Raw genomic sequence first — 110,953 nt, 5'->3', positions numbered from 1 at the left:
TGACGAGCAGGTCGATGCCCTTGCCGTAAGCGGAGGAGTACGTAGCGGTGCTGCCGTTGAGCGTGGGCTTGGGCAAAGTGCGCGGGGCGTCGATCTGAGCGGTGATGTCGCCACTCTTGCTCTTGATCGCTGCGGTGTTGCCGCCGGCGGACAGCCTCAGGTCGCCCTTGGCCGACTTGGGCCTGATGACTCCGTCTGCCTTGACGAGGGTGGTGTCGATGGGGGTGAAGCCGTCGCCGTTGGCGTTCTTGACCCGGATCGGCTCCAGGTACATCTCCATGCGGAGCGTCTTGCCGTCGGGATTGGCGTACAGAGTGGTCGTCTCGGTGTCGCGCTCGGGGATATTCACTCGCTTGCCGGACTTGGAGGCCTTCTCCTTCGCGGCTTCGAGAACCTTGTCGACCACCGGGGTTCCCCCGTGGCGCGGGTTTTGCTGAGCCGCCTCCTCCGGAGGGGAGGGGGTGGGCTCCTGCGCCCGTGCAGGGACGGTGGTGAGGCTGGTGATGACTAGGGTCGCTACGCCTACTGCCGCAGCTCTTCGAAGGCGGTGCCGCCGCCGAGGGGGTAGTGGGAGATGGAATAAACCTGCCTGGCCCTTGCCTGGTGCCACTGACTGAAACTCCTGTCTACACACGAGTGGCCCGCATCTGCTGTGAGTCGCGAGCCACGCATATCTGGCATTTCGGGACGGAACGGTATCAGCGGAAGATCATTTAAAGAAGGCGTGACTTCGTCCGGGGAGTTTGATGGTGGATGTTGAACTACCTCGGATCAGCGCGACGGCGGGGTGACAACCTCGCCTGGACCGTGTTCCAGTCGCTGCTCTGCCGCGCCGAGGGTAGCGGGGGAATCTGCGGATGTGGGGCCTGCACGTCGAGCGCGCGGACAGGCGGCGGACGTTTCATGACGGCACCACCTACAGCAGCATTTGAGCCCGGAGCGGATCGCCGCGATCGTCTACCAGGGGCCCACCCCAGCGGCGATCGCTCTGGCCCAGCTCAGGCGCCCACAGCCGACAGAAGTACGCGCGCTGATGCCAGCGCGCCTGCGGGATGGCCTGCCTGCAGATAATCCTCGGCCACCGCGACCGCGGCCCTGACCACGGGCCTGGTCGCGGTCGCGATCAACGCGCTGTGGGAGTCCGTGTTCGCGGTCGGCATGATCGTCGGCCTGGTGGTGCTGTTCAGGGAGCGGTTCGCCGAGCAGGGGCCGCGCGGCAGGTTCCTGGCCGGCAACGCCTACGCGGTCTACGTCATCCACCCGCTGGTGCTGGTCGCCGTGGCCTGGGCGGTGCGGGGGCTGCACGCGGCGGCGGTCGTCAAGTTCGCCCTCGTGCTGGCGGTGTCGCTGCCGTTGTGCTGGGGGCTGGCGTACGCGGTCCGGTCGTTGCCGGGGGCCAGGCGCGTCCTCTGACTGCGGGCTTGACTTTGGGCCTTGCCGGGCCCTCGGCGGCGTGCCACCATCGCGCTAACTCTTAGGAAACTTTCTTAAGAGATTCCGTGAAGGGAAGTGATCGGGGTGCGCCGGAGCCTGACGCTGTTCGCCGCCGCGCTGCTGGTGGCGGGCGTCCTGTCGGCCGTCGTGCCGGCCCCGCCGGCCGGGGCGGCCACGTGCGCGACGCCGTGGAACGCCTCGACGGCCTACAACGGCGGCGCGGTGGTGTCCCGCGGCGGCCACAACTGGTCGGCCAGGTGGTGGACGCAGAACGAGACCCCCGGCACCGCCGCGGTCTGGGCCGACCAGGGCGCCTGCGGCGGCGGCGGCACCCCCACGCCCGGCTGCGACCACCCGAACTGGGTGGCCGGCCGGTACTACGCCACCGGCAGCATCGTGCGATACACCGACGGCAACTATTACATCGCCGTGCACGACAATCCCGGCTACGACCCCGTGATCAGCACCTGGTACTGGGACCCGTACGCGTGCGACGGCGGCGGCACGCCCACCGACCCGCCGGACCCGGGAGGCTTCGTGGTGAGTCAGGCGCAGTTCGACCAGATGTTCCCCGGCCGCAACTCCTTCTACAGCTACAGCGGCCTGACCACGGCGATCGCCGCCTTCCCTGCCTTCGCCGGGACCGGCTCGGCCACCGTCAGGAAGCAGGAGGCCGCCGCCTTCCTGGCCAACGTCAGCCACGAGACCGGCGGGCTGGTCTACATCGTCGAGCAGAACACCGCGAACTACCCGCACTACTGCGACGCGACCCAGCCCTACGGCTGCCCGGCCGGGCAGGCCGCCTACTACGGCCGCGGGCCCATCCAGCTGAGCTGGAACTTCAACTACAAGGCCGCCGGCGACGCCCTCGGCATCAACCTGCTGAACGACCCCTGGCAGGTGGAGCGGAACGCGTCCGTGGCCTGGAAGACCGCGCTGTGGTACTGGATGACCCAGAACGGCCCCGGCACCATGACCCCGCACGACGCCATGGTCAACAGCCGCGGCTTCGGCGAGACCATCCGCAGCATCAACGGCAGCCTGGAGTGCAACGGCGGCAACCCGGGCCAGGTGCAGAGCCGGGTCAACGCCTACCAGCGCTTCACCCAGATCCTCGGCGTCGCCCCCGGCGGCAACCTGTCCTGCTGACCGCCTCCCCGGCGCCCGATCACGCCGGTCGCGCTCCCGCCGGGGCTCGGCCGGCCTCATCGGCCGGCGCGCGCCGTTCGGTGGTCTCCAGGTAGCCGCGCAGGGCGCGCCGGGAGCGGCTGAGCGTGTCGATCTGCTCGTCGAGGCCGCGCAGCCGGGCGCGCAGCGTGTCCAGCAGCTCGGGGCAGGGCACCAGATCGGGGTCGGGGCCCGTGACGCAGGGCAGCAGGTACGCGATCTCCTCGGTCGACAGCCCGGCGTCGAGCAGCTTCCTGATCTGGGCCACGGTCAGCACGGCCCCGTCGTCGTACTCGCGGTAGCCGCTGGCGCGGCGGCTGGGCTCCAGCAGGCCCTGGGCCTCGTAGTAGCGCAACTGGTGCGGACGGACGCCGGTCCGCCGGCTCAGGTCACCGATCAGCACGGCCGTCCCCCTTGACCTTCATACCGGTCTGAACGTTGACGATTCTTCCATAGCTGCTGAACCACCTCTTTGGGAGAGCGACTGTGATGACGAAGGAAAGCCGTACCCCCGTGACCGTCCTCGGCCTGGGGCTGATGGGGGAGGCGCTGGCCGGGGCGTTCCTGCGCGACGGCCGGCCGACGACCGTCTGGAACCGTACGGCGGCCAAGGCCGACCGGCTGGCCGGGCAGGGCGCCGTACGGGCCGGGTCGGCGCTGGAGGCCGTGGGCGCCGCCCCGCTCGTGGTCGTCTGCCTGACCGGGTACGACGCCGTGCGCGAGGTGCTCGACCCGCTGGGCGCCGCCCTGGACGGCCGGGTGCTGGTCAACCTCACCTCCGGCACCTCCGCCGAGGCCCGCGACACCGCCGCGCGGGTGGCCCGGCACGGCGGCGCCTACCTCGACGGCGCGATCATGACCACCCCCGCCGCCATCGGCACCCCGGCGGCCGCCCTGCTCTACAGCGGCCCGCGATCGGCCTTCGACCTGCACGAGCCGGCCCTGCGCAGCCTCGGCGGCGCGACGACGTACCTCGGCGCGGACCACGGCCTGTCGGCGCTCTACGACGTCGGGGTGCTGAGCCTCATGTGGAACATCCTCAACGGCTTCCTCCAGGGCGCCGCGCTGCTCGGGGCCGCCGGGGTGGAGGCGGCGGCGTTCGCCCCGGTCGCGCGGAACGGCGTCGAGACCGTGGCCGGCTGGCTGGCCGACTACGCGCGGCAGATCGACGAGGGCGCGCACCCGGCCACCGACTCGACCCTCGACACGCACGTCGCCGCCATGGACCACCTCGTGCACGAGAGCGAGTCGCACGGCGTGGACGCCACGCTGCCGCGCTTCATCAGGGAGCTGGCCGGCCGGGCCGTCGCGGCGGGCCACGGCGGCGAGGGCTACACGGCGCTGATCGAGCAGTTCCGCAAGCCCTCCGGCCGGGACTGACGGCGTCGTCAGTCGGCGTAGAAGCCGTCGAGGACGTCGGCGTGGCGTTCCTCGACGGCCTTGCGCCTGATCTTGAGGCTGGGCGTCAGCTCGCCGGTCTCCACGGTGAAGTCGCCGGCCAGGATCGCGAACTTCTTGACCGTGGCGTAGCTGGCCTGGTCGGCGTTGACCTGCCGGATCGCCTTGTCGACCTCCTCGCGCATGCGCGGGTGCCCGCACAGCGCCTCGGGGTCGGCCGGCAGCGACTCGGCCTCGGCCCACGGGCGCACGACGTCCATGTCGAGGGTGACCAGGGCCGTCACGTAGTTGCGGCGGTCGCCGTGCACGAAGACGTGCGAGGCGAACGGGCAGGCGGCCTTGATCCGGCCCTCCAGGTAGGTGGGGGCGACGTACTTGCCGCCCGAGGTCTTGATCAGCTCCTTCTTGCGGTCGGTGATCAGCAGCCGGCCGGCCTGGTCGAGCTCGCCGATGTCGCCGGTGTGCAGCCAGCCGTCCGCCAGCGCCTCGGCCGTCTCCTGGGGCAGGCCGTGGTAGCCGCGCATCACGCCGCGCCCGCCGATGAGGATCTCGCCGTCGTCGGCGATGCGGACCTCGGTGCCCGGCAGCGGCGGGCCGACCGTGCCGAACCGCACCGACTCGGGACGGTTGAGGAAGCTGCCCGCCGACGACTCGGTCAGGCCGTACCCCTCCAGGATCGTCAGGCCGGCGCCGTCGAAGAACTCGGCCACGTCCCGCGACAGAGGCGCGGCCCCGGAGATGAAGAAGCGGATGCGGCCGCCGAAGCGCGCCCGCAGCTTGGCGAAGACCAGCCGGTCGGCCAGCGCGTGCTCGACCCGGGTGGTGAGCGGGACGGCCGCCTCGCGCTGCCGCGCCCTGCTGACCCGCAGGCCGGTCTCCCGCGCCCACTCGAAGATGCGCAGCTTGGCCCCGCCCTCGCGGCGCACGGTGGCGACGACCGTGTTGTGGATCTTCTCGAAGATGCGCGGCGCGGCGGCCATCACGGTCGGGCGCAGCGCCCCCAGGTTGTCGGCGATGCGGTCGAGGCGGCCGTCGATCGCGGTCGGCACGCCGATGTCGATCATCACGACCTCCAGCAGCTTGCCGAACGAGTGGGACAGCGGCAGCCACAGGAAGTGCAGGTCGGCGGGGGACAGCAGGCCGATCTCGCGGACCGAGCCGGCCGCGAACAGCCAGTTGTCGTGGGTGAGCTCGACGCCCTTGGGACGTCCGGTGGTGCCGGAGGTGTAGATGAGCGTGGCCAGGTCGTCCTGGGCGATGGCGTCCACCAGGGCGTCGTAGTCGTCCGGCGCGTCGCCCTCGCCCTGGCTGACCGAGTCGAGGGTGACCACCCAGCCGTCGTCGCTCGCCGAGCCGTCGACGACCACCACGCGCGTGACGTCGGGCAGCTCCTTCTGCACGGACCTGAGCTTGGCCACCTGCTCGTCGTCCTCGGCGATGACGATCGTGCTGCCGGAGTCGGTGATGACGAAGGCGCACTCGGCGGCCGTGTTCGACGGGTAGATGGTGGTGGTGGCCGCGCCCGTGGAGAGCACGGCCAGGTCGGCGAGGATCCATTCGAGCCTGGTCGAGCAGAGGATCGACACGCGCCGGCCGGGCCCCGCGCCGAGCCCGGACAGCCCCAGCGCCAGTCCGCGGACGCGCTCGCCGACCTCGCTCCACGACAGGGAGGTCCACGCCTCGCCCGACGGCACCCGGTACGCCTCGGCGTCGGGGGTGGCCGCGATCCGGTCGCGCAGCAGGGAGGGAATGCTGGACATGCCTGACCTCCTGAGGGGTGTGCCGCCGACTCTAGGACGAGTGCGCCGGATCAGTCGATGGCCGTGATCGACCTGCCGCCGGCCGGAGGCGGGCCGGCGCTCGCGGCCGTCCTGGACGTGCGCACCTCCCACGCGCCGCAGGCACAGCGCAGGTAGGAGACCAGGCCCTCGGAGGTGCGGTGGGAGGAGACGAGGGTCAGGGCGAAGGGGTCGTGCGGCTCTCCGGGATGCATGACTCCAACCTGATGTAATGACCTTGTGCATTTCAACACTTACGGCGGCAACGGCGCCGAACTCGCCGCGGCCCTGGTCAACGCGAGCGACTTCAGCCCGGCCGCGGTGCGGGAGACGCTCACGGCCAACGCCATGTGGCGCACGGACGTCACCCCGGCCCAGGCGGCGGAGCTGGCGGCCTGGGCGCGCCGGCTGGCTCCCGTCTTCGGGGAGCCCGACCTCGGCGTCCAGGTGCGGCTGATCAACGAGCTGCTGGAGATCACCGCGTCCAGGCCGCACATCAGCACCCATGACGGCCTCGAACCCCACCTGCACTTCTTCTCCGCCGAGGCCGACATCGTCTCCAGGGCCAAGGACACCACCGCGGGCGGGCTGGCCATGGCCGTGTGCTTCTCCGACGGGCGGCGGCTCGGGCGGTGCGACCGGACGGGGTGCGAGACCGTCTATGTGGACACCTCGCGTAACGGGCGGCGCCGGTTCTGCTCGCTGACCTGCGCGAACCGGGTCAACGTGGCCGCCCATCGCGCCCGGGACGTTGCCCGTCGGTCGTGTTTCGGGTAGTGTGTCCGGGTCGTATCGCCGACCCCTGGGGGCAGCTGACGTGAGGATCTGAGGCCGCGGGCACCGCGCCTACCGCCCGGTCACGGGCTCTGTCGCGTGCGCACCTCGACCTCGGCGACCTCTTCGCCCCGGTTCTTCCCAGCTCAAGCTGTCTGGTTGTCGCGCGCGCAGCGGTGTTCCCGCCAAGTCACGAAATTTCGATTTTTGTGATGGGAGCCGCCACATGTCTTTCTCCATTGTCGTCGATCACGTGTCCTTCGGCTGGCCCGACGGGACCATGGTGCTCGACCGTCTCGACGCCGCCTTCCCCGCCGGGCGTACCGGGCTCATCGGGGCGAACGGGTCGGGCAAGTCCACCCTGCTCAAGATCATCGCCGGGGAGCTGACCCCGGGATCGGGGTCGGTCTCGGTCACCGGCGAGGTGGGGTACCTGCCGCAGAACGTGCCGCTGGAGGGCAGCCGCACGGTGTCCGACCTGCTGGAGATCAGCGGGAAGCGGGCCGCGCTGCACGCCGTCGAGAGCGGCGACGTCGCCGAGGAGCACTTCACCGCCATCGGGGACGACTGGGACGTCGAGGAACGCGCGCGGGCCGAACTCGACCGGCTCGGGCTGGGCCACGTCGGGCTCGACCGCACGGTCGCGACGCTGTCGGGCGGCGAGGCCGTCATGGTCGCGCTGGCCGCGCAGATTCTCAAGCGCCCCGCCGTGCTGCTGCTCGACGAGCCCACCAACAACCTCGACCTGGACGCCCGGCGGCGGCTCCACGCCGCGGTCTCGGCGTACCCCGGGGTGCTGGTCGTGGTCAGCCACGACCGGGCGCTGCTCGACCTCGTGGACCAGGTCGCCGAGCTCCGCGACGCCGCCGTGCGCCTGTACGGCGGCAACCTGAGCGACTACGAGGAGCAGGTCGCCGCCGAGCGGGAGGCGGCCGAGCGCACGGTCAGGACCGCCGAGGGCGAGGTGCGGCGGCAGCGGCGTGAGCTGATCGAGGCCAGGACCAAGCTCGACCGGCGCGGCCGCACCGCGCGGAAGGCGTTCGAGAACAAGAAGGTGCCCAAGATCGTCGCCGGCGGGCTCACGATGAAGGCCCAGGTGTCGGCGGGCAAGCACCGCGCGCTGCACCAAGAGCGGCTGGCCGCGGCCAGGGGCAGGCTGACCGAGGCGGAGCTGGCCGTGCGCGACGACGCCGAGATCCGCGTCGAGCTGCCCGGCACCGCCGTCCCGGCCGGCCGGACCCTGCTGACGCTGCCGCTCGACCGTCCCGACCGTCCCGACCGTTCCGGCGGCCCTGACGGCACGCCCGGCGAGGGCGGGCTCAAGGCGCTCGACCGGCTGGTCGTCCGGGGCCCCGAACGCATCGCGCTGCTCGGGCCCAACGGGTCGGGCAAGACGACCCTGCTGCGCAGGATCGTCGAGCACGGCGCGCACGTCCCGGTGGGGTACCTGCCGCAGCGGCTGGACGTGCTCGACGACGCCCTGAGCGTCGTGGACAACGTGCGGGCCGTGGCGCCGGCCGCCTCGGTCAACGACGTGCGGGCGCGGCTGGCCCGCTTCCTGTTCCGCGGCACGCGGGCCGACCAGCCCGTGGGCACGCTGTCGGGCGGCGAGCGGTTCCGCGCCGCCCTGGCCGCGCTGCTGTCGGCCGATCCGCCGCCGCAGCTGCTCCTGCTGGACGAGCCGACGAACAACCTGGACATGTCCAGCGTCCGCCAGCTCTCCCAGGCGCTGGCGGCCTACCAGGGCGCGCTCGTCGTGGCCAGCCACGACGTCCCGTTCCTGGAGACGCTGGGGATCACCCGGTGGCTGCGACAGGATCGGGACGAGGGACTGGCCGAATCGTAATTGACGTCTGGGGATCAACCGGGCAATAGTGGGGCAGGTGGCTTCACCCCGGTTGATCTCCTGCGTTCTCGCCCTGGCGACGGTGACGCTCGCCGCCTGCTCCTCTCCGCCTCCGCTGACCGGCGGTGAGCCGAAGGTCAGCGGCGTGGCGGACGGCAAGGGCGGAGCCTTCAGCGGCGATCCCAGTGGCGATCCCAGCGGGGACCCCTCATCGGGGTCCAGCCCCGCCGTCAGCGCCCTGACGCCGGAGGCGTACAAGGGCGAGCTCGACAGCAGGCACAAGGCGATGACCGGCGCGATCAGCGGCCTGGCCGGCGCGCGCGGCGTCCAGGCGCTCAACCAGCGCGTGGACAAGGCCGAGCAGGCGCTGAGCGGCGCCGCCGACGCCCTGTCCGCGATCGCCCCGCCCGCCGAGATACGCGCCCAGCACGACGCGTACGTCACCAGCCTGCGCGACTTCGCCACCGAGCTCGGCTCCACGGCGGGCAAGGTCGGCAGCCGCGAGCTGTGCACCCCCTCGGCCGTGCTGAGCGACCTGAACACCAAGCTCACCGCCCTGAACAAGGCGGGCGAGGCGCTGCAGAGCGCCGGCGACTACCCGGCCGACGTCGTCACCGTCAAGGCCGGCGGCAAGCAGAACAGGCGGTTGAAGAACGGCGCGTTCATCCGCCGGACCTCCCTCGGCGGACGCAGCTCCCTGGAGGTCGACAACGGCGGCACCCGCGACGCCGTCGTCACGGCGGTCAGGGGCGGCGGCAAGACGTTCAGCGTGTACGTGCGCAAGAAGGCCAAGTTCAAGGTCAGGGGCGTGCCCGACGGCACGTACAAGATCTACTTCACCCACGGCGTGGACTGGGACGGCAAGAGCCGGTCCTTCAGCCGCCAGTGCAGCTTCGAGCGGTTCCAGAAGTCGGTGAAGTTCAAGACCACGGTCACCGCCACCCAGATCCTCTGGCACGACTGGCGGGTCACCCTGCACGCCATCTCCGGCGGCAACGCCCGCACCGCGCCCGTCAACCCCGACGACTTCCCGAGCTGACCCTCCAGGGCCGGGCCCGCACACGCGAAAGGGCCGCGCGAACGCGCGGCCCTTTTCCGGCTGCCGGGGCGATCAGGTCGAGAACAGCATGCCCACCCAGCTGCGCTGGCGGTGGTGGCCGTAGTGGTGACCGCCGTGGTGGGGGGCGCCCCAGGCCGGCCCGGGGGCGGGGGGCGGCGGCGGAGCGGCGTGGTACTGCGACTCCATGCGGGTCAGGGTCTCCAGCTCGCCATAGTCGAGGAAGATCCCACGGCAGTTGTCGCACTGCTCGATGTGGACGCCGTTGCGCTCATATGTCCGCATGTTGCCGCGGCACTTCGGGCACTGCATCTAAGTCGCTCTCCTTGGATCCGGGGTCTCAGGCTGAAACCTACCGCGTGCGGCCCCCGTCACGCTCGGACGATTCTGCTGCACGATTCGATTAACGCGTGCTCCACCTCGTCGAGTTCCCGGTTCTCGCGTTCGGCGTTGAGCACGGCCACGGCGGCCAGTTGCACGGTCAGCGCCCGGGCCGGCAGGTCGAGCCGCTGCCAGGGATCGTCGCCCTGGCCGAGCGCGGGGCCGCCCGAGGCCAGGTAGGCGCCGAGGAACCGCTCCCAGACGGCCGGCTCCAGCAGGCCCGCCGCGTACCAGGCGGCCGGTCGCGCCAGGTCCCAGGCCGGGTCGCCGACGCCCAGGTCGTCGACGTCGATGAGCAGCCAGCGGTCGCGGCAGACGAGCTGGCCCAGATGCCAGTCGCCATGGGTGAGCAGGCCCGGCACCGGGGCGGGCTCGGGCAGCTCCTTGAACGCGTGCCTGACGAGCTGCTCGACCGGGCCGTCGCCGCTCATCCTGGACACCGCGCGGGCGGCCCGCGCCGGGCCTCCGGCGGGCGGCATCGGCGGCACCACCGTCAGGGGGACGGCGTGCAGCCGGGCCAGCAGCCGCGCGCCCTCCTCCCAGGGGGCGGACGCGGGGTCGTCGTGGGGGACCGGGCGGCCGGCCGGCCAGACGCTGACCGCGCGGCCCGCCGCCGTCAGCACCTCGGCCTCCAGCGGGGCCAGCAGCACGCCGTTGACCGCGGCCGCGGCGGCGGCCCTGAGGCGGGCGCGCAGCGGCTCCACCTCGTCGCGGGCGGAGTGGGCCTTGACCACCACCTCGCCCATCCGTAACACGACCACGTCGGTGCGTGTCTGGTGTCGCACGGGCTCGCCCGTGCCGCCGTACGCCGCGGCGATGCCCGCCAGCTCCTCCTCTAGACCCACTCGTACAGAGTATTGGGCAGTGTTGGGGGTAAATGCCGTCGTGATGGCGGGAGCGAGGGAGTGGGCGGCGCTGGCGCGCGAGTGGCTGAGGGCGAGCTCGCCGCGGGCCGCCCAGGCGATGCGCGAGCACGATCAGGAGGCCGCCCGGCGCCGCCGTGAGCGGCGTCCGGCGGCGCGCCGGCGCGTGGACGGGGAAGCCGCCCGGCAGCCGACGAGGTGGGCGGTCGAGCCCGAGGCGGCGGACGCCCCGGGCCAGGAGGAGATCGAGCGGGCGCGTGCGGCGCTGGCGCGGGCGACCTCGCTGGAGCGGGCGCGGGCCCGGGCGCGGCGCGAGCGGGGGCACGGGTGACGTGCCGGATCGAGCCGCGCCGACCCCTGACGGAGGACCGCCGTCATCCGCCCGCCGTCATCCGCCCGCCGCGCCTACTTCCGCAGCCAGAGCATGTAGTACGGGCTGTCCCAGCGGCACTCGTACTCCTTGTACCCCTTCGTGACGAGCAGGGTGGTGCCCGCCGACACGCAGTTCTGCAGCGTGCGGTACGCCTGGTACGGGGTCCAGCTCGTGGCCGAAGCGCCGGCCGGAGCGGCGACGGAGAGGGTGCCGACGGCGAGGGCCCCGGCCATGGCCAGTGCCACGCCGAGCCGTGCGGACTTCTGTCGCATGCATCGTCCTTCCTCGTGGGGCGGCGCGGACGCGCCGTGTTGATCATCCTCACGCTAGCGCTTCTTGATCAGAAAGATGCCCCTTTTGTCGATCTTGTACCTTTCGTGTGGCGGGAGATCGCGCACCCGGGTCGGTCAGACTGGGAGCATGAGAATCGGTTTCGCCGTACCCCAGTCAGGGCCCTGGGCCACACCGGAGAACATGCGCCGCGTCGCCGCGCGGGCCGAGGAGCTGGGCTACCACGAGCTCTGGACGTTCCAGCGGCTGCTGTACCCCGTCGGGCATCCCATGGGGCCGACCTACCGCAGTGTCCACGACCCGCTGGTCACGCTGGCGCACCTGTCCGGCGTCACCCGGACGATCCGGCTGGGCGTGGCCGTGGTGAACGCGTACGTGCAGCCGGTCGTGCTGGCCAAGCAGCTCGCCACCCTGCAGACCCTCTCCGGCGGCCGGGTCAGCGCCGGCATCGGGCTCGGCTGGGTGCCGGAGGAGTTCGAGGCCACGGGCGTCGGCATGGAGCGCCGCGGGCGCCGGGGCGAGGAGTTCGTCGAGCTGCTGCGCAAGGCGTGGACGGACGACGTCGTCGAGCACGACGGCGAGTTCTACCGGGTGCCGGCCTCCCACATCGACCCCAAGCCGGCGCCGGGGCCGCCGCAGGTCCTGCTGGGCGGCACCGCCGAGGTCGCGCTGCGCCGGGCCGGCCGGCTGGCCGACGGCTGGATCAGCTCCAGCAGGGAGGACCTGTCGGCGGTCGCGGGCCGGATCGCATTGATCAAGGAGGCGATCGCCGGCGCCGGACGCGACGCGGCCTCGTTCCGCTACGTGTGCCGCGGCGTCACGCAGGTGCGGCCCGCCGGCGCCGAGGACGCCCGCCGGCCCCTGACCGGCACGTACGAGCAGATCAGGCAGGACGTCGCCGCCCTGGCCGCCGAGGGCGTCACGGACGTCTTCCACGACCTCAACTTCGACAAGGAGATCGTCACCGCCGACGCCGGGGAGGCGATGCGCCGGGCCGAGGAGGCCCTGGAGGCGCTGGCGCCCTAACCGCCGCCGTAGGGGACCGTGATGATCTCCAGGTTGTGTCCGTCGGGGCCCGACCAGTAGAGCCCGCGGCCGCCGTCGTGGGTGTTGATCACGCCGGGCCTGGTGTGTCCCGGATCGGCCCAGAATGTCAGGCCGCGGCTCCTGATCCGCCCCCAGATCTGGTCGAACTCCTCCTCGCCGACGAGGAAGGCGTAGTGCTGCGGGGTCACCTCGCCGTCGGCCTGCATCACGTCGAGCGAGACGTCGTTGGCCAGCGTCACGACCCGGAACGGGCCGTAGACCGGCGCGGGCTCCAGGCCGAGGACGTCGACCAGGAAGGCGGCCGTGGCGTCCCGGTCGGTGGCGGCGACGATGGTGTGGTTCAGCTGCACGGGCATGCGTTCACGCTACGTGCCGCAGCGCCTCGGCGGCCACCGCGCACCGCAGCTCGCGCATCCCTGGCCGCCCGCGCACCGGATGGACGGCGTTGGTCAGCAGCACCACGGTCAGCCCGCGCGCCGGATCGACCACCAGCGACGTCCCGGTGAACCCGGAGTGGCCGTAGGCGCCGCTCAGCGGGCCCACGATGCCGGGGTCGCCGATCCGCACGCCGAGCCCGTGCCGGAACGCGGCCCCCTCCGCCCCCTGGTCGCGGGTCATCTCCGCCACGCTCGACGGGCTCAGCATCGCGCCCCCGCCCAGCCGCAGCGCCTCCCCGAAGGCCAGCAGGTCGTCCGCCGGGGCGAACAGGCCCGCGTGCCCGGCCACCCCGCCCAGGGCGTGGGCCGTCTCGTCGTGCACCTCGCCGCGCACGCAGCCGGGGCCGGGGCGTTCGGGCTTGAACTCGGTCGCGGCGACGCGCTGGGCCGGCCCGCCGCCGCCGACCGGGCGGTAGCCGGTGCCGGGGAGGCCGAGCACGTCCGTGATCCGGGCGCGGACCAGGACGTCGAGCGGGGCGGACGCGGCCAGCTCGGCGATCCGGCTGGCCATCACCATGCCGACGTCGCTGTAGAGGTAGGGGCCGCCGACCGGGCCGGTGACCGGCGTGGTGAGCATCGCGGCCATGCGCTCGTCCGGCCCGGCGTGCGGAAGCTCCAGGTCGATCCGGCGGGTCGGCGTCAGGCCCGCCGTGTGGGTGAGCAGGCGGCGCAGCGTGATCCGCGGGTCGGCCCCGGGGAGCCACGACCGGACCGGCTCGTCCAGGTCGAGCAGGCCCTCCTCGGTGAGCGAGAGCACCGCTGTGGTGGTGAACAGCTTGCTGACCGAGGCCAGGTCGAACACCGAGTTCCGGCGCGCGGGGGGCCGATCGGCGGCGAGCGTCCCGGGGGCCTCCGGCCCGGCGTCCGATCCGGTGGTCGGCTCGGCGTCGGCGTACCTGACCAGCTCGCCCACCGCCGCGGCGGCGGTCACCGTGCCGTGCGCGGCGATCAGCGCGACCGCCGCCGGGCACACCTCGGGCACCGCGGCGGCCAGCAGGCGCTCCAGCCGGTCCGACATCCCCGTTCCCCCCTCGTCAGTCCTCCGACAGTGCCTTGGTGCGTCCCGTCCGCTACGTCAGCCGCTGAGCGCGTCGCTGAGCCGCTCTCCGTGCGACTCCAGCAGCGCGCGGGCGGCGTCGGGGTCCAGGCCGTGCTGGATCATCACCACGGCCGTCTTCGCCTGCCCGCCGGCCGCCTCCAGCGCCGCGCCCGCCGTCGCGGCGTCGGCCCCGGTGATCTCGCGCACCATGCGCAGCGCGCGGGAGGCGAGCTTGCTGTTCATGGCCGACATCTCGATCATCTTGTTCCCGTAGGTCCGGCCGAGCCGGACCATGGAGATCGTCGAGATCATGTTGAGCACGAGCTTCTGCGCCGTGCCCGCCTTCAGCCTGGTCGAGCCCGCCACCACCTCGGGCCCCACCACGACCTCGATCCCGTGCTCGGCGGCGGCCGACAGCGGCGCGCCCGTGTTGCACGACAGCGCCGCGGTCAGCGCCCCCCGGCCGGCGGCCTCGGCCAGCGCGCCCAGCACGAACGGGGCCCGCCCGCTGGCCGACACGCCCACCACCGAGTCGAGCGCGCCCACCTCCAGGTCCTTCATGGCCGCCGCGCCCGCCTCGGCGTCGTCCTCCGCGCCCTCGATGGACCGGGTCAGCGCCTCCGGCCCGCCGGCGATGACGCCCTGCACCAGCGAGGGGTCGGTGCCGAACGTCGGAGGGCACTCGCTGGCGTCGAGCACGGCCAGCCGTCCCGAGGTGCCGGCGCCGACGTACAGCAGCCTGCCTCCCTCGGCCATCCGGGCGGCGATCGCGTCGATGGCCGCCGAGATCGCCGGCACGGCCGCGGCCACGGCCACGGGCACCTCGGCGTCGGCCTGGTTCATCAGTCGGGCGATCTGCTCCGTCGGCAGCCGGTCGATCTGGCTGTAGCGGGGATCGCTCTGCTCGGTGGACAGCTCGGGCAGCGGATCAATCATGACGCTAATTTCCACCCTTTACTTCTCAGTTGTAAATATCTTTCAGAGAATGGATCCATGTCACACGTACGCACCGGAGCCGAACGGCTGGCCGCGGACCCCGCGCTGGCCGGCGGCGCCCGTCTCGGCCTGATCACCAATCCCACCGGCGTCCTGCCCGACCTGACCCCCACGACCGACGCCCTGCTGGCCGCAGGGCTGCCCCTGACCGCGCTGTTCGGCCCCGAGCACGGCCTGCGCGGCACGGCCCAGGCGGGATCGAGCGAGCGCGACGCGGTGGACCCCGCGACGGGACTGCCGGTCTACGACACCCACGAGCTGTCGGGCGACGACCTCGACCGCGTGGTCGCCGCCTCCGGCGTGGACACGCTGGTCTTCGACATCGCCGACGTGGGCGCCCGTTTCTACACCTTCGTGTGGACCATGTACGACCTGCTGGCCTCGGCCGCGCGGCTGGGCCTGCGGTTCGTGGTGCTGGACCGGCCCAACCCCCTCGGCGGGACCGCCGAGGAGGGCCCTTTGCTGGACCCGGCGTTCGCCAGCTTCGTGGGCCGCTTCCCGCTGCCCGTGCGCCACGGCAGGACCGCGGGGGAGCTGGCGGCGCTGTTCGGCTTCGACGCCGACCTGCGGGTGGTCACGATGGAGGGCTGGCGGCGGGACATGAGCTGGGCGGAGACCGGCCTGCCCTGGGTGATGCCCTCGGTCAACATGCCGACCCCCGACACCGCGCTGGTCTACCCGGGCACCGGGCTGTTCGAGGGCACCAACTTCTCCGAGGGCCGCGGCACCACCCGGCCGTTCGAGCTGGTCGGGGCGCCGTACGCGGACGAGCGTTACGCGGCCGCCCTGAACGGGCTGGAGCTGCCGGGGGTGCGATTCAGGGACACCTGGTTCACCCCGACGTTCCACAAGCACGCGGGCCTGCCCGTCCGCGGGGTGCAGCTGCACGTGCACGACCCGCGGGCCATCCGGCCGGTGCTGACCGGGTTGTCGATGCTGCACACGGCCCGCGTCCTCTACCCGGACGACCTGGTCTGGAAGGGCGAGGAGCTGTTCCTCGACCTGCTCTGGGGCTCCGACACGCTCACGCGCTGCCTGGAGGCCGGGGACGACCCGCGCGAGCTGTGCCCGCCGCCCGGCCGTCCCGAAGGACATCTGCTCTACAGCTGACATCAGGCCAGATCGCGCCGGTAGAGCCAGAAGACGCGTTCGGCTCGCGCGCCCACGGCGCGCGAGTAGAACCGCAACGGCCCCACCCATCCGATCTCGGCGCTCTCCTGGCCGGCGGCCCGCTGCTCGGCCAGGCAGCGGCGCAGCAGCACCCCGCCGAGGCCGAGCCCGCGGGCGTCCGGAGCGGTGCCCATCGGGCCGAACCAGGCCGGCCGCGCCCCCCAGGCGGCGAAGGCCAGGACGCGCCCGTCGCGCTCGGCGTAGTGCAGGCCGGTCGCGTTGGCCGCCTCCCAGGCCCACCGCTCGTTCCAGTGCTCCTCGACGAACGCGGCCACGGCCGAGCGGTCGGCGCCCGCCGCCCGCACCGTGACCCCCGCCCGCTCCAGCCGCGCCAGGTCGTCCTCGACGGACAGGTCGGCCCGCAGGTCGGCGGTCATGTTCCAGGCGACGTGGTAACGCTCGTAGCCCAGGCTCTCGGCCAGGCAGGCGGCCGCGGTGTACCGCACGTCGATGCCGGGCCAGGCGTAGCAGGGCGGGTTCCCGGCGAAGCGCGCCTGCCGCACGCCGTGCCCCCGCAGCCACTCCTCGGCCGCCCCCACCAGCGCCCGCCCGTGCCCGCGGCCCTGGACCGAGGGGTGCACGGCCAGCAGGTCCAGGTGCCCGACCTCGGGGTCCTTCGACGAGACCGAGGTCATCACCACCCCGCCGTCGGTCGCCAGCGCCGTCCAGCGGCGGTCGGCGGGCGGGTCGGCCAGGCGCCGGACCAGGTCGGGAGCCTCGGGCGCGTCCAGCGTCAGCGCGGCGGCGGCCACCCGGGCGGCCTCGGCCAGGTCCGCGCCGCGGACGGTGGGCGACATCACACCTCGCTCATCGGGCGGGCGATCACGTCGCGCCGCTCGGGGTAGAAGCACGCGTGCTGCTGCGGCACGCCCTCGGTGATCTGCAGCAGCGGCCGCTCGCCCGCGCACCGCTCGCCCTGGAAGGGGCAGCGGCGGGCGAACAGGCAGCCCTCGTCGGCCTTGCTCTCGTCCAGCGACTCCAGCGGCGTCACCGGCTGCGCGCCGGGCTCCTCCAGGCCGTGCAGCACGGGGATGGCCGACAGCAGCGACTGCGTGTACGGGTGCACCGGGTCGGCGATGACCGTGTCCACCGGGCCGCGCTCGACGACCTGGCCGCGGTAGATGACGTAGAGCTCGCCGTCGTCGCCGATGTAGCGGGCGGTGGCCACGTCGTGGGTGATGAACAGCACGCTCACGCCCAGCCGCTCACGCAGGTCCTTCAGCAGCGCGAGGATGCCCAGCCGGAGCGAGACGTCGATCATCGAGACGGCCTCGTCGGCGACCAGCATCTCCGGGTCGACGGTCAGCGCGCGGGCGATGACCACCCGCTGCCGCATGCCGCCCGAGAGCTGGTGCGGGTAGCGCCCCAGCACCGAGCCCGGGTCGAGGCCCACCATCGACAGCACCTCGGCGGCCCGCTCCTCGATCCACTCCTTCGACCGCCCGGTCTGCCCGGCCCGCAGGCTGAGCGGCGCGTACAGCGTCTGGTGGATGGTCCGGGTCGGGTTGAGCGCCGAGTACGGGTCCTGGTGGATCATCTGGATCTTGCGGAAGTACGGCTGGCGCCTCTTCTGCTTGAGCCCCGACATGGACACGTCGCCGATGACGATCTCGCCCTCGTCGTAGGTCTCCAGCCCGGCGATGATCCGGCCCAGCGTGGTCTTGCCGCAGCCGGACTCGCCGATGAAGGAGGCCGCGCCGCCCTTGGGAATGGAGAAGTCCACCCCGCGCAGCGCCCGCACCTCCCGCCCGGCCAGCACGTTGCCGCGCTGCTTGTACGTCTTGACGATGCCGGTCCCGGTGATCACGCGTGCTCCTTCACGGTCACGGCGTGGCAGGCCACGACCCTCGATCCATGCGCCACGGCCAGCGGGTCGACGGTGTCGCACACGTCCATGCGCAGCGCGCAGCGCTCCCTGAACACGCAGCCCTCCTTGGGCACCGTGGCCAGCGTCGGCGGCCGGCCGGGCAGCGCCTGGGCCTCGGCGATGTCGCCCACGAGCCGGGGGATGGCCCTGATCAGGCCCCGCGTGTAGGGGTGGCTGGGGGAGCCGAGCACGTCGCGGGTGGGGCCCTGCTCGACCAGGCGGCCGCCGTACATGACGACCAGGCGGTCGGCGACCTCGGCCACGACGCCGATGTCGTGCGTGATGACCAGGGTGGTCAGGCCGCGCTCGGCGTGCACCTCGCGGACGATCTTCAGGATGTTCGCCTGAGTGATCATGTCCAGGGCGGTCGTCGGCTCGTCGAGCACCACCAGGTGGGCGTTGAGCACCAGCGCCAGCATGATGCCGACCCGCTGGCGCATGCCGCCGGACAGCTCGTGCTGGTGCGAGTCGAGCACGCGCGCGCCGTCCAGGCCCATCCGGCCGAGCAGCTCCTTGGCCTCGCGGACCAGGCCGGGCAGGTCCTCAACGCCGTGCGAGCGGCCCAGGTCGAGGAGCTGCTTGCCGACCGTCTTGAGCGGGTTGAGCGAGTTCTGGGCGGCCTGGAAGACGTACCCGATGTGCCGGCCGCGAGCCTTGCGCAGCTCCTCGCCGGCGAAACCGGTCACGTCGCCGAGACCGTCGATCTCGACGCTGCCCGCGGCGATCCTGCCCGGCGGCTGCACCGCGTTGAGCAGCGACAGCGCCAGTGTGGACTTGCCCGAGCCGGACTCGCCGACGATGCCGGTGATCGTGCCGGGCTCCAGCGTCAGCGTCACGTCCCGGACGGCGGGCAGTTCGCCCGCGGGGGTCTTGTAGACGACCGTCAGGCCGTCGATGCGCACTCCCGGCGCTTGTTCGGCCACTTGCTACTCCTCGCGCAGCCGGGGGTTGAAGATCTCGTCCATGGCGTCCACCACGAGCACGATGCCGAGCGTGAGCAGCAGGATCGCCAGCAGCGGCGCCAGCAGGTAGCCCAGCGCGTTCGGCGTGATCATCGCGCCCGCCTGGAACACGGCGAGGTTGAGCATCACACCCCAGTTGTCCGACTCGTACGGCAGCACGCCCAGGAAGAACAGGCCCACCTGCGAGTAGACCGCGCCGGTGACCGCGATGAGCATGTTCATCGCGATGTAGGGCGCCATGCTCGGCAGCAGCTCCTTGCCGATGATGTGCGTGGTGGACAGCCCGAGCCCGCGGGCGGCCTCGATGAACCCGCGCTCGCGCAGCGACAGCGTCTGCGCGCGCACCGCCCGCGCCACGCCGCCCCAGCCCAGCAGGCCGAGCACCAGGCCCATCTGGACGGGGTTGCCGAACTTCCACACGGTCGCCAGCACCAGCAGCAGCGGCAGGCCGGGGATGGTGAGCTTCATGTCGGTCAGCCGCATGAGCACGGTGTCCCAGCGGCCCCGCTTGAAGCCGGAGAACAGGCCGATCGCGGTGCCGGCGACGACCGTGATGATCGCGGTGACCAGGGCGGTGAGCAGGACGTAACGCGAGCCCTTGATGACCAGCGCGATCACGTCCCGGCCCTGCGGGTCGGTGCCGAACCAGTGGTCCCAGCTCGGCGGCTGGGTGATCGCGCTCGCGTTGCCCGGCAGGTGCTCGGGCAGCAGCATCGGCCCGATCACCGCCATGACGATGAAACCGGCGATGATGACGACCCCGGCCATGCGGCTGGGCTTGCGCCTCATCACCCGCCAGACGCCGTGCCAGAAGTTGCGGCGCATGGCCGAGGCGGCCGGTGCGGCCTCCGGGATGAGCGTGGCGCTCACGAGCCCTCCTCTCCGCTGCGCACCCGCGGGTCGATGACCGTGTAGAACAGGTCCGCGACGATGTTGGCGATGATCGTGCCGACCGTGATCAGCAGGAACGCCCCGCCCATCAGGCCGTAGTCGCGGTCCTGGACGCCGCTGATCAGCAGCCAGCCGAGCCCCGGGTAGTTGAAGATCTTCTCGATGAAGACCGCGCCGCCCAGCAGGAGGCCCAGCGACAGGGCGAGCATGGTGAACAGCGGCAGGATCGCGTTGCGCGCGATGTAGCGGAACACGATCGAGCGCTTCATGCCGCGCAGTTCGGCGGCCAGGATGAAGTCGTCGCCCAGCACGGTGACCACGCTCGACTTCATCGCCAGGATCCAGCCGCCGTAGGCCGACAGCGCGTACGTGGCCACCGGCAGCACCGCGTGCTCGACCAGCGAGCCGATGTAGCCGGCGTTGAACCCGGGCTCGAACAGGATGTCCACCGAGCCGTCGGCCGGCAGGATCGGGAGCAGCGTCGCGAAGATCACCACGAGCAGCATCGCCAGCACGTACTGCGGGATGCCGTGCAGCAGCGAGCCGGAGATGGCCAGGGCGTCGCCCAGCTTGCCGGTGCGCTTGATGGCGGCGTACACGCCGAGCAGGATCCCGACGAAGAAGCTCAGCAGCGTGCCGGCCAGCACCGGTAGAACGGTCCACTTGGCCGCGTCGGTGAGCACGTCGACCACGGAGCTGCCGGGCCGGCTGACCGACATGCCGAGGTCGAGGTGGAGCAGGCCGGTCATGTAGTCGGCGTACTGCTGCCACAGCGTGCCGTCGGGCAGGAAGCCGTACAGGACCTTGACGGCCTGCGCGGCGGCCTCGGGCGACATGCCCTGCTCGACCAGCTTCTCGTAGCGGGCGGCCATCGGGTCGCCCGGGATGTTGTTGATGATGAAGAAGCTGATCGTCGCGACTACGAGGATCATGACGAACCCGCGGGCCAGGTGGCCCGCGAGTCGTCGTGCGATGAGCGCCATGAACTACGACTTCGCCTTGATCATGCCGAGCTGGATCCAGACGCCCGAGGGCAGGACGCCGGCGCCCATGCGCAGGATCTCGTCGTCGTGCGGCCAGCCGGTGAAGCGGCTGTTGTTGACGAACTGGGTGTTGACGTAGTCCCAGAGCTGGATGACCGGGAGGTCCTGGTTGGCGGCCTTCGCGAGCTGGGCCATGATCGGCTTGGCCTGCTCCTCGTTGGCCGAGTTCAGCTTGCCGGTCAGCTCACCGGGGTTGATCTTGGCGCCGTCGACCTCGATCTCCTCGGGGCCGCCCATCCAGTTGCCGGCCTTGCCGGGCTCGGAGTGCTTGACCTTGCCCGCGACGTTCGTCCAGCCGTTGGAGGCGCCGTACAGACGCTGGTAGATGTCGTACGGCGCGGGGCCGAGCGCCATCAGCCAGAAGCCCACGTCGTACTTGCCGGCCGCCAGCTCCTCCAGGTAGAGGGGGTAGTCGTTGGCCGTGACGACCTCGGCGTCGACGCCGGCCTTGACGAGCTGGCTCTTGATGTTCTCCTGGGCCGACAGCCAGTCGGAGAAGCCGGAGGGCGCGTGCATGGAGACCTTCCACGCCGAGCCGTCGGCCAGCGTCCACTTGCCGTCCTTCTTGGTGAGGCCGGCCTCCTTGAACTCGGCCTCGGCCTTGGCCACGTCGGGCGCGTACGGCTCCAGCTTGGGCAGCTCGTCGGGGATCCACGCCTGCGCGGCCTTCTGGTGGATGCCGCTGGTGGTGACCGCCGCCGTGCCGCCCTCGGGCGAGGCCACCTTGGTGACCTCCTCGCGGTTGATCAGGTAGGCCAGGCCGCGCCGCACGTGCACGTTGTCGTACGGCTTCTTGGACTGGTTGAAGGCCATGCTCACCGCGACCGGCGAGTAGCCCTTGATGACCTCGTTGCCGGCGGCCGCCTTGATCCGGTTCATCACGTCGGACGGGGCGGCGGTGAAGCCGGCGTGGTCGAGCTTGCCCGCGGTGAGGTAGTTCCAGATCTGCTCGTTGCCGGTGTAGTTGAGGAACTTCACCTGCGCCGGCGCCACGTTCGCGGCGTTGTAGAAGTACTTGTTCTTGACCAGCAGCGCCTCGGACGGGTTCACCCGCTCCAGCACGAACGGGCCGGCCGAGGTGTCCTTCGGCGGGGCGAAGGTGAGCACCTTCTCGCCCAGGCCGGTGATGGTCTCGCGGGCCTTGTCGGCCTCGGCGCCCTCGCCCCTGGAGGCCTTGAGCTGGTCCCAGAAGTCCGCGGGGAGCACGCTGCTCCACACGTGGGAGGGCAGGACGAACGTGTCGAGCACGCCGCGGGCGAACTTGGGGCTCGGGTTCGCCATGTCCTGGGTGATCTTGAGGGTGTGGTCGTCGACCACGGTCACGTCCGCCGCCGCGCCCGCGGCGCCCGGCGTGATGGAGAACGCCGTGCTGCCCTGGGTGTAGGCGATGCCGATGGACATCTTGACGTCCTCGGCGGTGACCGGCTTGCCGTCGGACCACTTGGCGTTCGGCTGGAGCTTGAGGGTGATCGCCGAGTTGTCCGGCGCGATCTCCCAGCTCTCCGCGATGCCGGGGAGGGCCTGGTTGGGGTCGGTCAGGTGGTTCTTGACCCAGCCCAGCTTCATCGCCGTGTAGCCGGGGAAGGAGTTGCCCTTCGGGTTGTACGGGTTGGCCGGGGCCGTGGCCTCCAGGCCGGGCCTGTTGACGTCGATCGTGGTGAAGAGCCCGCCACCACCACCGCTCGAGCCGCCGGACTTGTTGTTAGTACCACCGCTGCACGCCGCTGTGGCGGTGGCGAGGCCCAGCAACGCCACTACCGCTGCCAGTCGCTTCATCTGCCGCTCCGGGGGATGTCGGACCTGTTGAGGATCTGTAGGGAATTGACCGGACCCTACGGTCGCCAGCAGGCAGCGTCAATAATCTCCAGATGTTGTGAGTGTAATGTAACTTTCCTTCATAGAGGTCCGCCGTGGCGCCAATCTCCATCGTGCGACGGAGCGGGGCTTCAGTCCACGACCAGCACGGCGGCGCCGCTGACGCGGTCGGCGGCCAGATCCGCCAGCGCCCGGCCGGCCTCCTCCAGGGGGTAGAGCGTGGTCGCCACGCGCGGCGGATGGGCCAGCGCCAGCTCCAGATAGGCCCGGCCGTCGGCCCTGGTGTTGGCGGTCACGCTGCGCAGCGTGCGCTCCTGGAACAGGTGCCGCTCGTAGTTCAGCGCGGGCACGTCGGTCAGGTGGATGCCGGCGATCGCCAGCGTCCCGCCGCGGTCGAGCGCCTCCAGCGCGGGCGGCACCAGGTCGCCGACCGGCGCGAACAGGATCGCCGCGTCCAGCGGCTCGGGCGGCCGGTCGCCCGCCGAGGCCGCGCCCAGCTCCAGCGCCAGCTCCCTGGAGGCGTCCGACCTGGTCACGGCGTGCACCGTGGCGCCCTGCGCGATGGCCGCCTGCGCGGTGAGATGGGCCGAGGAGCCGAAGCCGTAGATGCCGAGCCGGCCGCCCGGCGGCAGGTCGCAGCGGGCCAGCGCCCGGTAGCCGATGATGCCGGCGCACAGCAGCGGCGCCAGCCGCTCGGCCGGCACGTCGTCCGGCAGGGGGTAGACGTAGCCGGCGGGGGCCACGACGTACTCGGCGTAGCCGCCGTCGGCGTCCCAGCCGGTGTAGGTGGAGTCCGGGCAGAGGTTCTCCGTGCCGCGCAGGCAGTAGCGGCACCGGCCGCACGTCGAGCGCAGCCAGGCCACCCCCACCCGCTCGCCGGAGCCCTCGACCCGGCCCACCACCTGGTGCCCGGGGGTGGTCCGCGGCCGCCGCGGCGCGAGGTCGCCCTCGGCCAGGTGCAGGTCGGTCCGGCACACGCCGCACGCCTCGACCCGGACCAGCACCTCGCCGGGGCCGGGCTCGGGGACGTCCCGCTCGACCCGCACGAGCGGGCCGGTCGCCATCGGCCCCGGCCGGTCCACCACCCAGGCGCGCATCACGACCTCGACAGGCGCTCGTAGGCCAGCGAGGCGTACAGCGCGGCGCCGTCGGGCAGCACGGAGTCGTCGAAGACGGCGTCCGGCGAGTGGTTGTAGGGCGCCGTGGCCGGGTCGCGGTCGGGCGGGCAGGCCCCCAGGAAGACGAACGCGCCCGGCACCTCCTCCAGCACGTAGGAGAAGTCCTCCGACCCCATGACCGGCTGCGGCGCGACGAAGTAGCGGCCCGGCCCGAACAGCTCGTCGGCGGTCGCCGAGACGAACCCGGCCTCGCCCTGGTCGTTGACCGTCACCGGGTACCCCATGCCGAACGACGCCTCGACCGCGAGCCCGTGCGCGGCCGCGATGCCCTCGACCACCTCCACCAGACGCCGCTTGACCAGCCTCCGGTGCTCCTTGCTGAACGTGCGCACGGTCGCCTCGAAGCGCGCCTCGTCGGGGATCACGTTGTCGGCCGAGCCGCCGTGGAAGGTGCCCACGGTGATCACCACTGGGTCGAACACGTCGAACGTGCGGGTCACCATCGTCTGCAACGCCGTCACCATCTCGCAGCCGGCCGCGATCGGGTCCTTGGCGCGGTGGGGGCTCGACCCGTGCCCGCCGGTGCCCTTCACCGTCACGCAGAACACGTCGGCCGCGGCCATCATCGGGCCGCCCCGCGAGGCGAACAGCCCCGGCGGCAGCATGGCCGACACCACGTGCATCCCGTACGCCGCCACCGGCCGGGCGCCGGCCGCGTCGAGCACGCCCTCGCCGATCATGTGCTTGGCGCCGTCGTGCCCCTCCTCGCCCGGCTGGAACATGAAGATCACGTCACCGGCGACGTCCGCGCGCCGCGCGCTGAGCAACCGGGCCGCGCCGACCAGCATGGCGGTGTGCAGGTCGTGGCCGCAGGCGTGCATCTGGCCGACGTTCTGGGAGATGTAGGGCAGGTCGTTGCGCTCGGTCACCGGCAGGGCGTCCATGTCGCCGCGCAGCAGCACCGCGGGGCCCGGCCGGCCGCCGCGCAGCACCGCGGTGACCGAGCTGAGCGTCTTGCCGGTGGTGACCTCCAGGGGGAGCCCGTCGAGCGCGGCCAGCACCTTCTCCTGCGTCCTCGGCAGTTGCAGGCCGAGCTCGGGGGTGGTGTGCAGGGAGCGGCGGAGCTGGATGAGTTCGTCCCGCATGTCCAGGGCGGATTCAGTGAACGACATGATGAACATTGTTCACGTGTGCGGCGAGAAGTCGACAAGGCACGCTCGATACCATGAACGGGTGACTCAGCGTAAGCGGATCGACTCCTGGTTGTCCGACATGGACGGCGTCCTCGTCCACGAGGGGCGGCCGATCCCCGGTGCGGACGAATTCATCAAACGGCTCAAGGAGTCCGACAGGAAGTTCCGGGTCCTGACCAACAACTCCATCTACACCCAGCGCGACCTGTCGGTGCGCCTGGCCGGCGCCGGCCTCGACGTGCCCGCCGAGTCCATCTGGACCTCCGCCCTGGCCACCGCCCAGTTCCTCGACGACCAGCGTCCCGGCGGGTCGGCGTACGTGATCGGCGAGGCCGGCCTGACCACGGCCCTGCACGAGGTCGGCTACATCCTGACCGACCTCGACCCCGACTACGTCGTGCTCGGCGAGACCCGCACCTACAGCTTCACCCAGATCACCCGCGCGATCCGGCTCATCGAGGCCGGCGCCCGCTTCATCGCCACCAACCCCGACCCGATCGGCCCCTCCACCGAGGGCTCGCTGCCGGCCTGCGGCGCGGTGGCCGCGATGATCACCAAGGCGACCGGCGTCGAGCCGTACTTCGTGGGCAAGCCCAACCCCCGCATGATGCGCAGCGCGCTCAACGCCATCGAGGGCCACAGCGAGACCACCGCCATGATCGGCGACCGCATGGACACCGACATCGTCTCCGGCATGGAGGCGGGGCTGTTCACGATCCTGGTGCTGACCGGCGTCACCCAGCGCGACCAGATCGACCGCTTCCCCTACCGTCCCTCGCTGGTCGTCGAGTCGGTCGCCGACCTCGTCGACCTGATCTGAGCGCGGCGGCTCGCCCGGGATGACAAGTCTTCTTCCGGGGCGCGGAGGATCGTGGCCCGGAAGAAGAAAACCACTCCCGGCGGCCGCCGCCGGGCGGCGCGTCGCGCGTCCGGCTGCGATCCTTGGTAGCGGAAGGTAACTTACCGAATGCGAGGAGGCGGCCGTGTGGCGTGAGGAGCCGGGGGAGCAGGGCGCGGAGGCGGAGCTGGCGACGCTGCGCGTCGAGGTGACCGAGGAGCTGCGGTTCGTCAGGACGGCGATGGCCGAGGAGTTCAACTCGCTGCGCTCGGAGATCCTCGACCTCAACATCAAACTGGACCGGCTGCTGCAACACGTCGGCATTTAGGACAACGAGGTCGACACCGCATCACATGGCCTTCGGGTAGCCTAACCTACGGTCCCGTAACCTGAAGGAGAAGATCTTTATGGCGATGTCTCAGACGGAACTGCTGCACGAGCTCGAACCCGTCGTGGGCGTGGAGCTCGATCGCCACAACGCGACGGCCAAGGAGTGGTTCCCGCACGAGTACATCCCGTGGAGCGAGGGGCGTGACTTCGACGGCATCTACGGCGGCCAGGCGTGGCAGGAGGGCGACTCGAAGATCCCCGAGGCCGCCCGCATCTCGCTGATCGTCAACCTGCTCACCGAGGACAACCTGCCCAGCTACCACCACGAGATCGCCACCACGTTCGGCCGTGACGGCGCGTGGGGCACGTGGGTCCACCGCTGGACCGCCGAGGAGGACCGCCACGGCACGGCCCTGCGCGACTACCTCACCGTCACCCGCGCGGTCGACCCGGTCGCGCTGGAGCGGGCCCGCATGCACCACATGGAGCAGGGCTTCGTCACCGCGTACAACACCATGCTCCAGCAGCTCGCCTACGTCTCCTTCCAGGAGCTGGCCACCCGCATCTCCCACCGCAACACCGGCAGGGCCTCCGGCGACGAGGGCTGCGAGCGCCTGCTCGCCCGCATCGCCGCCGACGAGAACCTGCACATGCTCTTCTACCGCAACCTGCTCAAGGCGGCCTTCGAGCTCGACCCCAACCAGACCATGCGCGCGGTGACCGACGTCGTCACCACCTTCCAGATGCCCGGCACGGGCATGGAGGGCTTCGCCCGCAAGGCCATGATCATCGCCCATGAGGGCATCTACGACCTGCGCCTGCACCTCGACGACGTGCTCATGCCGGTGCTGCGCCAGTGGGCGGTCTTCGACAAGACCGGGCTCGACGCCGAGGGCGAGCGGGCCCGCGAGGAGCTGTCGGCGTTCCTGGCCAAGACCGAGGTCACGGCCGCCCGGTTCGTCGAGCGCCGCGACGAGCGCCGCGCCCGCGCCGCCGCCAGGGGCTGACGTCGGGCCGCCGCCGGGCCGCCGCCCGCGCGGCCGTGGCATGATCCCTCCTCATGGAGCTCCTGGGCACGCTGTTCGTCTCGCTCGCCATCCTGGTGATGATCCTGCTGCTGGCGACGGCGGCCCAACGCCTGCTCGGGGTCAGGTTCGGCGCGTTACGCACCTTCCTGGCCGCGATGGTGGCCTGGGGCCTGGCCCAGCCGATGCTGACGCCGGTGATCGCCTCGTTCGGGCCGGTCAACCCGGAGACCACGCCCGACGCGGGCGCGCTCGGGCTGCTGCTCCTGATCGCCATGTGCATGGTGCTCATCCCCATGGTGATCCTGGTGCTCGCCGAGGCGCTGGTCCCGCCGGGCTCGGTGCCGGGGCCGCTGGAGGTGCTGCGCTCGCTGCGCGGCCGGATCCGCCGGGCCCGGCGCTATTCGCAGATCACCAGGATCGCGTTCCGGCACGGCCTCGGCCCCTACCTGCGGGGCCGTGGCGAGAGCCTGGAGGACAGGTCGGGCAAGGTGCGCCTGGCCAGGTCGCTGCGCCAGGCGCTCGACGACGGCGGCGTCACCTTCGTCAAGCTCGGCCAGGTGCTGTCCACCCGGCGTGACCTGCTGCCGGCCGAGTTCATCGACGAGCTGGGCCGCCTGCAGGACCACGTCGCCCCCGCGCCCTGGGAGCGCATCGAGCCGGTGCTCGCCGCCGAGCTGGGCGGGCCGGTCGAGGAGGTGTTCGCCGCCTTCGACCGGACGCCGCTGGCCGCCGCCTCCATCGGCCAGGCCCACACCGCCCGGCTGCACACCGGCGAGGACGTCGTGGTCAAGGTGCGCAGGCCGGGCATCGAGGGCGTGGTGGCCCAGGACCTCGACATCGTCCGCCGGCTGGCCGCCACGCTGGAGTCCAGGACCCGGTGGGGGCGTTCGCTGGGGCTGCGCGACCTGGCCGAGGGGTTCGCCGTCGCCATCCGCGAGGAGCTGGACTTCCGCGTCGAGGCCGCCAACATGGCCGCCGTGGCCGCCTCCGGCAGCGGCGGCGTCACCTACCCCGAGCCGTTCCCCGCCCTCTGCACCGAGCAGGTGCTGGTCATGCGGCGCCTGTCGGGCGGGCCGGTCACCGCGGCCGCCCCCGGCCAGGGGCCCGCGCTGGCCCGCGACCTGCTCGACTGCCTGCTCAGGCAGATCCTCGTCGAGGGCGTCTTCCACGCCGACCCCCACCCGGGCAACCTCATGCTGCTCGACGACGGCACGCTCGGCCTGCTCGACTTCGGCTCGGTCGGCCGCCTGGACGGCTCCGTCCGCTCGGCCCTGCAGCGTTTCCTGCTCGCGATGAACCGGCAGGACCCGCTCGGCGTCACCGACGCGCTGCTGGAGGTCGTCCCGCGGCCGGAGGAGATCGACGAGGCGGCGCTGGAGCGGGCGCTCGGCCAGTTCATGGCCAGGCATCTCGGGCCCGGCATGGACAGCGTGCAGATGTTCACCGACCTGTTCAAGATCGTCTCGGAGTACGGGCTGTCCATCCCGCCCGAGGTGGCCGCCGTCTTCCGGGCCCTGGCCACGCTGGAGGGCACGCTCGTGCGCCTGTCGCCGGGCTTCAACCTGATCGGCGAGGCCCGCGCGTTCGCCGGGCGTTACCTGGCCGAGCGGGCCGGGCCCGAGTCCGTCAAGGAGGCCGTGGGCCAGGAGCTGGCCGCGCTGCTGCCGATGCTGCGCCGCCTGCCGCGGCGGGTCGAGCGCATCGCCAGCGCCGCCGAGCACGGCAGGTTCAGCCTGAACGTCCGGCTGCTGGCCGACGACCGCGACCGCCGCTACGTCACCGGGCTGGTCCACCAGGTGCTGCTCACCGTGCTCGGCGCGACGGCCGGGCTCATGGCGGTGCTGCTGCTCGGCATCGAGGGCGGGCCCGTCGTGGTCGGCACCACGAGCCTGTACCAGCTGCTCGGCTACAACCTGCTGGTGATCGCCTCGATCATGGTGCTGCGGGTGCTCGCGCTGATCTTCCGACGCCCGCCTGACCAGGAGCGTCACCGGCGCTGAGGCGAAGACTGAGCTGCTTTTGACCTCGGGCTGGTCTTGGACATCCGAGGCATCGGGAAGTTTCCAGGTGACACCGGAACGCCTGGGGAGCAGTAGGTGAAAATCATCGGGATCGCCGCCAGTCTCCACGCGGGGTCTTTCATCAACAGATTGCTGGACGCAGCGGGCGGCGAACTGCCGGAAGGCGTACGGTTCGAGATCTGGACGGGGATGGGCGACGTCCCGCCGTACCAGCCGGGCAAGGTGCCGGTGGCGGCCAGGGAGCTGCTCGGGCTGGTCGCCGGGGCGGACGCGGTGCTGCTGACGGCTCCCGAGCACAGCCTGCTGCCGCCGGAGCTGACGTACACGCTGGAATGGCTCTCGGCCGGCGACGTGCTGTCCGGCAAGCACGTGGCGGTGATGAGCGCCAGCGCGCGGGCGTGCGGCGCGATGTGGGCGCAGGCGGAGCTCTACAAGCAGCTCCAGGGCGCGGACGCGGTCGTCATGGGCGCCGAGCTGGTCATCTCGCCGGCCTGCCCGCACTTCGACGACGACGGCCACCTCACCGACCCCGTGCTGCGCGGCCAGGTGCGCGCGGTGATCGGGCAGCTCTGCCCGGTGGGGGTCAGGGAACCGGCGTTCTCGCTCTGATCCCGGCGTGCTCCCGGGGCGGGCTCAGTGGGGGTCGCGGCGCAGGCGCTTGACGTCGGAACGGTGCTTCTTGCCCGCGATGCGGCGCTCGACGGCGCCCCGGCTCGGCTTGGTCGGGCGGCGGCGCTTGGGCGGCGGCGCGACCGCCTCCCGGACGCGCTGGGCCAGCCGGTGACCGGCGGCCTCCCTGTTGCGCAGCTGGGACCGGTACTCCGAGGCCACGACGGTGATCGTGGTGGCGCCCAGACGGTCGAGCGCGCGGGCCTTGAGCGCGGGCGGGATCGCGGTGCTCGCGGCCACGTCGAAGATCAGCTCCACCCGGCTGTCGGTGGTGTTGACGCCCTGGCCGCCCGGACCTGAGGAACGGGAGAAACGCCAGACGAGCTCGGCGTCGGGGATGACGATCGAGTCGTTGACGACCAGCGGGCCGGGCATGGTGGTGGCTCCTGTTCCGGAGGAATGCGCCTTGCTCAGATGAGTGTCACCGTATATGAGCGACATATGCCGTCCGCAACGGCATTTTCAATCTCTGTCCTCGCTGCGAATATGGAGAGAACATTTCGCGGGAAGGGCTCATTCCATGGACCCGAAGTGGGTCGCGCAGGCGGCGCTGACCGTTGGGCTCGCCGTGGTCTCCGCCGTCGTCTTCCTGCTGCTGAGGTGCCAGGGGAAGGGCCGGCCCTTCGGGCCAGCCGGGCGGCGGCTCGCGGTCGCCGTCAGCCTGCTCACCGGCGGTCTGTCCGCCGGCGTCGCGCTGGCCGGGCACGCGCTGCTGAGCGACTCGCTGGCCACCGTCCTGGGCGCGGCCGCGCCGAGCGGCCTGTGGCTGGGCCAGATGCGCGCCAGGCAGGACGAGCGGCGCTCGCTGGCCCGGGAGGCGGCCACGTTCTGGCTGGTGTCGCTGCTGGCCCGGCTGGACCAGGCGATGGCCGAGGACGAGCGCGTCTGGTGCGAGAAGCGGGTGGACCCGTCCTGGAACGTCTACGAGCTGAGCCTGGCCGCGGCCCGCTACCACGAGCGTATCCGCGACCGCCTGTCGGCCGACGACCGGCGGCGCGAACGGGTGCACGCCCGCCTGGACGCCGTCGAACGCAGGCTGGACGTGGCCGCCCTGATCGAGGACGGCGCCGCCCGCTCGAAGGTGGCCACCGCGCTCACCCTCTCCCGCCACACCAGGACCCCCAGGTACGAGCGCTACCTCGGCAACCTCCACCGGCTGCACGGCGTGCTGCGGCACGACGCGGAGAACGACGTGCTGCGCCTGCTGGCCGCGGCCTACCGGGCCGGCTACCGCTCGCTGCCGGGATACGTGCCGCCGTCACGGGCCCGCGGCGGCGAGCACATCGCCCGCGCCCGCTGACCGGGCGTGGCGGCCGGCGCTCAGGCCAGGGCGGCGGGGGAGTCCTCGGCGTCGCCGAGCGTGAGCTCCAGGCGGGCGCCGAGCGCGTCGACGACCGCGCTGAGCGTGCGCAGCGTCAGGTTCTCGTCGCCGGAGAGTATCTGGCTCACCCGGCCGGGCGAGACGCCCAGCGACGTGGCCAGATCGGCACGGGTGATCTTGTGTTCCCGCATGTACCACGTGATCTCGTCGACGACCTCTTGGGCGAGACCGCCCACCTCGTCACGGGGGTTCCGGCGAAAGGCCATGTCGGTCTCGCTCTCGACGCTGTCCGTCCTCGTGACTCCACTTTAGCTCTACCTAAACCTTTAGGCAAGACTAAACTCCGGCGGCTCTTGACGGGCGGGGACGGGCGGCGTATGCCAATATCCGCGGAAAGATCGAGCGGTCAGGGGGAGGCGCTGTGACGGCCATCGTGGGCGTGCACGGGATCGGCAAGTACAACTACTACCTGGAGGCCGGCGGGTCGGCCACCGGGGCCGCCGCGGCCATGCGGCTCAAGTGGGACCGCTATCTGCACGCGGCGCTCGGCGGCGAGACGGCCGCCTACTTCAGCGAGGTCGCCTACTTCTCCCACCTGCTGCGCGACCCCAAGCCCGGGGAGAGCTCCCCGCAGGCGGCGGCGCGCGTCGAGGCCGCCACCCAGCAGGTGCTCGTCGAATGGGCCAAGGACCTCGGGCTCGGCGAGCACGTCACCGGCGCGCTCAAGTCGTTCACCGGATGGCTGCTCGGCAAGCTCGACAGCAGGTCGGCGGCGTTCGCCAAGCTGTTCGCGCCCGAGGTCGCGGTCTACCTCACCGACCAGGAGCGGCGCGAGAGGTGCCGGCTGGCCGTGGCCGACGCCATCCGCAGGAACCGGCCGCGGGTGGTGATCGCCCACTCGCTCGGCAGCGTCGTGGCCTACGAGGCCCTGTGGGCCAACCCCGACCTGCCCGTCGACCTGCTGCTGACGCTCGGCAGCCCGCTCGGCATGCGCAACGTCGTCTTCGAGCGCCTGCTGCCCGCCCCCGTCAACGGCCTCGGCGAACGCCCCAAGAACGTCGCCCGCTGGGTGAACATCGCCGACAAGGACGACATCGCCGCCATCCCGCCCGCCCTGCGCGCCAGCTTCACCGGCGTGGACGTCGAGGAGCTGGTCAACCTCGACTGGATCGACTTCCACACGGCCGAGAAATACCTGGGCTGCCCGGCGCTCGACCCGCATCTGCGACCATTCCTTGCATGACGTGGATTGTGTTCGACTACGGCAACGTCCTGTCCCTGCCGCAGCCCGCGGCCGACGTCGAGGCCATGGCGCGGGCCGTCGGCGCGGAGCCTGAGGCGTTCCTGCGCCGCTACTGGGAGCACCGCCTGGAGTTCGACCGGGCGAGCCTGAGCCCCGTCGGCTACTGGTCGGCCGTGCTGGACCGGGCCGCCACCCCGTCCGAGGTCGCCCGCCTGGTGGCCATGGACGTCGCGAGCTGGGCCTACCCCGACGAGGGCACGGTCGCCGTCCTCGGTGAGGTCCTCGACGCGGGCGACGGCGTGGCGCTGCTGTCCAACATGCCCGTCTGCATGGCCGACGGCCTCGACGAGCTGCCCTGGATCGCCGCCATCGGCCACCGCTTCTACAGCGGCAGGATGGGCCTGGTCAAACCCGACCGGGAGATCTTCGACGAGGTCGCCCGCGAGCTGGGCGCCGACCCGTCCGAGATCGTCTTCGTCGACGACCGGGCCGAGAACGTCGAGGGCGCCGAACGCGCGGGCATGACCGGCGTGCTGTTCACCAGCGCCGCCGCGCTCCGCAAGTCCCTGCGCGAGCTGCCCCGCTGACCTCCCGCCGGGCGACCGGCGCTGTTCACCCACGCTTGACTCCGCTGTCATGACGGGGCCACGACGGGGTCAGCGCGGGCGGACATACCTGGAGCGTGGACCGCAGAACGTTCCTGACAGCGGCGGCAGCCGGCCTCGTCGCGCCCCGCGCCGTCACCTCGCCCGCCTCCGCCACGACACTCAGATCCGATCCGTTCACCCTCGGCGTGGCCTCCGGCGACCCCTCCGCCGACGGCTTCGTCCTGTGGACCAGGCTGGCGGTCGACCCGCTCGGCGGCGACGGCCGCGGCGGCATGCCCGCCCGCGACGTCGAGGTCGACTGGCAGGTCGCCACCGACGAACGGTTCTCCTCGGTCGTGCGGTCGGGCACCGCGACCGCCCGGCCGCGCGACGCCCACAGCGTGCACGTCGAGCTGGACGGGCTGGAGCCAGGCCGCGACTACTTCTACCGGTTCAGGAGCCAGGGCAGGCTCTCGCCCGCCGCCCGCACCCGGACGACGCCCGCCGGGGAGAGCCCGCTCACCTTCGCCGTGGCCGCCTGCGCGCACTACGAGCACGGCTACTACACCGCCTACCGCCGCCTGGCCGAGCAGGAGCCCGACCTGGTCGTCTTCCTCGGCGACTACATGTACGAGTACGGCCCCAGCGGCTACACCGCCCTGGCCGGACGGGTGCGCACGCACACGCCGGGCAAGTGCGCCACCCTCGCCGACTACCGGCTGCGGCACGCCCAGTACAAGAGCGACCACGACCTGCAGGCCGCGCACGCGGTCGCGCCCTGGCTGGTGGCCTTCGACGACCACGAGGTGGAGAACAACTGGGCCGGCCCCGTCTCCAGCACCGGCGCGCCCGGCTTCGCCCGCCGCCGCGCCGACGCCTTCCGCGCGTACTACGAGAACATGCCGCTGCGCCGCGCCAGCCTCCAGGGAGCGGTGCTGCGCATCAACCGGCGCGTCTCCTGGGGGACGCTGGCCCGCTTCCACCTGCTGGACACCCGCCAGTTCCGCGACGACCAGGCCTGTCTGGACGGGGTGCGGGCCGGCTGCGACGAACGGCTGTCCGACGGGCGCACGCTGCTCGGGTCCGCCCAGTGGCGGTGGCTGGAGGAGGGGCTGAGCGGGTCCGGCGCCCGGTGGAACCTGCTGGGCCAGCAGATCCTGATGGCCCAGCGCGACTACAGGATCGGGCCGGGCCGCGAGGTGAACCTCGACTCCTGGGACGGCTACGCCGCCGAGCGCACCCGCCTGCTCGGGTCGCTGTCGGGCACCTCGAACCCCGTCGTCCTGACCGGGGACGCGCACATGCACCACCTGGCCGACCTCAAGACCGACTTCGACGACCCGGACTCGCCGGTGGTGGCCAGGGAGCTGGTGACGTCGTCGATCGCCAGCGACGGCGACGGCTACCGGGACCGCACGTGGATCGCCGAGGCCCTGCAGGAGAATCCGCACATCTCCTACATCGACCAGCGGCGCGGCTACCTCATGGCCCGGCTGACCCGGGACGAGCTGTCGGTGGACTTCCGCACGCTCGACTACATCTCCCGCCGCGGCGCGCGGGCCCGCACCGCCCACCGGCTCACGATCCCGGCCGAACCGCCCCGCTCAGCCGCCGGCCGGGCCGCGCCCCGCCATGGCTGAGGGACGGCGGGGGCTGCGGGCTTCGTTCGCTGAGGGTTCGCTGGGAGCGGGCTGAGGGCCGGCTGGGAGCCGGGGCGGGTGGTCAGGCGCCCGGCCAGGTCGCGTCGGGGAACTCGCCGGTGGTGGTGCCGGACATGACGACCTGGTCCCGTTCGTCCAGACCTGAGGTGATCTGGACGTACTGGTCGCCGCGGACGCCGGTGGCGATCACCTTCGCGGCGTCGTGCCCGCCCGAGCGCACGGTGACCACCTGGGCGCCGTCGGAACGGCTGCGGACGGCGGCGGCCGGGACGTAGATCGCGTCCTTGGCCTCGGCGGTGGTCACCGACACCGTGGCGGTCTGGCCGAGCATGAGCCCGGCGGGCGGCTCGTCGAAGGCCAGGGTGACGGAGTAGCGGACGAGCCGGTCCTCGACGGTGGCGGTCGGGGCGATCGCGGTGACCGTGCCGCCGTGGCGCTCGCCGGGACGGGTGGCGAGGGTGATGGCGGCCTGCTGGCCGAGCTTGAGCCGGTTGACGTCGGACTCGGTGACCATGGCCTGGACCTGGAGCTCGTTCAGGTTGCCGAGGCTGATGAAGGTGCCGGTGCCGGCCGTGTCGCCGACCCGGCCCGCCACGGACAGGACGGTGCCCGAGGTGGGGGCGACGATGCGGGTGGCGCGCACGGCGTCGGCGGCCTCCTCAAGGGCGGCTTCGGCGCGGTCGACGTTCGCGGCGGCCTGGTCCTCGGTGATGCCGCCCCTGGCGCCGTCCTTGGGGGTGGTGGCGGTCCTGGCGGTGGTGTCCCGGGAGGTCGTGCCGGGTGAGCAGGAGCCGGTGGGACGGGCGGAGGCCGTCGCGTGCGGCTTGGCGGTGGCCTTCGCGGTGGGCTTGGCGGTGGGCCTGGCGGTGGGCCTGGCGGTCGCGGACGGGGGCGCGGTGGTCGAGGGCCTGGCCGTGGCGGGCGGCTCGGCGGTGGACGGGCCGCCCGGTGTGGACGGTTCGCTGGGGTTGGACGGTGTGCCGGGGGTCTGGCTACTTCCGGGGGTGCCGCCTCCGGGCGGGGTCGCCGTCACGGTCACCGTCGCCGTCACCGTGGCGGTCGCGGTGACCGTCACCGTGGGCTGGGGCTCGGAGGGCTCGTGAGTGGGGGTGGGCGTCCTGGTGGGGGTGGGCGTGGTGGTGGCGGGCGTGGTGGTGGTAGGCGGGGTCGTCGGGCCGAAGACGCCCTCTCCCGCCGAACCTCCGCCGATGGCCGTGCCAGGGCCGCCCATCGCCCCCGGGACGGCTGCGCCCCCAGGGGTGGCGGCGTTGCCGGGAGTGGCAGCGGTGCCGGTGTGCGGGACGGGCGAGGTGGCGGGGCCGGTGCCACCGGTGGTCGGGGTGGGGTTCGAAGTGACCGGCGGTGTGGGCTTCGAGGAGGCTGACGGGGTGGGGCAGTTGGCGGCGTTCGGCGACCCGGCGGAGAACGGCGAACCGGTGGGGCCGGTCGTCCCGGTGGAGCTGGTTTCGGTGGTTCCGGTGGAGGTGGTGGTGGTGAGGGATTGTTGGGCGGCGGAGAGGTCGGCCTTGGCGGCTGCGTACGCCTCGCGGGCCCCTCGCCCGTCGATCCTGGCCAGCACCTGGCCCTTGGTCACCTTGGTCCCGACCTTGACGTACACCTTGGTCACCGGCCCGGACGAGCCGAACGCCAGGTCCCGGCGGGCACCGTCCACGGTGTTGCCGGCGGCGCTGACCAGGGCCGTGACCGGGCCCCGCTGGGCGGCGGCGAGCCGTACCCGGACGGCGGGCGGGTCGTCGTCGCGGAGTGCCAGCGCCAGGCCCGACCCGGCGACGAGCACGGCCAGGGCGAGCCCGCCCAGCGCGAAAGTCGGTCTCATGGCCGCCCATCCTGGCCGACCAGCTTCACGGCAGCCTGCGAGCAGCCTGAGAGTTCGCTGTGTGACCCCGCCCGGGCCCGGGTTGTCAGCGAACGTTCAGCTCCGTCACGGCTGCGGCGCAGGCTGGTGTGCAAGGGTCACCGGCTGTGAAGGTGTCGACAAGGCGCAGAGCGCTGATGACCAACGGAGCGCTGGGCGTGCTCCTGCTGGGCGGGGCCACGCTCGCCTACGTCCAGCTCGGCACGGACCGCGCGGCCGGCGAGACGGCCGTGCGCACGGTGACCGCGAGCCGCGGCTCGGTGTCCGCGTCGGTGTCCGCGTCGGGCGCGGTGGCCAGCTCCAGGATCAGGTCCCTGTCGTTCGGCACGGGCGGCACGGTCGAGCGGATCTACGTCAAGGCTGGGGACAAGGTCGACAAGGGCGACATCCTGGCCAGGCTCGACGACTCCGCCGCGCAGGAGAGCCTGTCGGCGGCCAAGGCCACGTACCAGAGCGCGGTCGACGAGGGCACCGGCACGGCCGCGCTCTACGCCTCCTACGTCAAGGCGCGCAACGCCTACCGCCAGGCCGAGCGCACGGTCGCGGCCACCGTCCTGCGGGCCCCGTTCAAGGGCACGGTCACGGCGGTCAACGGATCCGTCGGCGGCACCGCCTCCGGCTCGGGCGGAAGCCAGAGCCAGTCCCAGGGGCAGGGGCAGTCGCAGAGCAGCGGCAGTGGGAACAGCACAGGGACGGGCGGGTTCGTCGACCTGGCCGACACCGGACGGCTCCAGCTCGTGGGCACCTTCACCGAGTCCGACGTCGGCAAGCTCGAACAAGGACAGAACGCCACCGTCACCTTCGACGCCCTGCCGGGGGTGACCGCCGACGGCAAGGTCACGCAGATCCAGCCGGTCGCCTCCACCAGCAACAACGTCGTCCAGTACCCGGTCACGGTCACCTTCACCAAGGTCCCCGCGCAGGTCCGGCTGGGCCAGACCGCCACCGTCGAGGTCGTCGTCGGCAGGGCGGAGAACGTCGTCACCGTCCCCTCCACCGCGGTCTCCACCAGCGGCGGCCAGACCACGGTCACCCTGCTCAGGGACGGCCGCCAGGTCAGGACCCCGGTCGAGGTCGGCGTCCGGGGCACGGCGCTCACCGAGATCAGGTCCGGGGTGTCCGAGGGCGACCAGCTCGTGCCGCCCGCGACCGGCACGCAGAGCACCAACCAGCGCGGCGGGTTCGGCGGCGGGTTCCCGGGCGGTGGCGGCATGCCGGGCGGCGGGCGATGACGGCCCCCGCCACCGCGACAGCGGCCCCCGTCCTGCGGGTGAAGGACCTGGTCAAGGAGTACGGCGAGGGCGACGCCAAGGTCCACGCCCTGCGTGGCGTCAGCCTGGACGTCGAACGCGGCGACTACGTCGCCATCATGGGCGCGTCCGGCTCCGGCAAGTCCACCCTGATGAACATCCTCGGCTGCCTCGACGTGCCCACCTCCGGCACGTACCAGATCGACGGCGCCGACGTGGGACGGCTGGCCGAGCACCAGCTCGCGATCCTGCGCAATCGCAGGGTGGGGTTCGTCTTCCAGTCCTTCAACCTGATCCCGCGCATGAGCGCGCTGGCCAACGTCGAGCTGCCGCTGGTGTACGGCGGCGTCGGCCCGGCCGAGCGGCGCTCGCGCGCCCTGGCCGCGCTGGAGCAGGTCGGGCTGACCGACCGCGTGCGGCACGAGCCGAACCAGCTTTCCGGCGGCCAGCAGCAGCGCGTGGCCGTGGCCAGGGCGCTGGTCACCGCCCCCGCGCTGCTGCTGGCCGACGAGCCCACCGGCAACCTGGACACCGCCTCCACCCGCGACGTGCTGCGGATCCTCGACCGGCTGAGCGAGTCCGGACGCACGATCGTGCTCATCACCCACGAGGACGACGTGGCCGCGCACGCCAAACGGGTGATCCGGCTGGTGGACGGCGAGATCGTGGAGGACCGCCGCCAGGCGCCGGTCGACGGACCACCCCCGAGGACGGCGGCCAGTGAACCAGCTTGAGATCCTCCGCTTCGCGCTGCGCGGCCTGCTGGCCAACAAGATGCGCAGCGCCCTGACCACCCTGGGCATCCTCATCGGCGTCGCCGCGGTCATCCTGCTGGTGGCGGTCGGCGAGGGCTCCTCGCAGAGCATCCAGAAGAACATCCAGCGCCTCGGCGCCAACACGCTGACGATCTCCCCGTCCTTCTCGGGCGGGGGCGGCGGCGGGGGCGGATTCGGCGGGCGCGCGCCGGGCGGCGGCGGCAACACCGGGCCGCGCACGCAGGCCAGGCAGCTCAGCCTGGCCGACGCCAAGGCGCTCACCGACCGGACGCTCGCGCCGTCGGTCAGGTCCGTCTCGCCGGTGGTCGGCGCCAACTCCGCCACCGCCGCGTACGGCGCCGCCAGCCACACGATCGCGCAGTTCGTCGGCACCTACCCCAGCTACTTCGAGGCCATGAACAAGCCGGTGGCCAAGGGCACGTACTTCTTCAACGACGACGTGCTGGCCGCCAGGAAGGTCGTGGTGCTCGGCCGGACGGTGGTGGCGGAGCTGTTCGGCGCGGTGGACCCGATCGGCCGGCAGGTCAGCGTGTCCGGGGTGCCGTTCACGGTGGTGGGGGTGCTCAAGGAGAGCGGCTCCACCGGCATGCAGGACGCCGACGACGTGGCCGTGGCGCCGCTGCCCGCCGTGCAGCAGAGCCTGAGCGGGTTCGGCTCGCTGGACTCGATCGTCGTGCAGGCCACCGGGGCCGAGGCCACCACGGCGGCGCAGTCGGAGGTGACCGCCGTCCTGAACCAGCGGCACGGCATCACCGACGGCAACCCCGACTACCGGATTCTCAACCAGGCCACCCTGCAGGAGACGGTGAGCGAGGCCACCGGCACGTTCACCGTGCTGCTCGGGGCGGTGGCGGCGATCTCGCTGCTGGTGGGCGGGATCGGCATCACCAACATCATGCTGGTCACCGTGACCGAGCGGACCCGGGAGATCGGCATCCGCAAGGCGATCGGCGCGCCGCGCAGCGCGATCCTGGGCCAGTTCCTGATGGAGGCCACCCTGCTCAGCCTGATCGGCGGGCTGCTCGGGGTGCTGGTGGCCTTCGTCGGCACCCGGTTCACCGTGGCCGGCATCGAGCCGGTCCTCGTGCCGTCGTCCGTCGCGCTGGCGCTCGGCGTGTCGGTGGGGATCGGGCTGTTCTTCGGCAGTTACCCCGCCAACAGGGCGGCCAAGCTCCGGCCGATCCAGGCCCTGCGGCATGAGTGAGGCGGCATGAGTAAGGAGAAAGACATGGACCGGCTCGACTCCTCGCCCTTCCCCGACGACCTGGGGGAGGAACTCGCCGTCCGGCCGCGCGGCGGCGTCTCGAAGCTGACGCTCGGACTGGCCGCCGGGGTGGTGCTGGTGGCCGGCGTGCTCATCGGGATCCAGGCGGGCAAGCTGTTCGGCACGTCCGACGCCGCGCCGGCCGCCGCGCAGCTCCGGCGTACGGACGGCCAGACCCCCGGCGGCGGCTACGGCCAGCGCGGCTCCGGCGCCCAGAACGGCGCCCAGAACGGCGCCCAGAACGGTGCCCAGAACGGCGGGTTCGGGCAGCGCATGGGCGGCGGCACGGTCGGCACCGTCGAGAAGGTCGACGGCGACAAGATCTACGTCAGAACCATGGACGGCGCCACGGTGACGGTCACCACCAGCGACCAGACCACGGTCCAGATCTCCAGGCCCGGCAAGGTCGCCGACCTGGCCGCCGGCACCACCGTCGTGGTGCGCGGTCAGCAGTCCGGCGACGGCTCGGTCACCGCGACCGCCATCACCCAGGGCGCCCAGGGCGCCCAGGGCACGCCGGGAGGAGGCCCGCGATGAACCAGCCCGAGGCCAGGCTGCTGGTGGTCGACGACGAGCCCAACATCAGAGAGCTGTTCTCGGCCAGCCTGCGCATGGCCGGGTTCGAGGTGCTGACCGCCGCCGACGGGCGGGAGGCGCTGCGGGTGGCCGAGGAGAGCACGCCCGACCTGGTGATGCTCGACGTGATGCTGCCCGACATCGACGGCCTGGCGGTCGCGGGAAGGCTGCGGTCCCGCGGCCGCCGGGTCCCGGTGCTGTTCGTGACCGCCAAGGACACGCCGGAGGACCGGATCACCGGTCTCGGCCTCGGCGAGGACTACGTGACCAAGCCGTTCAGCCTGGAGGAGGTCATCGCGCGGATCCGGGCGGTGCTGCGCAGGACCCGCAGGGGCGCGCCGCCGCCCCACCGGCTGAGCGTCGCCGACCTGGAGCTGGACGAGGAGAGCCACGAGGTCTGGCGCGACGGCGTCCCGGTGCGGCTGTCGCCGACGGAGTTCCGGCTGCTGCGCTACTTCATGCTGAACGTCGGCCGGGTGCTGTCCAAGACGCAGATCCTCGACCACGTCTGGAACGGCGACTGGCGCACCGACGTGGGCCTGGTCGAGTCGTACGTGTCGTACCTGCGGCGCAAGATCGACACCGGTGACCGGAAGTACCTGCACACGCTGCGCGGGGTCGGCTACATCCTGCGCCCGCCGCGCATATGAGGAAGCACCTCGCCCGCGCCCCGCTCTGGCTGCGCCTGGTCTCGGCCACGCTGCTGCTGGTCACCCTCGCCATCACGGTGACCGGCCTGTTCGCCGTGCGGCTGCTGCGCGGCTACCTGGTCGAGCGGGTGGACCGGCAACTGGTGGCGGCCGCCGCGCCGCGCGACCTGCCGCCGCCGCCCGAGGCGTGGCCGGCCGGGCGGCAGCCGCAGCGGTTCTTCGGGCTGTTCCACTCGGTGCTGGTGGACGCGGGCGGCGCCACCGTACGGGTGATGAGCGAGTCCACCGAGGAGCACACGCCCAAGCTGCCCCGGCTGACCGGCGCGGACGTCGCCGCGCGCGGCGGGCGGCCGTTCACCGTCGAGTCGCGCGCGTCCGGCGGGCCGGACTGGCGGGTGGTCGCCGTCCCGGCCCGCGACGGCCACAGCCGGGTGATCGCCATCAGCCTCGGCGACGTCGAGGGCACGGTGGCCAGGCTCGCCCTCATCGTGGCCTTCGCCGGCGGCGGCACGCTGGCCGTGCTGGGCGTCGCCTGCTACTGGCTGGTACGGCGGAGCCTGCGCCCGCTGCGCGAGATCGGCCGCACCGCCAAGGACATCGCGGGCGGCGACCTGTCGCGCCGGGTGCCGATGTGGGCGAGCACCACCGAGGTCGGCAAGCTGGGCCGCTCGCTCAACGGCATGCTCGCCCAGATCGAGTCGGCGGTGCGCGAGCGGGAGGCGGCGGCCGAGTCGGCGCGCGAGTCGGCGACGGCGGCGCGGCGTTCGGAGGAGGTCATGCGCCGGTTCATGGCCGACGCCTCGCACGAGCTGCGCACGCCGCTGACCTCGATCAGGGGGTTCGCCGAGCTGTTCCGGCTGGGGGAGGAGAAGGACCTGGCCGAGGCCGTGCGGCTGCTGAGCCGGATCGAGGGGCAGGCCGCGCGCATGGGCCTGCTGGTGGAGGACATGCTGCTGCTGGCCAGGCTGGACCAGCGGCGGGAGCTGGCACGACGGCCGGTGGACCTGCTCAGCCTGGCCGCGACCGCCGTGATCGACGCCCAGACGCTCGCCCCCGACCGGCGGATCGAGCTGGTCCGCCTGGACGGCGGCGAGGGCGAGGTGCTGGTGACCGGCGACGAGTCGCGGCTCGGCCAGGTGGTCGGGAACCTGGTGAGCAACGCGCTGCAGCACACGCCGCCCGGGACGCCGTTCGAGGTGCGCGTCGGGGTGGACGGCGAGCGGGCCGTGGTGGAGGTGGCCGACGAGGGGCCGGGGTTCCCGCCGGAGGTGGCCGAGCGGGTGTTCGAGCGGTTCTACCGAGCCGATCCGGCGCGCGGGGTGGGCGGGGCCGGACTGGGGCTGTCGATCGCGGCGACGCTGGTCGAGGCGCACGGCGGCGTCATCATGACCGAGGGGGAGCCGGGCAAGGGCGCCCTGTTCCGCGTGCTGCTGCCACCCGCTGAGAGCCCAGGGGGTGTTCAGCCGAAGGTGTAGCCGTACAGGCCGGCGCCCTGGGAGACCTGGCGGAGGCGGCCCAGGCGCAGGCCCGTCTCGCGGACGCCGGGGGCGTACATGACCAGGCCCTGGTCGGGGGCGGCGACCAGCAGCCCGTCCAAGGGGCGGCCGGCGGTCAGCGCGCGGTAGCGGCCGCCCCCGCCGGGCAGCGCGGCCAGCGCGGCGCCGAAGTCGCGTCCCCTCCCCTTGATCAGCAGGTTCCCCTTCCGGGTCAGGCCGCCCGACGCGCGTCCCTGGAGCACCTGGACGGCGTGCTCGCCGGGCACGCCGACGGCCAGCTCGTCCCTGCCGTCGCCGGTGAAGTCCCCGGCGGCCAGCGCCGCGCCGAACCGGTCGTAGTAGCGCGGCTCGCCCTTCAGCGAGCGTTGCGACCACGCCTCGCTGCCGTGGGTGCGCAGGCCGGCGCGCGAGCCGTACAGGACGTCCACGGTGCCGTCGCCGTAGTCCATGGCCCGCTGGTTCTCGCTGAGGCCCTCGCCGGGGACGCCGATCGCCAGGTCGTCGCGGCCGTCGCCGTTGAAGTCGCCGGTGGCCAGGGCCGCGCCGAAGGCGTCCCACTTCTCCGACGCGCCGGCGATCCCCGGCGAGCTCTGCGTGAGCAGCCGGGCCCGGCGGGCGCGCGGGTCGAGCACGGTCACCGATCCCTGGCCGTCCAGGCGCACGCTGTCGGCGGGCGCGCCGACGGCCAGCTCGTCGCGGCCGTCGCCGTCGAAGTCGCCGGCCGCCAGCGCCCCGCCCCACTGGTCGGTGACGTTCGCCGACTGCCGCACCCACGACGTCTTCTGGGTGATCTGGTACGCCGCCTTGCGGCCCTTCATCCCGTAGACGGTGACCGCGCCGCCCGAGGCGTGGCTCGGGGAGCCCACGGCCAGCTCGTCGCGGCCGTCGCCGTCGAAGTCGCCGGCCGCCAGCGCCGCGCCGAACCGGTCGCTGCCCCGCCGGGCCGGGGCCAGCTCCTCGCCGGCGACCAGCCCGGCGGGGGAGCCGTCGAAGATCTGCACGACGCCGTTGCCGTCCGCGCCGGGCACCCGCTTTCCGGCGAATTCCTCCGACACCCCGACCGCCAGGTCGGCGCAGCGGTCGCCGTCGAAGTCGCCGACGGCCAGCGCCGAGCCGAAGGCGTCCCCGGGTTCCGCGCCGGGCTGGGTGAGCTTGACGGTCCGGCCCGAGCCGTACATGACGGTCACCGAACCGGCCCTGGAGTCGTCGTAGGGAGCGGCGACGGCGATGTCGGCACGGCCGTCGCCGTCGAAGTCGAGGGGGTGCCCGCCGCACCCGGGTGCGGCGGCGGGTGCGGCACCGGACACGAGGGGAGCGACCAGGCAGACGGCGAGCAACGCGTTCATACCGACAGTCATCTCCGTCCAGGCCGAACCCGGACTTAACGCCACGAGAACGGGCCAGGAGGGCACGATGCACATCCGCTTCGGAAGGGACTTTCGGCCCGTCCGCCGGGGCGCGGGAGCGTGCCAGGATAGACGGGTGGACATCGACCTCGCTGATCTGGACTTCTGGCGCAAACCGCTCAAAGAGCGGAATGAGGCCTTCGCCCGGCTCCGGCAACTGGAGCACCCGGTGTTCTTCCCGGAGAAGAAGGTGCCCTTCCTCCGCTCCGGCAAGGGCTTCTACGCCCTCGTCCGGCACGCGGACGTGGTCGAGGCCAGCCGCAACGCCAAGATCTTCTCCAGCGAGCCCGCCGTGACCAACCCCGAGCCGCCGGGCTGGGTCAAGCAGGTGTTCGGCGAGTCCATGGTCAACATGGACGACCCCCGCCACGCCCGCCTGCGCCGCATCGTGACGCGCTCGTTCAGCCCCAGGATGCTGGCGGGGCTCCAGGGCGACATCGAGGCCGCCTGCGCCCGCATCGTCGACGACGTCGTCAAGGAGGGCCCGCGCGACTTCGTCACGCAGGTGGCCGCCAAGCTTCCCATCCACGTCATCTGCGACATGCTCGACATCCCGCAGGAGCTGCGCGCCAAGGTCCACCAGCACGTCGACATCTCCACCGCCTACACCGGCGTGCGTCCCAGCCTGGCCCGCAGCGTCCAGATGGCCGGCCAGAACATGCTGGCCCTGCTGGCCCTGCAGCGCATGGTCATCAAGCTCGGCCACGAGCGCGTCGCCGAGCCCAAGGGCGACCTGGTCTCGCTCCTGGTCAACGCCAACCCCGACGGCGAGAAGCTGACCGACAAGGAGCTGGGCTCGTTCTTCTCGCTGCTGCTGGTGGCGGGCAACGAGACCGCCCGCAACACCATGGCCCACGGCATCCGGCTGCTCACCGAGAACCCGGCCCAGCGCGAGCTGCTGACCTCCGACTTCGACGCCCACATCAACGGCGCGATCGAGGAGATGGTCCGCTACGTCTCGCCCATCATGCAGTTCCGCCGCACGGTCACCGAGGACTACACGCTGCGCGGGCTGGAGCTGAAGCAGGGCGACAAGGTCGTGCTGTTCTACGGCTCGGCCAACCGCGACGAGTCGGTCTTCCCCGACCCCGACACCTTCGACATCACCCGCGACACCAAGCCCCACGTCGGGTTCGGCGGGCCCGGCCCGCACTTCTGCCTCGGCGCCAACCTGGCCAGGCAGGAGATGCGCACGATGTTCCGGGAACTGCTGACCCGGCTGCCCGGCGTGCGCTCGGTCGGCGAGCCCGAGCTGCTGCTGTCCAACTTCGACAACAGCGTGCGCAGTCAGGCGTTCACGTACTAGCCGTCTCCGGCTCCCCGGCCAGCACGTTCGTCCTGATGGTGAAGAACGTGACGGCCGCGGCGACCGCCATCATGGCGGCGCTGATCAGCATGGCCGCCCGGAACCCGGCGTCGAACACCGGCGGGTTCTCGAACGCGTCACCCACCAGGCCGACCAGCGGCGGCACGGCGGCCACCGCCAGCAGGCTCCCGGTGCGGGCCACGGCGTTGTTGACGCCGCTGGCCGTGCCGGCGTAACGCTCGTCGGCCGTGGCCAGCACCGTCGCGGTCAGCGGCGCGACGGCCGCCGACAGGCCGAGCCCGAAGACGGTCACCGCGGGCAGCACCAGCAGCGGGTAGGAGGCGTGCGGGCCGATCATGCTCATCAGCACGAACCCGGCCCCCGCCAGCAGGATCCCGATCGTCATCGGCCAGCGCGGCCCGAGCCGCCGGGCCGTCTCCCCGGCCCGCGACGACAGCAGCATCATCAGGATCGTGGTCGGCAACATCGACAGCCCGGCCGCGATCGGCGAGAACCCGGAGACCACCTGGAGCTGGATCACCAGCAGGAAGAACACCACGCCCATGGCGGCGTACATGATGAGCGTGACGACGTTGACCGCCGTGAAGACGTGGTTCCTGAAGATGGCGACCGGCACCAGCGCCTGCGGCGACCTGCGCCGCTCGGTCACCACGAACGCCGCCCCGAGCAGCGCCCCCACGATCAGCGGCACCGGCGCGCCCTTCTCGATCAGGCCGTACGTGATCCCGGCCAGCGCCAGCGCGGCCAGCAGCGAGCCCAGGACGTCGAACCGCCCGGCCGCCTGCTCGTCGCGGCTCTCCGGCACGTGCCGCAGCGTCACCAGCACCACGATCAGCGCGAACGGCAGGTTGATCAGGAACGCCCACCGCCAGCCCGCCGTCTGCACCAGCCAGCCGCCCAGCAGCGGCCCGATCGCGCTGGCCACGCCGCCCAGCCCGGACCAGACGCCGACCGCCCGCGGCCGGTCCTGCCTGACGAACGACGCCTGGATGATGGCCAGCGACCCCGGCGTGAGCAGCGCGCCGCCGACGCCCTGCAACGCGCGCGCCCCCACCAGGAACTCGATGTTCGGCGACAGGCCGCACAGCGCCGAGGCCACGGCGAACCACACCGTGCCGATGAGGAAGATCTTGCGCCGCCCGTAGCGGTCGCCGAGCGACCCGCCCAGCAGGATCAGGCCCGCCAGGGTGAGGGTGTAGGCGTTGACGGTCCACTGCAGGCCGTCCATGGCCGCGTGCAGCTCCTTGCCGAGGAACGGCAGCGCGACGTTGACCACGGTGCTGTCGAGCAGGGCCAGCCCGGAGCCGAGCACGGTCGCGCCGAGAATCCACCGCCCGCGCGCCGACTTCACCTGGATGTGACCGTTCTGTCCCATCCGACAATCTTGTCACCGTGCCCGGCGGCCTCCGGCGGCCACCCCGGCGTTCGGCCCCTACGGGCGGGCGCCGAGAGCCCGGAGCACGAAACCGGACACGGCCTGCTCGGCCGTCTCGACCGTGACCTCGCCGCTGATCAGCGGCACCCGCTCGGCCCCGATGACGGCCAGCACCATCCGCGCCGTCGCGCCCACCTCGGGCACCTGGAAGTCGCCCGCCCGCACGCCGTCGTCGAGGATCTCCACCAGCACCCGCTGCATGGGCGCGACGTGCTCGGCGAGCTGCTGGTAGGCGTCGGGCCCGAGCGCCGCGCCGAGGTCGGCCGCGCCCGGGTGGGGGTGGGCGAGCAGCCCCGCGAGCTGCAGCCGGACGAAGGCCCGCAACCGGTCGGCGGGCGAGGCGTGCTCGGGCAGCTCCCGCTCGTAGCTCTCGATGAAGTAGCTGGTGACGCGCTCGGTGAAGGCCAGCAGCAGCGCGGCCTTGTCGGGAAAGTAGTTGTACAGGACCGTGCGGGTGATGCCGGCCTCGTGAGCCACGTCCGTCAGGGAGATGGCGTCGATGCCCTGGGCCCTGGACAGCCGCGAGACGGCCTGCAGGATGCGGTCGCGCGTCTGGGCGCGATGCTCGCCGATCGTGGCGGCCGAGATGCGGGGCATAGGCCCATGGTAGGCCGGATCGCCGCAGGCGCACCCCTGACCGCTCCCGGGAGCCCCGCGCCGGCGCACCCGTGGCTGCTTCCGGAAGCCCCGCGCCGGCGCGCGCCGGGGTCAGGGTTTGCGCCGGTCCGGGGCCGGGTGGCCGGTGACGGCGCGCCGGGCGAGGTCCCACAGGCGTTCCAGGGCGGCGAGGACGGGCGGCGACTCCGGCCCGAGCAGCCTGGCCCAGGCGCCCGCCCCGTTCGGCAGCGTGCTGGCCCCCCCGGGCAGCCCGCTGCCCGCCGCCACCTCGTGCAGCGCACCGGCCAGCTCGGCGGCGGGCACGGCGGAGGTGATCACGTACAGGCTGGACAGCACGCCGTGCTCGCCGAACATCGCCGGCCCGGTGACCGGGGCGCGATCGGGCACGAGCCTGAGCGGGTCGGCGAACAGCAGCCCGCCGCCGGCGTCGCGGACGTCCAGGTCGTTGCAGTACGCGGTGTAGGCGTGCCGCTCGCCGCGGGCCAGCCGCCCGGCCAGCACGGTCTCCCCGACGATCACCGTGGCGCCGGGCCCGGCGCTCACCAGGGTGCGCTGGTAGAACCGGGACCCGGCGAAGGGGATCACCGGGTCCGGCAGGTACTCCAGGTAGCCGTCCGGCCCGGCGGTGAGCGAGACGAGCTGGGTGGCGTAGTCCTGCTCCATCCGGTAAAGCTTGGTGGCGGCCTGCGTGGTGACGTGCACGGACGCGCCCGCGCCGCAGGCGACGTCGAGCCGGTGGCGGTCGCCCTGGAGCACGCCGCCGCCGGTGGACATCACCATCACGTACGGCAGGTCGGGCCGGGCGGGGTCGTAGTAGTGCGGCCGCATGATCTGCAGCGGCGCCTTCTGGAAGTGGCCAGTCAGCTCGGTGCGCCCGCCCCGCCGCTCGAACGCCAGCTCCAGCACGCCGACCTTGCCGGGGCTGCCGACCGGCAGGGTGTCGGGCACGCCGGCGTGCCGGGCCACGTCCGCCGGGACCGAGTCGATCGTGTAGTGGCCGGCGGCCAGCCGGTCTACCGGGCCGGTGAGCACGCCGGCGCCCCGCTGAGGACGAAGTCGGCCACCTCGGTCACACCGGTGCCGCGCAGGGCGTCGGTGAGCACGACCGGCCGCCCGTCGCGGACCCGGTCGGCGTCGCGCGCCATGACCTCCAGGTCGGCCCGCACGTACGGCGCGATGTCGATCTTGTTGATGACCAGCAGGTCCGAATCGGTGATGCCGGGGCCCCTCTTGCGCGGCATCTTGTCCCCCTCGCCGGTGTCCAGGACGAAGACGTAGACGTCGGCCAGGACGGGGCTGAAGGTGAGGGTCAGGTTGTCGCCGCCGCTCTCGAACAGCAGCGTGTCGATGTCGGGGAAGCGCTCCAGCAGCTCGGCCCCGGCGGCCAGGTTCATCGTCGGGTCGTCGCGCACGGCGGTGTGCGGGCAGGAGCCGGTCTCGACGCCCACGACCCGCTCGGGGTCCAGCACGCCGTCCAGGGTGCGCCGGACGTGCTGGGCGTCCTCCTGGGTGTAGATGTCGTTGGTGACGACGGCCAGGCTGCGTCCCCGGTCGAGCAGCACGGGCACCAGCGCCTCGATGAGGGCGGTCTTGCCGGAGCCGACCGGGCCGCCGACGCCGATCTTGAAGACGCGGTCCATGGCGGTGCCCGCGGGCACGTTCACGGCGGGGTGCGGGTGCGGGTGGTGGTGATGCATCGGGACGCTTCCCTTCTCAGGTGGTGAACAGCCGGGCCTCGGCCCGTTCGTGGGCGGCGCTCATCGTGTCCGCGAGCGGCGTGGCGGCGTGCAGGTCCAGCGGGCCGCGGGCGGCCAGGGCGTGCCCGGCGGCCCGCCCGATCGCGCCGGCCGCGCCGTACAGGGTGGCCTGGGCCTGGCGGAAGTCCAGCAGGCGCAGCCGTACGGCGGCGCTGACCCAGCTCGCGGCGAACGCGTACAGGTCGCCGGTCACCGCGTCGGCCTCCCGGACGCCCAGCCCGGCGTAGGCCGCGCCCAGCACGACGGCGTGGTTGCCCGGCGTGACCCTGGCCTCGACCAGCTCCGACAGGCGGGCCAGCGCCGGCGTCGCGAAGACCAGGGCGGCCGTGCGCAGGACCTGGTTGCCGGTCCTTGTGGCGGCGGCCCGGATCTCCCGGCCGAGCTTGACGGCGTGCAGCCGCCGGTCCACCTCGGTCACCGCGTCCCAGTCGCCGGCCGTCACCGCCCGGTGGGTCAGGACCAGGGCGGTGGCGTCGCCCGGCCCCGCCGCGTGCAGGAGCAGGTCCTCCAGCAGCGCGGCGACGTCCACCGGGCCGGCCTGCGCGTACGCCTCCAGCCCGTGCGAGAGCGTGTAGAGGCCGCCCGGGAAGGCCGAGTCGGTGAGCTGGAGCTGGGCGAGCAGGCTCATGCCAGGAAGAACAGGTGGTTCAGCGGCAGCTCGCGGGCCGGCGCGATGGTCGCGTGCTCGCCGTCCACCGTGACCTTGTACGTCTCGGGGTCCACGGTGATCCTCGGCAGCGCGTTGTTGCGGATCATGTGCCGTTTGTCCACCGTCCTGGTGTGGCGCACCTTGGCGATCAGCCGTTGCAGGCCGAGCCGCTCCGGCACCCCGGCGGCGATGGCGGCGTCCGGCAGGAACGTCACGTTGCTCTTGCGCTGCGCCATCCCCATCGCGCCGAACATCGGCCGGTAGTAGACCGGCTGCGGCGTGGGCAGCGACGCGTTCGGGTCGCCCATCTGCGACCAGTTGATCAGGCCGCCCTTGACCACCAGCGCCGGCTTGGCCGCGAACGACGTGAACGGCCACAGCACGACGTCGGCCAGCTTGCCGTCCTCCAGCGAGCCGACGTGCTCGGCGATGCCGGTCGTCCGGGCCGGGTTGATGGTCAGCTTGGCCAGGTAGCGCAGCACCCGCGCGTTGTCGTTGCGCTCGGAGTCCTCCGGCAGCCGGCCGCGCTGGTCCTTGCAGTGGTGGGCGGTCTGGAAGGCGCGGGTGAAGGTCTCCCCGATCCGGCCCATCGCCTGGGAGTCGGAGGAGAACATGCTGATCACGCCCATGTCCTGCAGCACGGTCTCGGCCGCGATGGTCTCCACCCGCACCCGGCTGTCGGCGAAGGAGACGTCCTCGGGGATGTCGTGGTTGAGGTGGTGGCAGACCATCACCATGTCCAGCAGCTCGTCGGCCGAGTTGATGGTGTACGGCAGCGTCGGGTTCGTCGAGGACGGCAGCGCGTTCGGCTCGCCGGCGATGCGGATCATGTCCGGCGCGTGACCGCCGCCCGCGCCCTCGGTGTGGAAGGTGTGGATCGCCCGGCCGTCGATGGCGCTGATCGTGTCCTCCAGGTAGCCGGCCTCGTTGAGGCTGTCGGCGTGCAGCGCCACCTGGACGTCGTACTCGTCGGCGACGCGCAGCGCGCAGTCCACCACCGCCGGGGTGGAGCCCCAGTCCTCGTGCACCTTCAGCGCGCACGCCCCGGCCTCGATCTGCTCGGCCAGCGCGGCCGGCAGGCTGGCGTTGCCCTTGGCCATGATGCCGATGTTCACCGGCAGCGTCTCGACGGCCTGCAACATGCGGCCGATGTTCCACGGGCCGGGCGTGCAGGTGGTGCCGCGGGTGCCGTCGGTGGGGCCGGTGCCGCCGCCGATCAGCGTCGTGACGCCGTTGGTGAGCGCGGCCTCGGCCTGCTGCGGCGCGATCAGGTGCACGTGCGGGTCGATCGCCCCCGGCGTGGCGATCATGTTCTCGCCCGCCAGCACCTCCGTCCCGGCGCCGATCACCAGGCGGCGGTCCACGCCGTTCTGGGTGTGCGGGTTGCCCGCCTTGCCGATCCCGACGATCCGCCCGTCCTTGATGCCGATGTCGCCCTTGACCACGCCGAGCACCGGGTCCAGCACGACCGCGTTGGTGATCACCAGGTCGAGCGCGATCGTGGCGTTCTGGGAGCCGGGGTCGGCCGCCATGCCGTCGCGAGCGGTCTTGCCGCCGCCGTAGACGGCCTCGTCGCCGTAGAAGCCGGCCGTGTGGTCCTTCTCGATCTCGATCACCAGGTTGGTGTCGGCCAGCCGGACCCGGTCGCCCACGGTCGGGCCGAACATGGCGACGTACTGCTTGCGGTTCATGGTGCTCATCGGCTCAGGCCTTCTTCTTCCTGGCGGCCGGCTTCTTGGCGGCCGGTTCCTTGGCTGCCGGTTCCTTGGGGGCGGCCTTCTTGGCGGCCGCCTTGCGCGCGGGCGGCTCCTTGCGCGCGGGCGGCTCCTCGCCCGGCGCGCGGACCGTGGCCCCCGGCTCCGGCTGGTCGGCGTACCCGAGCTCGGCCAGGCGGCGCAGGGCGCGGGTGCGGCTGTCCCTGGCCCGCAGGCCGCCGTCCACCAGTCCGGCGAAGCCGACGACGCGCATGCCGCCGGCGAACTCGACCAGGGTGACCTGGTGGGTGTCGCCCGGCTCGATGCGTACGGCGGTGCCGGCCGGGATGTCGAGATGCATGCCGTACGCCTTCTCGCGGTCGAAGCTGAGCGCCCGGTTCGCCTCGAAGAAGTGGAAGTGCGAGCCGACCTGGATGGCCCGGTCGCCGGTGTTGCGCACGGTCAGGGTGACCGTGGCGCGACCGGCGTTGATCTCGATCGGCTCGTCCCCGTACATGATCCGGTCCGTGTCCGTCATGGCGAACCGCTCCTTTCTGGTCGCGGCGGTGTCAGCCGCCGATGGGGTCGTGGCAGGAAACGAGCTTGGAGCCGTCCTTGAACGACGCCTCGACCTGCATCAGCTTGAGCATTTCGCGCACCCCGGGCATGACGTCCCCGGCGCCGAGCACCTGCTTGCCGAGCTCCATGCACTCGGCCACCGTCCTGCCGTCCCGGGCGGCCTCCAGGACCGCGACGCTGATCAGCGCCACCGCCTCGCTGTAGTTCAGCTTCACGCCGCGCTCGCGGCGCTTGGCGGCCAGGTCGGCGACGACGTAGATCAGCAGCTTGTCGATCTCGCGCGGTGCGAGGTTCATGAGCTCTCCTTAGGTGGAAGCGCGCCGGACGCCGGAGAACGCCGGGACCGCCGCCAGGAAGATCCAGGTGACCAGGACGAACGGCCAGGTCAGGGTGTGCCCGCCGACCGGCGCGAACAGGTGGCCGACGAACGCCGTCAGCACGGTCGCCGACACCACGCCGGCCAGCGCGTACAGCAGGCCGAGGAGGGTCGGCACGACGAACGCGCAGCACAGCGCGATGCCGGTGAGCACCGCGTTGTAGCCGTACAGGCCGGCGCCGATGTCGGCCGCGGGCGCGCCGAGCAGCACGGCCACCAGGATCCCGACGGCGCTGGCGGCCAGCGCGGCCCCCGCCACCCGCCACCCGGCGAACGCCAGGCCGATCAGGAAGATCAGGCCGACGTACCACTTGCCCTGGAAGAACACCTGGCCGACGCCGTTCAGCAGCCCCTGCCACAGGTCGGCGAACGTCACCGCGGTCCCCGGGGACGTCGCCGACGGCGGCGCCGCCAGGACGTGCCGACGCCAGACCCGCTCGTAGGCCGGGCCGCCGACCACCATGATCGTGGCCACCGCGCAGAACGGCGCCGTGAGCCCCGGCAGGTCGTGCGGCCCGAGCAGCGTCCTGAGCGCCGATGTCAGGACGCTGCCCATGATCGCGCCGACGACGACCAGCAGCAGCGTGATCCACCGGGTCTGGAAGTACAGCACCAGCGCGACGCCGATCAGCGTGCCGTTGAACCCTTCCAGCCCCGCGGCCACGCTCTCCCTGGACGCGCCGAGGAACCAGGCGGTGAGCGTGCCCACGGCGGCGCCGACCAGGCCGAACAGCGCGAACTGCCATCCGGCGGCGAGCAGCGCGACGACGAAGCAGATCGCGGTGCCCAGGTTGTTCTGCAGGTCCACCTGGCTGACGCCGCGGAGCGTGGCGAGCGGCAGGTCGGGCATCTCGGCGCGCATGTCCGCCTGCCTCCCTCGCCGGAACCTGGGTTGACGAGCGGCAGCATTCCCCTGCGGGCGGCGGGCCACGCGGCGGCGGCGGTTGGATGGACATTCTTTGCGAAAGCCGTCGAGGACTAAGAGCGCCTCAACAATGCACATGCCCGGCAAAGGCGCTTTATCGGGGAGTTTTGCGTCCGGTGCGCCCGATCATCTCTGTCTGGGGACAGGAAGGGAGGTCGGGCGATGCCGCCAGGGCTCAACACCGGCGATTCGGCCTGGGTGCTCGTGAGCGCCGCCATGGTGCTGCTCATGACGCCCGGACTGGCCTTCTTCTACGGCGGCATGGTCCGCGCCCAGAACGTGCTCAGCATGCTCTTCATGAGCTTCGTCTCGATCGCCCTGGTCACGATCCTGTGGTTCGGCTACGGCTACGGGCTGGTCTTCGGCCCCGACGTGGGGGGCGCCGGGGTGATCGGCTTCGGCGACCTGCGCTTCGCCGACATCACGCCCACGATGCTGCACGGCCGCGTCCCCACCTACGCCTTCGCGCTGTTCCAGCTCACCTTCGCCATCATCACGGTGGCCCTGATCAGCGGCTCGGTCGCCGGCCGGACCCGGCTCGGGCCGTGGATCGTGTTCTCCGTCGTCTGGGCGACGCTGGTGTACTTCCCGATCGCGCACTGGGTGTTCGACCGGCAGGGCTGGATCAGCCGGTGGGGCGTGCTCGACTTCGCCGGCGGCCTGGTGGTCGAGCTGAACTCCGGCATGGCCGGACTGGCCCTGGCCCTCGCGCTCGGCCCCGGCGTGCGCTTCCGCAGGAAGGAGCCGCCCCGGCCGAGCAACATCCCGTTCGTCATGCTCGGGCTGGGCCTGCTGTGGTTCGGCTGGTTCGGCTTCAATGCCGGCTCGGCCATGGCCGACGGCGGCATCGCGGTCAACGCCTTCCTGACCACCATGATCGCCGGGGCCGCCGGGATGCTGACCTGGCTCGTCCTGGAGTGGTTGCGGTACCGGCACTTCACCCGGCTCGGCTCGGCCACCGGCGCGCTGGCCGGGCTGGTGGCGATCACGCCCGCCTGCGCCTTCGTCAACGCCGAGGGCGCCCTGGTCATCGGCATCGTGGCCGCCGTCGTGGTGTCGTACGCGGTCACCTGGAAGCTCGTCCTCGGCTACGACGACACCCTCGACGTCGTCGGCGTGCACGGCGCGGGCGGCATCGTCGGCACGGCCCTCATCGGCCTGCTCGCGACCGGCGTCAGCGCCACCAGGACCAAGGGCCTGCTGTACGGCGGCTCGATCGAGGTGCTGCTCAAGCAGCTCGCCGCGATCGTCGTGGTCGGCCTCTACTCCTTCGTCGTCACCTACCTCATCGGCCGCGTCGTGGACCGGCTGTGCCGGATGCGCGAGACCGAGGCCGAACAGCTCGCCGGCACCGACGCGCAGCTCGGGACGGAGGACTGATGGCCGCCACCCGCCATCCGGCCCGCGCGCTCGTCCTGGTCGGGGTGGGCGGCGGCGTCGGCGCGGTCGCCCGTCACCTGCTCACCCAGACCCTGATGGGCGCCGACCACCCGCTGCCCTGGCCCACGCTCGTGGTCAACGTCCTCGGCTGCCTGCTGCTGGGCCTGCTCACCGGCGAGCTGACCCGCCACCCGCTGCACCGCATGCCGGTCAAGGCACTGCTCGGCACCGGCTTCCTGGGCGGCTTCACCACCTTCTCGCACCTGGTGGACGGCGTCCGCGAGCTCACCGTCGGCGGCGCGGCCGGCTGGGCGGCGCTCTACCTGGTGCTCAGCGTCGTCCTGGGCCTGCTGGCCGTCTGGGCGGGCCTGCGGCTGGGCGGCCGTCGATGATCCTCGTGCTGGTCGTCTTCGTCGGCGGCCTGATCGGCGCGCCGGCCCGCTACCTCGTGGACGCCGGCGTCACCCGGGCGGCCGGCAAGGCGATGCCCTGGGGCACGCTGGCCGTCAACGTCATCGGCTCGGGCGTGCTCGGCGTCCTGATGGGCATCGCCTCCCGCGACGCCCTGCCGCCGGCCGTGTTGTCGCTGGTCGGCACCGGGTTCTGCGGCGCGCTCACCACATTCAGCACCTTCAGCGCCGACACCTGGAAGCTGCTGGCCGCCGGGTCCACCGGCCGGGCGCTGGCCAACATCGCCATGAACCTGGTGCTCGGCCTGGCCGTCGTCAGCCTCGGCTACCTGCTCGGCAGGGCGATCGCCGGCTGACCGGAAGGAGGCGGGAACGCCCATGACCACCGCCTCCCCGTGGGAGCGGGCCAAGCGGGCCCTGGTCGGCCGGCCGCTGCGCACCCAGCACCTGGAACGGCAGCTCCTGCCCAAGCGGCTGGCGCTGCCGGTCTTCTGCAGCGACCCGATCTCGTCGGTGGCGTACGCGACCGAGCAGATCATCATGGCCCTCACCCTGGGCGGCCTCGCCCTGCTGCACGTGACCGGCTGGATCGCCCTGGCCATCGTGGCCATGCTGGTGATCATCATCGTGTCCTACCGGCAGACCTGCTACGCCTACCCGGGCGGCGGCGGCGCGTACGTGGTCAGCCGGGAGAACCTGGGCGTCAACGCCAGCCTGGTCGCCGCCAGCGCGCTGCTGGTCGACTACGTGCTGACCGTCGCCGTCTCCGTCGCCGCCGGGGTGGACGCCATCACCTCCTACGCGCCCGGCCTGAACCGCTGGTCGGCGCCGCTGAGCGTGGCCTGCGTCGCGCTCCTCACCCTGGTCAACCTGCGCGGCACCCGCGAGTCCGGCCGCGGGTTCGCGGTGCCCACCTACGCCTTCATCGCCGCGGTCTACCTGATGTTCCTGGTCGCCGCCTGGCGGCTGCTGACCGGCGAGCATCCCCGGGCGGTCAGCGCCGGCTTCACCATCGAGCCGCTCTACCAGCCTGTCGGCTTCGTCGCCGTCTTCCTGGTGCTGCGCGCGTTCGCCTCCGGCTGCACGGCGCTGACCGGGGTGGAGGCGGTCAGCAACGGCGTGCCCGCCTTCCGCCGGCCCAAGAGCAGGAACGCGGCGAACACCCTGGCGATCATGGGCGTGCTGTCGGTCACCATGTTCTCCGGCATCACCGTGCTGGCCCTGCTCACCCACGTCCGGATGACCGACCCCGACCACCCCGGCCGGCTCGCCGGGATGCCCGCCGGGTACGTCGAGCCCACCGCCCTGGCCCAGATCGGCGACGCCGTGCTCGGCCGCGGCGTCCTGTACGCCTTCCTCCAGGCCAGCACCGCGGCGATCCTGATCATGGCGGCCAACACCGCCTACAACGGCTTCCCCATGCTGGCCTCGATCCTGTCCGCCGACTCCTACCTGTCCAGCCAGCTGCACAAGCGCGGCGACCGGCTGGTCTTCAGCAACGGCATCCTGCTGCTCGCGACGGCCGCGGCCGTGCTGCTCGTCGTCTTCGATGCCAACAGCTCCCGGCTCATCCAGCTCTACATCATCGGCGTCTTCATCTCCTTCACGCTGAGCCAGGCCGGCATGGTGCGGCACTGGCAGCGGACCGGGCCGCGCTCGCCCGGCGTGCGGCGGCGCCAGGCCGTCAACGCGACCGGCGCGACGGTGACCGCCGCCGTCCTGGTGATCGTGCTGGTCACCAAGTTCGCCAACGGCGCCTGGCTGGTCTGCCTGGCGATCCCGGGCCTGTTCGCGCTCATGAAGGGCATCAGGCGGCACTACGACCAGGTACGGGCGGCCACCACGCCGGACACGCCCGTCGAGCTGCCGGGCGGCGCCCACGCCATGGTGCTGGTCTCCCGGCTGGGCAGTCCCGCGCTCCAGGCGGTCGCCTACGCCGCGGCCACCCGCCCGGCCGGGCTGGAGGCCGTGCACGTGTGCACCGACGAGGAGGCGACCCGCGAGCTGCGCGAGGGCTGGGAGCACTACGCGCCCTCCTCCGTGCCGCTGAGGATGATCGAGGCGCCCTACCGGACCGCCGTGGGCCCGATCCTGCGGCACGTACGCGACCGGCTGGCCCTGCACCCCGACCAGATCGTGACCGTCTACATCGTCGACTACGTCACCGGCCGCTGGTGGGAGCCGGCCCTGCACAACCGGCTGACCGCCCGGCTGCGGGACCGGCTGCTGCTGCTCCCCGGGGTCATGGTCACCCTGGTGCCCTACCGGCTGGCCTCGGGCGAGGGCCGGGCCGAGCGCCCGCCGCGGCTGCCCACGCGCCTGGCCGTCCTGGCCCAGGCGCCGGACGGCGGCGACGACCCGGCGCAGGCGGCTACGCCGCGGCCCTGACGACGTGCATGAGCTCGGCCAGGACCTCGGTGTTGAGCTGGTAGGCCAGCCGCACCTCGCCGATGATCCGCTGCCGCTCGCGCTCGTCGAGCTCCGCGCCGAGGGCGTCGAGCCGGCCCCGGTACTCGGTCTTGAACCGCGGCAGGCTGCCGACCTCGTCGAAGATGTAGAAGTCGACGCCGCCGCCGGCCCGGTAGCCGAAGATCTTCTGCAGTTCCATGCGGATGAACTGGCCGCCCGACAGGTCGCCGAGGTAGCGGGTGTAGTGGTGGGCGACGTAGCCGCCGGGCCAGTCGGTCATCTGGTGGATGCGGGCCTGGAGGGTCCGGGTGGCCTTGGAGGGGGCGACGCGCTCGCGCCAGGCGGGGCCGTAGATGGTGGCCAGGTCGCGTTCCAGGGCGGGCTCGCGGTACAGCTCGGGGAAGACGAAGCGGCCGGCGACCGGGTGGGCGGCCAGCTCCTTGGAGACGCCGTCGAGGGCGAGGTAGGCGAAGTAGTGCTGGGCGACCATCTCGCCGTACTCGTGCTCGGTCAACCGGCCGCTCATCAGCTCGGCGAGGTAGCCCTCGGACTCGGCCGACTCGTGGTCGCCCCAGGTGGCGGCCCTCAAGGTCTCGGAGAACGACGTCGTCACAGCACTTCCCCAACTCGCGCGAATGTTTCTGACACAGTGTCACAACCCTCGGAGGCTCCGTCAAGGTGATGGCGACAGCATGTCAGCAAAACTCGCCTCCGCCGTTCATCTACCCAGGAAGGCGGGGCTCAAGGGGGCATGCCTGGCGGAGCCGCCCGTCGCGCACAGTGGCGGGCGTCAAACGGTCCGCTACCTGGAAAAATCGCTCTAACATACGGTGACACCGTCACTCGCTAGCCAACCCAGGAGTGATCCTTGACCGTCCAAGCCGACGTCGCCCGGCGACGCATCGAAGAGCTGCTCCGTGAGCGCGAGGAGCAGATCCTCACCCGTTGGGTGCAGCTCGCCAAGGCCCCGTCGGACGAGCTTCTCGACATCTACCGCGCCCTGCGGTCCTCGCTCGATCAGGGCAAGGGAGACCTCGCCGACGTCCGCGGGCTGCTCGCGGAGCTCTCCCGCACCCGCGCCCGCGCGGGCCACCAGCCCGCCGACACCGCCCGCGCGGTCTTCGGGCTCAAGGAGGCTCTGTACGAAGTCGTCGAGGCCGACGGCGAGCCCGAGGCCCTGCGCGGCTTCATCTGGTTCTCCCGGCTCATCGACGACCTCGGCCTGCTCACCTTCGAGACCTTCGCCGACGCCCGCGAGAAGATCATCCTGGACCAGGCCGAGCAGCTGCTCGAACTGTCCACCCCGGTGGTCAAGCTCTGGGAGGGCATCGTCGCCGTGCCGCTGATCGGCACCCTCGACTCCGCCAGGACCCAGGTCGTGATGGAGAAGCTGCTGCAGACCCTGGTCGACACCGGCGCCGAGCACGCTGTGATCGACATCACCGGCGTGCCCGCCGTGGACACCCAGGTGGCCCAGCACCTCCTCAAGACCGTGGTGGCCGCCAGGCTGATGGGCGCCGAATGCGTCATCTCCGGCATCCGCCCGCAGATCGCGCACACCATCGTCACGCTCGGCATCGAGTTCGGCGACATCGTCACCAAGGCGTCGCTGGCCGACGCCCTCGCCCACGCCTTCAGGCACAGCGGCGTGCAGGTGACGCAGTCCAAGCACGCCCGCATCGCCGTCCGGGCGGAGGGCGCCTGATGGACCGGGTGCCCGTACTCAAGCTCGGCGACATCCTGATCGTCTCCATCCAGATCGACCTGGAGGACCAGAGCGTGCTGGCCCTCCAGGAGGACCTGGCCGAGCGGGTCGTCGCCACCGGGGCCAGAGGCGTGATCATCGACATCACCGCGGTCGAGATCGTCGACTCCTTCATCGGCCGCATGCTGGCCACCATCGCCACCATGTGCCGCATGCTGGACGCCCAGACCGTGGTCGTCGGCATGCGTCCCGCGGTGGCGATCACCCTGGTCGAGCTCGGCCTGTCGCTGGGCGGCGTGCGCACGGCACTGAACCTGGAGAAAGGAGTGGCGCTGCTCGACCACGTCAGGGGCGCCGCCACGTGACCGAGACGATGACGATCGCGGGCAGCGCGGACGTCGTGATGGTCCGGCAGATCGTGCGGACCCTCGCGATCGAGGCCGGGCTCTCCCTCGTGGACCAGACCAAGATCGTCACGGCGGCCAGCGAGCTGGCCCGCAACGCGCTCGTCTACGCCGGCGGCGGTGACGTGCGCATCGACCTCGTCGAGAACGGCCGGAAACGGGGCCTGAAGCTGGTCTTCAGCGACGAGGGCCCCGGCATCCCCGACCTGGACAAGGCGCTCACGGACGGTTTCACCACCGGCGGCGGCATGGGCCTCGGCCTCGGCGGCTCCCGCCGGCTGGTCGACGAGTTCGACCTGATCTCCGCCCCCGGGAAGGGCACAACCGTGACGGTGACCAAGTGGGCCAGGTGAACCCGGCCTGGGTGCGCGCCGAGGACCCGAGTGCCGTCGGCGCCGTCCGGCGGCGGGCGGTCGAGCTGGCCGAGGCGGCCGGCTTCGACACCACCCGCACCGGGCAGACGGCCGTGGCCGTCAGCGAGGCCGTCTCCAACCTGGTCAAGCACGCCGTGGAGGGCGTCGTCCTGGTGCGGCCGCACCCCGAGTCCCCGGCCGGCGTGGAGCTCGTCGCGGTGGACAAGGGCCCCGGCATGGCCGACGTGGCCCGCGCCCTGCGCGACGGCTACTCCACCTCCGGCACCCTCGGCATCGGCATGGGGGCCATCGCCCGCATCGCCACCGGATACGACGTTCACTCGGTGCCCGGCATGGGCACTGTGCTCGTCATGCATTTCACCGCCGAGGGCACGCCCGGCCCTCCGCTGCGCGCCAGCGGCCTGACCCGGCCGATCGGCGACGAGGTGAGCTGCGGTGACGGCTACGCCATCGCCGAGAACGGCGAGAGCACCACGGTGATGCTGTGCGACGGCCTCGGCCACGGCCACATCGCCGCCATCGCCGCGCAGACCGCCATCGAGCTGTTCGCTCAGGTCCAGGACCAGGAGCCGCTGTCGATCCTGGAACACCTGCACCGCGGGCTGAGCGGGACCCGCGGCGGCGCCGTCGCGGTCGCCCGGGTCGGCCGGGACACCGTCACCTACGCCGGGCTGGGCAACGTCTCCGGCTGGGTCGCCGACGCCGGCGGCCGGCAGGGCATGATCTCGCTGCCCGGCATCGCCGGTCACCAGGGACGCACGCTCCGCCAGTACGAGTACAAGATCCCCCCGTACGCCACCGTCGTGATGCACTCCGACGGCCTGACCGACCGATGGGACCCCGGGAACGTGCCGGGGCTGTTCGCGCGCACCCCCGCGGTCATCGCCGCGGGCCTGCTGCGCGAGGCGGGCAGCAGGCGTGACGACGCCTGCGTGGTGACGGTGAGGCCCGGCAATGGCGGCGACTGAGCTCATCAGGGTCAGGCTCGACACCGACCAGGACGTCTTCGTCCTGCGCCGCCTCGGCCGGGCCGCGGCCGAGCTGGTCGGGCTGGAGTCCCAGGACCAGATCCGGGTCGCCACCGCCCTCAGCGAGGTGGGCAGGGAGGCCTTCGGCAAGGGCGCCGCCGCGGTGATCACCCTGGGCGGCGACGTGCTCGCCATCACCATCCGCCACACCAGGCCGTCCGGTTTGGACCGCTCCGAAGGCGTGACGCTGGCCGGCCGGCTCGTCGACGACATCGCCCTCGGCGACGGCCACGTCACGATCACCAAGCGGCTGCGGCCGCGGGCGACCGCCGTCCCGCTGGCGGCCATCCGCGCCGACCTCGCCAAGCTGGCGCCGATCAGCGCGCTGGAGGAGCTGCGCGAGCAGAACAGGGAGCTGGCCGAGACCCTGGAGGACGTGCTGCGGCTCAACTCCGAGCTGCAGGAGACCAACACCGGCGTGCTGGCCATGTACAACCAGCTGTCGGCCGAGCTGGAGGAGACCAACAGGGGAGTCGTCGCCCTGTACGCCGAGCTGGACGAGAAGTCCGCCCAGCTCCGCGAGACGATCGACGCGCGCAACCGGTTCTGGGCCACCGTCAGCCACGAGCTGCGCACCCCGCTGAACTCCGTCATCGGCCTGGTCCGGCTGCTGACCGGCCAGGGCGGCGAGCCGCTGACCGAGGAGCAGGCCCACCAGATCGGGCTGATCGGCGACTCGGCGCAGACGCTGCTCGAACTCGTCAGCGAGCTGCTCGACATGGCCAAGGCCGAGTCCGGCCGCCTGGACCCGCAGCCCACGCTGGTCAACCTGGCGCGGATGGCCGGGCAGTTGCACGTCACGATGCGGCCGACCAGCGAGCGCGCCGGCGTGACGCTGAGCCACGAGATCACGCCGGAGGCCACCGAGCTGTACGCCGACGAGAGCATGCTGCTCAGAATTCTGCGCAACTTGCTCTCGAACGCGCTCAAATTCACTCAAAGCGGGCAGGTAGTGCTGGCCGCGCATGCCGACGAAGCCAAGGGCGAGATCGTCATCACGGTCACGGACACCGGCATCGGCATCTCGGAGGAACACTTGACGCGCGTGTTCGAGGACTTCTACCAGGTTCCCGGCTCGCTCCAAGTCAGGGCCAGGGGCACCGGCCTCGGCCTGCCGTACGCGCGCAGGCTCGCCGAGGCCCTCGGCGGCACGCTGGATCTCACCAGCACCCCGGGCGAGGGCACCACCGCCACCCTGCGGCTGCCGCACCAGAGCGGCACGCCCGAGGTCCAGCGCGTGCTGATCGCCGACGACGACGAGGTCTTCCGCGCCACCGCCCGCCGTATGCTCTACGGCTTCACCGTGCACGTGGACGAGGCCGCCGACGGCGCCGCCGCGCTGGAGGTCATGGCCGCCTCCCCGCCCGACGTGATCCTGGTCGACCTGCTCATGCCCCGCGTGGACGGTCACGTGCTGCTGCACCAGATGGCCGAGGACGAGCGGCTGAGCGACATCCCGGTCGTCATCGTGACCATCGCCCCGCAACACGCTCCCGGCAACCGGCCGGTACTGTCCAAGCACGGGCTGCGCAGGGAACAACTCCTGCAGGCCATCCGCAGCGCCCGCCAGGGCGAGAACGGCGGTGCTGGAGAGGACCAGGATGTCTGAGTCCGCACGCGTGCTGGTGGTGGACGACACCCCCACCAAGCGCTACATCCTGTCGAGCTGGCTACGACGGTCGGGCCACCAGGTGCTGGAGGCCAGGGGCGGCGAGGAGGCCCTCGGCCTGCTCGCCGCCAACCAGGTCGACCTGGTCGTCCTCGACGTCCGACTGCCCGACATCAACGGCTACGAGGTCTGCGAGCTGATCAAGGCCAACCCGGCCACCGCCTCCATCCCCGTCATCCAGGTGTCGGCCAACGCGATCACCCCCGCCGACCGCACCGAGGGGCTGGAACGCGGTGCCGACGCCTACCTGAGCGAGCCCATCGAGCCCACCGAGTTCGCCGCGACCGTCGAGGCCATGCTGCGCTACTACCGGGCGCGCTGGCGGGCCGAGCTGATGGCCGAGCGCCTGGCCAAGCTCGCCGAGGTGACGTTGCGGATGAACGAGGCCGAGACGTTCGACGAGCTGCTGACCGTGGCCGTCGAGGGCACCGCCGAGGTGCTCGGCCGCTACAGCGGCACGCTCGCCATGCTGCCCGACGGGCGGGTCCGGCGCTTCCGCGCCCGTCCCGGCGAGCCGGCCAGTGTCCAGCCCGCCGCCCCCGACGTGCTGGAACGCCTGTCCGAGCGGACGCTGAAGGACGCCACCAGGGCCCGGGTGTTCACCCTGGCCACCAGCGAATGGAAGAGCCTGCTGCCCGACGTGCGCGCCGAGGACTCCACCACCGGCGTGCTCTGCCGCACCAAGAACTCCCCGTCGCCGGTCTACCTGGGCGTCGAGGCCGTCTCGCCGCTCGACGCCGACGAGGTGAACCTGCTGCGCCAGCTCGGCCAGGAGCTGGCCCTGGCGCTGGGCGCGCTGCGCGCCTACACCGAGGAGCACGACATCGCGCTGACCCTGCAGCGCAGCCTGCTGCCCAGCCGCATCCCCGAGGTGCCGGGCCTGCAGGTCGCGCTGCGCTACCAGCCCGCCGTGGACAACGTCGAGGTCGGCGGCGACTTCTACGAGGTGCTGCAGGTCGACGGACGCGTGCTGATCGCCGTCGGCGACGTGGAGGGCCACTCCCTGCATGCCGCGACGGTCATGGCCGAGGTGCGCCACGCCCTGCGCGCCTCGCTCATCGCCCAGGTGGACCTGAGCGCCTCCCTCGACCTGCTCAACCAGATGATGCGGCGCTACCACCGGGGGCTGACCGCCACCGTGTGCCTGATGCTCATCGACCCGGCCACCGGCGAGATCGAACTGGCCAACGCCGGGCACATGCCGCCGCTGTTCGCCGGGCCCGGCAGCTCGTACCACACGCTGGGCAACCTGCTGCTCGGCGCGGTGCCCGAGCGGTACCAGGTGGACCGGCTCAAGCTGCCGCCCGGCGGCACGATGATGCTGTTCACCGACGGCCTGCTGGAGGACCGGCACATCCTGCTCGACGACAGCATGGAGAAGGCCAGGCAGCTCGCCGAGACCGTCGAGGACGACCTGGAGGAGTTCGCCGAGCGCATGCTGGCGGCGTTCGGGGCGCGCGAGGACGACGTGGCGCTCGTCGTCGTCCGCCGCACCCTCGACGCGGACGCCGCCGGCGCCTGAACGGCTGCACCGGCGTCTCGGCCTTCGTCAGCGGGTGCACCGGGGCCTGTACCCCCTCAGCGGGTGTACCGGTGCTTGGCTCCGGGTGGGAAGTACTCCGGGTCCCCGGCCTCGCGCAACCGGATGAACGGCATCTGCTGCGCCACCGGCACATAGTTCGCGAACTCGCTGTTCAGCCGCAGGAGCTGGGCCAGGATCGAGGCGCCCACCGCCTGGGCGACCTCGTCGGCAGGCTTCTCGCCGGGCATCAGCTCCACCGTGACCGTCAGGTGCCGGTCGTGGTCGGCGTCCTCGGCCGCCTCCATCACGAACTTGCCCGTCACTGACCCGCTGACCTCCGGCTGCTCCAGCCCCACCGCGATGTTCTCCGGGTAGACGTTCGCGCCGTAGTACGACAGCGTGAAATGGCTCCGGCCGAACACGTAGACGAACGGATGCCGCGGGCCGGCGACGTCCGACCGGAAACCGTGCCGCTCGGCGAACTCCAGCATGCGCTCGTACGGGATCACGCCGCCCTCGTCGGCGATGTGGTACCGGATCAGCGGCACGCCGTTGTCGCCGGAGAACAGCAGCGTGCCCTCGTGCTCCTCGAAGAAGCGCACCCGCGGGTCGTACTGGACCAGGGTCGGCAGCCGGGACTCCCCGAACAGCTCCCTGGCCGTGTCCGGGCGGCCGGACAGGAACCGGCGCAGCTCGACCGAGAGGGGCGTCTCGTTGCCGAGCACCCCGGCGTCCGCGGTGCCGTACAGCGAGGCGATCCCGCGCACCGGGTCGGCGATCCCGGCCCGCTCGGCCACCAGCGTGCGCCACTCCTCGCTGAACACCTCGCCCGCCGTGACCAGCTTGACGTTCCAGTCGGCCCAGGGGAGCGGCTCGGTGTCGATGACGTTCTTCAGGAACGGCGGATAGCCCAGCAGGACCACCTGGTCGAAGTGCGGCGCCAGCTCCGGCAGCACCCGGGCGATCTCCCTGCGGTCGGTGCCCGGCGCGACGACGGTGATCGGGTAGCCGCGTTCGGCCAGGTGACGGCAGCACTCGATGGTGAACAGGCCGCCCACCCAGGTGCCCAGGGCGAAACAGACCACGGCCAGCGTACGGCGTTCGCGGGCCCCGAAGGAGTCCCGGAAGACCTCCTCGAAGCGGGACGCGATCACCCGCTCGTCCGCCACCGAGCGCGGCCAGAACGACGGCGTCCCCGTCGAGCCCGAGGACACGGCGATCATGTCCCCGATCACGCCGTCCCGGCAGAGGTCGGGGAGCGGGTGACGGCGGATGTAGGTGTCCTTGGACGTCATCGGCAGCCGGCTGAAGCGCTCCAGATCGGTGATGCTCGCCGGCTCGACACCGTGCTCGGCCAGGAACGAACGGTAGGCGGGCACGGTGGCGGCCGCCTGATGGAAGAGCTCAAGGGGATCCATGGGGCACGCGCGGCCGACCGCCCGGAACCCTGCGCCCCGGACCAGCCCCCACGCCTCCTCCCTCCAAGAAGCGATCGTCTCCAGCCCCCATGGTGACACCACCCCCCCGCCCGCCACCCCTCCCCACCCAGCCCGCCTCCACCGCCCCACCGACGCCCAACAAAACGCCCTGTCTCGTTATGCACGAAACACTCCGTCCTATAAGCGCCCCGAACGCTCCGTCCCGCCGCGCCCTACCCGCGCCACCGCTGACGCTCCCGTCCGTGCTGACACCGCTGCCCGCTGACACCCCCGTCCCGCTGGTGTCCCTGTCCCTCTGTTGTGCCGTGGACTGCCTGGTGTCTCGTGCGGACCTCCTGGCGCCCCGTAGACCTGCCCCACCCGCTGGCGCCCCTGACCCCGCTGTGCCGCTGGCCGCGTCGTCTCCAACGCCTGCCGCCCAACGCCTGCCGTCTCCAACGCCTGCGGTCCCTAACGCCTGCGGTGCCTAACGCCTGTGGTCCTTAACGCCTGCCGTTCCGTGGGCGCCGTACCCGTGTGCGCTTCCCGTGCCTGCCGACCTGGTCGCTGCCGTGCCGCCGTACGTCCTGTTGTCTGTGGGGGTGGTGTCCAGGCGTTTCCGGGGTTGTGCTCCTCGGCTACGTCGTTCCGTGGCGTCGCTCGTCCCGCACTCCGTTGTGCCTGCCGTCCCCTGGGGCTGGTGGTCTGGTCGCCGTCGTACCGCCGTATGCCCGTCCTCGTGAGCGCGGTGTGCCGCCCCGGCCCTGTGGCCGTCCGTGTTCCAGCGCTGAGCTCCGCCGTACCCGGTGTTTCGGGGGACGGGTTACTCGCCGGGGCGGACGAGGCCGGTTTCGTAGGCGAAGACGATGGCCTGGGCGCGGTCGCGCAGCCCGAGTTTGGTCAGCACGCGGCCCACATGTGTCTTGACCGTCTGCTCGGCCACGAACAGCTTCTGGGCGATCTCCTGGTTGGACATCGCCTGGGCGACCAGGATCAGCACCTCCGTCTCGCGTTCGGTCAGCTCCTCCGGCCGCCTCCCCGACGGCGGACGGGGCCCGCCCAGCCGGGCGAACTCGTGGATCAGCCGCTTGGTGATGGCCGGCGCGATGAGCGCGTCGCCGGCGGCGACCACGCGGACGGCCTCGGCGAGCTGGGCCGCCGAGGCGTCCTTGAGCAGGAACCCGCTGGCCCCCGCCCGCAGCGCCTCGTAGACGTAGTCGTCGAGGTCGAACGTGGTCAGGATGAGCACCTTCGACGCCGGGCACGCCGCCAGCACCTCCCGGGTCGCCTCCAGCCCGTTCATGACCGGCATGCGCACGTCCATCAGCACCACGTCGGGGCTCAGCGCGACGGCCCGCGTCACCGCCTCACGGCCGTCGGCCGCCTCGCCCACGACCTCGATGTCCGGCTGGCCGCTCAGGAACACGGTGAACCCCGTACGGACCATTCCCTGGTCGTCGGCGATCAGCACGCGGATCACGCGGCGCCCTCCCTCTCCTCGATCGGCAGCCCTGCGGCCGGCCCGCTTGATGACTCGACCGACGGTTCCGTCGGCAACGCGGCGCTCACCTGGTAACCGCCGCCGCGCGTGGGCCCGGCGTCGAGCGTGCCGCCGAGCAGCGCCGCGCGTTCCCGCATGCCCACCAGTCCCTGGCCCGCGCCGGGCGCCGCCGCGGGGGAGCGGCCGGGGCCGTTGGCGACGCGCAGGCGCAGCGTGCTGGCGTCGGCGGTGATCTCGACGATGACGCTCGATCCCGGCGCGTGCCGCATCGCGTTGCTGAGCGACTCCTGCACGATCCGGTACGCCGACAGCCCCACCGCGGGCGACAGCCGCCCGATCGGCCGCCGCCGGTCGACCGCCACGGTCAGCCCCGCGTTGCGGGCGTTGGCCACCAGCTCCTCCAGCCGGTCGAGGCCGGGCTGCGGCGCGGTGTCGGTGCGGCCCTCGGGGTCGCGCAGCACCCCGAGGACCTGACGCAGCTCGTTGATGGCCTCCAGGGACAACGCGCGGATCTCGGCCAGCCCCGCCTCCAGCTGGGACGCGTCGCCCGCGGCCCTGAGCGGCACGGCCTCGGCCTGGATGGCGATCACCGACATGTGGTGGGCCACCACGTCGTGCAGCTCGCGGGCGATGCGGGCGCGCTCCTCCAGCACCGCCTGCGCGCCCTCGGCCTGCCGGGTGCGCCGCTCCTCCTCGATGAGCAGGGCCGTGGCGTTGCGCCGGGCGCGCACGTTGTAGCCGAACAGCAGGACGACCACGGCCACGCCGGCCACCACCGGCGTCGAGTCGACGTCGACGGCCAGGCACAACAGGACGGTGAGGATCCCGGCCCCCACCGTGATCCGCCGATCGCAGCGCACGCCCACGGAATAGAGCGCCAGCAGGTACGCCACCCCCACCGCGACCGGGTAGGGCGCGTAGCCCTCGTCCTGCCCGATCGTGAGGCTGGCGCAGACGGCGACGGGGGTCAGCACGGCGGCCGCCCGCCAGGCCGCCAGCGGCCACCGGTTGCGCAGCACCACGGGCAGGCCGGCGGCCAGGGCCGCGAGGACGACGGCGCCGCCCCAGAGCGGCGCGGGATCGCCGGGCGTGGCGGCGGCCCGCTCGTTCCACTCCAGGGTCGTGGACAGCGTCACGCCGAACAGCTCCACGCCCAGCAGGAGCTCGGCGATCTGCAACAGGCTGTACGTCTTCACCGGGACCAGCGGCGCCAGCCATCGGGGCACCGGCATCCGCAGCCACCGGGAACGCGGCCGGGACGGGGGATCGGCGCTGCCCGTCAGCAACGCGAGCGTGAAGGGCCGCAGCACGGCCAGCGAGGCCCGCCACAGCGCCACGGCGAACCGCCCGGCCGCTCCTCCGGACGACTCCAGAGGGCCGGTGCGCGCGTCGCCCCGGGAGGCGAGGGGCGCGGAGCGCCGGGCACGGTGATTCACCTGGTCAAGGATACGGAAAGGCGGGCGGCCGGACGTCAGACCAAGGTCTGATCCTGACGTCACCCTCAGGTATCACTTACAACATTACGATCGCCGTGAGCGAACATCGGCAAGGTTGGGAACAACGGCGCGCTCCAATGAATTGAGTCGGTATAACTCAACCCTTTGGAGTTCGCATGAGTGAGAGCTTGATCCTCCCGGTCCTGCCGCTCGACGACGAGGTCGTCCTGCCGGGCATGGTGGTTCCGCTGGACCTGTCCGACTCCGAGGTGCGCGCTGCGATCGACGCGGCCCGCGCGTCCGGTGGTAACAAGCCGCGGGTCCTCCTCGTTCCCCGGATCGACGGCCGTTACGGCGCCGTCGGCGTCCAGGCCGTGATCGAGCAGGTCGGAAGGTTGCCCGGCGGTGAGCCCGCCGCCGTGGTCCGCGGTGTCAACCGCGTGCGCGTGGGCACCGGCACCACCGGCCCCGGCGCCGCACTGTGGGTCGAGGCCGACACGATCGACACGGTTCCGGCCGGCGAGCGCGCCCAGGAGCTGGCCAAGGAGTACAAGGCCCTGGCCACCACCATCCTGCAGAAGCGCGGCGCCTGGCAGGTCGTCGACCAGGTCAACCAGATCGACGACCCCTCGGTGCTGGCCGACAGCTCCGGCTACACCCCGTGGCTGACCACCGCCCAGAAGGTCGAGCTGCTGGAGGCCGCCGACCCGGCCGACCGCCTGGCCAGGCTCATCGAGTGGTCCCGCGAGCACCTCGCCGAGCTCGACGTCGCCGAGACGATCCGCAAGGACGTCCAGGAGGGCATGGAGAAGCAGCAGCGTGAGTTCCTGCTGCGCCAGCAGCTCGCCGCGGTCCGCAAGGAGCTGAAGGAGCTCAACGGCGACACCGCCGAGAGCGAGGAGGAGGACTACCGGGCCCGCGTCGAGGCCGCCGACCTGCCGGAGAAGGTGCGCGAGGCCGCACTCAAGGAGGTCGACAAGCTGGAGCGCACCTCCGACCAGTCCCCGGAGGGCGGCTGGATCCGCACCTGGCTCGACACGGTGCTCGACATCCCGTGGAACGAGCGTACCGAGGACAACTACGACATCGCGGGCGCGCGGGCCGTGCTCGACGCCGACCACACGGGCCTCGACGACGTCAAGGACCGCATCATCGAGCACCTCGCCGTGCGCAAGCGCCGCCAGGACAAGGGGCTCGGCGTGGTGAGCGGCCGGCGCAGCGGCGCCGTCCTGGCGCTCGCCGGTCCTCCCGGGGTCGGCAAGACGTCCCTGGGCGAGTCGGTGGCGCGCGCGATGGGCCGCAAGTTCGTCCGGGTCGCGCTCGGCGGCGTACGGGACGAGGCCGAGATCCGCGGACACCGGCGCACCTACGTCGGCGCCCTGCCGGGCCGCGTCGTCCGGGCCATCCGCGAGGCCGGCTCGATGAACCCGGTCGTCCTGCTCGACGAGGTCGACAAGGTCGGCGCCGACTACCGCGGCGACCCCACGGCGGCGCTGCTGGAGGTCCTCGACCCGGCCCAGAACCACACCTTCCGCGACCACTACCTCGAGGTCGAGCTCGACCTGTCCGACGTGCTGTTCCTGGCCACGGCCAACGTGCTGGAGGCCATCCCCGGCCCGCTGCTCGACCGCATGGAGGTCGTCACCCTCGACGGCTACACCGAGGACGAGAAGGTCGCCATCGCCCGCGACCACCTGCTGCCCAGGCAGCTGGAGCTCGCCGGGCTGACCTCCGAGGAGGTCAAGGTCGACGACGGCGCGCTGCGGCGGCTGGCCGGCGAGTACACCCGCGAGGCCGGCGTGCGCTCGCTGGAGCGGGCGGTCGCCAGGATCCTGCGCAAGGTGGCGGCCAAGGACGAGCTGCCCGTCACGGTCGGCCCGGACGACCTGGTCGGCTACATCGGCAGGCCGCGGTTCGTGCCGGAGTCGTCGCTGCCCGAGTCCACCCAGCGCACCTCCGTGCCGGGCGTGGCCACGGGCCTGGCGGTGACCGGGGCCGGCGGCGACGTCCTCTACGTGGAGGCGTCGCTGGCCGACCCGGAGACCGGCGAGACCGGCCTGACCCTGACCGGCCAGCTCGGCGACGTGATGAAGGAGTCGGCCCGGATCGCGCTGTCCTACCTGCGCTCGCACGGCGCGGAGCTGGAGCTGCCGGTCACCGCGCTGAAGGACCGCTCGGTGCACGTGCACTTCCCCGCGGGCGCCGTCCCCAAGGACGGTCCCTCGGCGGGCGTGACGCTGACGACCGCGCTGGCCTCGCTCCTGTCGGGCCGCCAGGTCCGCGCCGACGTCGCCATGACCGGTGAGATCTCGCTGACCGGGCGGGTCCTGCCGATCGGCGGCGTCAAGCAGAAGCTGCTGGCCGCCCACCGGGCGGGCATCACCACGGTGCTCATCCCGGCCCGCAACGAGCCCGACCTGGACGACGTGCCCGAGGAGGTGCGCAACGAGCTGACCATCCACGCGGTCAGCGACGTGCGCGAGGTCCTCGACATCGCGCTGACCCCGGCCGAGGTCGCCACCACGGTCGCGGCCTGACGCCGCGCCCGGGGGCTGCCCCGGCACCGCCCCGCCGCACCCGGCCTCCCGGATGCGGCGGGGCGGCTCCATGTACGGGGGCCTGAACAAACGGCGCGCGAGGGGCCGGGAACGAGCCGGTGAATGGGGTCAGCCGGTGAGCAGCAGCGACTCCAGTTCCTCCAGCAGCGTCATGACCCGGGCCGCGCGTTCGGGATCGTCGCCGACCGCCGCGCGCACCGCCTCCTCCACCGGTCCGGCCGCCCGGCGGTGGACCGCGGCCAGCGCCGGTTCCGTCAGCGTGACCAGGGTGCGCCGCCCGTCGCCGGGGTCGGGTTCGGTCCGGACGAGGCCGCGCTCGCGCATCCGGGCCACCGAGGCCGACACGTGGCTCTGGACGAAGCCCGTCCTGGCCTGGATCTCGCCGACGGTGCCGCCCGGGTGGCGCAGCACGTCCTCGAAGACGGCCTCCTCGCCGGGGGTGAGGGGCGGGCCCTTGGTCTCGCCGGCCGCCGTCTTCGACAGGTCCACCAGCCGCCGTCCGAGCCTGCGCAGTCGTGCCACGTTCATGGTGGCCGATTGTATCGCTGGAGATGTATCGTCAGCGATATGAATGAGGTGGCGAGGACGGCGGTGGGCGCGGCCTGGTTACGGGCGCGCGAGAGCGAACGGCCCGACCGGCTGTTCGAGGACCCGTACGCGGGCGCCTTCGTGGCGGCGGCGGACGCCGGGTCGCCGGACGCGGGGCGGGGGAGCGGAGCGGGTGATCTCTTCAGCGCCCACCTGGTGTTCCGGACCAGGTTCTTCGACGACCACCTGAGCGGTTCCGGCTGCGACCAGGTCGTCCTGCTGGCCGCCGGGCTCGACGCCCGCGCCTTCCGGCTGGACTGGCCGCCGGGCGTGCGGCTGTTCGAGCTCGACCTGCCCGAGCTGCTGGCGTTCAAGGACGGCGTGCTGCGCGGGCTGGCCGCGACGGCGCGGTGCGAACGCGTCCCGGTGCCGGTGGACCTGCGCGAGGACTGGCCGGGCAGCCTGCGCGCGGCCGGGTTCGACCCCGCGCGGCCGACGGCCTGGCTGATCGAGGGCCTGCTGATCTACCTGAGCCCGGCCGAGGCCGGGCGGCTTCTCGACGGCGTGTGCGCGCTGTCGGCCGCGGGCAGCAGGCTCGCCTTCGAGTACGACCCGGCCGCGAACGCCGTGCTCGCCGATCGGGCGCGTACGATGCCCGAGCTGCGGCGGATCGCCACCCTCTGGAAGGGCGGCCCGGGCGCGGACGCCGTCGCCCGGCTGACGGCCCGCGGCTGGCGGACGCGGACGGTCGAAGCCGCCGCCCTCGCCACCCGGTACGGCCGCCCCGCCCCGCGCGGCGGTTTCCTCACCGCGGTGCTGAGTGACGCAGATCACCACAATTCCCCGGAATAGGAGTATGTAACGGCGGCGTTAGCACCGGCGTGAACGAGGCATACGCGAACGACCACCGCGCCCACCGGGACGCCATGTGTTGTCGCATGCGTATGGGGCGAATGCCGGCCCGTTAGAGACCAGATCCCCGCCCGTTCTCCTCGAAGGTCACCATGATCCACACTTTTTGCTTCGTGCTGCGCAGGCTGAGCCACCTGCCGTTCCCTCCGGGCAGCCACTAGATCCCACCGCTCCGACGGTGATGTTCGTGTAAGGAAGCGGCCCGCCACCCGGCCGCTCTCACTCGTGGGGAAATTTCGTGATCCAGGCTTCCGGCCTGCGCAAGCAGTACGGCCAGACCGTCGCGCTCGACGGCGTCGACCTGCATGTGCGCGAGGGCGAGATCTACGGCGTGCTCGGCCAGAGCGGCGCCGGCAAGAGCACGCTGCTGCGCTGCGTCAACCTGCTCGAACGCCCCACCGCGGGCACGGTCACCGTCGCCGGGCAGGACCTGACCGCCCTGCCCGGCCGCGAGCTCAACCGCGCCAGGCAGCGCATCGGCATGATCCACCAGCACTTCGCGCTGCTGTCCTCGCGCACGGTGGCCGGCAACGTCGCCTTCCCGCTGGAGGTCATGGGCGTGCCCAGGGCCGAACGGCAGCGGCGTGTGGCCGAGCTGCTCGACCTCGTCGGCCTCCAGGGACGCGGCGGCGACCGCCCCCACCAGCTCTCCGGCGGCCAGAAGCAGCGCGTCGGCATCGCCAGGGCGCTGGCGGGCAACCCGTCGGTGCTGCTGTCGGACGAGGCCACCTCCGCGCTGGACCCGGCCACCACCCAGTCGATCCTCGCCCTGCTCAAGCGGCTCAACGCCGAGCTGGGCCTGACGATCCTGCTCATCACCCACGAGATGAACGTCGTCAAGAGCGTCTGCGACTCGGTCGCGATCATGGCCGGGGGCCGCGTCGAGGAGTCGGGGGCGATCGCCGACCTCATCAGGACCCCCGGATCCCGCCTGACCAGGGAGATCTTCCCGCTGCCCGAGCCGGCTCCGGCCGGTTCCGTCACGCTCACCTTCACCGGTGACCCGGGCCGTCCGCTGGTCTCGGAGATGGCGCGCAAGTTCGACGTGGACGTCAACATCCTCGGCGGCTCGATCGAGGAGCTGGCCGGCGGTTCGGTCGGCCGCCTGCGTGTGGCGCTGACCGGCGCCGAGTCCTCCTCGGCGCTGTCGTTCCTGCGGGAGTCGGGGTTGCTCGTCGAAGTCGCGGGGGAGGCCGCATGACCTGGGAAGAGATCGCGCCGCTGCTGTGGCCGGCCACGTGGGAGACCGCCCAGATGGTGGGCTGGGCCACGCTGTTCACCGTGCTGTTCGGGCTGCCGCTCGGCGTGGCGCTGGTGGCCTTCGACCGGGACGGGCTGCGCCCGCTGCCGGCGTTGAAGTCCGTGCTGGGGATCGTCGTCAACATCGGGCGGTCGCTGCCGTTCATCGTGCTGATGATCGCGATCATCCCGTTCACCCGGCTCGTCATCGGGACCACGATCGGCACGGCGGCCGTGGTGGTGCCGCTGACCGTGGGGGCCGTGCCGTTCTTCGCCCGGCTGGTCGAGACGGCGCTGCGCGAGGTCGGCACCGACGTCGTCCAGGCCGCGCAGGCCATGGGGGCGAGCCGGACCGCCATCGTGCGCAAGGTCCTGCTGCCCGAGGCGCTGCCGGGCCTGGTGTCGGGGCTGACCGTCACGATCGTCGCGCTCATCGGGTACTCGGCCATGGCGGGCACCGTCGGCGGCGGCGGGCTCGGCGATCTGGCCGTGCGCTACGGCTACCAGCGGTTCGAGACGCTCGTGATGATCGTGACCGTCGTCCTGCTCATCGTCATCGTGCAAATTCTGCAGAGTCTGGGCGACTGGGTCGCTCGGCGCATTTCACATAAGTAAGGGAAAAATCATGAAGATTCGCTCGATATTGGGTGCTGCTGCGCTGTCCTTGTTGCTCGCTGCATGCGGTACGTCGCAGTCCGCGACCACCACCCCCGCCGCCGAGTCGGCCGACACGGTGCTGAAGGTGGGCGCGAGCCCCGTCCCGCACGGCGAGATCCTGAAGTTCGTCAAGGACAACCTGGCCCCGGCCGCCGGGCTGAAGCTGGAGATCGTCGAGTTCACCGACTACGTCCAGCCGAACGTGCAGCTCGACGAGGGCCAGCTGAACGCCAACTTCTTCCAGCACAAGCCCTACCTGGACGACTTCAACGCCTCCAAGGGCACCAAGCTGAGCTTCGTCACCCCGGTGCACCTGGAGCCGCTCGGCCTGTACTCCAAGAAGATCACCTCGCTGTCGGCGCTGGCGGACGGGGCCACCGTGGCCGTCCCCAACGACGCCACGAACCTCGGCCGCTCGCTCAAGCTGCTCGCCGACAACGGCCTGGTCAAGCTCAAGGACGGCGCGGGCACCGCGGCCACCGAGCGCGACGTCACGGACAACCCCAAGAAGCTGCAGTTCAAGCCCCTTGAGGCGGCCCAGCTCCCGCGCTCGCTCGAGGACGTGGACGCCGCCGTGATCAACGGCAACTACGCCATCGAGGCCGGGCTCAAGCCCGCCAGCCAGGCGCTGGTGCTGGAGAAGACCGAGGGCAACCCGTACGTCAACGGGCTCGTCGTCCAGGCCGGCCACGAGAAGGACGCCAACATCGTCACCCTCGGCAAGCTGCTCCAGGACCCGAAGGTCAAGGACTTCATCAAGCAGAAGTACGAGGGCTCGGTGATCCCCGCCGAGTGATCCGCGCCGAGTGGTCCGCGCCGAGTGATCCCGGCGTCGGCCGACGCCGAAGCCGCGGCTTCCCCATCGGGGAGCCGCGGCTTCGGCGCGCCCTAGCGCCGCCGCCGACGGACCGAATACTGTTCTAATATGTACCCGGGAGCCATCGCAGCCGTCACCCCCGACAAGCCCGCTGTGATCATGGCGGGCTCCGGGCAGGTCCTCACCTACCGCGAGCTCGAAGAGGAGTCCAACCGCCTGGCTCACGCCTTCCGCGCGGCCGGGCTCAAGCCCGGCGACCACGTCGCCTTCATGCTCGCCAACCACCCGCTCTTCCTGGCCGTCGCCTGGGCCGCGCACCGCGCGGGCCTGTACTACACGCCGATCAGCTCCCGCCTGCAGACCGACGAACTCGCCTACATCGTGGACAACTGCGGCGCCCGGGTCTTCATCTCCAGCGCGAACCTGGCGGAGGTGGCCACCTCGATCACCGACGCCACGCCGCGGGTGGAGCTGCGGCTCATGCTCGACGGCCTCGCCGAGGGCTTCGCCTCCTACGAGGAGACGGTGGCCGGCTGCCCGGTCACCCCGATCGCCGACGAGTGCCAGGGCGCCGACATGCTCTACTCCTCCGGCACGACCGGGCGTCCGAAGGGCGTCAAGGTGGCCGCCTCGCTGGCCCCGCTGACCGAGTCGAACACGCTGGTCCGACTCATCCAGGCGCTGTTCGCGCCGTCGGCCGACAGCGTCTACCTCTCGCCCGCGCCGCTGTACCACGCCGCGCCGCTGCGCTACTGCCTGTCCTTCCAGCGGCTCGGCGCCACGGTGGTGGTGATGGAACGCTTCGACCCCGAGGAGTACCTGCGGCTGGTCGAGCGGTACGGGGTGACGCACTCGCAGCTCGTCCCGACGATGTTCATCAAGATGCTGAAGCTGCCGGAGGAGACCCGGAAGAAGTACGACCTGTCGTCGCTGGTCTGCGCCATCCACGCGGCCGCGCCGTGTCCCGTGCCGGTCAAGGAGCAGATGATCTCCTGGTGGGGGCCGGTGATCCACGAGTACTACGCGGGCACCGAGGGCAACGGCTTCCTCTACGTCGGCTCCCAGGACTGGCTGGAGCACAGGGGCACGGTCGGCCGCTCGCTGCTCGGCGTCGTGCACATCTGCGACGAGGAGGGCGAGGACCTGCCGCCGGGCGAGCACGGCACGGTCTACTTCGAGAACGGCGCCCGCTTCGAGTACCACGGCGACCCCGACAAGACCCGCTCGGCGCAGGACCCGAAGGGCCGGGGCTGGACCACCCTCGGCGACATCGGCTACCTGGACGCCGACGGTTTCCTGTACCTCACGGACCGCCGCTCGTACATGATCATCTCGGGTGGGGTGAACATCTACCCGCAGGAGGCCGAGAACGTGCTGGCCGTGCATCCCAAGGTGGCCGACGTGGCCGTGTTCGGCGTACCGGACGAGGAGATGGGGGAGCAGGTCAAGGCCGTGGTCCAGGCGATGACTGCGGCGGAGGCGGGGCCGGCGCTGGAGGCGGAGCTGATCGCGTACTGCCGGGAGCGCCTGGCCCACTACAAGTGCCCGAAGTCGGTCGACTTCCGCGACGAGCTTCCGCGCCACCCGACCGGCAAACTCTACAAACGCCTCCTGAGGGACGAATACTGGCCCGCCCGCACCTGACCACAGGGCCGCGATCACGCGACCGGCGTCCAGGATGTCCCGTGGTGGACGGGCCGAGGCTGCGAGAGGAAGCCCGGTCCGTCGCCGCCTCTGGCGCGTGCGCAGGTCGATGGGGGAGGCTCGGTAATGCCCCCGGCCCTGCCACGGGCCGGGGGCGAACAGTCCGGGACCGACACCCGGGGGCCCGTTCCCGCGAGGCGGCGACCCCTCATCCCCCGGCCGCCCCTGGCGGCCGGGCCGGCGTGACGGCCCCGCACCGACCTGGACGGGAGACGAGCATGACCAACATCGGAGTCCCTGAGATCCTCGCTCTTCTGGTGATCCTCGCCCTCGGGGCGTTGATCTTAGGAGGCATCGTGTTCGTGGCGGTGAGGCTCGCCAACCGCGGCCGGCGGTAGCCCCGGCGCCGGACGCCTCGTCGACAACGCCGCTCTGGCCGCCTAGGGTGCGGGCCATGACGGAGCGTCTCACCATGGCTCGGTGCGAGTGCGGCGCGGCCGCCGGACCGCTGGGCGCCTGCGTGGACTACTACCACGCCGTCCTGTCCGAGGAGCAGGCCGATCCCGGCATGTACAGGTGGCACGCGGTGGTGGTCTGCGCGTACTTCCTGCAGCATCCGTCCGGGGCGCACCCGAAGTACCTCGACGGCCAGTTCCGCCAATTGCAGCTCTGCCTGGACCGGGGTCTGGACGCGCTGCTTCGCGTGGGAGCCCGCGAGGTGGCCAGGAACAGGCACGGGGCGCGGCCGGCCCACGACCTGGAACCGTTGTCGGCGTACGAGCCGCTCCCGCCGGGCGGGCCGCCCCGGCACTTCCGCGCCACGTTCAGCGACCTCCCGGTCCGCGACGGCAGCTTCGTGTCCGACGGCCATCCGGCCTACGGCCGGCGCATCGAGACGATCGCCGCAGCCACGGTGGAGTCCTGGCGCTCCCTCCAGACCTGACCCCGCCCCAGACGGACGCCGTGGCTCCTCGTTGCCGGATCGTGGACCCGGCAGCTATCGGATCTTGATCTCGGGATGGCAGCCTCTCGACCCGTGACCTCTTCAGCAGGCGAGCCCGCCGACGACCAAGTCCCCGTCCAGGTCCCCGTCCTCGTGGCGTCCACCGGAGGGGACGGTGACCCCGCCACGGCGGTGCGCGTGGTCGGCACCGTGGCCATCTGGCTGGGCTTGGCGCTGTCGGTGCTCACCATCGTCACGCCGTGGCAGGACGAGCCCACCGCGTGGCTGCTCGTCTACCTGGTGATCGCCCTGGGCGGCTTCGCCCTGCGCATCGAAGCGGCCGTCCGCGCCCGCCGGTGAACCCGCCGCCCCGGCTGCGCCGCACCCCGTACGAGCGTGGTTTGTAGATTCTTTTCTGCTTTTGTGGCCCGAAGTCCGGCCGGTGAGCAGCGCGGATAAGGTGTGAGTGAGTCGTCTCACAGAGTTCCGATCAGCGCCTTAACCAGGTCTTACGCCCCTCTTGGCACCCTTGAGTCATAGGGACTTGAGGGAGATGACAGATGAACGCGAACGAGCCTCGCGAGCAGGGCACCGGTGGGTGGAGCCAGTTCGGCGCCACCCCGCCGGCCGCCGGGGGCTTCCCCCGGCGGGACACGATCGTCATGGAGCAGCCGCCTCCTCCTCCGCCGTCCACCCCCGTCAAGGCGCGGCTCAACGCCGGGCAGAAGGCCGTCGCCGGGCTCGCGCTGGCCGCGATGGCCATCGGCGGCGGTGTCGTGGGGGCCGCCGTCGCGACCGCGTTCCAGCCCGAGCCGCAGCAGGTGGTCAGCGCGCCGAGCCCGGTGCTCAGGGCCGCCTCCAGCCAGCTCTCCACCGCTGAGGTGGCCGAGCGGGTGCAGCCGTCGGTGGTCATGATCCAGGGGCAGACGGGCGAGGGGTCGGGGGTCGTGCTCTCCGAGGACGGCCTCATCCTCACCAACAACCACGTGGTCGTCGGCGCCTCGCAGGGCGGGGGTCAGATGACGGTCAAGTTCAGCGACGGGAAGACGGCCAAGGCCAGGGTCGTGGGCACCGACCCGGCCACCGACCTCGCGGTCATCAAGGCCGAGGACGTCTCGGGCCTGACCAAGGCCACGCTGGGCGACAGCGACCAGCTCAAGGTCGGCGACGACGTGCTGGCCATCGGCAGCCCCCTCGGCCTGGACGGGTCGGTCAGCAGGGGCATCGTCAGCGCCCTGAACCGTACGCTCAAGCTGGGCGGCGAGCAGCGTCAGCAGCTTCCCCCCGGGTTCGGCGGCGAGCAGCAGCAGGCCCCGGTGGAGGGCACCACCATCGGCGACGTCATCCAGACCGACGCCGCCATCAACCCCGGCAACTCCGGCGGCGCGCTGGTGAACGCGGCGGGCGCGCTCGTCGGCATCAACACCGCCATCGCCTCCGACGCGGCCGGCGGCGGCGTCGGCTTCGCGATCCCGGTCAACACCGCCAAGCAGGTCGCCGAGCAGCTCATCAAGAGCGGCAAGGTCAGCCATGCCTTCCTCGGCGTGAGCGTCACCGACGCCACCGGCGACGTGCCCGGCGCGCTGATCCGGCAGGTGACCGCGGAAAGCCCGGCGGCCAAGGCCGGGCTGCAGGAGGGCGACCTCATCACCAAGATTGGGGACACACCTGTTGACTCAGGCGATACCGTTGTTGGACAGGTCAGAGGTTTCAAACCGGGCCAACAGGTCAAGATCACATATATGAGGGACGGTCGGTCCGCGGAGGCCACCGTCACCCTCCAAGAGAAGAAGTAAACACCAGGACCCCCTCCCGGAGACGGGTGTGCCGTTGAGATCGCTGCGGACTCGGCGGCACACCCCCCCATCAGGCGAAACGCCGGCCCTCGTCACGGCGGTACGCCCACGTCGCGGCGGCCGCCGCGATCACCGTCCAGACGCCCAGCATGATCAGCGCGATGCTGTCAGGGCGGGCCCCCGAAATGGCCGCCCAGATCAGCTCGGCCGCGCCCCTGGACGGAACGTACGGCGAGACGGCCTCCACGATGTCCGGCAGGATCTGCGGCGGCAGGATCAGCCCGCCCACGATCGCCACGGGGAAGAAGACGATCTGCGCCACCGCGAGCGCCGCCTTCGACGGCAGCGTCAGGCCGAGGAACAGGCCGATCAGCATGAACGGCACCCCTCCGCCGACCAGCGCGGCCAGCCCCAGGGCCAGCCGGACCGGCGTGATGACCGCCTCGGTCAGCAGGGCCGCGACCACCAGCACCGGCACCACCGACAGCAGCATGAGGACCACCGTCGAGACCATCCGCCCGGCCAGGCGCGGGAACGGCCCGGCGGGCAGCGTGCGCGTGTAGGGGTCCCAGGGCTGCTCGCGATCCTGTGATACCGACGCGCTGAGCCCGATCACCGCCGAGGACATGGCGCCGAAGAACATCAGCGCCCCCGTCGCCGACGTCGCCGCCGCCGGGTCGCCGCCCGCGAACGGCACCACGAACGCCAGCATCGAGATGGCCGGGAACATGGAGCTGGCCAGGATCCCGATGGGCACCCTGAACTGCTCGACGAGCTGCAGCCGGGTGTGGGCCACGATCAGGCTAGACATGCGCGCTCTCCTTGGGGGGCGAGGTCGAGGTGATGGTGAGGAAGGCCTCCTCCAGCGTGGTCGGCCTGACCTCCAGCCCCGAGAACGGGATGCCGCTGCGCACCAGCTCGACCACCAGCCGGTCGGGATCGGTGGTCAGCAGGCTGACGCGGCCGTCCTGGCGTTCGGTGCTGAGCACGCCGGGCAGCTCGGGCAGGTCCTCGGCGTCGAGCGAGACGCGCCGCACCCCCACCATGTCGCGCACGGCCCGCACGGTGTCGTCGGCCAGGACGCGTCCCTGCCCGACGACGACCACGCGCTGGGCCAGCGCCTCGATCTCCTCCAGGTAGTGGCTGGTCAGGACGACCGTGCCGCCTTCGGCGTGGAAGGCCTGGATGCCGTCCCACAGGGTGCGCCTGGCCTCGACGTCGAGGCCGGTCGTCGGCTCGTCCAGGAACACCAGGCGCGGGCGGCCGGCGAAGGCCAGCGCCACGGCCAGGCGCCGCTTCTGGCCGCCGGACAGCCCGCCCACCTGCCGCTTGACCAGGTCGCTCAGGCCGAAGCGGTCGAGCAGTTCGTCCCTGCCGAGCGCGTCGGGGAAGTGGGCGCGCACGAAGTCGGCGATCTCGCCGACCCGCAGCGACTCGGGCAGGCCGGTCTCCTGCGGGGTCACGCCGATGCCCCGGCGGATGACGGGATCCTGGGGCGAGCCGCCGAACAGCTCGACCGTGCCGGAGGTCGGGCGGCGCAGCCCGACGAACAGGTTGATCAGGGTGGACTTGCCCGCGCCGTTCGGGCCGAGCAGGCCGACCAGCTCTCCTGCCCGGATGTCGAGCGAGACGCGGTCGAGCGCGAGCACGTCCCCGTAGCGGCGGGTGACCTCCACCGTTCTGGCGAGGGCCGTCATGGGGTTCCTCCAGCGTTGTCGAGCAAGGCGCGGATCGCCTTGGTGTAGTCCTCGAAGGCCAGCCGTCCGCGCTGGGTGAGCGCGACGTAGGTGACGGGGGTGCGGCCCTTGTGGGTCTTGGTGATGCGGACGTAACCGGCGTCCTCCAGCTTGGTCAGGTGCACCGAGAGGTTGCCGGCCGTCATCCCGAGCAGGTCCTTCAGCGAGGGGAAGGCGATCTCGTCGCGCCCGCCGAGGGTGTTGAGCGTGGCGACCACCCGCAGCCTGGCCTGCGCGTGGATCACCGGGTCGAGCTCGGGGACGGCCCCGTCGGGGCTCACATCCGCCGCCGCAGCACGACGCCGGCCGCGATGTAGCCGCCGCCGGTCAGCACGGCCGTCAGCAGCGCGTGCCAGCCGGCGCCGAGCATGACGCCCACGCCGTTGACCACCGCCGCCCACACGCCGACGAAGAACATCGGCCAGTACGTCCAGATCGCGCCGCCGGCCATGTAGAGCAGCGCGACGAGCATCATGAATCCGCCGCCCCACAGCAGGCCGCTCTCGGTGGCCGGGAGCTGGGGGCTGACGCGGATGGCGAGCACCGTCATGGAGACCAGGCCGGCCGCCCAGGCGTAGCCGTACATCATGCCCTTGGCCGAGGTCTCGCCGCGGACCTGCGCCCCCATCTTCACCATGCCGAAGATCGCGATCGCCCCGGCCAGCGACATGCCCGCGAACAGCACCATGAGCGCCTGCGGGCGGGAGATCGGCGCGTAGGGGACGCCGTCGAGGCCGTAGTGCAGGAACAGCGCCGTGAAGCCGAGCAGCCAGGCCACGCCCCAGGGCACGTAGAGCAGCACCGGGTCGCCGTGCAGGCGCCGGACCGTGGCGGTGCGCTGCTGCTCGATCAGCCGCAGCGTCTCCTCGGGAGTACGCGCCCGATCGTCGTCCACCATGCCAACTCCTCTTTACCGCAAACAGGTTTGCATCATAAACCTGATGGCGGCGCAAACTCAAAGCGAGGGCAAGAGGAACGGCTACCGCCGGGTCAGCGCCTCGGACTCCCACAGGTCGCGGTAGTACCCGGGCGCCGCCACCAGCTCGTCGTGCCGTCCGCGCTGGACGACGCGGCCCTCGTCGAGCACCACGACCTCGTCCACCGACTCCAGGCCCTTGAGCCGATGGGTCACCAGCACGGTGGTGCGGTCGCGGATGACGTCCAGCAGGTCGGCCATCAGACGGTCGGCGGTCTCCTCGTCGAGCGCCTCGGCGGGCTCGTCCAGCAGCAGCACGGGCGGGTCGTACAGCAGCGCCCTGGCCAGGGCCAGGCGCTGGAGCTGGCCGCCGGAGACGGTCCTGCCGTCCTCGCCGAGCTCGGCGTCCCAGCCGGTGCGCTCGACCCACGGGCCGAGCCTGGCCTCCCGCACGGCCGCCGTCAGCCGCTCGTCGCCGGCGTCCGGCCCGGCCAGGCGCAGGTTGTCGCGCAGGGTGGTGCGGAAGATGTACGGGTCCTGGGTGAGGCCGGTCATCAGGGTGCGGACGTCGTCGCCGGACAGGTCGCGCAGGTCGGTCCCGTTGACGCGCACTCTTCCCGACTCGGGCTCGACCAGGCGCATCAGCGCGGCCAGCAGCGTGCTCTTGCCCGCCCCGCTCGGGCCCACGATCGCCACCCGGCGGCCCGGGGTCAGGCGCAGGGAGACACCGTCGAGTGCGGGCCGCGCGGCGCCGGGGTGGCGGACGACGAGGTCGTCGACCTCGACCGTCAGCGGAGCCGACGGCACGGGCGCGGGCGCGGCCGGCTCGGCGACGGCCGGCGCGGCAGCGCGGACCTCGCGCAGCCGCCGGATCGCTGCGGTGATCCCGGCCATCCGCTCGCCCGCCGCCGCCAGCGGCAGCACCGGCTCGAACGACACCAGCGCGGTCAGCGCGAGCACCGCCGTCGCGACGGAGCCGGCGCCCGCCCCCTGGGCGAGCAGCACGATGGCCGCCACCGTCAGGCCCTGGGCCAGCGTCCCGACCGCCAGGGCGGCGGCGTGCACGCGCGACTGGCGGCGCTCCAGCGCGGCCAGCGCCTCGTCGGCGGCCAGCGCGCCGGACAGCGCCCGCTCGCCCGCGCCGTAGGCGGCCAGGTCGGCCGAGCCGTGCACGAGGTCGGCCACGCGGGCCGCCAGCGCGGCCCTGGCCGGCGCGATCCGGGCCGACCAGCGGCGCGCGGCGGCGGCGGTCGCGGCCGGCAGCAGCACGCCCGCCACCACGAGCCCGGCCACCAGCACCAGCGCGGTCAGCGGCAGCACGAACAGCCCGATGGCGACCGCGGCCAGCCCGGTCAGCAGCGCCGCGGCGGCCGGGAGCAGCGCGCGGACCAGCAGGTCCTGGACGGCCTCGGTGTCGTCCACCATGCGGCTGAGCAGGTCGGCGCCGCCGTGGCGGGGACGCTGGGGCGGGACGAGCGCCTGGTAGAGCCGCTCGCGGGTGCCGGCCTGGGCGCGCAGGGCCACGTCGTGGCCGGTGAGCCGTTCGGCGTAGCGGAAGACGCCCTTGCCGGTCGCGAACGCCCTGGTCGCCACGATGGCCACGCTCAGCGCGGCCAGGGACGGCTGCTGCGCGGCCCTGGTGATCAGCCAGGCTGCGGCCGCGATCAGCCCCAGCCCGGCCAGGTCGGCGGCCGCCCCGGCCAGCACGGCCCAGGCCAGGCGGGTGCCCATGCGCCGGTTCATCGCGCGCTCCCCTCGGGAAGGGAGACCGCGCTCTGCGGCTCCCGTTGACCGTCGCCGTCCGGGTGGGCCGGCGGCCGGTCGCGGGTGGTGTCGGCGACGACGCGGCCCTCGTGCACCCGCACGATCCGGTCGGCGAGGTCGATCATCGCGGGCCGGTGGGCGACGATGACGGCTGTGCGCCCCCGCGCCAGCTGCGCGGTGGCGGCCACGACGGCGGCCTCGCTGCGGCCGTCGAGGCGGGCGGTGGGCTCGTCGAGCAGCAGCGCCGTGGCGTCCGGGCGGCAGAAGCCGCGGGCCAGCGCCACGCGCTGCCGCTGGCCGGCCGACAGGTTCGCGCCGCGCTCGCCGACCACGGTGTCGAAACCCTGGGGCAGGCCGTCCACGAAGTCGGCGTGCGCGGCGGCGGCCGCCCGCCGGACCTCCTCCAGGGTGGTGCCGGGCGCGCCCAGCCGGATGTTGTCGGCCACGGAGGTGGTGAACAGGTGGGGCCGCTGCGGCACGTACGCCAGGGCTGCCCGCCAGCTGTCCAGGTCCAGCTCGCGCAGGTCGGCGCCGTCGACCAGGACGCGTCCCTCGGACGGGCGCAGGAAGCCCAGGACCAGGTGGAGGAGGGTGCTCTTGCCGCCGCCGCTCTCGCCGACCAGCGCCACGCGCTCGCCGGGCGCGATGGTGAGCGTCACGTTCTCCAGGGCGGGCTCGTCCCTGCCGGGGTAGCGGACGGTCACGTTCTCCAGGCGGATCTCCGGCGCTCCCTGCCCGTCGTACGGCCGGGCCGGGCCGGACGGGTCGCCGGCGGCCTCGTCCAGGACGGCGAAGGCCGCGTCGGCGGCGGCCACCCCCTCCATGGAGGCGTGGAAGCGGGTCCCCATGGCCCGCAGCGGCAGGTACGCCTCCGGCGCCAGCAGCAGCACCAGCAGCGCCGTCGTCAGGTCCAGCGACCCGCCGAGCAGCCGCAGCCCGATCGGCACCGCCACCAGCGCCAGTGACAGCGACGCGCACAGCTCCAGCACCAGCGACGACAGGAACGCCACCCGCAAGGTGCGCATGGTCGCGCCGCGGTGGGCGTCGGCGACCTGCCGGATGACCGTGGCCTGGTAGCGGGCCCGTCCGAAGGCGCGCAGCGTGGGCAGCCCGCGCACCACGTCGAGGAAGTGCCCGCCGAGCCGCGACAGGGCGTGGAACTGCCGCTCGGTGACGGCCTTGGTGGTCATGCCGACCAGCGCGCCGAAGACGGGGATCAGCGGCAGCGTCACCAGCACGATCACCGCGCTGCCCAGGTCGGCGGCGAACAGCCGGACCAGCACGGCCACCGGGACCACGGCCGCCACCGCGATCGAGGGCAGGTAGCCGGTCAGGTAGGCGTCGAGGCCGTCCAGGCCGCGGCCGGTCAGCGTGACGAGCTCGCCCGACCGGTGACCGGTCAGCCTGGACGGCCCCAGCTCGCCCAGGCGGGCCAGCAGCCGGTGGCGCAGCGCGGACTTCACGCCCGTCGCGGTGCGCCCGGCGAAGACGCCCTGCGTCCAGGCCAGCAGCGCCCGGACGCCCACGACGGCGGCGAGCGCCCCCAGCGCGGCGGTGGTGAACCGGCCCGACAGCACGCCGGCCAGCAGCTCGGCCTGCGCGAGCACGAGCAGCCCGGCGAGCACGGCCGCGACCATGGTGACGGTCAGGTGGCGGCGCACCGAGCGCTCGGCCCGCATGAGCCGCAGAAGATCCTTATGCACGTGGCCTTCAGAAGAACGAGGGGAGCGGGACGGCGCCCTTACCTGGCCGGAAAGTCCGCCATACCCATACTTGCGCGCCCAGCATGATCGGCGCGAACGGCAACACCATGACACTGAGCACATTCAACGTAGCCGCCGGCGCGCTGTGCTCCAGCAAGTACGGCATGGCCCCCGCCAGCAGGCCGATCGCGGGCAGCGCGGCCACCAGCCCGGACAGCAGCAGTGCCCGCCCCGACCGCACGGCCCCGAACGCGCCCGGCTCCCGCCAGGCCAGGAACGTCCACCCGTGGAAGGCGAACAGCAGCGTCACCAGCACGCCCAGCAGCACCCCGACCGGATTCACCGGCGAGGAGGCGAACCCGGTCGCGGCGGCGTGCAGCGCCATGCCCCACCCGAACGACAACCCCAGCGACCCGAACGCGATCATCGCGTCCCAGAAGCCGCGCCACCTCGCGCCGTCCAGCCGCCGCCGGAACCACAGCCCGGCGTCGCGCACGATCCAGCTCAGCAGCATGGCCACCACCAGCGGGTAGAGCCCGAACAGCACCTCGCCCTCCAGGCGCGGGTACACCCCGAACAGCGTCCCGGCCACCGCCACCAGCCACACCTCGTTGGCCAGCACGAACGGCGCCATCGCGGCCACCATGCGGTCGCGGTTGCCGCGCGTCCTGCCCAGCACCGGCAGCAGCAGGCCGACGCCGAGGTCGAAGCCCTCCAGGGCGAAGTACCCGGCCAGCAGCACCGCGAAGAACAGGAACCAGATCACTTCCATGTCAGCACTCCTAGTAGCTCAGCGCCGGGGCGGGCTCGGCGCCGGCCGGGACCGCCCCGAGGTCGAGGTCGCGCGGGCCGCGCCGGACGACCCGGGCGATGAGGACGTAGTCGACGACCGCCAGCAGCCCCAGCACGCCGGCGAACCCGATCAGCGAGGCCGTGACCATGCCCGAGGTCAGGCCGGGCGTCAGGGCGTCGGCCACGGTGAGCTTGTGCCAGACCATCCACGGCTGGCGGCCGATCTCCCTGGCCATCCAGCCCAGGATGGCCAGCGCGAACGGCACCGGGGTCATCACGATCAGCACGAGGTGCGTCCACCGCCAGCGCGGCAGCCAGTAGATGAGCGGTAGGAGCACGAACAGCAGCACGAACGCCAGCAGCTGGCCAATTTCGATCATGAGCCCGAGCGGCACCCCGGCGCCCGCGTCGCCGTCGAACTTGCCCTCCTGGACGCCGCCGAACTGCGCGTACCCGAAGCCCAGGGCCAGGAAGGCGCCGACCGCCGCCACGCCGACCCCCGTGCGCAGCGACTTGGTGAAGAACAGCGTCTCGCGGGTGCGCCGCCGCAGCTGGTACGCGCTGGCCCCGGCCAGCACCAGGCCGCCGGTCAGCAGCCCAGCGCCGATGACGTGGGGGAAGGAGAAGACCAGCGTCTTGTTGGTGAGCAGGGCGCCGAAGTCGACCAGCTCCAGCCGGCCGTTCCTGACCACCGAACCGGCCGGGTTCTGCAGGAAGGAGTTGGCGACCATGATGAAGAACGCGCTGGCGTACGCGGTCAGCGTCACCAGCCAGATGCAGGCCAGGTGCAGCCACTTGGGCAGCCGCCCCCACCCGAAGATCCACAGACCCAGGAACGTGGACTCCAGGAAGAAGGCCACCAGCGTCTCCATGGCCAGCGGCGCGCCGAACACGTCTCCGGCGTAGTGGGACAGCCCGCTCCACGACAGCCCGAACTGGAACTCCATCACCAGGCCGGTGACGATGCCCAGGGCGTAGTTGATGACGTAGATCTGCCCCCAGAACCGCGTCATGCCGCCGTGCAGCGCGCTGCCGGAGACCACGTGGCGGGTGTGCATGAGCGCCACGACCGGCGCCAGCCCGAGCGTGAGCACGACGAACAGGAAGTGCAGGCTTCCCGTCACGGCGAACTGCGTGCGGGCGAGTTCGAGTACGTCCATTCGATCGACTCCGTTGTTGTGTCTACCTACATATAGGCAGCCTACATGTAGACTGGCTACATGGCGAACGGTTGTCTAGGATCAGGAGCATGAATCCAGACGCGCTGCGCGGGCACATGGACGCGTTGCTGCTCTCGGTGCTGGAGCGGGAGCCGCTGCACGGCTACGCGATCATCGAGGCGCTCCAGGAGCGCAGCGGGGGCGCGCTGAGCGTGCCCACCGGCACCGTCTATCCGGCGCTGCGGCGGCTGGAGCGGGTCGGCTACCTGGCCAGCGAGTGGGCCACGGTGGGCGGGCGCAAGCGGCGCACGTACCGGCTGACCGACCCGGGCAGGAAGCAGCTCGAAGGGGAGCGGTCGGCCTGGCGGGAGTTCACCAGCGTGATCGGCGGCGTGCTCCAGGCCGACACCCGGGCCGACGCGCGGGCCTCAGGCTGACGGGGCGGCGGCGGTCCGGCGGGTGCGGCTGACTCGCAGGCAGCGCGTGGCGCCGTAGATCTGCAGGCCCCAGAACGCGGTCGTGACCAGGTTGGCCAGGAACGCGGGCAGGTAGCCGGTCATCGTGCCCGGCCCGGGCGGGCTGTAGGACAGCACGAGGCTCATGGCGCCACCGAGCGGCAGCATGCCCCACACGACGATGCCCAGCGACCTGGTCACCAGGTGCGGACGGCGGATCCAGCGCGCGCCCCGGCCCAGCGCCAGCAGGGCGAGGCCGCCGTACAGGCCGGTGGCGAGCTGGCAGATGTCGAGCAGCTTCGAGATCAGGTGGTACCAGGCCGGACGGCCCACCCACAGCGCCGGGTCGGCGGGGTAGGTCCGCCACACCATCGACCACATGAGCGCGGTCAGCGGGACGCTGATGAACAGCAGCAGACCCAGCCGCCGCCCGGCCACGGCCGTCAGCTCGCTCTGGTAGCCGGGGGCGATCTCGGTGACCGGGCCGAACTCCGCGACCGCCAGCCGCTCGGCCTCGGCGCGGTCGAGGCCGTCGGCCTCCAGGGCGTCGGCGGTGTCGGACAGGCTGTCGCGGGCCTCGACGACCAGGTCGCGCTTCGCGCCGGACGGGCCGGAGAGCGCGCGATCGAGGTCGGCCACGTAGTCGTCGATCCGCATGATCCCAGTTTACGGAGTGAGCCGCCGATGGCCTATCAGGGAAGTCCCCGATATTTCGCGCCGCGACTTGATATGTCGGAAAAATCCTACGTATAGTGTCCGACATGCTGATTTCCGGGATCCTCACTGTCACCGTGCCCGTCGCCGACCAGGCGCGGGCGCTCGACTTCTACACCGGCGTGCTCGACTTCGAGGTGCGCACCGACAACCCGTTCCCCATGGGCCGCTGGCTCACCGTCGCCCCCAAGGGTGCGGCGACCACGCTCCTGCTGGCCTCCTGGTTCCCCGAGATGGCCCCCGTCGGCGGGCTCGTGGTGGCCGCGCCCGACCTCGACGCGCTGGCCGCCCGGCTCGCCGCGCACGACGTCGCCTTCGAGGGGCCGAGCGAGCAGGCGTGGGGACGCCAGCTCCTCTTCCAGGACCCCTTCGGCAACGGGTTCGTGGTCAGCCAGGCATGACCGCCGACCACGTCTTCACCGCGCTGGCCAGCCCGGCCCGGCGCGAACTGCTGCGCCTGCTGCTCCAGGAGGGCCCCCAGCCCGCCGGACGGCTGGCCGAGCGCTTCGACATGAGCCGGCCCAGCGTCTCGGAGCATCTCAAGGTGCTCAAGGACGCCGGGCTCGTGGCCGAGGCCCGCAAGGGGCGCGAACGGCACTACCAGCTGGAGGCCGAGCCGCTCATGGAGATCCGCGACTGGCTCACCCCGTACGAGAGGTTCTGGCGCGAGAAGCTGACCGGCCTGTCCGCACTGCTCGACGAGATGGAGGAAGAGGATGGCTGAGGACCGGACCGCGATCAGGCTGGACGAGTTCCTCAAGCACCCGCCGGCCAAGGTGTGGCGGGCGCTGACCGATCCCGAGCTGATGGCCCGCTGGCTGATGCCCAACGACTTCCGGCTGGAGGTGGGCCACCGGTTCACGTTCACCACCCAGCCCAGGAAGGCGGTGGGGTTCGACGGGACGGTCCACTGCCAGGTGCTGGAGTTCGAGGCGGAGAAGCTGCTGCGGATCAGCTGGAGCGACCGCAAGCAGGCCGACTGGACGGTCACCTGGCGGCTGGTGCCGGAGGGCCGGGGCACCCGGCTGTTCCTCGACCACGAGGGCTTCGACCCCGACGACCCCACCCAGCAGCTCTCCCGCCGGATCATGGGCGGCGGCTGGCCCCGGCACTTCGCCGTCATCGGCGACCTGGCCGCCACCCTCTGAGCCGGGCTCCTACATGGCCGGGAGCTCGCGGGTCAGGCGCGAGCTCCACGGGCACCAGTGGCCGCCCGGCAGGAACGCGCCGCCCGCCTCGTCGAGGTGGTCCTCCACGTACGTCATGCTCGCGTCGCAGACCTCGATGGCCACGTCGAAGAAATTGATCGTCTCGGGCTGCAGGTGGTAGCTCCATCGGGCGTTGTAGGCGACGGGCCGCTTGACGATGCGGCCGTGCACGTGCGGCCGCTCGTCGGTGGCGCCGGCCAGCAGGTCGCGGGCGTGCCGGATGGAGTCGGGGTCGGTGAGCTGCATGACGAACCGGGACCGGCCGTCGGTGTCGGTGAACTCGAAGTACGCCTCTCCGGCCGCCTGGGCCGGGACGGCTCCCGCCGCGGCGAGCAGGACGACGGACGCCAGCACAGCGCTGATCTTGGTGACGATGCGGGGCACGGGGGACACCTCCGAAACTGTCGGCCGCACTCTGCGACTCGTCACCCAAAGTAATCGAGCAAATGCGCAAAGTCACTAGGACGGAAGCCGGAGAAGGGCCATGACCTGCGCGGCCACCTCCTGCGGAGGCCGGCCGTCGGTGTCCAGGCGCACGTCGCCCGCCCCCGCCCGGTCGAGGGCGGCGGCCTCCCGCGCCGCCCGCCCGGCCACGGCCCGCAGGGCGTCCGGGCCGAGCCCCCGCAGCTCGTCGCCGGGCAGCGCCGGGCCGCCTCCCCGGCCCCGCAGCAGCACGCGTTCCAGCAGCGTGGCGGGGGAGGCGTGCAGCCGGAACACGGTCGGCGTCAGGCCGGGAAGCAGGCGGGTGCAGGCGCGGACGGTCTCGTCGGAGTCCGCCCCGCCGGAGACGACCAGGCATCCGGCCCCGGCCGCCCGGTACCCGTCCCACAGCGCGGCCAGGCCGTGCGCCCTGAGCCGGCGGACCTCCTCCTCGGTGGACGGGCGCAGCGCGGCGATCTGCCGCAGATCGACGTAGGCGGCCCGGACGCCCGACCGGTGGACGCGGCTGAAGACCTCGTAGCCGACCGTCGACTTCCCGGCCGCCGTCGCCCCCGAGAACCACACCAGGGGAACCGGCACGCCCGCACCGGCACCCCCGCCCGGATCGGCCGGGGCGGGCGCCGGCCCGGTGGCGGTGGCGGGGACGGGCGGCGGCCATCCGCCCAGCCGGTCGAGCACCAGCCGGGCCGTCTCGGCCACCGTCCGGCCGCCGGTGTCCACGCACAGGTCGGCGTACCGGCTGCGGTCCTGCTCGACGGCCTCGGCCACGGCCGCCTCCACCAGGTCCGGACGCCAGCCCCGCCCCAGGAACCGCTCCCGCAGCTCCGCGTGCGGCACCCGCAACCGGCACACGGTGAACGCCGCGCCGGGCAGCAGCGCGGTGTACTCGCCGACCTCCTCGGGGGTGTCCACGAACCCGGCCAGCACCAGGCAGCGCATCCCCGCGCGCCGGAACCCGGGCCACAGGGCCGCCAGGTTGCGCGCCCGCAGGCGATGCGTGCCGCCCTCCGGCGCCGGATGGCACAGGGCGATCTGGTCGGCGTCGAGGAACGCCGCCTTGACGCCGCCGCGGCCCAGATGGTCGAAGATCTCCCACCCGGCCGAGGACTTCCCGGCGCCCGTGGGGCCCGTCAACCAGAGCAGCGGCAGCGGATCGGTACTCACCGGCGCGACCCTAGCGAGCCCGGTCCGCCGCCGCCACCGCATTTCGGCCCGCCTGCCGGTGGATGACCGGTGGTGGACGGCTCGGCCCGGCTACTGGTGGAGGACCGGGTTGTGGTGGACCGCCTGGCGGGCCGCGTGCGAGGTGGAGCTCCACAACACCGCCGCCGCGGTCAGCGCCGCGAGCAGCGTGCACCAGGCCACCGCGCGTCCGAGCCGCATGCCGTACCCCCACAGCAGCCACGACAGCGACAGCCACCAGTGCTCACCGGCCTGGCGGCGCATCTCCATGGCGGCGAAGGCGAAGTCGGCCGAGGTGTCGCGGTCCTCGATCCGGCCGCGCAGCTCGGCGTAGAGGGCGGCCAGCAGGTCGGGGGTGGTGGGCGAGCCGCCGGAGGCGTCCCAGCCGCGCAGGGCGTGCTCGTCGGCCAGCGCGCTGCGCCGCGAGATCCAGCGCAGCATCGGACGGCGCAGGCTGACCCGCACGCCGCGCGGCGTGAGCGCGAACGTGCAGTTCCTGACCCGCACCCCGGCCGGGTGCGTGAGCCCGGCGAAGCCGCACCCCGACAGGTCGAGGCCGGTCAGCGTGAGGCTGGCGGCGTCCACCTGGCGCAGCGAGCTCAGCATCGACAGGCCCTTGCCGGTCACCGAGGCGGGCCCGTGCAGCACGGCGCCCTCCAGGTCGGCGCTGGAGTCGGTCAGCCGCACGGTGGCGGCGCCGAAGACCTCGGCCCGCCGCAGGTCCACCCCGCAGCGCGCGACCGTCACGTCGAGCAGGCCGTCGGCGCGGGCGCGCGCGGCCGAGAGCCTGCCGGAGGCCGACAGGTAGGCGTCCCCGGCGAAGTGGGCGTAGTCGAACCCCGCCTGCCCGCGCACCTTGCGGAAGGAGAGCGTCCGGCCGAACCTGGCCCCGCGGAACGTGGCGCCGGTGCCCAGGCGGGCGTCGTCGAAGGTGGCGTAGCCGTCGAACCGGGCGCCCTCGCAGGAGAGCCCGTGCTCGAAGACGGCCTGGCCGAACAGCGCGTCGCGGGACATCACGGCCCGGTCGAGCGAGACGTGCCCCCGGACGCGTACGCCGTGGAAGGACAGCTCGCGCGTGAACCTGGCCGCCGCCAGCGACACGTTGCCCTCGAATCGGGCTCCGAAGAAGGAGGCGAGCCGCTCGAACCTGGCTCCGTCGAGCGACACGTCCCCGGCGAACGTCACGCCCGACAGCCTGACGTCGCCGGTGAACCTGGCCCGGTCGAGCCGGGCGCGGCCCGGTCTGCAACTCGTCGCCTCCAGGACCCGCGACAGCAGGTCGCCGTTGACGGTGGTGCCGCGGAGGTCGAGCAGCCTGCCGGGGGACAACCGGGCGAGGACGGCGGGCAGGTCCTCGGCCGGCAGATGCGCCAGGCACAGGCCGGACGGCTGTTGGGCGATTCCGGGGCAGGCAGCAGAAAACGCGCAGGTGACCCAGTCCATGCACTGGTCATACCCGCGTGCCGCCGATGTCAAGGTTCGATGATTTAATGTTCTATCCACTTTTGTGTGGAAATATGCGGTCAATAATCCCTCTAAAGTGCCGGTCATGCGCGTTTTATCCCGAGCAGCACTCGCTGCCCTCGTGGCGGGCGCCCTGACCGCCACCCCGGCCATCGCCGACACGGCGGCGGCGCCCTGTGACACCCCGGCCGACCGCCGCGTCGCCGAGGTGCAGGGCAGCGGCGACACCGGCCCCCTGACCGGCCAGACCGTACGGGTCGAAGGCATCGTGACCGGCGACTTCCAGCGGACCGACCAGCTCAGCGGCTTCTTCCTCCAGGACCCGCGGCCGGACGCCGACCCCAGGACCTCCGAGGGCCTGTTCGTCTTCGCCCGCGAGTCCGTCAAGGACGTCAAGACCGGCGACCGCGTCCTGGTCACCGGCAAGGCCACCGAGTTCAACGGCTGGACCGAGCTGTCCCCGGTCACCGCCGTGGACGTCTGCGGCACCGGGAGCGTGGCGGCGCAGCCGTACACGCTGCCTCCGGCCGCGGACGGCCTGGAGGCCGTCGAGAACATGCTGCTCACCTTCCCGCAGCCGCTCACCGTGGACGACAACTACAACCTGGGCCGCTTCGGCGAGGTCACGGTGTCGGCGCACGGCCGGCTGTACCAGCCCACCGACCGGCCCGGCGTGGACCCCGCCGCCGACACGCGCCGCTCGCTGCTCATCGACGACGGCTCCAACCGGGAGAACCCGGCGACGCTGCCGCCCGTCACGCGGGCGGGCACGGTGGCCGCCGGCGTCACCGGCGTGCTCGGGTACGGCTTCGGCGAGTACCGCCTCCAGCCCACCCAGCCGATCGCCTACCTGGACGCCAACCCGCGCACGCCGCGCCCCTTCCCGGTGGTGGGCAACGTGAAGGTGGCCTCGTTCAACACCCTCAACTGGTTCACCACCATCGGCTCGCGCGGCGCGAGCAACGCCAACGAGCAGCAGCGGCAGCTCGCCAAGCTGGTGGCCGCGCTGAAGGGCCTGGACGCCGACGCGGTCGCCCTGATGGAGGTCGAGAACAACGGCCAGACCGCGCTGCAGGTACTCGTGGACGCCGTCAACGCCGAGGTAGGCGCCGGCACGTACGCGGCGCTCAGCCACCCCTACCCCGGCACGGACCTCATCCAGGTCGGCCTGATCTACAAGCCGGGCAAGCTCACCCCGGTCGGCGAGACCAGAGCCTCCCAGGACCCCGTGTTCAGCCGTCCGCCGCTGATCCAGACCTTCCGCAGGAAGGGCGGCGGCCAGCCGTTCACCATGATCGTCAACCACCTCAAGTCGAAGGGCAGCTGCCCGGCCGACGGCCCCGACGCCGACCAGGGCGACGGCCAGAGCTGCTGGAACCCCACCCGCGTCAAGCAGGCGCAGGCGCTGCTCGGCATCATCGGCGACCAGGACCTGCCCAACCCGCTGGTGCTCGGCGACCTCAACGCCTACGGCGAGGAGGACCCGATCGACACGCTGGAGGCCGGCGGCCTGACCAGCCTCACCAAGCGGTTCGTGCCGCAGGCGCAGCGCTACAGCTACCTGTTCGACGGCCTGGCCGGCGAGCTCGACCACGCCTTCGCCGGCAAGCAGCTGCTCAAGCGGGTGACCAGCACCACGATCTGGCACATCAACTCCGACGAGCCGCGCATCCGCGACTACAACACCGAGTTCAACCCGCCCGGCCTCTACCAGCCGGACGCCTACCGCTCCTCCGACCACGACCCCCTGGTGATCGGCCTGACCCTGCCCGGCGGCCGCTGACCCGTGCGGAAGGCGCGGCCCGCGGGCCGCGCCTTCCGGCGTTCCGGATCGCCCGCCGCAGCGGGGTTGCGGGCCCTCAGGGCATGGAATGCTGGTGGGGGGTACGTGGTTGACACGGTTGCAATTTCACCGAAGAGCGAGGAGCCACTTGTGGCGACCATCGAAGTAACAGAGAAGAACTTCAACGACATCGCCGACAAGGGCATTGTGCTGCTCGACTTCTGGGCGACGTGGTGCCCGCCGTGCAAGAAGTTCGGGCCGATCTTCGAGGCGGCCTCCGACAAGCACGACGACATCACCTTCGGCAAGATCGACACCGACGCCGAGCAGGCGCTCGCCCAGGGCTTCGACATCACCTCGATCCCCACGCTGATGGCCATCCGCGACGGCATCGTGGTCTTCGCCCAGGCCGGCGCGATCCCGGCCCCGGCCCTGGAGGACCTGATCCGCCAGGTCCGCGCCCTCGACATGGACGCGATCCGGGCCGAGCTCAGCGAGGAGCTGAAGAACGCCGAGCAGAACTGACCCCGGCAGGCCCCGCCGGCACGGCGGGGCCCTCGCGTCGCCCGGCCCGCGCCAGGGCGGCGGCCAGCGGGAACAGCGCGATCACCACGAGCGTGCCGGGCAGCCCGGCCAGGCGTGACAACGCGCCCGCCACGCCCAGCCCGATCCCGCCGCCGACGAAGAACGTCAGGTTCAGCAGGCCCATCGCGCCGCCGCGCCGCTCCACCGGGAAGCTCGCCGACATCCGGGCCGTGATCACCACCTGCGCCAGCGAGAACGCCGGGAACCCGAGCGAGGCGGCCACCACCAGCAGCACCGCGGCCCATCCCGCCGGCCCGCCGTGCCCGTCCTGCCCGCCGGTGAGCGCTCCGGCGAGCCCCGCCGCGACCAGGCAGAGCGCGAACGCCGCGGCCACCGCGGGCAGCAGCCACGACCGGGTGCCCGCGATCCTGGCCAGCACCACGCCCACCAGCGCGCCCGGCAGCAGCCAGGCGCCGATCGCCGGCACGCTCCACCCGTGCACCCCGGCCAGGAGTTGGGGGGCGGCCCACATGGTGGCGAACAGGCCGCCGTACACGCCGACGCCGATGAGGGCGGCCCCGCGGAAGACGCGGTCGGCCGGCAGGTCACGCGGGACGAACCCGACCGCGACCGTACGGGTGCGCCGGACCAGCGCGGCCCCCGCGAGCACCGCCACCGCCCCGGCCAGCGCCGCGACCGGCCAGGTGAGCCCCAGGTTGGCCGACTGGACGAGCACGAGGAACGCCGACACGCCCGCCGCCAGCAGCCCCGCGCCCACGACGTCCACCCGGCCGCCCGACCCCGCCCGCCGCGCCACCGGCAGGCAGAACGGCACCGCCACCAGCGCCAGCGCGGGCAGCGCGAGCGTGAGCCGCCACGACAACGCCTGGGTGACCAGCCCGCCGGCCAGCGTCGCGCCCGCCGAGAACACCGCCATGGCGCTGCCGAACCAGGCCAGCACCGCCTGACGGCGCTCCGGCTCGGCCGTCGCCGCCAGGTTCAGCGCGACCGCCGACAGCGCGCCCGACCCGGCCGCCAGCACCGCCCGCGCCGCCACGAGCGCGCCCAGCGACGGCGCCACCAGGCAGGCCAGCGCCCCGAGCGCCAGCACCGCCGAGCCGAGCAGCAGGGTGCGGCGCACCCCCCACGCGTCCGACAGACGCCCGAACAGCGCCGTCCCGATGCCCAGCGCCAGCGCGTGCGCGGTCAGCACCCACACCACCGCGCCAGGACGCGCCCCCAGTGCGGCGGCGACGTCCGGCAGGGCGACCCCGGCCGCCGTGACGCCGAACACGGCCGGGCCGAAGAGCGCGCCCAGCCTGATCCCGATCGATCCACTCCCGTTCATGCCGGCCAGTCCATCGCGGGAAGAGCGGGCGAACCAGGAGACGTTCTCCTGGACAGTCATCACAGATCATGATGAATGGAGACACAGTGGAGCTGCGGCAGCTCGCCTACTTCGTCGCCGTCGCCGACGAGGGCGGTTTCGGCCGGGCCGCCGAGCGGCTGCACATCGTGCAGCCCGCGGTCAGCCAGCAGGTGAGCAGGCTGGAACGCGAGCTGGGCGCCCGCCTGTTCGACCGGTCGACCCGACACGTGCGGCTGACGGAGGCGGGGGAGCGGCTGCTGCCCGAGGCCCGCGAGGTGCTCGCCGCGGCCGAACGGGCCCGCCGGGCGGTCACCGGCCATCTGGCCGAGGCCACCCTGCGGCTCGGCGTGTCCGCCGCGCCCGGCACCCGCCTGTACCCGATGCTCGACCGGCTCGACCCCGGCCTGCGGGTCCGGCTCGCCAAACAGGGGCTGGCCGAGCGGCTGGCGGCGGTGCGCTCCGGCGACCTGGACGCCGCGCTGGTGCGTCTGGTGGACGCCGCGCCCGGCCTGGAGTTCTTCCCCGCCTGGACCGAGCCGCTGGTCGTGGCGCTGCCCGCCGCCCATCCGCTGGCCGGCTCCGGCACGCTCAGCCTCGCCCAGCTGGGCGAGCTGCCCGTACGGCTCGCCCCCCGCGAGCGCAACCCGCCCTTCCACGACCTGGTCACCGGGGCCCTGGCGCGGGCGGGCGTGGACCCGCCGCGCGGCCCGGCCTTCACCGGCCTGCACGACACGCTCATCGACCTGGCCTCGGGCCCGCCGTCGTGGACGCTGTTCTACCCGGTCTTCGACGAGCTGCCGCCGATCCGCGGCGTGGCCTACGCCGGCCTGGACGAGCCCGAGGTGCGCACGTACCTCGCCGTGCCGGCCGGGCCGCCGACGGCCCGGGTGCGACACCTCCTGGCGGCCCTGCCCTGACCGGGCCCCTGACCGGGCCCCTGACCGCGGCCCGGACCGGGGGCCGCGATCCGGCCGTCCGTCAGGGCTTGCGGGCGACGCCGACGTAGCCGACGTCGGTGCCGTTCGTCAGGGCGGGCGGCTCGGTGGGACGCCAGTCCTGGGGGAAGACCAGGCCGGGGTCGGCCAGCTCGTAGCCCTCGAAGAAGGTCAGGATCTCCTTGTCGGTCCGCAGGCTCAGCGCGGCCGTGGCCTGGTTGTAGACCTCCAGCGCCTGCGGGGTGGTGTCGGGCCTGGCGTCGATGGCGTGGCTGATCACCAGGTGGCTGCCGGGGGCGCTGACCTCGCGCAGCCGGGCCACGATGGGGTGGGCCTGCTCATCGGGGATGAAGTGCAGGATCGCCAGCATGAGGAAGGCCACCGGCTGGTCGAAGTCGATCAGCGCGCCCAGCTTGTCCAGCAGGGCGTCCACCTCGCGGATGTCGGCCTGCAGGATGTCGACGTTGTCCGTACGGGCCAGCAGCGCCCGGCCGTGGACGCACACCACCGAGTCGTAGTCGACGTAGACCACGCGGGCCTCGGGCGCGATCTCGTGCGTGTTGCCCTGGGTCGGCAGCCCGGCGCCCAGGTCGACGATCTGCCGTACGCCCGAGTCCACCAGATGCCGGACGGCCCGCTGCAGGAACGCCCGGTTGGCGCGGGCGGCCTCCTTGGTGTTGGGGAACACCTTGAGGATCTGCTCCGCCGCGGCGCGGTCGGCCGCGAAGTTGTCCTTGCCGTCGAGGTAGTAGTCGTACATCCGCGCGACGTTGGGGACGTTGGGGTCGACCCCCTCGGGGGCACTGTCCACGATTTCTCCCGAAATTTCGGTCCTTCGGGTGATCATAGCCTCGCCGACCCCGCCCGCACTGGAATTCGGTTCGGTTGTCCGCGCGGCGCGCGTCACGAACCCGCGCCGCGCGGAACCGGCTCACCCAGGGCAGCCCCCGCCCTCAGCGGCACGGCCCAGCCCTGGTAGCGCCCAGCCTGATAGAGCTCAGCCCTGGTAGAGCCCAGCCCTGGTAGAGCTCAGCCCCGGTAGAGCTCGGCCACGCGGAAGGCGAGGTCGAGGGACTGGCCGCGGTTGAGCCGCGGGTCGCAGGCCGTCTCGTAGCGGGTGCCGAGGTCGCCCTCGACGATCTCGTGGCCGCCGCCCACGCACTCGGTGACGTCGTCGCCGGTGAACTCGATGTGGATGCCGCCCGGGTGGGTGCCGAGCGCGCGGTGGACCTCGAAGAACCCGGCCACCTCGTCGAGCACGTCGTCGAAGTGGCGCGTCTTGTGCCCGCTCGGCGCCTCGAAGGTGTTGCCGTGCATCGGGTCGCAGATCCAGGCCACCTGGGCGCCGGCGGCCGTGACCTCCTTGACCAGGGTGGGCAGGTGCTCGCGGATCTTGGACGCGCCCATCCGGGTGATGAACGTGAGCCGGCCGGGCTCGTTGTCCGGGTTGAGCTTCTCGATCAGCGCGAGCGCCTCCTCCGGCGAGGTCGTCGGCCCGAGCTTGACGCCGATCGGGTTGCGGATGCCGGCGAAGAAGTCGACGTGCGCGCCGTCGAGCTGGCGGGTGCGCTCGCCGATCCAGACCATGTGCGCCGAGACGTCGTAGGGCAGGCCGGTGCGCGAGTCGATGCGGGTCAGCGCCCGGTCGTAGTCGAGGATGAGCGCCTCGTGGGAGGAGTAGAACTCGACCGTGTGGAACTCCTCGGGCTCGGCCCCGCAGGCCCGCATGAAGGCCAGCGCCTGGTCGATCTCGCGGGCCAGCTGCTCGTAGCGGCGCCCGGCGGGCGACTCGGCCACGAAGTCCTGGTTCCAGGCGTGCACCTGGCGCAGGTCGGCGTAGCCGCCCTTGGTGAAGGCGCGCGCCAGGTTGAGCGTCACCGCCGAGGAGTGGTACGCCTTGAGCAGCCGCCACGGGTCGGGCTCGCGCGACTCGGGGGTGAACTCGAACCCGTTGACCATGTCGCCCCGGTAGGCCGGCAGCTCCACGCCGTCGCGGATCTCGGTGCCCTTCGACCGCGGCTTGGCGAACTGGCCCGCCACCCGGCCGATCTTCACGACCGGCACCTTCGCCGCGTAGGTCAGCACGATCGCCATCTGCAGCAACGTCTTGAGCTTGTTGCGCACGTTGTCGGCGGTCGCGCCGGAGAAGGTCTCGGCGCAGTCGCCGCCCTGCAGGACGAACGCCTCTCCGCGCGAGACGGCCGCCAGCTGCCTCTTGAGCTGGTCGCACTCGCCGGCGAAGACGAGCGGGGGCAGGCCGCCGAGCTCGGCGACGACCTTGTCGAGCTCATCGCGATCGGGCCAGTCGGGCTGCTGGGCCGCGGGAAGGGCTCGCCAGGAATCGAGATCCACGAGATTGCTGCTCACGAGATACGAGGGTATTCCACTGACCCGGCCCCACCGACCCTCTTGTCCACGTTGTGAGAATGCATTTATCAGCTTTCGGGAGACTTCACATGCTCAGGCAGCACCCCGAGGCCGATGAAACGCCGCGGCAGCCGGTTGAACAGCGGAATTCTGGTGAGGTCACGCGGCATCCTGGACGCGTCGAACCGCCGCCCCAGCGCCGGCGTGATCACCTGGTTCTGCACCAGGCGCTGGGCCGCCTGGGTGACCCGCGTGGGCAGCATGCGCCGCCGCTGCAGCCGGTGCAGGACGGACTCCGGGATCGGCAGGCCCGCGGCGAGCGGCGCGGCCAGCAGGTTGGCGGCGGCCACGGCGTCCTGGACGGCCAGGTTGATGCCCACCCCGAACACCGGCGACATGGCGTGCGCGGCGTCCCCGATGCACAGGAACCCCGGGCGGTGCCAGCGGCGCAGCCGGTTGAGCGCGACCGTGAGCACGCTGACGTCGTCGAAGCCCTCGATCTGCCCGACCCGGTCGGCCAGGTACGGCAGCAGCGTGGCCACCGGCCGCCTGAGGGCGTCGACGCCCTGCCCGGTCAGCCGCCCGAAGCCGCCCTTGGGGATCAGGTAGGCGAGCTGCCAGTAGGTCTCCCGGTTGATGGCGACCATCATGTGGCCGCTGGAGATGCGCAGGAACGTGTCGTCGGGGTCGTCGTCGTGCCGGGGCAGGCGGAACCAGACCACGTCCATCGGCGCGTGCAGGTCCTGGGGGACCAGGCCGGCGCGGGCGCGCAGCGCCGAGTGCCGCCCGTCGGCCGCCACGGTCAGCGTGGCCCGCAGCTCGTGCTCGCCGGACGGGTCGCGGTAACGCACCCCGCGCACGGCCCCGCCCTCGCGGATCAGGTCGTGGGCCTCGGCGTTCATCAGCAGCCGGAAGTTCGGGTACGCGCTCGCGGCCGTGGTGACCAGCTTGAGGAAGTCCCACTGGGGCACGAACGCGATGTAGTCGTAGCCGCCCGGCAGGCCGCGCAGGCTGGCGAGCCTGATGTCGCCGGTGTCGGTCACCAGCCGCAGCTCGTGGGCCTTGCGGTGGGGCAGCTTCAGGAAGTCCTCCGCCAGGCCGAGCTCGGCCAGCACGCGCAGGGTGGAGGGGTGGATCGTGTCGCCGCGGAAGTCACGCAGGAAGTCGGCGTGCTTCTCCAGCAGCGTGACCTCGACGCCGGCCCTGGCCAGCAGCAGTCCGAGCACGGCCCCGGCGGGACCGCCTCCGGCTATCACACAAGTCATAATTCATCACCCAATGAGATTGTGCCATGTCTCCGGAAATGAGCAACCCCCCGCGCCCCTCGGCGTGCCGGAGGGGCGGTGGGAGGGGATGGGGTCAGGAGGGGAGGGGCGGGCGGCCGTAGCGGGCGGTCCAGGCGGTGTAGACCGGGCTGCGGGCCGCCACGGCGGCATGGGCCGCCCGGGCGCTCTCCAGCAGCGCCGGCGCGTGCGCGGCGAACGACGACCGCCAGATGAGCACCTGACGCATCCACAGCGGGTTCCCGCGCAGCGGCAGCACCGACACCCGCTCGCCCGGGTCGTAGAGCGCCTGGCAGGCCGACACCGCGTGCCCGGCCGCGATCAGCTCCCGCCGCACCCCGGCCTCCACGAGCTGGTACCGCCCGCGTGGCGTGAACCCGGCCCGCCGGCACGCCTCCAGCAGGTGCTCCGGCCAGCCCATCCCGTCGGGCGGCGGCAGCACCCACGGCTCGCCCGCCAGCTCGGCCAGCTCCACCTCGGTACGCCCGGCCAGCGGATGGGCGGCGGGCAGCGCCACGAACACCGGCTCGACCGCCACCACGCCCATCCCCATGGCCGGGCCGAGCCGCAACTCGTGGTCGGGGTAGTCGGCCACCAGCGCCACGTCGAGCCGTCCGTTGGCCACCATGTCCACCAGCACCCGGACGTAGTGCTCGGTCTGCAGCGTGATCCGGGCCTCGGGCAGCGCGCCCGCCAGGTTCGCGACGAGGGGCACGACGACGGGGTTCTCGAAGCCGCCCACCCGGATCGCCTGCCCGGCCAGCTCGTACGGCCCCGCCGCCAGCAGGTCGTCCACCCCGGCGAGCACCACCCGCGCCCTGGCCAGCACGAACTCCCCGAACGCGGTGGCCGCCACGCCGCGGTGGTCGCGGGTGAAGACCGCCCCGCCGAGCAGGCGCTCGATCCGGCCGAGCTGGGCGGTGAGCGCGGGCTGGGAGACGCCGAGCGCCGCCGCGGCCCTGGTCACACTGCCGTGGTCGGCGATGGCGCGCAGCGTCCTGAGATGTCTCAGTTCGAGCTGCATCCCGCAGAAGCTATCACTCCGGAGTTATGCCCTTATGGGATGAGACTGCCGGATCTATCGGGCCGATAGTGCATGACATGCGTAGATTCGCGGCCCTGGTACTGGCCGCCGCCGTCCTATATGTCCCATCCGCCCATGCGTCGGCGGCCGCCGACGGGCCCGGCGCGGCCACGGTCGTGCCGGTCCAGGTCACCGGCGCCCCGGCCAAGCGGTTCAACCTGATCGTCATGGGCGACGGCTACACCGAGGCCGAGCAGGCGAAGTTCCGGGCCGACGTGGACCGGCACCTCAACGTGATGTGGTCGATCGAGCCGTTCAAGACCTACCGCGACTACATCAACGTCTACCGGATCGACATCGTCTCGGGCGAGTCCGGCGTGAGCTGCGACCCCGGCCTGGACGCGCCCCGCCGTACCACCCCGCTGAGCATGGGCTTCTGGGGCGGCTGCAACCCCGGCAGCGTGCAGCGACTGATCACCATGGACAACTCCGCCGCCACCCGGTTCGCGAACCTGGTCACCGGGACGACGTCGGGCAACCGGCAGATCCTCGCCCTGGCCAACAGCGGCACCTACGGCGGCGCGGGCGGCAGCTACGCCACCGCCTCGGGCAGCAACTCCATGTCCGCCCTGATCAGCCCGCACGAGCTCGGCCACTCCCTGGGCGGCCTGCAGGACGAGTACGACTACTACCAGCGCGGCGTCCCCGGCGGGACCTACGGCGGCTCCGAGCCCTCCAGCGCGCACCACAGCCTGCTGACCGAGCAGCAGATGCTCGACCAGCGCCGCAAGTGGTGGCGGTGGCTGGGCGAGGACAGCGAGTCCGGCGGCCCGATCGCCCGCTACGAGGGCGGCCTGTACTACACCAGCGGCGTGTGGCGGCCGAGCAGGCACTCCATGATGAAGACCCTCGGCTACTACTTCGACCAGGTCAGCCGCGAGGTCATGACCCAGCGCATCACCGCCAAGACCACGCTGATCCAGGACTCCACGCCCACCGCCGCGCCCGTCGGGGCCGACCGGGTGCTCTGGGTCGAGCCGATGCGCCCGGCCGGGCACTCGCTGACCACCACCTGGGCCGTGGACGGCAAGAACCTGCCCGGCGACGCCGACGTCCTCGACCTGCGCACGCTGGGCCTGGCCGCGGGCACGCACACGGTCACGGCCACGGTCGCCGACCCCACGGAGTTCGTCCGGGACCCGGCGATCCGGACCGCCATGAGCCGGACCCGCACCTGGACCGTGGACACCACGCTCACCACGCCGCCCGACGGCGTCCAGGCCGCCGTCGTGTCGTCCACGCCGACGGACCGCCCGGCCGGACGCGAGGCCGTCGTGTACGTCGAGACCACCCACCCGGCGGCGTCCGTCCCCGCCGTCGCCTGGGCGCTGGACGGCCGGCCGGCGGGCACCGGCACCGAGTTCGACCTGGGCGCGGCCGACCTGGCGCCCGGCGCCCACACCCTCACCGCCACCCTCGGCGCCACCACGCTGACCTGGCAGGTCGACGCCGCCGCGCCCACCACCGGGTACGAGCTGTCCGAGCCGCTCGCGCGCTCCGGCGACACCTACGTCTACAACGGCCCGTTCACGATGAAGCTCACCGGCGACGACGACCGCGACGGCTACGTGGTCTCGGAGTCCCGGGTGGACGGCGACGGCTGGTTCAACTACTTCGGCTGGCCCACCTCCTCCGAGCTGCCCTGGACGTTCACCGAGCAGGGCACCGTCATCGACTCCCTGGTCTACGGCAAGCTGCCGCGCGGCCGGCACACCGTCGAGTACCGCTCGATCGACGCCGCCGGCAACTACGGGCAGGCCAAGAGCTTCACCGTCACCACCATCGCCCCGCCGCCCGCCTGCGACCGCACGGTCACCGGCGCGCACCGGGGCCCGCTCACCGTGGCCGACGGCGTCACCTGCCTGAAGGACGCCCAGGTCACCGGCCCGGTCACGGTCAAGGCCGGCGCCTCGCTGGTGACCGACGGAGGCCGGATCAGCGGCACGCTCACCGCCGCCGGGCCCGCCGCCGTGCACCTGATCAGGACGCGCGTGGACGGCGCGCTCAGCGTCACCGGCGCGGGCCGGCTCACGGTCGTGGGCGCCGAGCTGCGCGGCGCGGCCGTGCTCACCGGCAACACCGCGCCGATCCTGTCGGGCGCCACGGTCAAGGGCGCGCTCGCCTGCACCGGCAACACCCCCGGGCCGGCCGACCTCGGCGTGCCGAACCAGGTGAACGGCGCGGGCGGCGGTCAGTGCGGCAAGCTGTCAGCGGGCGTCAAGGGGAAGCCGTACGAGGCGGTCCAGGACGTCCGTCAGTGAGCTGACGGCCAGATCGCGGACCCTGGCGTACTCGGACTCCGGGTACTGCCGGGGTCCGTTCTCCACCAGCAGGATCAGGTAGAGGTAGGCGCGGTACAGGTCCAGTCGGACGCGGGCCGAGGAGGTCAGCTCCAGCGGCGTCACCTCGCGGTAGCCGGCCAGCAGCGGGTCGTCCTCGCGCAGCTCGTCGAAGATCGTCGGGGTGACGAACTCGGCGATCGGGTCGCCCCAGAACGCCCGCTCGTGGTCGATGATCGCCTGGATGCGCGGCTCGCCGGTCAGGTCGAGGAACACGTTCCCGGCCCACACGTCGAAGTGCACCAGGCACGGCGTGGTCACCTCGTCCAGCACCGGCGCGGCCCGCTCGAAGACCGCCATGATCTCGGCGGCCGGGCGGGGCAGCGGCGCCGGGTAGCGCTCGGTGTCGGCCAGCAGCGCGCCCGCCATGGCCAGGAACGCCTCCCGCCAGGTCGAGCCGACGATCCCGGCGTGCGGGTAGCCGAACACCTCGCCGGTCACCGCGTTGAAGGCGGCCAGGTGGCGGCCGAGCTCCCGGCGCAGCGCCTGCTCGCCCTCGGGCTTGACGTCGTTCCAGGAGACGCCGTCGAGCGCGGTCAGCATCAGGTAGTCGCCGCCGAGCACCGGGTCGTCGAACCCGGCCACCAGCAGCTCGGCCATCGGCACGCCCGCCGCGGCGGCCAGCTCGTAGGCGGCGGCCTCCATGCGCAGCAGGTTGCGCTCGTAGCTGAGCTGGTCGAGGTCAGGCGAGGGGGAGAGCTTGAGCACCACCTCGCGGCCGTCCTCCAGGGTCAGCCGCCACACGGCGTTGGCGTAGCCGTCGGTCAGCTCGACGGCCGTGAAGACACCGGCCCCCACGGCCCGTCTGGCCAGCGCGTCGAGCTCGGCGGGCGATAAGCGGCGCTTGGTCCTGCTGTCCACGCGAGGCCCCTTCCGGGTTCAGGCGACGCTGATCGTCCAGCTCGCCACGTGTTCGTCGCCCGGCCGCAGCACGACCAGGTCGGTGCCGGAGTTGAAGGCGTCGGGCGGGCAGGTCATCGGCTCGACCGCGACGCCCTCGTAGCCGAGCTGCCGGCTCGTGCAGACCTGCACCCAGGGCAGCACCGCCGGGTCCCAGGCGAGCCGCACCCCGCCGACCCGCACCTCGCCGCGGTCGAGCCCGGTGAAGGCGTGGTCGATCACGGTGTCGCCGACCGGGCGCGGCTTCCTGAAGTCGTACGGGGTGCCCGCGACGTCGGTCAGGCCGGCCGGCAGCAGCCGGTCGTCGGTCGTCAGGCAGCGGGCGGCGGGCAGCTCCAGCTCCTCGCCCAGCAGCCACGGGTGGGGCCCGCAGCCGTAGGGGGCGTCGGCCTCGCCGGTGTTGCGGGCCGTGACCGTCGTGGTCAGGCCGCCCGCGTCGAGCCGGTGCTCGGCCGACAGCGCCAGCGTGAACGGGTAACCGGGCGCCCCGGCCAGCTCGTACGTCAGGCGCGCCCGATCGGCCCCGGCCTCGGCCACCTTCCAGTCGACGACGGCGACCAGGCCGTGCAGCGCGTGACCGCGGTCGGGCTCGGTCACCTCAAGCCGGTGCGAGCGGCCCTGGAAGGTGTAGCGGGCGCCGCCCACCCGGTTGGGCCAGGGGGCCAGGACGGTGCCCGCGAAGTAGGGGACCGGGCCCTGCTCGGGCCAGGTCGTCACCAGGTCGCGCCCGCCGTGCCGGAGCGTTCTGAGCGCGGCGCCGCGCGGGCTGAGCTGCGCGGTGTAGCCGCCGCCTTCGAGCTGGGGCACGGGAGAAGGTCCTTTCGTCGGGCGTGCGAGCGAGCCGGGCCAGGATAACGCCTGGTCAGGCAGACTCTCGGCGAACCAGGTGCGTGTCGAGGATCACCACGGGCTGGCGCAGCTCCTCGCCGTTGATACGGGCCACGAGGAGCTGGGCCATCTGGCGGCCCATGGCCTCCGTGGGCTGGTGGACGGTGGTCAGCGGCGGATCGGCGTGCAGCGCGGCCTTGGAGTCGTCGAAGCCGATCACGGCGACGTCGCCCGGGATCGCCTTGCCCGCGGCCTTGAGCACGCGCATCGCGCCCAGGGCCATCGGGTCGGAGGCGGCGAAGACGGCGTCGAGATCGGGATGGCTCTCCAGCAGCTCCTGCATGGCGGTGGCGCCGCTCTCCTCGGAGAAGTCGCCGAAGGCCACGATCTCCGGCAGCCCCGAGGGCAGCAGCGCGTCGCGGTAGCCGGCCAGACGGTCGACGCCCACGCCCATGTCCTGGGAGCCGGCGATCGTGGCGATCGCGCCCCGGCCGAGGCCCAGCAGGTGTTTGACCGCCTGCCGGGCCCCCGCCCGGTTGTCCATGTCCACGAAGCTGTAGGGGTCGAGGCCGACGGGCCTGCCGCCGAGCACGGTCGGCACGCCCATCTCCTCCAGCCTGCCCGGCAGCGGGTCGGCGCCGTGCAGCGACAGCAGCAGCACGCCGTCGACGTGCTGCCCCGTCAGGTAGGTCTCCAGCCGCTCGTGCTCCTCGGGGGAGCGCGCCATCGCCAGGATCAGCTGCAGCCCGGTCTCGGCCAGCGCCGAGCCGATGCCGCGGATGGTGCCGGCGAAGTACGGCTCGTCGAAGACCCGGAACTGGGACTCCGACACCACCAGGGCGACCGTGTCCGTGCGGCGCGTGACGAGGGCACGCGCCGCCCTGTTGGGCACGTAGCCCAGCTCGCGGATGGCCAGCTCGACGGCCTCGCGGGCCTTGGCGCTGACGTTCGGCGAGCCGTTGATGACTCTCGACACCGTGCCCCGGCCCACACCGGCCCGAGCCGCGACTGCCTCAAGAGTCGGTCGGTTCATGTCGCCTATTCTGCCGGATGATCTCCGAGTACCAGTGCGCGCTGTCCTTCAGCAGCCGCTCCTGGGTGTCGAAGTCGACGTGGACCAGGCCGAAACGCTTGCCGTAGCCCCAGGCCCATTCGAAGTTGTCCATCAGCGACCAGGCGAAATAGCCCTGCAGGGGCACGCCCGCGTCGATCGCCTGCCGGCACGCGCCGAGGTGCGCCTCCACGTACGCCTGCCGCTGCGCGTCGTGGATGCGGCCGTCGGCCAGCACGTCGTCGAAGGCGGCGCCGTTCTCGGAGACCACCATCGGGATCGGCGGGTAGTCCCGCGCCACCCGGGTGAGCACCTCCACCAGGCCGTCCTCGTCGATCTCCCAGCCCATCGCGGTGACCGGCCGGCCGCCGTTGACGAACGAGACGTGCTCGCTGCCCACCCACGGCGAGGCCGTGTCCGTGGGGGCCGCCGCCGCCGACGCCCTGCCGCCGGGCGCGCCGGAGACCGTGAAGCGGCTGTAGTAGTTGACCAGCAGCACGTCGATCGGCGCGTTGATGGTCTTCATGTCGCCCGGCCGCACGAGGTCGTCGTCGATCGGGATGTCGTTCAGGACGTCCTCGGGGTAGCGGCCGGTCAGCAGCGCGTCCAGGAAGAACCGGTTCTGCAGGCCGTCGATGCGGCGGGCCGCGTCCAGGTCGGCCTCGCTGCCGGTCTCGGGGGAGATCGCGTACAGGTTGACGCAGCCGCCGGCGCGGCGCGCGTCCATCGCCTGGACGGCCAGGCCGTGGGCGAGGTTGAGGTGATGCGCGCCCCTGATCGCGTTGCGCGGCTCACGCCGGCCAGGGGCGTGCTCGCCCGAGGCGTAGCCGAGGAACGCGGCGCACCACGGCTCGTTGACCGTGCTGAAGGTGTGGACGTGGTCCTTCAGCGCCTCGTGCACGATCGCGGCGTACTCGGCGAAGCGGTAGGCCGTGTCGCGGTTGGGCCAGCCGCCCTTGTCCTCCAGCTCCTGCGGCAGGTCCCAGTGGTAGAGGGTCAGCCACGGGTCGATGCCGTTGTTCTGGAGCTCGTCCGTGAGCCGCTTGTAGAAGTCCAGGCCCTTCTGGTTGACCGCGCCCGAGCCGGTCGGCTGGATCCGCGGCCAGGACACCGAGAAGCGGTAGGCCGTCAGGCCCAGGTCCGCCATGATGGCGACGTCCTGGCGGTAGCGGTGGTAGTGGTCCATGGCCACGTCCCCGTGGTGCCCGTTGAGCACCCGCCCCGGGGTCTTGGTGAAGGTGTCCCAGATGGACGGGCCGCGTCCGTCCTCGGTGACCGCGCCCTCGATCTGGTACGCCGAGGTGGCCGCGCCGAACGCGAAACCGGGAGGGAAGCGCAGCCCGGGACGAATCTGTTCCTCTTGTGTCGTCACGCCTTGACCGCACCTTCCATGAGTCCGCCGACGATCTGGCGGCCGAATGCGACGAATACCGCGATGAGCGGAATGATGGACAGCGCGGTACCCGCGAAGATCAGCGAGTAGCTGGTCGAGTAGCGCGCGTTGAGCGAGTTGATGGCGATCTGCACGGTCGGGTTGTCCGGCGTCAGCACGATCAGCGGCCACATGTAGTCGTTCCACATGAGCATGAAGGTGTTGATGCCGAGCACCGCCATGCCCGGACGCACGGCCGGCAGCACGACGTTCCACCAGATCCGCAGCGTCGCCGCGCCGTCCACCCTGGCCGCCTCGACCAGTTCGTTCGGCACGGCCTGGCGCGTGTACTGGGTCATCAGGAACACGCCGAACCCGTTGAGCAGGTAGGGCAGGATGATGGCCTTCAGGGTGCCGGTCCACTCCAGGCTCACCATCATGCGGTAGAGCGGGACCACGCCCATCTGCTGCAGCGGCACCGCCATCGTCAGCAGCACGAGCAGCAGCAGGATGTTGCGGCCCTTGAACTGCAGGCTGGCGAAGGCGAACCCGGCCAGGGTGGAGATGATCACCACGGACACGGTGACGATCGCCGCGCTGAAGAAGGAGTTGGTCAGGCCGAGCAGGAAGTGCGCGTCCTCGTTCTCCAGCACCGCGACGATGTTCTCGCCGAGGTTGCCGCCGGGCAGGAACTTCGGCGGCACCGACACGGCGTCGGAGTTCGTGCGCGAGGCGATGACGAGCATCCAGTACAGCGGGAACGCCGACAGGAAGATCGCCACCCCGAGCATGACCCGCGTCATGACGGTCGGTTTCCAGCCGGTCACTTGGCGCCTCCGATCCGCCGGACGAACAGGAAGTTGACGGCCGCGCCGATGAGGATCAGCAGGAACAGCAGCCAGGCGGCCGCCGCGGCGTAGCCGTAGTCGAACTCGCGGAAGCCCTGCTTGACGACGAACATCGCCACCGTCTGGAACTGGCCCTGCGAGCCGCCGTCCACGTTGCCGTTGTAGAAGGTGGTCGGCTCGGAGAACAGCGTCAGGCCGCCGATCGTGGAGTTGAGCACCACGAAGATCATGGTCGGGCGCAGCATCGGCAGCGTGATCTGCCAGAACTGGCGCCGCCGGGACGCGCCGTCGATGGCGGCGGCCTCGTACAGGTCCTTGGGGATCGTCTGCATGCCGGCCAGGAAGATGATGGCGTTGTAGCCCGTCCAGCGCCAGTCGACCATCGCGGCGATGGCCAGCCAGGACGGGAAGCGCTCGGCCCGCCAGTTGATCTTGTCCCCGCCGAACCAGCCCAGGACCCAGTTGACCAGGCCCCAGTCGCGCGCGAACAGCTGGGTGAACACCACCGCGACCGCGACCACCGAGGTGACCAGCGGCAGCAGCACGCTCATGCGGATCGGCAGGCGCCAGCGCAGCTTCTTGTTCAGCGCGTTGGCCAGGAACAGGGCCATCAGCATCTGCGGGATCGTGGCCAGCAGGAAGATGCCGACGGTGTTGGTGACGGCGTTCCAGAAGTCCTCGTCGGCCAGCAGCGCGGCGTAGTTGCCCAGCCCGGCCCACTTGGTGTCGCCGGCCAGGTCGTAGTCGTAGAGCGAGTAGTAGAGCGTGAAGGCCAGCGGGAACAGCCCGAAGGCGGCGAACAGCAGGAAGTACGGGGACACCAGGGCGTACGGCATGGCCTTGACGTCGAGTCGAGAACGCCAGAGGCGGCCGGGCGGGCGATCGCGGCGATGGTGGTTCCGCGCCGCCCGCGGAAGGGTGTCGAGGCTCATAACAGACCTTTCAGCGGCAAGCCCGGCCCGCCGGCGGCGGGCCGGGCGGGGGAAGATCAGCCCGCGGCCTTCACCGCGTCGTCGACCAGCTGCTGCCAGGCCTTGTCGTAGGCCACCGAGCCGTCGTCCATGCCCTGGATGACCGACTCGACCGCGTTCT

111 protein-coding genes and 1 pseudogene (2 of these 112 only partly in view) are annotated in these 110,953 nt (G+C 72.3%); 52 read left to right on the top strand and 60 right to left on the bottom strand.

What is annotated here, in order from left to right:
* Positions 1–406: the beginning of a DNRLRE domain-containing protein gene (locus AB0C33_RS28260; RefSeq protein WP_358293248.1), read on the bottom strand. The gene continues 6,287 nt to the left of window position 1, outside the view; 406 of the gene's 6,693 nt are visible here — the first part of the coding sequence; its start codon is at positions 404–406; the stop codon falls past the left edge of the window.
* Positions 407–1,143: 737 nt separating this feature from the next.
* On the opposite strand from AB0C33_RS28260, the gene AB0C33_RS28255 reads away from it, so the two are divergent.
* Both AB0C33_RS28255 and AB0C33_RS28250 read left to right on the top strand, forming a co-directional pair.
* Positions 1,144–1,413 carry a hypothetical protein gene (locus AB0C33_RS28255; RefSeq protein ID WP_358293246.1) on the top strand — a complete coding sequence of 90 codons (270 nt, stop codon included), beginning with the start codon at positions 1,144–1,146 and terminating at the stop codon, positions 1,411–1,413.
* Positions 1,414–1,518: 105 nt separating this feature from the next.
* A complete protein-coding gene (locus AB0C33_RS28250; protein ID WP_358293245.1) occupies positions 1,519–2,583 on the top strand; it encodes a glycoside hydrolase family 19 protein in 1,065 nt (354 codons plus the stop codon).
* Between the two features lie 19 nt (positions 2,584–2,602).
* Here AB0C33_RS28250 and AB0C33_RS28245 read toward each other — a convergent pair whose 3' ends face one another.
* Positions 2,603–3,004, bottom strand: coding sequence for a MerR family transcriptional regulator (locus AB0C33_RS28245; RefSeq protein ID WP_358293243.1), 402 nt, complete (start codon positions 3,002–3,004; stop codon positions 2,603–2,605).
* An 86-nt stretch (positions 3,005–3,090) separates the two neighbouring features.
* Between AB0C33_RS28245 and AB0C33_RS28240 the strand changes: the two genes are divergently transcribed.
* On the top strand, positions 3,091–3,981 hold the full coding sequence (locus tag AB0C33_RS28240; RefSeq protein ID WP_358293241.1) for an NAD(P)-binding domain-containing protein: 891 nt from the start codon (positions 3,091–3,093) through the stop codon (positions 3,979–3,981).
* 8 nt (positions 3,982–3,989) lie between these two features.
* On the opposite strand, the gene AB0C33_RS28235 is transcribed toward AB0C33_RS28240, so the two are convergent.
* Both AB0C33_RS28235 and AB0C33_RS28230 read right to left on the bottom strand, forming a co-directional pair.
* A complete protein-coding gene (locus AB0C33_RS28235) occupies positions 3,990–5,759 on the bottom strand; it encodes a long-chain fatty acid--CoA ligase (RefSeq protein WP_358293239.1) in 1,770 nt (589 codons plus the stop codon).
* Positions 5,760–5,809: 50 nt separating this feature from the next.
* Complete coding sequence (locus AB0C33_RS28230; RefSeq protein WP_358293237.1) at positions 5,810–5,992, bottom strand: hypothetical protein; 183 nt, start codon at positions 5,990–5,992, stop codon at positions 5,810–5,812.
* A gap of 25 nt (positions 5,993–6,017) precedes the next feature.
* Between AB0C33_RS28230 and AB0C33_RS28225 the strand changes: the two genes are divergently transcribed.
* The 3 genes from AB0C33_RS28225 (at position 6,018) to AB0C33_RS28215 (ending at position 9,436) form a co-directional block, all read left to right on the top strand.
* The gene (locus tag AB0C33_RS28225) at positions 6,018–6,554 is read left to right on the top strand and encodes a CGNR zinc finger domain-containing protein (RefSeq protein ID WP_358293235.1); all 537 of its coding nucleotides are present in this window, start codon (positions 6,018–6,020) and stop codon (positions 6,552–6,554) included.
* Between the two features lie 223 nt (positions 6,555–6,777).
* Entirely contained in the window at positions 6,778–8,397 is a 1,620-nt protein-coding gene (locus AB0C33_RS28220; protein ID WP_358293233.1) for an ABC-F family ATP-binding cassette domain-containing protein, read from the top strand.
* Positions 8,398–8,434: 37 nt separating this feature from the next.
* Complete coding sequence (locus AB0C33_RS28215) at positions 8,435–9,436, top strand: hypothetical protein (RefSeq protein ID WP_358293231.1); 1,002 nt, start codon at positions 8,435–8,437, stop codon at positions 9,434–9,436.
* 72 nt (positions 9,437–9,508) lie between these two features.
* Here the strand turns inward: AB0C33_RS28215 and AB0C33_RS28210 are convergent, their stop codons facing one another.
* A complete protein-coding gene (locus tag AB0C33_RS28210; RefSeq protein WP_352331027.1) occupies positions 9,509–9,766 on the bottom strand; it encodes a zf-TFIIB domain-containing protein in 258 nt (85 codons plus the stop codon).
* Positions 9,767–9,825: 59 nt separating this feature from the next.
* Complete coding sequence (locus tag AB0C33_RS28205; protein WP_358293229.1) at positions 9,826–10,680, bottom strand: phosphotransferase; 855 nt, start codon at positions 10,678–10,680, stop codon at positions 9,826–9,828.
* A gap of 43 nt (positions 10,681–10,723) precedes the next feature.
* Between AB0C33_RS28205 and AB0C33_RS28200 the strand changes: the two genes are divergently transcribed.
* A complete protein-coding gene (locus tag AB0C33_RS28200) occupies positions 10,724–11,029 on the top strand; it encodes a hypothetical protein (protein ID WP_358293227.1) in 306 nt (101 codons plus the stop codon).
* 74 nt (positions 11,030–11,103) lie between these two features.
* Here AB0C33_RS28200 and AB0C33_RS28195 read toward each other — a convergent pair whose 3' ends face one another.
* Positions 11,104–11,343 (bottom strand): hypothetical protein, encoded by a 240-nt coding sequence (locus tag AB0C33_RS28195; RefSeq protein ID WP_352331431.1) that lies wholly within the window; start codon positions 11,341–11,343, stop codon positions 11,104–11,106.
* Between the two features lie 148 nt (positions 11,344–11,491).
* On the opposite strand from AB0C33_RS28195, the gene AB0C33_RS28190 reads away from it, so the two are divergent.
* Positions 11,492–12,388, top strand: a complete 897-nt coding sequence (locus AB0C33_RS28190; RefSeq protein ID WP_358293226.1) for a TIGR03619 family F420-dependent LLM class oxidoreductase — start codon at positions 11,492–11,494, stop codon at positions 12,386–12,388.
* Here AB0C33_RS28190 and AB0C33_RS28185 read toward each other — a convergent pair.
* The 3 genes from AB0C33_RS28185 to murQ are packed head-to-tail and all read right to left on the bottom strand — an operon-like array spanning position 12,385 to position 14,821.
* Complete coding sequence (locus tag AB0C33_RS28185) at positions 12,385–12,765, bottom strand: VOC family protein (RefSeq protein ID WP_358293224.1); 381 nt, start codon at positions 12,763–12,765, stop codon at positions 12,385–12,387. The genes AB0C33_RS28190 and AB0C33_RS28185 overlap by 4 nt on opposite strands.
* A 4-nt stretch (positions 12,766–12,769) precedes the next feature.
* Complete coding sequence (locus AB0C33_RS28180; protein ID WP_358293222.1) at positions 12,770–13,864, bottom strand: serine hydrolase domain-containing protein; 1,095 nt, start codon at positions 13,862–13,864, stop codon at positions 12,770–12,772.
* A gap of 57 nt (positions 13,865–13,921) precedes the next feature.
* Complete coding sequence (gene murQ, locus AB0C33_RS28175) at positions 13,922–14,821, bottom strand: N-acetylmuramic acid 6-phosphate etherase (protein ID WP_358293220.1); 900 nt, start codon at positions 14,819–14,821, stop codon at positions 13,922–13,924.
* A 57-nt stretch (positions 14,822–14,878) separates the two neighbouring features.
* Between murQ and AB0C33_RS28170 the strand changes: the two genes are divergently transcribed.
* The gene (locus AB0C33_RS28170; RefSeq protein ID WP_358293218.1) at positions 14,879–15,991 is read left to right on the top strand and encodes a DUF1343 domain-containing protein; all 1,113 of its coding nucleotides are present in this window, start codon (positions 14,879–14,881) and stop codon (positions 15,989–15,991) included.
* A gap of 2 nt (positions 15,992–15,993) precedes the next feature.
* Here the strand turns inward: AB0C33_RS28170 and AB0C33_RS28165 are convergent, their stop codons facing one another.
* The 8 genes from AB0C33_RS28165 to AB0C33_RS28130 form a co-directional block, all read right to left on the bottom strand.
* Entirely contained in the window at positions 15,994–16,848 is an 855-nt protein-coding gene (locus tag AB0C33_RS28165) for a GNAT family N-acetyltransferase (protein WP_358293217.1), read from the bottom strand.
* Complete coding sequence (locus AB0C33_RS28160; RefSeq protein ID WP_352354161.1) at positions 16,848–17,858, bottom strand: ABC transporter ATP-binding protein; 1,011 nt, start codon at positions 17,856–17,858, stop codon at positions 16,848–16,850. Before AB0C33_RS28160 ends, AB0C33_RS28165 begins: the two co-directional genes overlap by 1 nt.
* Positions 17,855–18,841 carry an ABC transporter ATP-binding protein gene (locus AB0C33_RS28155; RefSeq protein WP_358293215.1) on the bottom strand — a complete coding sequence of 329 codons (987 nt, stop codon included), beginning with the start codon at positions 18,839–18,841 and terminating at the stop codon, positions 17,855–17,857. Before AB0C33_RS28155 ends, AB0C33_RS28160 begins: the two co-directional genes overlap by 4 nt.
* A 3-nt stretch (positions 18,842–18,844) precedes the next feature.
* Positions 18,845–19,750, bottom strand: coding sequence for an ABC transporter permease (locus AB0C33_RS28150; protein WP_358293213.1), 906 nt, complete (start codon positions 19,748–19,750; stop codon positions 18,845–18,847).
* Positions 19,747–20,754 carry an ABC transporter permease gene (locus AB0C33_RS28145; protein ID WP_358293211.1) on the bottom strand — a complete coding sequence of 336 codons (1,008 nt, stop codon included), beginning with the start codon at positions 20,752–20,754 and terminating at the stop codon, positions 19,747–19,749. The genes AB0C33_RS28150 and AB0C33_RS28145 overlap by 4 nt, the downstream gene beginning before the upstream one ends.
* A 3-nt stretch (positions 20,755–20,757) precedes the next feature.
* Complete coding sequence (locus tag AB0C33_RS28140) at positions 20,758–22,590, bottom strand: ABC transporter substrate-binding protein (RefSeq protein ID WP_358293210.1); 1,833 nt, start codon at positions 22,588–22,590, stop codon at positions 20,758–20,760.
* A 170-nt stretch (positions 22,591–22,760) separates the two neighbouring features.
* On the bottom strand, positions 22,761–23,726 hold the full coding sequence (locus tag AB0C33_RS28135; RefSeq protein WP_358293208.1) for a zinc-dependent alcohol dehydrogenase family protein: 966 nt from the start codon (positions 23,724–23,726) through the stop codon (positions 22,761–22,763).
* A complete protein-coding gene (locus tag AB0C33_RS28130) occupies positions 23,726–24,919 on the bottom strand; it encodes a M20 family metallopeptidase (protein WP_358293206.1) in 1,194 nt (397 codons plus the stop codon). Before AB0C33_RS28130 ends, AB0C33_RS28135 begins: the two co-directional genes overlap by 1 nt.
* 100 nt (positions 24,920–25,019) lie before the next feature.
* On the opposite strand from AB0C33_RS28130, the gene AB0C33_RS28125 reads away from it, so the two are divergent.
* From AB0C33_RS28125 to AB0C33_RS28105, 5 genes are all read left to right on the top strand, one after another.
* Positions 25,020–25,760 (top strand): HAD-IIA family hydrolase, encoded by a 741-nt coding sequence (locus AB0C33_RS28125; RefSeq protein WP_358293659.1) that lies wholly within the window; start codon positions 25,020–25,022, stop codon positions 25,758–25,760.
* Between the two features lie 163 nt (positions 25,761–25,923).
* Entirely contained in the window at positions 25,924–26,106 is a 183-nt protein-coding gene (locus tag AB0C33_RS28120) for a hypothetical protein (RefSeq protein WP_358293204.1), read from the top strand.
* An 85-nt stretch (positions 26,107–26,191) separates the two neighbouring features.
* Positions 26,192–27,115: an acyl-ACP desaturase gene (locus AB0C33_RS28115; RefSeq protein WP_358293203.1), complete on the top strand. Its 924-nt coding sequence runs from the start codon at positions 26,192–26,194 to the stop codon at positions 27,113–27,115.
* 53 nt (positions 27,116–27,168) lie between these two features.
* Positions 27,169–29,136, top strand: coding sequence for an AarF/UbiB family protein (locus AB0C33_RS28110; protein WP_358293201.1), 1,968 nt, complete (start codon positions 27,169–27,171; stop codon positions 29,134–29,136).
* A 96-nt stretch (positions 29,137–29,232) separates the two neighbouring features.
* A complete protein-coding gene (locus AB0C33_RS28105; RefSeq protein ID WP_358293199.1) occupies positions 29,233–29,766 on the top strand; it encodes an NAD(P)H-dependent oxidoreductase in 534 nt (177 codons plus the stop codon).
* 24 nt (positions 29,767–29,790) lie between these two features.
* On the opposite strand, the gene arfB is transcribed toward AB0C33_RS28105, so the two are convergent.
* Positions 29,791–30,201 carry an alternative ribosome rescue aminoacyl-tRNA hydrolase ArfB gene (gene arfB / locus AB0C33_RS28100; protein ID WP_352354181.1) on the bottom strand — a complete coding sequence of 137 codons (411 nt, stop codon included), beginning with the start codon at positions 30,199–30,201 and terminating at the stop codon, positions 29,791–29,793.
* Between the two features lie 145 nt (positions 30,202–30,346).
* Between arfB and AB0C33_RS28095 the strand changes: the two genes are divergently transcribed.
* On the top strand, positions 30,347–31,126 hold the full coding sequence (locus tag AB0C33_RS28095; RefSeq protein ID WP_358293198.1) for a hypothetical protein: 780 nt from the start codon (positions 30,347–30,349) through the stop codon (positions 31,124–31,126).
* A gap of 20 nt (positions 31,127–31,146) precedes the next feature.
* On the opposite strand, the gene AB0C33_RS28090 is transcribed toward AB0C33_RS28095, so the two are convergent.
* The gene (locus AB0C33_RS28090; RefSeq protein WP_358293196.1) at positions 31,147–31,413 is read right to left on the bottom strand and encodes a helix-turn-helix transcriptional regulator; all 267 of its coding nucleotides are present in this window, start codon (positions 31,411–31,413) and stop codon (positions 31,147–31,149) included.
* 155 nt (positions 31,414–31,568) lie between these two features.
* Here AB0C33_RS28090 and AB0C33_RS28085 point away from each other — a divergent pair, with 155 nt between their 5' ends.
* From AB0C33_RS28085 to AB0C33_RS28075, 3 genes are all read left to right on the top strand, one after another.
* Positions 31,569–32,390 (top strand): hypothetical protein, encoded by an 822-nt coding sequence (locus tag AB0C33_RS28085; RefSeq protein WP_358293194.1) that lies wholly within the window; start codon positions 31,569–31,571, stop codon positions 32,388–32,390.
* Complete coding sequence (locus AB0C33_RS28080; protein ID WP_358293192.1) at positions 32,387–32,977, top strand: HAD family phosphatase; 591 nt, start codon at positions 32,387–32,389, stop codon at positions 32,975–32,977. Before AB0C33_RS28085 ends, AB0C33_RS28080 begins: the two co-directional genes overlap by 4 nt.
* Positions 32,978–33,072: 95 nt before the next feature.
* A complete protein-coding gene (locus tag AB0C33_RS28075; protein ID WP_358293190.1) occupies positions 33,073–34,617 on the top strand; it encodes an alkaline phosphatase D family protein in 1,545 nt (514 codons plus the stop codon).
* An 82-nt stretch (positions 34,618–34,699) separates the two neighbouring features.
* Here the strand turns inward: AB0C33_RS28075 and AB0C33_RS28070 are convergent, their stop codons facing one another.
* Positions 34,700–36,475 carry an efflux RND transporter periplasmic adaptor subunit gene (locus AB0C33_RS28070; RefSeq protein WP_358293189.1) on the bottom strand — a complete coding sequence of 592 codons (1,776 nt, stop codon included), beginning with the start codon at positions 36,473–36,475 and terminating at the stop codon, positions 34,700–34,702.
* Between the two features lie 176 nt (positions 36,476–36,651).
* Here AB0C33_RS28070 and AB0C33_RS28065 point away from each other — a divergent pair, with 176 nt between their 5' ends.
* Genes AB0C33_RS28065 through AB0C33_RS28040 form a run of 6 tightly spaced genes read left to right on the top strand, consistent with a single transcriptional unit; the run spans position 36,652 to position 42,505 of the window.
* Entirely contained in the window at positions 36,652–37,746 is a 1,095-nt protein-coding gene (locus AB0C33_RS28065; protein ID WP_358293187.1) for a biotin/lipoyl-binding protein, read from the top strand.
* Positions 37,743–38,498, top strand: a complete 756-nt coding sequence (locus AB0C33_RS28060) for an ABC transporter ATP-binding protein (protein WP_358293185.1) — start codon at positions 37,743–37,745, stop codon at positions 38,496–38,498. The genes AB0C33_RS28065 and AB0C33_RS28060 overlap by 4 nt, the downstream gene beginning before the upstream one ends.
* Positions 38,485–39,744 carry an ABC transporter permease gene (locus AB0C33_RS28055; RefSeq protein WP_358293182.1) on the top strand — a complete coding sequence of 420 codons (1,260 nt, stop codon included), beginning with the start codon at positions 38,485–38,487 and terminating at the stop codon, positions 39,742–39,744. Before AB0C33_RS28060 ends, AB0C33_RS28055 begins: the two co-directional genes overlap by 14 nt.
* A 6-nt stretch (positions 39,745–39,750) precedes the next feature.
* Positions 39,751–40,341, top strand: coding sequence for a hypothetical protein (locus AB0C33_RS28050; RefSeq protein WP_358293179.1), 591 nt, complete (start codon positions 39,751–39,753; stop codon positions 40,339–40,341).
* The gene (locus AB0C33_RS28045) at positions 40,338–41,030 is read left to right on the top strand and encodes a response regulator transcription factor (RefSeq protein WP_358293176.1); all 693 of its coding nucleotides are present in this window, start codon (positions 40,338–40,340) and stop codon (positions 41,028–41,030) included. Before AB0C33_RS28050 ends, AB0C33_RS28045 begins: the two co-directional genes overlap by 4 nt.
* Positions 41,027–42,505 (top strand): HAMP domain-containing sensor histidine kinase, encoded by a 1,479-nt coding sequence (locus tag AB0C33_RS28040; protein ID WP_358293174.1) that lies wholly within the window; start codon positions 41,027–41,029, stop codon positions 42,503–42,505. Before AB0C33_RS28045 ends, AB0C33_RS28040 begins: the two co-directional genes overlap by 4 nt.
* On the opposite strand, the gene AB0C33_RS28035 is transcribed toward AB0C33_RS28040, so the two are convergent.
* Entirely contained in the window at positions 42,490–43,872 is a 1,383-nt protein-coding gene (locus tag AB0C33_RS28035) for an FG-GAP and VCBS repeat-containing protein (protein WP_358293172.1), read from the bottom strand. The genes AB0C33_RS28040 and AB0C33_RS28035 overlap by 16 nt on opposite strands.
* Before the next feature lie 136 nt (positions 43,873–44,008).
* Here AB0C33_RS28035 and AB0C33_RS28030 point away from each other — a divergent pair, with 136 nt between their 5' ends.
* Positions 44,009–45,238, top strand: coding sequence for a cytochrome P450 (locus tag AB0C33_RS28030; RefSeq protein WP_358293170.1), 1,230 nt, complete (start codon positions 44,009–44,011; stop codon positions 45,236–45,238).
* On the opposite strand, the gene AB0C33_RS28025 is transcribed toward AB0C33_RS28030, so the two are convergent.
* The 9 genes and pseudogenes from AB0C33_RS28025 to AB0C33_RS27985 form a co-directional block, all read right to left on the bottom strand.
* On the bottom strand, positions 45,228–46,634 hold the full coding sequence (locus tag AB0C33_RS28025) for an MFS transporter (protein ID WP_358293168.1): 1,407 nt from the start codon (positions 46,632–46,634) through the stop codon (positions 45,228–45,230). The two genes, AB0C33_RS28030 and AB0C33_RS28025, sit on opposite strands and share 11 nt — an antisense overlap.
* A 57-nt stretch (positions 46,635–46,691) precedes the next feature.
* On the bottom strand, positions 46,692–47,291 hold the full coding sequence (locus AB0C33_RS28020; RefSeq protein ID WP_352330623.1) for a TetR/AcrR family transcriptional regulator: 600 nt from the start codon (positions 47,289–47,291) through the stop codon (positions 46,692–46,694).
* A gap of 111 nt (positions 47,292–47,402) precedes the next feature.
* Positions 47,403–48,344 (bottom strand): urease accessory protein UreD, encoded by a 942-nt coding sequence (locus tag AB0C33_RS28015; RefSeq protein WP_358293165.1) that lies wholly within the window; start codon positions 48,342–48,344, stop codon positions 47,403–47,405.
* Positions 48,326–49,009 carry an urease accessory protein UreG gene (gene ureG / locus AB0C33_RS28010; protein WP_358293162.1) on the bottom strand — a complete coding sequence of 228 codons (684 nt, stop codon included), beginning with the start codon at positions 49,007–49,009 and terminating at the stop codon, positions 48,326–48,328. The genes AB0C33_RS28015 and ureG overlap by 19 nt, the downstream gene beginning before the upstream one ends.
* A 16-nt stretch (positions 49,010–49,025) precedes the next feature.
* Positions 49,026–49,697 carry an urease accessory UreF family protein gene (locus tag AB0C33_RS28005; RefSeq protein WP_358293159.1) on the bottom strand — a complete coding sequence of 224 codons (672 nt, stop codon included), beginning with the start codon at positions 49,695–49,697 and terminating at the stop codon, positions 49,026–49,028.
* Positions 49,694–51,418 carry an urease subunit alpha gene (ureC, locus tag AB0C33_RS28000; protein ID WP_358293157.1) on the bottom strand — a complete coding sequence of 575 codons (1,725 nt, stop codon included), beginning with the start codon at positions 51,416–51,418 and terminating at the stop codon, positions 49,694–49,696. The genes AB0C33_RS28005 and ureC overlap by 4 nt, the downstream gene beginning before the upstream one ends.
* 226 nt (positions 51,419–51,644) lie before the next feature.
* Positions 51,645–51,950 (bottom strand): annotated as a pseudogene (locus AB0C33_RS27995) (urease subunit beta); the annotation flags it as partial.
* A 31-nt stretch (positions 51,951–51,981) separates the two neighbouring features.
* Positions 51,982–52,287, bottom strand: a complete 306-nt coding sequence (locus AB0C33_RS27990; protein ID WP_352330244.1) for an urease subunit gamma — start codon at positions 52,285–52,287, stop codon at positions 51,982–51,984.
* Positions 52,288–52,296: 9 nt separating this feature from the next.
* Positions 52,297–53,229, bottom strand: a complete 933-nt coding sequence (locus AB0C33_RS27985) for an urea transporter (protein ID WP_358293155.1) — start codon at positions 53,227–53,229, stop codon at positions 52,297–52,299.
* 225 nt (positions 53,230–53,454) lie between these two features.
* Between AB0C33_RS27985 and AB0C33_RS27980 the strand changes: the two genes are divergently transcribed.
* The 4 genes from AB0C33_RS27980 to AB0C33_RS27965 are packed head-to-tail and all read left to right on the top strand — an operon-like array spanning position 53,455 to position 57,470.
* Positions 53,455–54,672, top strand: a complete 1,218-nt coding sequence (locus AB0C33_RS27980; protein ID WP_358293152.1) for an ammonium transporter — start codon at positions 53,455–53,457, stop codon at positions 54,670–54,672.
* On the top strand, positions 54,672–55,064 hold the full coding sequence (locus tag AB0C33_RS27975; RefSeq protein WP_358293150.1) for a CrcB family protein: 393 nt from the start codon (positions 54,672–54,674) through the stop codon (positions 55,062–55,064). Before AB0C33_RS27980 ends, AB0C33_RS27975 begins: the two co-directional genes overlap by 1 nt.
* Positions 55,061–55,438, top strand: coding sequence for a fluoride efflux transporter CrcB (crcB, locus tag AB0C33_RS27970; protein ID WP_358293148.1), 378 nt, complete (start codon positions 55,061–55,063; stop codon positions 55,436–55,438). The genes AB0C33_RS27975 and crcB overlap by 4 nt, the downstream gene beginning before the upstream one ends.
* Positions 55,439–55,460: 22 nt before the next feature.
* A complete protein-coding gene (locus AB0C33_RS27965) occupies positions 55,461–57,470 on the top strand; it encodes an APC family permease (RefSeq protein ID WP_358293145.1) in 2,010 nt (669 codons plus the stop codon).
* Here AB0C33_RS27965 and AB0C33_RS27960 read toward each other — a convergent pair.
* A complete protein-coding gene (locus AB0C33_RS27960) occupies positions 57,454–58,104 on the bottom strand; it encodes a biliverdin-producing heme oxygenase (protein ID WP_358293142.1) in 651 nt (216 codons plus the stop codon). The genes AB0C33_RS27965 and AB0C33_RS27960 overlap by 17 nt on opposite strands.
* A gap of 255 nt (positions 58,105–58,359) precedes the next feature.
* Here AB0C33_RS27960 and AB0C33_RS27955 point away from each other — a divergent pair, with 255 nt between their 5' ends.
* From AB0C33_RS27955 to AB0C33_RS27930, 6 genes are read left to right on the top strand one after another with little or no spacing between them, the layout of a single operon-like run.
* The gene (locus AB0C33_RS27955) at positions 58,360–59,196 is read left to right on the top strand and encodes an STAS domain-containing protein (protein ID WP_358293139.1); all 837 of its coding nucleotides are present in this window, start codon (positions 58,360–58,362) and stop codon (positions 59,194–59,196) included.
* Positions 59,196–59,561, top strand: coding sequence for an STAS domain-containing protein (locus AB0C33_RS27950; RefSeq protein ID WP_221762408.1), 366 nt, complete (start codon positions 59,196–59,198; stop codon positions 59,559–59,561). The genes AB0C33_RS27955 and AB0C33_RS27950 overlap by 1 nt, the downstream gene beginning before the upstream one ends.
* Before the next feature lie 8 nt (positions 59,562–59,569).
* Positions 59,570–59,953, top strand: coding sequence for an anti-sigma regulatory factor (locus tag AB0C33_RS27945; RefSeq protein WP_358011053.1), 384 nt, complete (start codon positions 59,570–59,572; stop codon positions 59,951–59,953).
* Positions 59,941–60,942, top strand: coding sequence for an ATP-binding SpoIIE family protein phosphatase (locus tag AB0C33_RS27940; RefSeq protein ID WP_358293137.1), 1,002 nt, complete (start codon positions 59,941–59,943; stop codon positions 60,940–60,942). Before AB0C33_RS27945 ends, AB0C33_RS27940 begins: the two co-directional genes overlap by 13 nt.
* Complete coding sequence (locus AB0C33_RS27935; protein ID WP_358293134.1) at positions 60,929–62,611, top strand: ATP-binding protein; 1,683 nt, start codon at positions 60,929–60,931, stop codon at positions 62,609–62,611. Before AB0C33_RS27940 ends, AB0C33_RS27935 begins: the two co-directional genes overlap by 14 nt.
* The gene (locus AB0C33_RS27930) at positions 62,604–64,193 is read left to right on the top strand and encodes a fused response regulator/phosphatase (RefSeq protein WP_358293132.1); all 1,590 of its coding nucleotides are present in this window, start codon (positions 62,604–62,606) and stop codon (positions 64,191–64,193) included. Before AB0C33_RS27935 ends, AB0C33_RS27930 begins: the two co-directional genes overlap by 8 nt.
* Before the next feature lie 56 nt (positions 64,194–64,249).
* On the opposite strand, the gene AB0C33_RS27925 is transcribed toward AB0C33_RS27930, so the two are convergent.
* From AB0C33_RS27925 to AB0C33_RS27915, 3 genes are all read right to left on the bottom strand, one after another.
* Entirely contained in the window at positions 64,250–65,611 is a 1,362-nt protein-coding gene (locus AB0C33_RS27925) for a phenylacetate--CoA ligase family protein (RefSeq protein WP_358293130.1), read from the bottom strand.
* A gap of 823 nt (positions 65,612–66,434) precedes the next feature.
* The gene (locus tag AB0C33_RS27920) at positions 66,435–67,091 is read right to left on the bottom strand and encodes a response regulator transcription factor (protein WP_358293127.1); all 657 of its coding nucleotides are present in this window, start codon (positions 67,089–67,091) and stop codon (positions 66,435–66,437) included.
* Positions 67,088–68,548 (bottom strand): sensor histidine kinase, encoded by a 1,461-nt coding sequence (locus AB0C33_RS27915; protein WP_358293124.1) that lies wholly within the window; start codon positions 68,546–68,548, stop codon positions 67,088–67,090. The genes AB0C33_RS27920 and AB0C33_RS27915 overlap by 4 nt, the downstream gene beginning before the upstream one ends.
* 176 nt (positions 68,549–68,724) lie before the next feature.
* Here AB0C33_RS27915 and lon point away from each other — a divergent pair, with 176 nt between their 5' ends.
* A complete protein-coding gene (gene lon / locus AB0C33_RS27910) occupies positions 68,725–71,085 on the top strand; it encodes an endopeptidase La (protein ID WP_358293121.1) in 2,361 nt (786 codons plus the stop codon).
* Positions 71,086–71,214: 129 nt separating this feature from the next.
* Here the strand turns inward: lon and AB0C33_RS27905 are convergent, their stop codons facing one another.
* A complete protein-coding gene (locus tag AB0C33_RS27905; protein ID WP_358293118.1) occupies positions 71,215–71,634 on the bottom strand; it encodes a helix-turn-helix domain-containing protein in 420 nt (139 codons plus the stop codon).
* 39 nt (positions 71,635–71,673) lie between these two features.
* On the opposite strand from AB0C33_RS27905, the gene AB0C33_RS27900 reads away from it, so the two are divergent.
* The 8 genes from AB0C33_RS27900 (at position 71,674) to AB0C33_RS27865 (ending at position 79,642) form a co-directional block, all read left to right on the top strand.
* The gene (locus tag AB0C33_RS27900; protein WP_358293115.1) at positions 71,674–72,486 is read left to right on the top strand and encodes an SAM-dependent methyltransferase; all 813 of its coding nucleotides are present in this window, start codon (positions 71,674–71,676) and stop codon (positions 72,484–72,486) included.
* Positions 72,487–72,784: 298 nt separating this feature from the next.
* A complete protein-coding gene (locus AB0C33_RS27895; protein WP_358293113.1) occupies positions 72,785–73,747 on the top strand; it encodes an ATP-binding cassette domain-containing protein in 963 nt (320 codons plus the stop codon).
* A complete protein-coding gene (locus AB0C33_RS27890) occupies positions 73,744–74,400 on the top strand; it encodes a methionine ABC transporter permease (RefSeq protein WP_352329100.1) in 657 nt (218 codons plus the stop codon). The genes AB0C33_RS27895 and AB0C33_RS27890 overlap by 4 nt, the downstream gene beginning before the upstream one ends.
* A 52-nt stretch (positions 74,401–74,452) precedes the next feature.
* A complete protein-coding gene (locus AB0C33_RS27885) occupies positions 74,453–75,238 on the top strand; it encodes a MetQ/NlpA family ABC transporter substrate-binding protein (RefSeq protein ID WP_358293110.1) in 786 nt (261 codons plus the stop codon).
* Between the two features lie 129 nt (positions 75,239–75,367).
* The gene (locus AB0C33_RS27880; RefSeq protein WP_358293108.1) at positions 75,368–76,903 is read left to right on the top strand and encodes an AMP-binding protein; all 1,536 of its coding nucleotides are present in this window, start codon (positions 75,368–75,370) and stop codon (positions 76,901–76,903) included.
* A gap of 454 nt (positions 76,904–77,357) precedes the next feature.
* A complete protein-coding gene (locus tag AB0C33_RS27875) occupies positions 77,358–77,846 on the top strand; it encodes a DUF5946 family protein (RefSeq protein ID WP_358293105.1) in 489 nt (162 codons plus the stop codon).
* 93 nt (positions 77,847–77,939) lie between these two features.
* On the top strand, positions 77,940–78,206 hold the full coding sequence (locus AB0C33_RS27870) for a hypothetical protein (protein WP_358293102.1): 267 nt from the start codon (positions 77,940–77,942) through the stop codon (positions 78,204–78,206).
* Between the two features lie 200 nt (positions 78,207–78,406).
* A complete protein-coding gene (locus AB0C33_RS27865; RefSeq protein WP_358293100.1) occupies positions 78,407–79,642 on the top strand; it encodes a trypsin-like peptidase domain-containing protein in 1,236 nt (411 codons plus the stop codon).
* Positions 79,643–79,712: 70 nt separating this feature from the next.
* Here AB0C33_RS27865 and AB0C33_RS27860 read toward each other — a convergent pair whose 3' ends face one another.
* The 8 genes from AB0C33_RS27860 to AB0C33_RS27825 all read right to left on the bottom strand — a co-directional run bounded on the left by AB0C33_RS27860 (position 79,713) and on the right by AB0C33_RS27825 (position 87,713).
* On the bottom strand, positions 79,713–80,453 hold the full coding sequence (locus AB0C33_RS27860; RefSeq protein ID WP_358293097.1) for an ABC transporter permease: 741 nt from the start codon (positions 80,451–80,453) through the stop codon (positions 79,713–79,715).
* Positions 80,446–81,339 carry an ABC transporter ATP-binding protein gene (locus AB0C33_RS27855; RefSeq protein ID WP_358293095.1) on the bottom strand — a complete coding sequence of 298 codons (894 nt, stop codon included), beginning with the start codon at positions 81,337–81,339 and terminating at the stop codon, positions 80,446–80,448. Before AB0C33_RS27855 ends, AB0C33_RS27860 begins: the two co-directional genes overlap by 8 nt.
* A complete protein-coding gene (locus AB0C33_RS27850) occupies positions 81,336–81,659 on the bottom strand; it encodes a transcriptional regulator (RefSeq protein WP_352328377.1) in 324 nt (107 codons plus the stop codon). Before AB0C33_RS27850 ends, AB0C33_RS27855 begins: the two co-directional genes overlap by 4 nt.
* Positions 81,656–82,276 carry a hypothetical protein gene (locus AB0C33_RS27845; RefSeq protein WP_358293093.1) on the bottom strand — a complete coding sequence of 207 codons (621 nt, stop codon included), beginning with the start codon at positions 82,274–82,276 and terminating at the stop codon, positions 81,656–81,658. The genes AB0C33_RS27850 and AB0C33_RS27845 overlap by 4 nt, the downstream gene beginning before the upstream one ends.
* 81 nt (positions 82,277–82,357) lie before the next feature.
* Entirely contained in the window at positions 82,358–84,037 is a 1,680-nt protein-coding gene (gene cydC / locus AB0C33_RS27840) for a thiol reductant ABC exporter subunit CydC (protein ID WP_358293090.1), read from the bottom strand.
* A complete protein-coding gene (cydD, locus tag AB0C33_RS27835; protein ID WP_358293087.1) occupies positions 84,034–85,761 on the bottom strand; it encodes a thiol reductant ABC exporter subunit CydD in 1,728 nt (575 codons plus the stop codon). The genes cydC and cydD overlap by 4 nt, the downstream gene beginning before the upstream one ends.
* 7 nt (positions 85,762–85,768) lie before the next feature.
* Positions 85,769–86,533 (bottom strand): cytochrome d ubiquinol oxidase subunit II, encoded by a 765-nt coding sequence (locus AB0C33_RS27830; RefSeq protein WP_358293084.1) that lies wholly within the window; start codon positions 86,531–86,533, stop codon positions 85,769–85,771.
* Between the two features lie 10 nt (positions 86,534–86,543).
* Entirely contained in the window at positions 86,544–87,713 is a 1,170-nt protein-coding gene (locus AB0C33_RS27825) for a cytochrome ubiquinol oxidase subunit I (protein WP_358293081.1), read from the bottom strand.
* Positions 87,714–87,802: 89 nt separating this feature from the next.
* Here AB0C33_RS27825 and AB0C33_RS27820 point away from each other — a divergent pair, with 89 nt between their 5' ends.
* Positions 87,803–88,150: a helix-turn-helix transcriptional regulator gene (locus AB0C33_RS27820; protein WP_352328371.1), complete on the top strand. Its 348-nt coding sequence runs from the start codon at positions 87,803–87,805 to the stop codon at positions 88,148–88,150.
* On the opposite strand, the gene AB0C33_RS27815 is transcribed toward AB0C33_RS27820, so the two are convergent.
* Positions 88,142–88,825, bottom strand: a complete 684-nt coding sequence (locus AB0C33_RS27815) for a permease prefix domain 1-containing protein (RefSeq protein ID WP_358293077.1) — start codon at positions 88,823–88,825, stop codon at positions 88,142–88,144. The two genes, AB0C33_RS27820 and AB0C33_RS27815, sit on opposite strands and share 9 nt — an antisense overlap.
* A 104-nt stretch (positions 88,826–88,929) precedes the next feature.
* Between AB0C33_RS27815 and AB0C33_RS27810 the strand changes: the two genes are divergently transcribed.
* Genes AB0C33_RS27810 through AB0C33_RS27800 form a run of 3 tightly spaced genes read left to right on the top strand, consistent with a single transcriptional unit; the run spans position 88,930 to position 90,030 of the window.
* Entirely contained in the window at positions 88,930–89,283 is a 354-nt protein-coding gene (locus tag AB0C33_RS27810) for a VOC family protein (RefSeq protein WP_358293074.1), read from the top strand.
* Positions 89,280–89,606: a metalloregulator ArsR/SmtB family transcription factor gene (locus AB0C33_RS27805; protein ID WP_358293072.1), complete on the top strand. Its 327-nt coding sequence runs from the start codon at positions 89,280–89,282 to the stop codon at positions 89,604–89,606. The genes AB0C33_RS27810 and AB0C33_RS27805 overlap by 4 nt, the downstream gene beginning before the upstream one ends.
* A complete protein-coding gene (locus tag AB0C33_RS27800; protein WP_358293069.1) occupies positions 89,599–90,030 on the top strand; it encodes an SRPBCC domain-containing protein in 432 nt (143 codons plus the stop codon). Before AB0C33_RS27805 ends, AB0C33_RS27800 begins: the two co-directional genes overlap by 8 nt.
* A 9-nt stretch (positions 90,031–90,039) precedes the next feature.
* Here AB0C33_RS27800 and AB0C33_RS27795 read toward each other — a convergent pair whose 3' ends face one another.
* From AB0C33_RS27795 to AB0C33_RS27785, 3 genes are all read right to left on the bottom strand, one after another.
* Positions 90,040–90,474, bottom strand: coding sequence for a calmodulin-binding protein (locus tag AB0C33_RS27795; protein ID WP_358293066.1), 435 nt, complete (start codon positions 90,472–90,474; stop codon positions 90,040–90,042).
* Positions 90,475–90,549: 75 nt separating this feature from the next.
* Complete coding sequence (locus tag AB0C33_RS27790) at positions 90,550–91,695, bottom strand: hypothetical protein (protein ID WP_358293064.1); 1,146 nt, start codon at positions 91,693–91,695, stop codon at positions 90,550–90,552.
* A 90-nt stretch (positions 91,696–91,785) separates the two neighbouring features.
* Positions 91,786–93,156 carry a pentapeptide repeat-containing protein gene (locus tag AB0C33_RS27785; RefSeq protein ID WP_358293061.1) on the bottom strand — a complete coding sequence of 457 codons (1,371 nt, stop codon included), beginning with the start codon at positions 93,154–93,156 and terminating at the stop codon, positions 91,786–91,788.
* 106 nt (positions 93,157–93,262) lie between these two features.
* On the opposite strand from AB0C33_RS27785, the gene AB0C33_RS27780 reads away from it, so the two are divergent.
* Both AB0C33_RS27780 and AB0C33_RS27775 read left to right on the top strand, forming a co-directional pair.
* A complete protein-coding gene (locus AB0C33_RS27780) occupies positions 93,263–94,960 on the top strand; it encodes an ExeM/NucH family extracellular endonuclease (protein WP_358293059.1) in 1,698 nt (565 codons plus the stop codon).
* 150 nt (positions 94,961–95,110) lie between these two features.
* Complete coding sequence (locus AB0C33_RS27775; RefSeq protein WP_352351738.1) at positions 95,111–95,485, top strand: thioredoxin family protein; 375 nt, start codon at positions 95,111–95,113, stop codon at positions 95,483–95,485.
* On the opposite strand, the gene AB0C33_RS27770 is transcribed toward AB0C33_RS27775, so the two are convergent.
* Positions 95,451–96,893: an MFS transporter gene (locus tag AB0C33_RS27770; RefSeq protein ID WP_358293056.1), complete on the bottom strand. Its 1,443-nt coding sequence runs from the start codon at positions 96,891–96,893 to the stop codon at positions 95,451–95,453. The genes AB0C33_RS27775 and AB0C33_RS27770 overlap by 35 nt on opposite strands.
* Positions 96,894–96,919: 26 nt before the next feature.
* Between AB0C33_RS27770 and AB0C33_RS27765 the strand changes: the two genes are divergently transcribed.
* A complete protein-coding gene (locus AB0C33_RS27765) occupies positions 96,920–97,771 on the top strand; it encodes a LysR family transcriptional regulator (protein WP_358293054.1) in 852 nt (283 codons plus the stop codon).
* Positions 97,772–97,832: 61 nt separating this feature from the next.
* Here AB0C33_RS27765 and AB0C33_RS27760 read toward each other — a convergent pair whose 3' ends face one another.
* The 4 genes from AB0C33_RS27760 to AB0C33_RS27745 all read right to left on the bottom strand — a co-directional run bounded on the left by AB0C33_RS27760 (position 97,833) and on the right by AB0C33_RS27745 (position 102,463).
* Positions 97,833–98,600 (bottom strand): SAM-dependent methyltransferase, encoded by a 768-nt coding sequence (locus AB0C33_RS27760; protein WP_358293052.1) that lies wholly within the window; start codon positions 98,598–98,600, stop codon positions 97,833–97,835.
* Positions 98,601–98,818: 218 nt separating this feature from the next.
* Positions 98,819–100,156, bottom strand: coding sequence for a class II 3-deoxy-7-phosphoheptulonate synthase (locus AB0C33_RS27755; protein ID WP_358293051.1), 1,338 nt, complete (start codon positions 100,154–100,156; stop codon positions 98,819–98,821).
* A gap of 68 nt (positions 100,157–100,224) precedes the next feature.
* The gene (locus AB0C33_RS27750) at positions 100,225–101,421 is read right to left on the bottom strand and encodes an FAD-dependent oxidoreductase (protein WP_358293049.1); all 1,197 of its coding nucleotides are present in this window, start codon (positions 101,419–101,421) and stop codon (positions 100,225–100,227) included.
* A 94-nt stretch (positions 101,422–101,515) separates the two neighbouring features.
* Complete coding sequence (locus tag AB0C33_RS27745; RefSeq protein WP_358293047.1) at positions 101,516–102,463, bottom strand: LysR family transcriptional regulator; 948 nt, start codon at positions 102,461–102,463, stop codon at positions 101,516–101,518.
* 77 nt (positions 102,464–102,540) lie between these two features.
* Between AB0C33_RS27745 and AB0C33_RS27740 the strand changes: the two genes are divergently transcribed.
* The gene (locus AB0C33_RS27740; RefSeq protein WP_358293044.1) at positions 102,541–104,784 is read left to right on the top strand and encodes a M64 family metallopeptidase; all 2,244 of its coding nucleotides are present in this window, start codon (positions 102,541–102,543) and stop codon (positions 104,782–104,784) included.
* Here AB0C33_RS27740 and AB0C33_RS27735 read toward each other — a convergent pair.
* The 7 genes in view from AB0C33_RS27735 to AB0C33_RS27705 are tightly spaced (at most 56 nt apart) and all read right to left on the bottom strand, a layout consistent with a single transcriptional unit that may run on beyond the window.
* Positions 104,731–105,723, bottom strand: coding sequence for an aminoglycoside phosphotransferase family protein (locus AB0C33_RS27735; protein ID WP_358293041.1), 993 nt, complete (start codon positions 105,721–105,723; stop codon positions 104,731–104,733). The two genes, AB0C33_RS27740 and AB0C33_RS27735, sit on opposite strands and share 54 nt — an antisense overlap.
* 18 nt (positions 105,724–105,741) lie before the next feature.
* Positions 105,742–106,569, bottom strand: coding sequence for an aldose 1-epimerase family protein (locus AB0C33_RS27730; protein WP_358293039.1), 828 nt, complete (start codon positions 106,567–106,569; stop codon positions 105,742–105,744).
* A 55-nt stretch (positions 106,570–106,624) separates the two neighbouring features.
* Positions 106,625–107,623, bottom strand: a complete 999-nt coding sequence (locus tag AB0C33_RS27725) for a LacI family DNA-binding transcriptional regulator (protein ID WP_352325792.1) — start codon at positions 107,621–107,623, stop codon at positions 106,625–106,627.
* A complete protein-coding gene (locus AB0C33_RS27720; RefSeq protein WP_358293036.1) occupies positions 107,604–109,013 on the bottom strand; it encodes a GH1 family beta-glucosidase in 1,410 nt (469 codons plus the stop codon). The genes AB0C33_RS27725 and AB0C33_RS27720 overlap by 20 nt, the downstream gene beginning before the upstream one ends.
* Positions 109,010–109,840, bottom strand: a complete 831-nt coding sequence (locus tag AB0C33_RS27715; protein ID WP_358293033.1) for a carbohydrate ABC transporter permease — start codon at positions 109,838–109,840, stop codon at positions 109,010–109,012. The genes AB0C33_RS27720 and AB0C33_RS27715 overlap by 4 nt, the downstream gene beginning before the upstream one ends.
* The gene (locus AB0C33_RS27710) at positions 109,837–110,793 is read right to left on the bottom strand and encodes a sugar ABC transporter permease (protein WP_358293031.1); all 957 of its coding nucleotides are present in this window, start codon (positions 110,791–110,793) and stop codon (positions 109,837–109,839) included. The genes AB0C33_RS27715 and AB0C33_RS27710 overlap by 4 nt, the downstream gene beginning before the upstream one ends.
* A 56-nt stretch (positions 110,794–110,849) precedes the next feature.
* A protein-coding gene (locus AB0C33_RS27705) for an extracellular solute-binding protein (RefSeq protein WP_358293029.1) crosses the window boundary here: on the bottom strand, positions 110,850–110,953 show its 3' portion. 1,237 nt of this gene lie beyond the right edge of the window; the window shows 104 of its 1,341 coding nt (coding positions 1,238–1,341); its start codon lies off the right edge, out of view; the stop codon is at positions 110,850–110,852.

Origin of the sequence: Nonomuraea sp. NPDC048881 (assembly GCF_040649795.1) — a bacterium.
Classification (GTDB): domain Bacteria; phylum Actinomycetota; class Actinomycetes; order Streptosporangiales; family Streptosporangiaceae; genus Nonomuraea.
Note: the sequence above shows the minus strand (reverse complement) of the source record. Positions and strands in the feature narration are given on the sequence as shown.

Coding starts and splice junctions, on each gene's coding strand:
- AB0C33_RS27845 (WP_358293093.1), bottom strand. CDS start 82,276: ATGGTGGACGACGATCGGGCGCGTACTCCCGAGGAGACGCTGCGGCTG.
- AB0C33_RS28110 (WP_358293201.1), top strand. CDS start 27,169: ATGGAGCTCCTGGGCACGCTGTTCGTCTCGCTCGCCATCCTGGTGATG.
- AB0C33_RS28180 (WP_358293222.1), bottom strand. CDS start 13,864: ATGTCGGACCGGCTGGAGCGCCTGCTGGCCGCCGCGGTGCCCGAGGTG.
- AB0C33_RS27745 (WP_358293047.1), bottom strand. CDS start 102,463: ATGCAGCTCGAACTGAGACATCTCAGGACGCTGCGCGCCATCGCCGAC.
- AB0C33_RS28165 (WP_358293217.1), bottom strand. CDS start 16,848: ATGTCGCCCACCGTCCGCGGCGCGGACCTGGCCGAGGCCGCCCGGGTG.
- AB0C33_RS28220 (WP_358293233.1), top strand. CDS start 6,778: ATGTCTTTCTCCATTGTCGTCGATCACGTGTCCTTCGGCTGGCCCGAC.
- AB0C33_RS28235 (WP_358293239.1), bottom strand. CDS start 5,759: ATGTCCAGCATTCCCTCCCTGCTGCGCGACCGGATCGCGGCCACCCCC.
- AB0C33_RS27880 (WP_358293108.1), top strand. CDS start 75,368: ATGTACCCGGGAGCCATCGCAGCCGTCACCCCCGACAAGCCCGCTGTG.
- AB0C33_RS27930 (WP_358293132.1), top strand. CDS start 62,604: ATGTCTGAGTCCGCACGCGTGCTGGTGGTGGACGACACCCCCACCAAG.
- AB0C33_RS27975 (WP_358293150.1), top strand. CDS start 54,672: ATGGCCGCCACCCGCCATCCGGCCCGCGCGCTCGTCCTGGTCGGGGTG.
- AB0C33_RS28050 (WP_358293179.1), top strand. CDS start 39,751: ATGAGTAAGGAGAAAGACATGGACCGGCTCGACTCCTCGCCCTTCCCC.
- AB0C33_RS28145 (WP_358293211.1), bottom strand. CDS start 20,754: ATGGCGCTCATCGCACGACGACTCGCGGGCCACCTGGCCCGCGGGTTC.
- AB0C33_RS27890 (WP_352329100.1), top strand. CDS start 73,744: ATGACCTGGGAAGAGATCGCGCCGCTGCTGTGGCCGGCCACGTGGGAG.
- AB0C33_RS27900 (WP_358293115.1), top strand. CDS start 71,674: ATGAATGAGGTGGCGAGGACGGCGGTGGGCGCGGCCTGGTTACGGGCG.
- AB0C33_RS28060 (WP_358293185.1), top strand. CDS start 37,743: ATGACGGCCCCCGCCACCGCGACAGCGGCCCCCGTCCTGCGGGTGAAG.
- AB0C33_RS28135 (WP_358293208.1), bottom strand. CDS start 23,726: ATGCGCGCCTGGGTGGTGGACCGGCCGGGGCCGATGGCGACCGGCCCG.
- AB0C33_RS27710 (WP_358293031.1), bottom strand. CDS start 110,793: ATGAGCCTCGACACCCTTCCGCGGGCGGCGCGGAACCACCATCGCCGC.
- AB0C33_RS28195 (WP_352331431.1), bottom strand. CDS start 11,343: ATGCGACAGAAGTCCGCACGGCTCGGCGTGGCACTGGCCATGGCCGGG.
- AB0C33_RS28210 (WP_352331027.1), bottom strand. CDS start 9,766: ATGCAGTGCCCGAAGTGCCGCGGCAACATGCGGACATATGAGCGCAAC.
- cydC (WP_358293090.1), bottom strand. CDS start 84,037: ATGAACCGGCGCATGGGCACCCGCCTGGCCTGGGCCGTGCTGGCCGGG.
- AB0C33_RS27865 (WP_358293100.1), top strand. CDS start 78,407: ATGAACGCGAACGAGCCTCGCGAGCAGGGCACCGGTGGGTGGAGCCAG.
- AB0C33_RS28035 (WP_358293172.1), bottom strand. CDS start 43,872: ATGAACGCGTTGCTCGCCGTCTGCCTGGTCGCTCCCCTCGTGTCCGGT.
- AB0C33_RS27740 (WP_358293044.1), top strand. CDS start 102,541: ATGCGTAGATTCGCGGCCCTGGTACTGGCCGCCGCCGTCCTATATGTC.
- AB0C33_RS27990 (WP_352330244.1), bottom strand. CDS start 52,287: ATGAACCTCGCACCGCGCGAGATCGACAAGCTGCTGATCTACGTCGTC.
- lon (WP_358293121.1), top strand. CDS start 68,725: ATGAGTGAGAGCTTGATCCTCCCGGTCCTGCCGCTCGACGACGAGGTC.
- AB0C33_RS28070 (WP_358293189.1), bottom strand. CDS start 36,475: ATGAGACCGACTTTCGCGCTGGGCGGGCTCGCCCTGGCCGTGCTCGTC.
- AB0C33_RS27805 (WP_358293072.1), top strand. CDS start 89,280: ATGACCGCCGACCACGTCTTCACCGCGCTGGCCAGCCCGGCCCGGCGC.
- AB0C33_RS28090 (WP_358293196.1), bottom strand. CDS start 31,413: ATGGCCTTTCGCCGGAACCCCCGTGACGAGGTGGGCGGTCTCGCCCAA.
- crcB (WP_358293148.1), top strand. CDS start 55,061: ATGATCCTCGTGCTGGTCGTCTTCGTCGGCGGCCTGATCGGCGCGCCG.
- AB0C33_RS28230 (WP_358293237.1), bottom strand. CDS start 5,992: ATGCATCCCGGAGAGCCGCACGACCCCTTCGCCCTGACCCTCGTCTCC.
- ureG (WP_358293162.1), bottom strand. CDS start 49,009: ATGCATCACCACCACCCGCACCCGCACCCCGCCGTGAACGTGCCCGCG.
- AB0C33_RS27905 (WP_358293118.1), bottom strand. CDS start 71,634: ATGAACGTGGCACGACTGCGCAGGCTCGGACGGCGGCTGGTGGACCTG.
- AB0C33_RS27965 (WP_358293145.1), top strand. CDS start 55,461: ATGACCACCGCCTCCCCGTGGGAGCGGGCCAAGCGGGCCCTGGTCGGC.
- AB0C33_RS28065 (WP_358293187.1), top strand. CDS start 36,652: ATGACCAACGGAGCGCTGGGCGTGCTCCTGCTGGGCGGGGCCACGCTC.
- AB0C33_RS27810 (WP_358293074.1), top strand. CDS start 88,930: ATGCTGATTTCCGGGATCCTCACTGTCACCGTGCCCGTCGCCGACCAG.
- AB0C33_RS28095 (WP_358293198.1), top strand. CDS start 30,347: ATGGACCCGAAGTGGGTCGCGCAGGCGGCGCTGACCGTTGGGCTCGCC.
- AB0C33_RS27830 (WP_358293084.1), bottom strand. CDS start 86,533: ATGGAAGTGATCTGGTTCCTGTTCTTCGCGGTGCTGCTGGCCGGGTAC.
- AB0C33_RS28115 (WP_358293203.1), top strand. CDS start 26,192: ATGTCTCAGACGGAACTGCTGCACGAGCTCGAACCCGTCGTGGGCGTG.
- AB0C33_RS28185 (WP_358293224.1), bottom strand. CDS start 12,765: ATGCCCGTGCAGCTGAACCACACCATCGTCGCCGCCACCGACCGGGAC.
- AB0C33_RS27860 (WP_358293097.1), bottom strand. CDS start 80,453: ATGTCTAGCCTGATCGTGGCCCACACCCGGCTGCAGCTCGTCGAGCAG.
- AB0C33_RS28200 (WP_358293227.1), top strand. CDS start 10,724: ATGGCGGGAGCGAGGGAGTGGGCGGCGCTGGCGCGCGAGTGGCTGAGG.
- AB0C33_RS28040 (WP_358293174.1), top strand. CDS start 41,027: ATGAGGAAGCACCTCGCCCGCGCCCCGCTCTGGCTGCGCCTGGTCTCG.
- AB0C33_RS27945 (WP_358011053.1), top strand. CDS start 59,570: ATGACGATCGCGGGCAGCGCGGACGTCGTGATGGTCCGGCAGATCGTG.
- AB0C33_RS28080 (WP_358293192.1), top strand. CDS start 32,387: ATGACGTGGATTGTGTTCGACTACGGCAACGTCCTGTCCCTGCCGCAG.
- AB0C33_RS27825 (WP_358293081.1), bottom strand. CDS start 87,713: ATGGACGTACTCGAACTCGCCCGCACGCAGTTCGCCGTGACGGGAAGC.
- AB0C33_RS27980 (WP_358293152.1), top strand. CDS start 53,455: ATGCCGCCAGGGCTCAACACCGGCGATTCGGCCTGGGTGCTCGTGAGC.
- AB0C33_RS27935 (WP_358293134.1), top strand. CDS start 60,929: ATGGCGGCGACTGAGCTCATCAGGGTCAGGCTCGACACCGACCAGGAC.
- AB0C33_RS28125 (WP_358293659.1), top strand. CDS start 25,020: ATGGACGGCGTCCTCGTCCACGAGGGGCGGCCGATCCCCGGTGCGGAC.
- AB0C33_RS28025 (WP_358293168.1), bottom strand. CDS start 46,634: ATGGGACAGAACGGTCACATCCAGGTGAAGTCGGCGCGCGGGCGGTGG.
- AB0C33_RS28005 (WP_358293159.1), bottom strand. CDS start 49,697: ATGAGCCTGCTCGCCCAGCTCCAGCTCACCGACTCGGCCTTCCCGGGC.
- AB0C33_RS27925 (WP_358293130.1), bottom strand. CDS start 65,611: ATGGATCCCCTTGAGCTCTTCCATCAGGCGGCCGCCACCGTGCCCGCC.
- AB0C33_RS27815 (WP_358293077.1), bottom strand. CDS start 88,825: ATGCGGATCGACGACTACGTGGCCGACCTCGATCGCGCGCTCTCCGGC.
- AB0C33_RS27725 (WP_352325792.1), bottom strand. CDS start 107,623: ATGAACCGACCGACTCTTGAGGCAGTCGCGGCTCGGGCCGGTGTGGGC.
- AB0C33_RS28020 (WP_352330623.1), bottom strand. CDS start 47,291: ATGCCCCGCATCTCGGCCGCCACGATCGGCGAGCATCGCGCCCAGACG.
- AB0C33_RS27820 (WP_352328371.1), top strand. CDS start 87,803: ATGAATCCAGACGCGCTGCGCGGGCACATGGACGCGTTGCTGCTCTCG.
- ureC (WP_358293157.1), bottom strand. CDS start 51,418: ATGAGCACCATGAACCGCAAGCAGTACGTCGCCATGTTCGGCCCGACC.
- AB0C33_RS28130 (WP_358293206.1), bottom strand. CDS start 24,919: ATGTCGTTCACTGAATCCGCCCTGGACATGCGGGACGAACTCATCCAG.
- AB0C33_RS27985 (WP_358293155.1), bottom strand. CDS start 53,229: ATGCGCGCCGAGATGCCCGACCTGCCGCTCGCCACGCTCCGCGGCGTC.
- arfB (WP_352354181.1), bottom strand. CDS start 30,201: ATGCCCGGCCCGCTGGTCGTCAACGACTCGATCGTCATCCCCGACGCC.
- AB0C33_RS27780 (WP_358293059.1), top strand. CDS start 93,263: ATGCGCGTTTTATCCCGAGCAGCACTCGCTGCCCTCGTGGCGGGCGCC.
- AB0C33_RS27770 (WP_358293056.1), bottom strand. CDS start 96,893: ATGACTGTCCAGGAGAACGTCTCCTGGTTCGCCCGCTCTTCCCGCGAT.
- AB0C33_RS28190 (WP_358293226.1), top strand. CDS start 11,492: ATGAGAATCGGTTTCGCCGTACCCCAGTCAGGGCCCTGGGCCACACCG.
- AB0C33_RS27875 (WP_358293105.1), top strand. CDS start 77,358: ATGACGGAGCGTCTCACCATGGCTCGGTGCGAGTGCGGCGCGGCCGCC.
- AB0C33_RS27855 (WP_358293095.1), bottom strand. CDS start 81,339: ATGACGGCCCTCGCCAGAACGGTGGAGGTCACCCGCCGCTACGGGGAC.
- AB0C33_RS28170 (WP_358293218.1), top strand. CDS start 14,879: ATGTCACACGTACGCACCGGAGCCGAACGGCTGGCCGCGGACCCCGCG.
- AB0C33_RS27750 (WP_358293049.1), bottom strand. CDS start 101,421: ATGACTTGTGTGATAGCCGGAGGCGGTCCCGCCGGGGCCGTGCTCGGA.
- AB0C33_RS28140 (WP_358293210.1), bottom strand. CDS start 22,590: ATGAAGCGACTGGCAGCGGTAGTGGCGTTGCTGGGCCTCGCCACCGCC.
- AB0C33_RS27800 (WP_358293069.1), top strand. CDS start 89,599: ATGGCTGAGGACCGGACCGCGATCAGGCTGGACGAGTTCCTCAAGCAC.
- murQ (WP_358293220.1), bottom strand. CDS start 14,821: ATGATTGATCCGCTGCCCGAGCTGTCCACCGAGCAGAGCGATCCCCGC.
- AB0C33_RS27785 (WP_358293061.1), bottom strand. CDS start 93,156: ATGGACTGGGTCACCTGCGCGTTTTCTGCTGCCTGCCCCGGAATCGCC.
- AB0C33_RS27950 (WP_221762408.1), top strand. CDS start 59,196: ATGGACCGGGTGCCCGTACTCAAGCTCGGCGACATCCTGATCGTCTCC.
- AB0C33_RS28045 (WP_358293176.1), top strand. CDS start 40,338: ATGAACCAGCCCGAGGCCAGGCTGCTGGTGGTCGACGACGAGCCCAAC.
- AB0C33_RS28240 (WP_358293241.1), top strand. CDS start 3,091: ATGACGAAGGAAAGCCGTACCCCCGTGACCGTCCTCGGCCTGGGGCTG.